The 115,343-nt window shown below is 69.1% G+C and carries 80 protein-coding genes and 3 pseudogenes (2 of these 83 cut by a window edge); 38 read left to right on the forward strand and 45 right to left on the reverse strand.

Going from position 1 to position 115,343, the window contains the following annotated elements:
• On the forward strand, positions 1–845 hold the 3' portion of the coding sequence (locus FB453_RS21665; RefSeq protein ID WP_145792867.1) for an imine reductase family protein. The gene continues 85 nt to the left of window position 1, outside the view; only the last 845 of its 930 coding nucleotides appear in the window; its start codon lies beyond the left edge, outside the window; it ends in the stop codon at positions 843–845.
• Between the two features lie 153 nt (positions 846–998).
• Here FB453_RS21665 and FB453_RS21670 read toward each other — a convergent pair whose 3' ends face one another.
• Together FB453_RS21670 and FB453_RS21675 are read right to left on the reverse strand one after the other, a co-directional pair.
• Positions 999–1,487: a MarR family transcriptional regulator gene (locus FB453_RS21670; protein WP_486480366.1), complete on the reverse strand. Its 489-nt coding sequence runs from the start codon at positions 1,485–1,487 to the stop codon at positions 999–1,001.
• An 8-nt stretch (positions 1,488–1,495) separates the two neighbouring features.
• Positions 1,496–2,743: an FAD-dependent oxidoreductase gene (locus FB453_RS21675; RefSeq protein WP_145792871.1), complete on the reverse strand. Its 1,248-nt coding sequence runs from the start codon at positions 2,741–2,743 to the stop codon at positions 1,496–1,498.
• 98 nt (positions 2,744–2,841) lie between these two features.
• Between FB453_RS21675 and FB453_RS21680 the strand changes: the two genes are divergently transcribed.
• The 3 genes from FB453_RS21680 (at position 2,842) to FB453_RS21690 (ending at position 5,613) form a co-directional block, all read left to right on the forward strand.
• Complete coding sequence (locus tag FB453_RS21680) at positions 2,842–3,501, forward strand: MSMEG_1061 family FMN-dependent PPOX-type flavoprotein (protein WP_145792873.1); 660 nt, start codon at positions 2,842–2,844, stop codon at positions 3,499–3,501.
• 235 nt (positions 3,502–3,736) lie between these two features.
• A complete protein-coding gene (locus FB453_RS21685; protein ID WP_222431379.1) occupies positions 3,737–4,921 on the forward strand; it encodes a serpin family protein in 1,185 nt (394 codons plus the stop codon).
• A gap of 209 nt (positions 4,922–5,130) precedes the next feature.
• The gene (locus FB453_RS21690; RefSeq protein WP_145792878.1) at positions 5,131–5,613 is read left to right on the forward strand and encodes a GNAT family N-acetyltransferase; all 483 of its coding nucleotides are present in this window, start codon (positions 5,131–5,133) and stop codon (positions 5,611–5,613) included.
• Between the two features lie 100 nt (positions 5,614–5,713).
• Here the strand turns inward: FB453_RS21690 and FB453_RS21695 are convergent, their stop codons facing one another.
• From FB453_RS21695 to FB453_RS21730, 8 genes are all read right to left on the reverse strand, one after another.
• Entirely contained in the window at positions 5,714–6,295 is a 582-nt protein-coding gene (locus tag FB453_RS21695) for a dihydrofolate reductase family protein (RefSeq protein ID WP_145792880.1), read from the reverse strand.
• A gap of 67 nt (positions 6,296–6,362) precedes the next feature.
• Positions 6,363–7,202 carry a helix-turn-helix domain-containing protein gene (locus FB453_RS21700; RefSeq protein ID WP_486480367.1) on the reverse strand — a complete coding sequence of 280 codons (840 nt, stop codon included), beginning with the start codon at positions 7,200–7,202 and terminating at the stop codon, positions 6,363–6,365.
• 38 nt (positions 7,203–7,240) lie between these two features.
• The gene (locus FB453_RS21705; protein WP_145792883.1) at positions 7,241–14,899 is read right to left on the reverse strand and encodes a SpvB/TcaC N-terminal domain-containing protein; all 7,659 of its coding nucleotides are present in this window, start codon (positions 14,897–14,899) and stop codon (positions 7,241–7,243) included.
• A gap of 9 nt (positions 14,900–14,908) precedes the next feature.
• Complete coding sequence (locus tag FB453_RS21710; protein WP_186718428.1) at positions 14,909–24,304, reverse strand: Tc toxin subunit A-related protein; 9,396 nt, start codon at positions 24,302–24,304, stop codon at positions 14,909–14,911.
• A 356-nt stretch (positions 24,305–24,660) separates the two neighbouring features.
• Entirely contained in the window at positions 24,661–25,779 is a 1,119-nt protein-coding gene (locus tag FB453_RS21715) for a transporter substrate-binding domain-containing protein (protein ID WP_186718430.1), read from the reverse strand.
• An 862-nt stretch (positions 25,780–26,641) separates the two neighbouring features.
• A complete protein-coding gene (locus FB453_RS21720; RefSeq protein WP_145792889.1) occupies positions 26,642–26,869 on the reverse strand; it encodes a ferredoxin in 228 nt (75 codons plus the stop codon).
• Positions 26,866–28,095 carry a cytochrome P450 gene (locus tag FB453_RS21725; RefSeq protein ID WP_145792891.1) on the reverse strand — a complete coding sequence of 410 codons (1,230 nt, stop codon included), beginning with the start codon at positions 28,093–28,095 and terminating at the stop codon, positions 26,866–26,868. The genes FB453_RS21720 and FB453_RS21725 overlap by 4 nt, the downstream gene beginning before the upstream one ends.
• A gap of 270 nt (positions 28,096–28,365) precedes the next feature.
• The gene (locus FB453_RS21730) at positions 28,366–29,139 is read right to left on the reverse strand and encodes a hypothetical protein (RefSeq protein ID WP_186718432.1); all 774 of its coding nucleotides are present in this window, start codon (positions 29,137–29,139) and stop codon (positions 28,366–28,368) included.
• Positions 29,140–29,438: 299 nt separating this feature from the next.
• Here FB453_RS21730 and FB453_RS21735 point away from each other — a divergent pair, with 299 nt between their 5' ends.
• The gene (locus FB453_RS21735) at positions 29,439–31,715 is read left to right on the forward strand and encodes a glycoside hydrolase family 44 protein (RefSeq protein ID WP_486480368.1); all 2,277 of its coding nucleotides are present in this window, start codon (positions 29,439–29,441) and stop codon (positions 31,713–31,715) included.
• A 127-nt stretch (positions 31,716–31,842) separates the two neighbouring features.
• Here the strand turns inward: FB453_RS21735 and FB453_RS21740 are convergent, their stop codons facing one another.
• The 5 genes from FB453_RS21740 to FB453_RS21760 form a co-directional block, all read right to left on the reverse strand.
• Positions 31,843–32,187 carry a DUF1801 domain-containing protein gene (locus FB453_RS21740; RefSeq protein WP_145792898.1) on the reverse strand — a complete coding sequence of 115 codons (345 nt, stop codon included), beginning with the start codon at positions 32,185–32,187 and terminating at the stop codon, positions 31,843–31,845.
• Between the two features lie 160 nt (positions 32,188–32,347).
• Positions 32,348–32,953, reverse strand: a complete 606-nt coding sequence (locus FB453_RS21745) for a hypothetical protein (RefSeq protein ID WP_145792901.1) — start codon at positions 32,951–32,953, stop codon at positions 32,348–32,350.
• Between the two features lie 350 nt (positions 32,954–33,303).
• The gene (locus FB453_RS21750; protein WP_145792903.1) at positions 33,304–33,759 is read right to left on the reverse strand and encodes a DUF4383 domain-containing protein; all 456 of its coding nucleotides are present in this window, start codon (positions 33,757–33,759) and stop codon (positions 33,304–33,306) included.
• Positions 33,760–33,829: 70 nt separating this feature from the next.
• Positions 33,830–34,981 (reverse strand): GTPase HflX, encoded by a 1,152-nt coding sequence (gene hflX, locus FB453_RS21755; RefSeq protein WP_145792907.1) that lies wholly within the window; start codon positions 34,979–34,981, stop codon positions 33,830–33,832.
• A gap of 282 nt (positions 34,982–35,263) precedes the next feature.
• Positions 35,264–36,214 (reverse strand): BadF/BadG/BcrA/BcrD ATPase family protein, encoded by a 951-nt coding sequence (locus FB453_RS21760; RefSeq protein ID WP_145792909.1) that lies wholly within the window; start codon positions 36,212–36,214, stop codon positions 35,264–35,266.
• Positions 36,215–36,310: 96 nt separating this feature from the next.
• Here FB453_RS21760 and FB453_RS21765 point away from each other — a divergent pair, with 96 nt between their 5' ends.
• Genes FB453_RS21765 through FB453_RS21790 form a run of 6 tightly spaced genes read left to right on the forward strand, consistent with a single transcriptional unit; the run spans position 36,311 to position 42,435 of the window.
• Positions 36,311–37,228, forward strand: a complete 918-nt coding sequence (locus FB453_RS21765) for a MurR/RpiR family transcriptional regulator (protein ID WP_112674899.1) — start codon at positions 36,311–36,313, stop codon at positions 37,226–37,228.
• Entirely contained in the window at positions 37,225–37,974 is a 750-nt protein-coding gene (locus FB453_RS21770) for an SIS domain-containing protein (RefSeq protein ID WP_145792912.1), read from the forward strand. The genes FB453_RS21765 and FB453_RS21770 overlap by 4 nt, the downstream gene beginning before the upstream one ends.
• Before the next feature lie 15 nt (positions 37,975–37,989).
• The gene (gene ngcE / locus FB453_RS21775) at positions 37,990–39,414 is read left to right on the forward strand and encodes an N-acetylglucosamine/diacetylchitobiose ABC transporter substrate-binding protein (protein ID WP_145792915.1); all 1,425 of its coding nucleotides are present in this window, start codon (positions 37,990–37,992) and stop codon (positions 39,412–39,414) included.
• Entirely contained in the window at positions 39,414–40,322 is a 909-nt protein-coding gene (locus FB453_RS21780; RefSeq protein ID WP_145792917.1) for a carbohydrate ABC transporter permease, read from the forward strand. The genes ngcE and FB453_RS21780 overlap by 1 nt, the downstream gene beginning before the upstream one ends.
• A complete protein-coding gene (locus tag FB453_RS21785) occupies positions 40,319–41,206 on the forward strand; it encodes a carbohydrate ABC transporter permease (protein WP_145792920.1) in 888 nt (295 codons plus the stop codon). Before FB453_RS21780 ends, FB453_RS21785 begins: the two co-directional genes overlap by 4 nt.
• Before the next feature lie 38 nt (positions 41,207–41,244).
• Positions 41,245–42,435 (forward strand): glycosyl hydrolase, encoded by a 1,191-nt coding sequence (locus tag FB453_RS21790; RefSeq protein ID WP_145792923.1) that lies wholly within the window; start codon positions 41,245–41,247, stop codon positions 42,433–42,435.
• Positions 42,436–42,580: 145 nt separating this feature from the next.
• Here the strand turns inward: FB453_RS21790 and FB453_RS21795 are convergent, their stop codons facing one another.
• The 3 genes from FB453_RS21795 to pdxR form a co-directional block, all read right to left on the reverse strand.
• Positions 42,581–43,486 (reverse strand): ferritin-like domain-containing protein, encoded by a 906-nt coding sequence (locus tag FB453_RS21795; RefSeq protein ID WP_145792926.1) that lies wholly within the window; start codon positions 43,484–43,486, stop codon positions 42,581–42,583.
• A gap of 398 nt (positions 43,487–43,884) precedes the next feature.
• Entirely contained in the window at positions 43,885–44,367 is a 483-nt protein-coding gene (locus FB453_RS21800; RefSeq protein ID WP_222431380.1) for a carboxymuconolactone decarboxylase family protein, read from the reverse strand.
• A 312-nt stretch (positions 44,368–44,679) separates the two neighbouring features.
• On the reverse strand, positions 44,680–46,104 hold the full coding sequence (pdxR, locus tag FB453_RS21805) for a MocR-like pyridoxine biosynthesis transcription factor PdxR (RefSeq protein WP_145792928.1): 1,425 nt from the start codon (positions 46,102–46,104) through the stop codon (positions 44,680–44,682).
• A 47-nt stretch (positions 46,105–46,151) separates the two neighbouring features.
• On the opposite strand from pdxR, the gene FB453_RS21810 reads away from it, so the two are divergent.
• Positions 46,152–47,501 (forward strand): FAD-binding oxidoreductase, encoded by a 1,350-nt coding sequence (locus FB453_RS21810; RefSeq protein ID WP_145792930.1) that lies wholly within the window; start codon positions 46,152–46,154, stop codon positions 47,499–47,501.
• A 105-nt stretch (positions 47,502–47,606) separates the two neighbouring features.
• Here FB453_RS21810 and FB453_RS21815 read toward each other — a convergent pair whose 3' ends face one another.
• From FB453_RS21815 to FB453_RS34975, 3 genes are all read right to left on the reverse strand, one after another.
• On the reverse strand, positions 47,607–48,104 hold the full coding sequence (locus FB453_RS21815; protein WP_210780554.1) for an LURP-one-related/scramblase family protein: 498 nt from the start codon (positions 48,102–48,104) through the stop codon (positions 47,607–47,609).
• An 86-nt stretch (positions 48,105–48,190) separates the two neighbouring features.
• Positions 48,191–48,583, reverse strand: coding sequence for a hypothetical protein (locus tag FB453_RS21820; RefSeq protein ID WP_145792935.1), 393 nt, complete (start codon positions 48,581–48,583; stop codon positions 48,191–48,193).
• Positions 48,584–48,947: 364 nt separating this feature from the next.
• Positions 48,948–49,076, reverse strand: a complete 129-nt coding sequence (locus FB453_RS34975; RefSeq protein ID WP_258397742.1) for a hypothetical protein — start codon at positions 49,074–49,076, stop codon at positions 48,948–48,950.
• A 52-nt stretch (positions 49,077–49,128) separates the two neighbouring features.
• On the opposite strand from FB453_RS34975, the gene FB453_RS21825 reads away from it, so the two are divergent.
• The 4 genes from FB453_RS21825 (at position 49,129) to FB453_RS34980 (ending at position 59,517) form a co-directional block, all read left to right on the forward strand.
• The gene (locus FB453_RS21825) at positions 49,129–50,628 is read left to right on the forward strand and encodes a serine/threonine-protein kinase (protein WP_186718434.1); all 1,500 of its coding nucleotides are present in this window, start codon (positions 49,129–49,131) and stop codon (positions 50,626–50,628) included.
• A gap of 956 nt (positions 50,629–51,584) precedes the next feature.
• Entirely contained in the window at positions 51,585–54,068 is a 2,484-nt protein-coding gene (locus tag FB453_RS21830; protein ID WP_145792940.1) for a glycoside hydrolase family 127 protein, read from the forward strand.
• 89 nt (positions 54,069–54,157) lie between these two features.
• The gene (locus FB453_RS21835; protein ID WP_145792942.1) at positions 54,158–57,466 is read left to right on the forward strand and encodes a discoidin domain-containing protein; all 3,309 of its coding nucleotides are present in this window, start codon (positions 54,158–54,160) and stop codon (positions 57,464–57,466) included.
• 116 nt (positions 57,467–57,582) lie between these two features.
• Entirely contained in the window at positions 57,583–59,517 is a 1,935-nt protein-coding gene (locus FB453_RS34980; RefSeq protein ID WP_486480369.1) for an Ig domain-containing protein, read from the forward strand.
• A gap of 214 nt (positions 59,518–59,731) precedes the next feature.
• Here FB453_RS34980 and FB453_RS21845 read toward each other — a convergent pair whose 3' ends face one another.
• Together FB453_RS21845 and FB453_RS21850 are read right to left on the reverse strand one after the other, a co-directional pair.
• The gene (locus FB453_RS21845) at positions 59,732–61,243 is read right to left on the reverse strand and encodes a family 43 glycosylhydrolase (protein WP_145792944.1); all 1,512 of its coding nucleotides are present in this window, start codon (positions 61,241–61,243) and stop codon (positions 59,732–59,734) included.
• Positions 61,240–61,581: a hypothetical protein gene (locus tag FB453_RS21850; RefSeq protein WP_145792946.1), complete on the reverse strand. Its 342-nt coding sequence runs from the start codon at positions 61,579–61,581 to the stop codon at positions 61,240–61,242. Before FB453_RS21850 ends, FB453_RS21845 begins: the two co-directional genes overlap by 4 nt.
• A gap of 133 nt (positions 61,582–61,714) precedes the next feature.
• Here FB453_RS21850 and FB453_RS21855 point away from each other — a divergent pair, with 133 nt between their 5' ends.
• On the forward strand, positions 61,715–62,788 hold the full coding sequence (locus FB453_RS21855) for a cellulose-binding domain-containing protein (RefSeq protein WP_145792948.1): 1,074 nt from the start codon (positions 61,715–61,717) through the stop codon (positions 62,786–62,788).
• A gap of 88 nt (positions 62,789–62,876) precedes the next feature.
• Here FB453_RS21855 and FB453_RS21860 read toward each other — a convergent pair whose 3' ends face one another.
• From FB453_RS21860 to FB453_RS21885, 6 genes are all read right to left on the reverse strand, one after another.
• Complete coding sequence (locus FB453_RS21860) at positions 62,877–63,905, reverse strand: LacI family DNA-binding transcriptional regulator (protein WP_112602226.1); 1,029 nt, start codon at positions 63,903–63,905, stop codon at positions 62,877–62,879.
• Between the two features lie 305 nt (positions 63,906–64,210).
• Positions 64,211–67,591 (reverse strand): beta-L-arabinofuranosidase domain-containing protein, encoded by a 3,381-nt coding sequence (locus FB453_RS21865; RefSeq protein WP_145792950.1) that lies wholly within the window; start codon positions 67,589–67,591, stop codon positions 64,211–64,213.
• 144 nt (positions 67,592–67,735) lie between these two features.
• Positions 67,736–69,661, reverse strand: coding sequence for a beta-L-arabinofuranosidase domain-containing protein (locus FB453_RS21870; protein WP_145792953.1), 1,926 nt, complete (start codon positions 69,659–69,661; stop codon positions 67,736–67,738).
• A gap of 2 nt (positions 69,662–69,663) precedes the next feature.
• On the reverse strand, positions 69,664–70,578 hold the full coding sequence (locus FB453_RS21875; protein ID WP_112602229.1) for a carbohydrate ABC transporter permease: 915 nt from the start codon (positions 70,576–70,578) through the stop codon (positions 69,664–69,666).
• A gap of 4 nt (positions 70,579–70,582) precedes the next feature.
• The gene (locus tag FB453_RS21880; RefSeq protein ID WP_145792955.1) at positions 70,583–71,503 is read right to left on the reverse strand and encodes a carbohydrate ABC transporter permease; all 921 of its coding nucleotides are present in this window, start codon (positions 71,501–71,503) and stop codon (positions 70,583–70,585) included.
• A 98-nt stretch (positions 71,504–71,601) separates the two neighbouring features.
• Complete coding sequence (locus FB453_RS21885) at positions 71,602–72,900, reverse strand: ABC transporter substrate-binding protein (protein WP_145792957.1); 1,299 nt, start codon at positions 72,898–72,900, stop codon at positions 71,602–71,604.
• Positions 72,901–73,245: 345 nt separating this feature from the next.
• Between FB453_RS21885 and FB453_RS21890 the strand changes: the two genes are divergently transcribed.
• Positions 73,246–74,268, forward strand: a complete 1,023-nt coding sequence (locus tag FB453_RS21890) for a LacI family DNA-binding transcriptional regulator (RefSeq protein ID WP_112602232.1) — start codon at positions 73,246–73,248, stop codon at positions 74,266–74,268.
• A 7-nt stretch (positions 74,269–74,275) separates the two neighbouring features.
• Here FB453_RS21890 and FB453_RS21895 read toward each other — a convergent pair whose 3' ends face one another.
• A complete protein-coding gene (locus FB453_RS21895) occupies positions 74,276–75,319 on the reverse strand; it encodes a LacI family DNA-binding transcriptional regulator (protein WP_145792959.1) in 1,044 nt (347 codons plus the stop codon).
• Positions 75,320–75,657: 338 nt separating this feature from the next.
• Positions 75,658–76,941: a metallopeptidase domain-containing protein gene (locus tag FB453_RS34985; RefSeq protein ID WP_486480370.1), complete on the reverse strand. Its 1,284-nt coding sequence runs from the start codon at positions 76,939–76,941 to the stop codon at positions 75,658–75,660.
• A 544-nt stretch (positions 76,942–77,485) separates the two neighbouring features.
• On the opposite strand from FB453_RS34985, the gene FB453_RS21905 reads away from it, so the two are divergent.
• The 5 genes from FB453_RS21905 (at position 77,486) to FB453_RS21920 (ending at position 80,514) form a co-directional block, all read left to right on the forward strand.
• Positions 77,486–77,830 carry a metalloregulator ArsR/SmtB family transcription factor gene (locus tag FB453_RS21905; protein WP_145793105.1) on the forward strand — a complete coding sequence of 115 codons (345 nt, stop codon included), beginning with the start codon at positions 77,486–77,488 and terminating at the stop codon, positions 77,828–77,830.
• Positions 77,830–78,546, forward strand: a complete 717-nt coding sequence (locus tag FB453_RS21910) for a cation efflux transmembrane domain-containing protein (RefSeq protein ID WP_145792962.1) — start codon at positions 77,830–77,832, stop codon at positions 78,544–78,546. The genes FB453_RS21905 and FB453_RS21910 overlap by 1 nt, the downstream gene beginning before the upstream one ends.
• Before the next feature lie 114 nt (positions 78,547–78,660).
• On the forward strand, positions 78,661–79,860 hold the full coding sequence (locus FB453_RS21915; RefSeq protein ID WP_145792964.1) for a DUF6357 family protein: 1,200 nt from the start codon (positions 78,661–78,663) through the stop codon (positions 79,858–79,860).
• A 111-nt stretch (positions 79,861–79,971) separates the two neighbouring features.
• Positions 79,972–80,133: a hypothetical protein gene (locus FB453_RS34315; RefSeq protein WP_186718436.1), complete on the forward strand. Its 162-nt coding sequence runs from the start codon at positions 79,972–79,974 to the stop codon at positions 80,131–80,133.
• Between the two features lie 165 nt (positions 80,134–80,298).
• Positions 80,299–80,514 carry a hypothetical protein gene (locus tag FB453_RS21920; protein WP_145792966.1) on the forward strand — a complete coding sequence of 72 codons (216 nt, stop codon included), beginning with the start codon at positions 80,299–80,301 and terminating at the stop codon, positions 80,512–80,514.
• A 15-nt stretch (positions 80,515–80,529) separates the two neighbouring features.
• On the opposite strand, the gene FB453_RS21925 is transcribed toward FB453_RS21920, so the two are convergent.
• A complete protein-coding gene (locus FB453_RS21925; RefSeq protein WP_145792968.1) occupies positions 80,530–82,344 on the reverse strand; it encodes a glycoside hydrolase family 15 protein in 1,815 nt (604 codons plus the stop codon).
• Between the two features lie 34 nt (positions 82,345–82,378).
• Entirely contained in the window at positions 82,379–82,855 is a 477-nt protein-coding gene (locus FB453_RS21930; RefSeq protein ID WP_091404692.1) for a hypothetical protein, read from the reverse strand.
• A 506-nt stretch (positions 82,856–83,361) separates the two neighbouring features.
• Here FB453_RS21930 and cspE point away from each other — a divergent pair.
• The 4 genes and pseudogenes from cspE to FB453_RS21950 all read left to right on the forward strand — a co-directional run bounded on the left by cspE (position 83,362) and on the right by FB453_RS21950 (position 85,694).
• On the forward strand, positions 83,362–83,565 hold the full coding sequence (cspE, locus tag FB453_RS21935; protein ID WP_043326981.1) for a transcription antiterminator/RNA stability regulator CspE: 204 nt from the start codon (positions 83,362–83,364) through the stop codon (positions 83,563–83,565).
• A gap of 296 nt (positions 83,566–83,861) precedes the next feature.
• Positions 83,862–84,698, forward strand: a pseudogene (locus tag FB453_RS21940) (CPBP family intramembrane glutamic endopeptidase).
• Positions 84,695–84,937 (forward strand): annotated as a pseudogene (locus FB453_RS34990) (two-component sensor histidine kinase); the annotation flags it as partial. The pseudogenes FB453_RS21940 and FB453_RS34990, both read left to right, overlap by 4 nt.
• Positions 84,938–85,034: 97 nt before the next feature.
• Entirely contained in the window at positions 85,035–85,694 is a 660-nt protein-coding gene (locus FB453_RS21950; protein WP_145792970.1) for a response regulator transcription factor, read from the forward strand.
• A 228-nt stretch (positions 85,695–85,922) separates the two neighbouring features.
• On the opposite strand, the gene FB453_RS21955 is transcribed toward FB453_RS21950, so the two are convergent.
• The 5 genes from FB453_RS21955 to FB453_RS21975 form a co-directional block, all read right to left on the reverse strand.
• On the reverse strand, positions 85,923–87,152 hold the full coding sequence (locus FB453_RS21955) for a S1 family peptidase (protein ID WP_145792972.1): 1,230 nt from the start codon (positions 87,150–87,152) through the stop codon (positions 85,923–85,925).
• Between the two features lie 270 nt (positions 87,153–87,422).
• A complete protein-coding gene (locus FB453_RS21960) occupies positions 87,423–89,654 on the reverse strand; it encodes a heavy metal translocating P-type ATPase (protein WP_145792974.1) in 2,232 nt (743 codons plus the stop codon).
• A 240-nt stretch (positions 89,655–89,894) separates the two neighbouring features.
• Positions 89,895–90,401 (reverse strand): hypothetical protein, encoded by a 507-nt coding sequence (locus tag FB453_RS21965; protein ID WP_145792976.1) that lies wholly within the window; start codon positions 90,399–90,401, stop codon positions 89,895–89,897.
• Positions 90,391–92,190, reverse strand: a complete 1,800-nt coding sequence (locus FB453_RS21970) for a RyR domain-containing protein (protein WP_145792979.1) — start codon at positions 92,188–92,190, stop codon at positions 90,391–90,393. Before FB453_RS21970 ends, FB453_RS21965 begins: the two co-directional genes overlap by 11 nt.
• A 76-nt stretch (positions 92,191–92,266) precedes the next feature.
• A complete protein-coding gene (locus tag FB453_RS21975) occupies positions 92,267–96,478 on the reverse strand; it encodes a HEAT repeat domain-containing protein (RefSeq protein WP_186718438.1) in 4,212 nt (1,403 codons plus the stop codon).
• A gap of 295 nt (positions 96,479–96,773) precedes the next feature.
• On the opposite strand from FB453_RS21975, the gene FB453_RS21980 reads away from it, so the two are divergent.
• Entirely contained in the window at positions 96,774–97,730 is a 957-nt protein-coding gene (locus FB453_RS21980) for an SCO2521 family protein (protein ID WP_112583164.1), read from the forward strand.
• Positions 97,731–97,736: 6 nt separating this feature from the next.
• Here the strand turns inward: FB453_RS21980 and FB453_RS21985 are convergent, their stop codons facing one another.
• From FB453_RS21985 to FB453_RS22000, 4 genes are all read right to left on the reverse strand, one after another.
• Complete coding sequence (locus FB453_RS21985) at positions 97,737–98,714, reverse strand: SCO2522 family protein (protein WP_486480371.1); 978 nt, start codon at positions 98,712–98,714, stop codon at positions 97,737–97,739.
• On the reverse strand, positions 98,699–99,628 hold the full coding sequence (locus tag FB453_RS21990; protein ID WP_145792984.1) for an SCO2523 family variant P-loop protein: 930 nt from the start codon (positions 99,626–99,628) through the stop codon (positions 98,699–98,701). The genes FB453_RS21985 and FB453_RS21990 overlap by 16 nt, the downstream gene beginning before the upstream one ends.
• Positions 99,629–101,470: an SCO2524 family protein gene (locus FB453_RS21995; RefSeq protein WP_145792985.1), complete on the reverse strand. Its 1,842-nt coding sequence runs from the start codon at positions 101,468–101,470 to the stop codon at positions 99,629–99,631.
• Between the two features lie 228 nt (positions 101,471–101,698).
• Positions 101,699–102,490 carry an SCO2525 family SAM-dependent methyltransferase gene (locus FB453_RS22000; RefSeq protein WP_112602245.1) on the reverse strand — a complete coding sequence of 264 codons (792 nt, stop codon included), beginning with the start codon at positions 102,488–102,490 and terminating at the stop codon, positions 101,699–101,701.
• Between the two features lie 545 nt (positions 102,491–103,035).
• Between FB453_RS22000 and FB453_RS22005 the strand changes: the two genes are divergently transcribed.
• Positions 103,036–103,512 carry a hypothetical protein gene (locus FB453_RS22005; RefSeq protein WP_145792987.1) on the forward strand — a complete coding sequence of 159 codons (477 nt, stop codon included), beginning with the start codon at positions 103,036–103,038 and terminating at the stop codon, positions 103,510–103,512.
• 477 nt (positions 103,513–103,989) lie between these two features.
• Positions 103,990–104,367, forward strand: coding sequence for a hypothetical protein (locus FB453_RS22010; RefSeq protein WP_145792989.1), 378 nt, complete (start codon positions 103,990–103,992; stop codon positions 104,365–104,367).
• Between the two features lie 24 nt (positions 104,368–104,391).
• On the opposite strand, the gene FB453_RS22015 is transcribed toward FB453_RS22010, so the two are convergent.
• Positions 104,392–104,670 (reverse strand): BON domain-containing protein, encoded by a 279-nt coding sequence (locus FB453_RS22015; protein ID WP_145792991.1) that lies wholly within the window; start codon positions 104,668–104,670, stop codon positions 104,392–104,394.
• 451 nt (positions 104,671–105,121) lie between these two features.
• Between FB453_RS22015 and FB453_RS22020 the strand changes: the two genes are divergently transcribed.
• The 8 genes and pseudogenes from FB453_RS22020 (at position 105,122) to FB453_RS22055 (ending at position 114,403) form a co-directional block, all read left to right on the forward strand.
• Positions 105,122–107,110 carry an acyl-CoA dehydrogenase family protein gene (locus FB453_RS22020; protein ID WP_145792993.1) on the forward strand — a complete coding sequence of 663 codons (1,989 nt, stop codon included), beginning with the start codon at positions 105,122–105,124 and terminating at the stop codon, positions 107,108–107,110.
• A 223-nt stretch (positions 107,111–107,333) separates the two neighbouring features.
• Positions 107,334–107,792, forward strand: coding sequence for a pantetheine-phosphate adenylyltransferase (gene coaD, locus FB453_RS22025; RefSeq protein WP_486480372.1), 459 nt, complete (start codon positions 107,334–107,336; stop codon positions 107,790–107,792).
• Between the two features lie 423 nt (positions 107,793–108,215).
• Positions 108,216–108,572 (forward strand): PadR family transcriptional regulator, encoded by a 357-nt coding sequence (locus FB453_RS22030; RefSeq protein WP_112583157.1) that lies wholly within the window; start codon positions 108,216–108,218, stop codon positions 108,570–108,572.
• Positions 108,569–109,525 (forward strand): hypothetical protein, encoded by a 957-nt coding sequence (locus FB453_RS22035; RefSeq protein ID WP_145792996.1) that lies wholly within the window; start codon positions 108,569–108,571, stop codon positions 109,523–109,525. The genes FB453_RS22030 and FB453_RS22035 overlap by 4 nt, the downstream gene beginning before the upstream one ends.
• A gap of 185 nt (positions 109,526–109,710) precedes the next feature.
• On the forward strand, positions 109,711–109,941 hold the full coding sequence (locus tag FB453_RS22040) for a hypothetical protein (protein WP_145792998.1): 231 nt from the start codon (positions 109,711–109,713) through the stop codon (positions 109,939–109,941).
• Between the two features lie 767 nt (positions 109,942–110,708).
• Positions 110,709–112,202, forward strand: coding sequence for a glucose-6-phosphate dehydrogenase (zwf, locus tag FB453_RS22045; RefSeq protein WP_112726932.1), 1,494 nt, complete (start codon positions 110,709–110,711; stop codon positions 112,200–112,202).
• Between the two features lie 109 nt (positions 112,203–112,311).
• Positions 112,312–112,504 (forward strand): annotated as a pseudogene (locus tag FB453_RS34995) (cupin); the annotation flags it as partial.
• Positions 112,505–112,606: 102 nt separating this feature from the next.
• Positions 112,607–114,403 (forward strand): hypothetical protein, encoded by a 1,797-nt coding sequence (locus FB453_RS22055; RefSeq protein WP_145793001.1) that lies wholly within the window; start codon positions 112,607–112,609, stop codon positions 114,401–114,403.
• 236 nt (positions 114,404–114,639) lie between these two features.
• Here the strand turns inward: FB453_RS22055 and FB453_RS34320 are convergent, their stop codons facing one another.
• Both FB453_RS34320 and FB453_RS22065 read right to left on the reverse strand, forming a co-directional pair.
• Positions 114,640–114,813, reverse strand: coding sequence for a hypothetical protein (locus FB453_RS34320; protein ID WP_167457586.1), 174 nt, complete (start codon positions 114,811–114,813; stop codon positions 114,640–114,642).
• 505 nt (positions 114,814–115,318) lie between these two features.
• Positions 115,319–115,343, reverse strand: the 3' end of a protein-coding gene (locus FB453_RS22065; protein WP_145793111.1) for an acyl-CoA desaturase. It continues 1,106 nt past the right edge of the window; the window shows 25 of its 1,131 coding nt (coding positions 1,107–1,131); the start codon falls outside the window, past its right edge — the gene reads right to left on this strand; it ends in the stop codon at positions 115,319–115,321.

The following is a 115,343-nucleotide window of genomic DNA, read 5'->3' on the forward strand; positions in this document are numbered from 1 at the left end:
CAATCGTCAGCAGCGGTCGGCCTACCGTAGTTTGGAACCGTACCGAAGCCAAGGCCGCCCGGCTCGTGGAGCGCGGCGCGCGGCTCGCACCGAGCCCCGCCGACGCGGTGTGCCAGGCATCGACGGTGATCTGCTGCGTGATGAACTACCGCTCACTCAGCACCATCCTCGAGGCCGTGAACGACTGGTCCACGACCACGCTCGTGAATCTGACCAGCGGCCACTCCAGTGAGGCACGGGCCATGGGGGCATGGGCGGCCGAGCACTCCGTTTCGTACCTCGAAGGAGCGATCCTGACCCCCGCCCCGACCATCGGAACGTCGTCGGCGTCGATCCTCTGCAGCGGACCCCGACCGGTCTTCGACCGCAGCCGCCCCATCCTGCAGACGCTCGCGGCGAGCACGATGTTCGTTGGCGAGGACCACGGCGCCGCGGCTGGGTATGAGACGGCACTGCTGGACCTCTTCGCGACGGCCGTCGGTGGAGTGGCGCACGCCTTCGCCATGGCCACCGCCGAGAACATCGCCCCCCAGGCGTTCGCCCTTCTGGCCAAGGGAATCGGGGGTCTGCTCACCGAACAGATAGACCGGTTCGCTGACCAACTCGGCGAAGGGCACTTCCCCGCCACCGTCTCGAGCATCGCATCGTTGTCGTCCACGACCGAGCACATCATCGAGGCGGCTGGCGTCCATGGCATCGATGCAGGGCCGCTGCGCGCCCTTCAGGCGATCATGGGTCGCGCCGTCGCCGCAGGCCATGGCGACGACGGATATCCGAAACTCGCCCAACTCATCACCGAGGGCAACACCAACACCCACCGACACCATCGCGCTCCCGTCGGCTGACAAGACACCGACGGCGGATCGCCAATCAGCTCTCTCTGAACACCAGCATCCGCACGTCAACCGTTTCGGACTGCGACATCAAGGCGGCAGCCTTCTCGATGACCGGCAGGATCTCGTCGCCGGACGGCAGACCGGGAGCACGGTCAGTGACGCTCAGGCTGACCGCTGCGCGGTGTCGCCGCTGCGAAGGCGGTCCAATTCGGCGAGGTACATCGCCTGCATGCGGTCGTAATGCCGGACCAGCAGCATGACCTCCTCGACGCTGTAGCCCTCGATGAGCTGCTCAGCCCGCTCGGCGAACCGCTCGTACGGTCGCTCCAACTCGGCGATCCGCTCCGGCCGCAGGGCGACGATCACCCGCCGCCGGTCCGCCGGATCGCGCTCGGCCGTCACGTAGCCCGCCTGCTGGAGCCGGCGGAGCATGCTGGTCACCGCCCCGGTGGTGAGGTTGGTCCGCTCGGCGACCTGCCCCGCGGTGGCGGATCCGATGTCCGCCAGGTAGTCCAGGCACTCCAGGTCGCTCACGGTGAGGCCCAGCCGCTCCGCGATGGCGTACCGAAACACCATGGACAGCCGCGACGTCTCCCGTCCGGCGCGCATGAGGTCGTCGATCGCGGACGCACGGGCCGGCTCGTGGGACATGCCCGCAATCATCCCTCCGGCACGGTGACCCGGTGCAGCCGAGGTAACACGCGGGTCAGCACCCAGTGCGGTGCGGCCGCTCCCCCGGTGAGTCGGCGCATCAGCCTGGCGGCGGTGTCGACGGCACGGAAGGCATAGGGCACCATCTCGTCCTGGTAGCTGGCGATCGCCTCCTCCACCGGCGTGCCGCTGGCCCGGGCCTCGACCAGCTTGTGGCCGAGCAGGGCAGCGTCGCGCAGCGCGGTGTTGCCGCCGTGCGCGCCGAACGGCGGCATGACGTGCACGGCGTCGCCCATCATCGTCGCCCGGGGCACCGCCCACCGGCGCGGGCGCTGGCCGGTGGCGAAGAGGTTGAGCACCGTGGCGTCCAACTCGGCCGTGCCGACCAGCCGCCGGATGACCGGGTGGAAGTCCATGCTCATCCCGGAGGCCAGTCTCCACAGCGCCAGCAGGTCGCCCCGGATGCCCATGGGCACCTCCTCCTGCCGGAGCAGCAGTCCCCACATGACGTAGTCGTCGCCGGTGGGCGCATAGCTGCCCGGGGCCAGGCGCGCGAACGCCTCCGGCGGGCTCTCGCCGAACCGCATGGAGGTGAAGAAGAAGGCCCGGCCCGGCCGGTCGGCGATGGCCAGGACCCCGCTGGTACGCAGCGCGTCCGGGATGATGCTCTCGCCGTTGCGCCAAAGGGGCGACCGGCCGTAGATGCCCACCATCGGGGTGTTCGCCGGATTCGCGTCCGGCATGATCTGCACGCGCAGCGCCGAGCCGACGCCGTCCGCGCCCACGACGATGCTTGCCGAGGCTGCCCCGCCGTCGGAGAACCGCAGCTGCGGCCGTGCCGGGTCGCCGCTGTCCACCGCGACGGCGTCCTTGCCGTAGTGGATGCGCCCGTTCAGTCCGGACTGCAGGATCGACCGCAGGGTCAGCCGGTCGACCTGGCGGGTCGCGTGCGGCTCGTCCTTGAAGGTGATGGTGAATGCGTCCCGCAGCCGGCTGTCGGTGAAGCGCAGGTGCCCGCCGGGCTCGTCGCCGGTGGTCAGCGCCAGGTTGTACAGCGAGCGGGGCAGGCTATCGCGCAGCGCCTCCAGGCCGTACCGGTCGAGAATGATCCGGTATCCCTGCCGCCGGACGAAGGGGCCCTGGTCCCGCTCGTAGACGTGCACGTCGATGCCGGCGCGCATCAGGTACTGGGCGAGGCAGAGGCCGGAGAGTCCGGCGCCGGCGATCGCCACCGAGAAGTCCGTCGATATGCTCACACGGTTATCTTAACGACTAAGATGATTTGGGCAAGGCCGCCGGCATGCCACGCCGCGGCCCGCCAAGCCGCCCGGCGGGGGTGGATTAGTGTCGATGCATGACGCCAGTCCTTGCCGCCAGCGCCTTCGACTCGCTGCGCCTCGACGCCGTGCCCGACCAGGAGGCGCTGCGCCGGGCCTACGAACTCCCCAGCGACGCGGCCGTGCGAAAGCAGATGACCGAACTCACCGAACAGACCCGGCGGTTGATCGGCTGCTCGTCGCTGGTCCTGGTCGCCACAGTGGACGCCAAGGGCAACTGCGACGTCTCCCCGCGCGGCGGCCCTGCCGGCTTCGTCGCCGTCCTGGACGCACGGACGGTGGCAATACCGGATGCCACCGGCAACAAGCGCCTGGACAGCCTGCAGAACGTCGTCGCCACCGGGCGAGCCGGGCTGCTGTTCATCATCCCAGGGCGCGCCACGACGCTCAGGGTGAACGGCCGGGCCTGCGTCTCCACTCGCCCCGAACTGCTGTCGCAGCTGACCGCCGTGGGCAAGCCACCGGCCAGTGCACTGGTGCTGGGGATCGATGAGGTCTACCCGCACTGCCCCAAGGCGCTGCTGCGCAGCGGGGCTTGGAAGCCCGAGCAGTGGCTGCCGGCGGACGCGCAGCCGACCTCGGCCGAGGTGACGCTGGCCCAGCTACGAATGCCCGAGCTGACGATCGCTGACATCGAGAAGGTCGAGGCAGACTCGCTGAAGTACCGGTACGAGTAGCAAGCCGCACAGCGATCGTTGTGGCGTCTCGCGCCTTTTCAACAAACGACTGGCGAACATTGCCGAGCTTCGATGAATTCGGGTTTGTGTCTGGTGGGTTTCCGTGGGACTGCTCTAACCTCGACACATGGTCTCGCGTCGATCCGTATTGCGGGCGCTCCCCCTTGCAGCCGCTGCCCTTACCGCCGCCCCAGGTGATTCCCGTTGGTTCGGTCCGCCGCCCACCTCGACGGCTGTGGACCGCGTACCACCCGACCCGGCCACGATGCAGGCCGCCGCTACCGCCGTTAGCGGCTTCACGGCCGACCTCTACCGCACGGTGGCGGCGACCCGGGCAGGCGGCAATGTGGTGTGCGCGCCGTACTCGGTCGGGCTCGCGCTCGCGATGACCAGGGCGGGCGCCCGCTCGACCACGGCGGACGAAATGGACGCGGTGCTCCATGCGCCGCATCCGCGCCCCCGCGCGCTCGACAGCGGGCTCAACACCGTCGAGCAGACGCTCGCCGGCCGCTACCAGGACGGTGACGGAGTCAAGCAGCCTCGGCTGACCACGGCCAATGCGCTGTGGACACGACTCGATCTTTGTCTGCGACCCGGGTTCCGGGACGCCCTGGCCGGCTATTACGGCGCCACGCCGCGACCGGTCGACTTTCGCCGCGCGCCGGAGGTAGCCCGGCAGGAGATCAACACCTGGGTGTCCGATCGGACCAACGCGAAGATTCCGGAGCTGTTGCAACCCGACGCCGTGAGCCCCAACACCAGCCTGATACTGACCAACACGATCTACCTCAAGGCAGCCTGGAAGTACCCGTTCACCGCTACGGCCACCGCGGTCGGACCGTTCACAAGGGATGACGGGACCGTTGTCGACGTCCCGATCATGCGCGGGCCGTTCGACCGGATGGGTTACCTCGAGGGCGACGGGTGGCGCGCGGTCGACGTGCCGTACGCGGGCGACGGGCTTGCCATGGCCATCGTCATGCCGACCCGGGACGATCTCGCAGCGGTCGAGGCGAGCCTCGATGCGACCTGGCTGGGCGCGTTGCTGACCGGGTTCCGGATCACCGACGTCGAACTGCGCCTGCCCCGGTGGACGTTCCGCCTGCCGGCCGAGCTGGGTGCCGCGCTGGGCAGCCTCGGCATGCCCACGGCGTTCACGTCACAGGCCGATTTCGCCGGCATGAGCACCGAACCGGCCCTGTGTATCGACGACGTGGTGCACGAGACGTTCATCGGGGTGGACGAGAAGGGCACCGAGGCGGCAGCCGCGTCGGCCGTCATCGTCCGGCCGCCGTCGATCCCACAAGGGCCGCAGTTCTTCGTCAACCGGCCATTCCTGTACGTCATCCACGACCGGCTCACCGGCGTACCGCTGTTCCTCGGCCGGGTCCACGACCCGCTGGTCAACGGCCCAGCCTGACCGGGCGGGACCAGACGACATCAGGTGCGAATCGCTGGACCGCCGCCACGAATGCGGTTGCAGCGCCCCGTAGGATTCCTGTCATGAGTTGCTTCGCCGCTTGGCGTACCCGCCACTGAGGGTCGGCTCGCCTCCGTTCCGGCCGCTGGCTGACCATCTGATGCCCGGTTTGTTGGCTTTCAGAACCTCGGCTCGAGAGGCGCACTCACATGCGTATCCGCTCGTTTCTTCAGCATGACCTGGCCCGGCTCACCGAACTGACCATCGAGACGTTCGGACCGTTCTACGAAGACTCCTTCCGCCCCCTGCTGGGCGAGGTGGTCTTCGCCAACCAGCACGGGAAGTGGCGCGACGACTACGTCAAGCAGGTCGCCGGGCTCCACGACCCCGCCGAGCACCGGTACGTTGCGGTCGCCGAGATCAACGGCACCATCGCCGGTTACGTGGCCTGGGCGGTAGAGCCTGAGCGCCGAAATGCCAGCGTCACCATCCTCGCCGTGTCTGCGGAGCACCGCCGGCTCGGCGCGGGCACCGTGCTGTGCGAGCATGCGTTCGCCGCGATGCGGGACCTCGGCGCCGAGGTCGTCACGATCGGCACGGGCGGGGACGGATTCCATGCGCCCGCCCGAGCCCTGTACGAAGCACTGGGCTGCACGCCGCTGCCGGTCGCCGTCTACTACCGGGAACTCTGATCTGATCCGGGGCGGGTTGCGGCGACGCACCCCGCCCCGGTCACAGCGTCTTCCATCTGGACGGCGGCCTGCTCAATACCCGCCAGCCCGCTCAGATCGGTCAACGGCGCACCCGATAGCGCAGGTGAAGCACCCGGTCGCCCTGAATCACCACGTCAGGATCCTCCAACAGGTGCTGCGCGTGGACCGACCCGAAGTAGCGCTTGCCGGACCCGAACACCACGGGTACGACGTCCATGCGCACCTCGTCGACCAGGCCCGCGGCAAGCACCTGGCCGCCGACGTCGCCAGCGGCGACCTCGACGATGCGGTCACCCGCGAGCTCCTGCGCCTTGGCCACTGCTGCCTTGACGCCGTCGACGAAGTGAAACGGCGCCTCCGGGTCCCAGCCCTCGGGCTTCGGCCGGTGCGTCACGACGACCACATGGTCGATCCCGCTCGGAGGCTTCCCGTCCCAGCCGTCCGTCATGTCGAAGACGCGGCGGCCGGCGATTGTCACCCCGATCTGGTCCCAGTATGGCCGGATGTAGTCGTGGGACGTCCGTGACACTTTCAACGCGCCGCTGTCGTCCAACGGGACGTCACCGCTCGTCAACCAGTCGAACAGCGGTCCCGGCTGGTCATTCTCGTCCGCGATGAAGCCGTCCACCGACACCGAGCTGTACATGACTACTTCGCCCACGGGCGCGCTCCTCTGCTTGGGGATGCCCTCAGGTTAGAGTTTCGTGGGCTGTCGCTCTTGTAAGGAATCAATCGGTCGGTAGCGGCCAGCCGTCCAGCACGTGGCCGGGGTGTTCGCGCAGGAACCGCCGCCTGACCTCGACGTACCGGGTCGGTGTGAGCCCGGTGAAAGCCCGGAACTCGTGGCCGAAGTGGGCCTGGTCGAAGTAGCCGGCGCCACCGGCGAGGTCGGCCCAGTCGATCGGTTCGGCCGGGTTGATCGAGAGCACGGTGGCGGCGAAACGGTAGGTGCGGGCAAACCGCTTCGGCGTGACGCCGATGAGCTCCTTGAACCGCTGTGCCAGGTGAGTGCTGCTGACACCGGCGGAAACCCTCAGGTCGTCGATCGCCACCGCCCCGCTGGTCGCAGCGATGATGCGGCTCGTGTGGCGGACCAGCCCCAGGCCGGCCGCCTCGCCCAGCCGTCGCGTCAGCTCCTCCTCGAGCAGCGTCAGCATCTCGTGAGGTCCCTCGGCCGTGGCCAGCCGGTCTCGCAGCTCAGCAGTGGCGGGCCGGCCCCACACCTGCTCTATCGTCGCCGGCCGGTCACACAGCTCCGCTGCGGGCATCGGCAGGAACGGTGCCATCCCCCACGGCTTGAAGTGCACGCCGACGGACCGGGTCCGGAGTGGGTAGCCGAACTCGAACGCGCGGGTGGGCGTGGTGACCACGCAGCCGTCGGCGTACTCGGCCGTCTCGATGTCGGAGCCGGCACGAATGCGAAACGGTGCCCCGAGGTTGACGACGAGGATCGCCGCCGGACTTGCCGGCAGCGTCAGCCGGGCGTACGGCGGTGCACCCTCCAGGTAGTAAAGGTCGTCGATCAGCCCGTCCAGCGGCGGTCGCGGCACTCTGGACACGTACTCCACGCCGCCAGTATCGCCGAGGTGACCCCGGGAAACCTGGGTCACCACCAGTCGAAGTAGCGGCCTGCGTGGAAGATCCCCACGCCGATGGCGGCGACGATGCCGACCACGAGCACGACCGGAGCGATCACCACGCTGCCGGCCGCGATGCCGATAGCGCCCGCGGCGATGGCCAGACCCGCCCCGATGCCGACGCCGCCGGCCACCACCCCTGGCGTGTCGCCGGCCTCGGCGGCCCGGTTCATGCTGACGTAGGAAACGGCGGCCAGACCGATGCCACCGATCACCAGTCCGGCGGTCATCGCGCTGACGGTGGCGACAGTGGCACCGGGCACGGCGATGGCGTACAGCTCAAGGCCACCGCCGACCGCGCCGAGCGCGTCACCGACGCCCATCTCCCAGTCGCCGTGCTGGTAGTCGCCCCAGAGGGCGAACGCCGACAGGCCGAACCCGACGACACCGAGCCCCTTGCCGAGCATGCCGGTCCGGCCCGGCAGTCCGCGTACGTGCTCCGACGCCGTGGCACTGGCCGGGATCTTCCGCCCGCGTCCCGGGTTGGTCGCCGTGCGGATCGCGTTTCCGGCGCTGGCCGGCGCGTCGGTCTCGGTGATGATGACGGCCTGGGATCGCTTGCCTGCCATGGTGCCGCTCGGGTTGGCCTGGATCGCGGCGTCCGCGTCCCGGGTCGCCGACCGGGCGATGTCACCGACCTTGTCGTACACGTCGGTCGACTTGATCTGCTTGACCGCGGTGCTGGTCTCCAGGTCGAAGTTCGCCGTGTTGTCGCGCCACGGCATGCCGTACAGCCATTCGAGGATGTTGCCGCGGAACGTCCCCCGGCCGCCTTTGAACTTGAAGTTCCAGATGAACTTCTCGGCGGCGGGCGCGGTGTGCGCGGCGGCCCCGCCGACGGCGCCGGGTGCGGCCGGAGCTTTGCCGCCGGTTTCGGCCGGCGGCGCGGCGGGTGGCGGTTCGGGTGGCGGGGCCGGCGCGGGTGGCGGCGGCTCGGCCGGTGGCGGCTCCGGTGGTGGCGGGGGTGGCGCGGGCTTCGGCTTCGGCGGTGCCGGCGGCGGCAGTACGGCGTGCAGCACCCAGGTGCCGCCCGGGTGCTCGGACCAGTTGCCGCCCTCCAGGTTGAGGGTGACGTTGGCCTGGTAGTAGATGACCGAGTTCTTGTTGTTGATCCGTGGGTCGAGGGTCGCGCCGTGGCTGCTGAGGTAGCGGCGGAAGTCCTCCACTGTGGGGTTCTCGGACCCGGTGAAGTGCGACTCCGTGATGGAGATGTTGTGGGTTTCCGGCCCCTTGACAGTGGTGGGCTTGAACCCGGACGGGTCGACCATTCCCACCGGGTTGTTGCGGCAGTACCGGAACAGGTTGCCCCCGTCGGCGAAGCCGCCCGGGTCGCTGCTCGCCCACCTGCCCAGCCACGGCACGTAGTACCGAGCCCCGGCATAGCAGAAGCCGGTCTCGTCGTCCACCTCGTGCCCACCGAAGCGGTACCGCTTCAGGCTGAGGTCGGCGCCCGGCCGGCCGTACCGGTAGGCGGTAGTGCCGTACGGGTGGTACTCCTCGTAGGAGATGAGGACCCCGGCCGCGTCGGTCTCCAGTGCGGCCGAGCCGAGGTGGTTGGTGAGCTGGTAACGGATCAGCGGAACGCCGAGCGGGTTGGCCGGGTCGAAGCCGCCGACGTCGACGGTCTTGACGTCCACCTGGGCGACCGGGCCGGTGTCGTCGGCGATCGTGGTGGTCCACCGTTCGTGCTGGAGGGTGCCGGTGACCCGGTTGCGCCGGCGGAACACGGTGACCGCACCCAGGAAGATCCATTCGAGTTGGACGCTGCCCGGCCGGTCCACGACCTTGCGCAGCCGCTGCCCGCTCGCGGCGTAGACGAACCGGGCCTCGCCACCGCCGCCGAGGTCGACCCGGCGGAGCTGGTCGTGGACGTTCCACTCCAGGGCCGGCAGGTGCGGCATGGCGGTCAGGTTGCCGACGGCGTCGTGCGCGTACAGGGCCGAGTAGGGGCCACCGTCCGCGTCGCCGGGCAGGCTCGTGGAGGCCAGCCGGTTCGTGGCGTCGGCCGGGTCGTCCTGGTACGCGTACCGGTGGTGCCGGGTCCAGCCGGCACCCACCCCGGCCTGCGTCCGGAACCGGTGCCGGAGCACTGTGAGGTTGCCCAGCGGGTCGTACTCGTACTCCTCGGTGTAGGCACGTACCGCGCCGGCATCGGTCAGGCTGCCGGCCGGCGGCACGTCGGTCTGGTCGCGGATCGCGTCGTTGGGCGCCCCGGCCAACTCCCGCCCGCTCGCCCGGACCAACTGGTAGAGCGGGTCGTACACGTAGTCGCTGGCGGCCGGCACCGCCGCGTTGCCGAAGAAGGTGGGCGCGCCCGGTTCGGCCACCCGGGTCAGGTTGCCCACCGGGTCGTACGTGTAGCGCAGGTCGCGTACCCCGGCGGTGAGCAGACGTTCCAGCCGGAACGTCATCGGGTCGTAGAAGTACTCGGTGACCAGTCCGTTGCCGTGCCGGGCGAACCGCCGCCGACCCAGCGCGTCGTAGTCCTGCTCGGACAGGAACTCCACCTCTGCGCCCTGGCCGCGCAGCCGCGCGGTGAGCCGGCCCAGCATGCCGCCCTCGAGGTAGGTCGGTCGTAGCTCGGTGGCGTCGGGCAGGGTGACCACTGTCGGGCGGTTCACCGCGTCGTACTCGGCGGCGGTGCCGAAAACCTCGCTCTCCAGCAGTGGCGCCGCGGCGGCAAGCAGCGCGGCGTGGTCGGGCGCGGCGGCCACCGGTGACCAGTCCGGGCCGTCGACGTGGTCGGTGGCGAGTCTCCGTTCGGCGCGGCGCGGGTTGCCCTTGAAGTCCACCTCGGGCACCCGCACCTGGCCCGCCGGGTCGAACACCAGGTACGGCACGCCGTGCAGGCCCAGCGCCGCCGCGTCCGGATGCCGGTCGCCGAAGACCACGTACTGCACGCAGCGCTCCGCGTCGGCGGACTCGCTGACGTACACGCCGACGGGCCGGTGCAGGGCGTCGTACGTGGTGCGGAAGGTCCGGCCGTGTTCGTCCCAGATCCGGCGCACCCCGCCGAGCACATCCTGGAACACCCACCGCTCGCCCTTCTCGGCGCTCCACGACCGCACTCCCGCGCCGTGCATGGCGGTGGCCGCGTTGGCGATGTGCCGGCCCAGCGCGTCGTACCCGTCGGAGGACCGGCCGGTCAGGTCTCCCCTGGTGCGGACGCCGAACCGCTGGCCGGCGCCCCGGTCGGCCTCCGTGTAGACGGCCCGGCCGAGGCTGTCGAAGTGGATCACGGAGGGCGTGTCGGCGTGCCCGGCGGCGAGCCACGCGGCGCGGGTGGCCGGGTCGGCCGGTTCCGGATCGGACACGGCGGGGCTGCCCCGCTCGGCGTACCACTGGCTGTCGAGCACGGTGTCGTTGGCGTCGAACAACCGGTGCGACCAGGCCGTGGACTCGACCCGGCTGAGGGTGCCGTCCGGATAGCGGGTCAGCACGGCCCGGCCCAGCGGGTCGTAGTAGCGGATCGCGGTGGCACCGATCTCGCGCAGCGCCGCCGCGTCCTCGTACTCGTGGGTGGTGCTGAAGTAGGGCTGGTACCGCTTCACCGGATTGCCCTTGTTGTTGACCACCGTGCGGCCGGTGCCGACCCAGCGCGGGTCGGCGTCCACCTCGACGGCCACCCCGTCCTCACCCACCTCCAGGGCCCTGCCCGGATGCACCCGCGACTTGGTGATCGCCACCCCACCGGTGCCGGTGCTGTACTCGTAGCTCTCCAGCCAGCGCGAGTTGGTCGGGCCGTGCCGTTCCCGGTGCCGGCCCCGGCTGTACGCGGGCTGACCGTTGACCACCCAGTTGAACGGGTCGTAGGTGAACGTCAACGTCGGATCGTCGAGCGTGTCGCCGTCCCCGGCGCCGGGCCGGCCGAGCAGCGCCGAGGCCACCACCCTGCCCAACTCGTCGTAGCGCACCGCGCGGCGCTGCCCGTTCGGGTCGGTGACGAGGCTCGGGCCGAGCACCAGGTAGTCGTTGACAGCGGTGGTGACCGACCAGGTCGCCTGGTCGATGGTCACCCGCTCGGTGAGCAGGTGGTAGGCGTCGAAGGTGACCGCCGTCGCCATGCCCAGCGCGTCCCGGGCCCCGTCGGACAGGTAGAAGTGCGCGGCCGGATCGGCGGGATAGCGCATCTCGCCGGAGGGGATCCACCAGTCCGGGCCGCCGCCGAGGTGCACGTAGCCGGCGGCGGCCAGGTCCGCGTCGGTCACCGCCGTGCCGTAGCCGGCGGCCAGCGCGGCCGGGGTGAACGCGAGCTGGTACGTCTGGTGCCCCAGCCCCAGGCTGTCCCACTGCCCGGCCGGCAGCGGCGTCAGCGCGTTGTCCCGGAACCGCACCTGTGACCGGGACAGCAACCGCCGCTGCGCGCTGACCTCGTCGGCCACCACCTCGTACCCGATCGGGGTGGCCGCGGCGAACCCGGCGAGCAGTTCGGCGCGGGTGAACAGTGGGCCGGCCGGGGTCAGCCCGGTCAGTTCGTACCCGAGGGCCTCGTACGCGGCGCGGATCCGGTACGCCGGCACCGGCAGCGTCTCGTCGATGTCCGGGGTGTACCGCTGCTCGCCGTACGTGACGTGACGGCGCCGCTGTTCGGCGGTCACCTCGACGGGCAACTCCGGGTCGGGCGTGGTGCGGCCGTAGACCACCGCGGCGGCCTCGACCACGGTGCCGTACGGGCCGAGGACCAGGTTGAGCCGGTGGCTGATCCGGGGCTCGTCCGGCTCCCGGTCGTAGGAGAGGCTGACCGCCTCCCGCTCGACAGCGACGAACACGTGCGCGTCCAGCCGCTGCACCTGGTACGTCTGCTCGACCACCCCGTACGGGTGCTCCTGCGCGGCACTCCCGTCGTACGAGTACACCTCCTGCCGCAGCGGCAGGCCGCGCAACGCTCGCCGGCTCTCCCGCAGCTCCGCGGCGGAGACTCCGGCCGGCAGCTCCGCGGTGGGCAGCTGCCGACCGGCGTACCACTCGCCGGACAGGTCGACCGGGGCGCCGGTGTGGTACCAGGTCTTCGTGGTGACCGGTGGCTGGTACAGCTCGGGCGAGGTGTCCTGGTTCCCGTCGACCGCCTCGACGCCCAACACGTGGTCCACGAACGACTCGCCGTCGATCTGCTCGACCATGCCGAAGCCGGCGAACTCCCGCTCGACGCCGTCGTAGTGCCCGTGGTGGTAGCGGTAGCCGGTGACCAGCCGGGTCCCGGCGATCCGGTCCACCTGCTCCACCCGCTCGACGACCTGCACCGGGAACGGCAGCCTGGTCACCCACGGCTGGCCGGCTCGCCGGTCGGCCAGCTGGAAGGCGGTGGAAGCGGCGTACCGGATGGTGGTCTCGCCGCCCAGGTTGTTCACCACCCGGGTGAGCAGGTGCGGCTTGCCGTCGGCGGCCAGGTCCAGGTAGCGCACCGGACCGGCGGCGTCGCCGGGCAACGGCGACGACCACACCAGGCAACCGGTGCCGGCACCCAGCAGGTCGGTCACCGTCACCGTCGAGTCGGGGGTGACATGCGGCAGGTCGGGCAGCTCGGCGGGGGCCGACCAGCCGTTGCCGGACTGGTTGTACCAGAGCCGGATCTCGCGTCGGCCCAGGTAGCACAGGTCCATCGCGCCGGTGCCGTCCACGTCGGTGAGGAGCACCCGGGCCGGGTCGAACTCGTCCAACCCGGTGAACCACGGCGCGTCGTCCATCTCGACCTTTGCGCCGAATCGCCCGTAACCGACGTTGGGCCAGTAGCAGACGGATCCGTCGCGGACCCGGACCAGGTCGGTGAGCCCGTCGCCGGACATGTCGGCGAGGAAGATGCTCTGCCGGTCATCCGAGCGCAGCAGCCGCGGCCCACGGTCCTCGTCGGCGGGCCAGAGCGCGGGCCGCGCCGGGCCGTACCCTGCCTCGGCCAGCGACTCGTGCCAGGCAAGCACTGTGTCACCGGCGATCAGCAGGTCGGCCCGGCCGTCCCCGGTGAGGTCCAGCAGCAGCAGGTCGGGGCTGGCCCAGTCGACGGCGGGCAGCTCGCGGAACGGCTGGAAGCCGGACCAGCCGGCGTCGTCGGTGCGGCGGACGAAACCGGCCGGTACGGTGCCGAGCTGGACCAGCTCGATCCGCCCGTCACCGTTCACGTCGACCAGTTGTTGGCGTCCGCCGGCCAGGTCGGTCAGCGACGGCACTGTGGGCAGCGCGGCGACCGGGCCGATCCGGCCGGCACCGAGGTTCGGCCGGTAGTAGAGGGCACCCTCGTGCCCGGTCAGCACCCCGGCGAGCCCTTCGCCGTCGAGGTCCACCCACAGCTCGGTCCGCCCGTCCACGCCGGCCGGCAGGTTCTCCAGGCTGCCGCGCTCCAGTTCCCGGGTCGTCGCTGCGATGGTGGCCGGTGTGTATTCGAAGGTCACCGGGGGCAGTGCGGCGCTGGTGTGCCCGCCGCCGGCGGCCGGGGCGTAGCCGCGCTGGGTCGCCTCGACCAGGGTGGACAGCACCGGCCCGGCGGCGTATTCCAGCTCCACCGCGCGGACCAGGCAGTTCGCGCCCACGTCCGGCTCGTCCGGGAAGTGGTGGAACATCAGGATGCGGTGGCACAGCCGGTAGGTGCGGACCTCGAATCCCGCGCGGTAGGTGGAGAACGGGTCCGGCCGGCAGGTCCAGTCCCCGGTGTCAGCGGGTAGCGGGGTGTCCGGGTGGTGCTCGCCGTAGTCGAGCACCACCTCGAACAGCCAGCCGGCGTCGGCGATCTGGGCCGGCGTCAGGTCCACCGGGCGTCGGCCGTCGGGGTCGAGCAGCGGCACCGTGTTGCCGTACCGCACCGACTTGAGGTAGCGGTTGACGTTCCGGTCGGTGCGGTGTCGCTCGTGCGGCCGGTCCAGGTCCAGGCCGGCGGTGTCCTCGGCCTTGTACGTGTAGGTGACCGCGTTGCCCCGATCGTCGCGGGTCTCGCAGAGCAGCCAGGTGTGCACCCGCCCGCCCAGCCCGATGCGGGAGCCGCCGTCGCGGCCGTACACGGCCAGCAGGTTCGACCCGGACAGGGTGCGCCAGTGCACGTCACCGTCGGAGTCCCGGGTCCACCGCTCGATGCGGGCGAACGCCCCCTCGGTCCGTGGCCGGAACCGCTGCACCGTGTGCCCGGCGACCGGAGTGCCGCCGGGCACCGGGATCAGATCGTCCTCCCCGGACAGCAGGAAGGTGTCGGTGTCGTCGTAGCGGGGCAGACCGCGGTCGGTGCGCCGGCTGATGGCCGGCACGGGCATCTGCCAGCCGAGGCCGAACGGGCCGTTCCCGGCGCCCGAGTCGTAGCTGAGTGTCAGGTCGGGTTGGAACCCGGACCGTCCGCCGCTGACCGGGATGGGAACGGACATGCCGCCGGTGCCGGTGACCGGGTGCGCGGCGAAGGTCTCGCCGATGGCCCGGATCGCGCCGCCGCCGGTGGGCAGGCTGATCGCCGGTCCGCCGAGTCCCGGCCCGGTCGCGCCCCGACCGGCCGGCGGCGAACCGGCGCCGGTCGCGTCGGTCGGCGCCCCGCCCGGTCCGAATGCCCCATCCGCTCCCCCGGGAGCGCCGGCGCCGGTCGGGTCGGCGGAGCCGCGCCACCGGGAGCCGGGCCCCGGCCCCCACGATCCGCCGCCGACCGGGTAGCTGGTCGTCACCGCGCCCCCTCAGCCGTCGAGCCGGTAGTGCAGCAGGACGACCAGGTCGGCCAGGCCGTCCGGGTCGGCCGCCAGCGTGACCGGGGTGCCGAGAACCAGCGGATCGGACTGACCCGCGCACTGCCGCAGGTCGGCGTCCCGGTTCAACGTCACCGGGTCACCGGCCACCGTGAGGTCGTACGTCCCGGGATCACCGTCCACCCGGGCGTACCAGGTCACCTGGTCCACCACCGGCTGGTGGTCGCGGGCGAGGTACGGCAGGTGCTCCGGGCCGATGGTCAGCGCGGTGCTCTGCTGCTGGGTGAGCTGCCACCACTCGTCCGGGAAGTGGTGGCGCAGGCTGTATGCCTGGTACAACCCCGTCCGGCCGGCGTCGACCAGCATCTCGTTGAGCGACTCCCGCAGGGAGTCCTCGACCAGGCCGCGCAGCGTCGAGCCGCCGTCGCGGGCCGTGTACCGCAGGTGCAGGATGATGTCGCTGATGCTGTCGTAGTCGAACTGGCGGACTGCCGTCGGCAGTTCCAGGCGCCAGGTGCCGATCGCGCCCTTGCCCTCGAACGGCAGGTAGCGGTCGTCGGCGAAGTTCAGCTCGAACATGCCGCTGTCACTGAGGCCGCTGCTGGTCGCGATCGACTCGATCCCGCCCACGTTGTACGCGAACCGCTCGTCGCCGGGCACCTCGGTGTACTTGTCCTTGGCGCTGGTGGCGCCCTGCCGGGCCGCGGTGGCGGTCCGGTACCGGTTGCCGATCAGGGAGAGCTTCGCGGTGACCGGGGTGTACGGGCCGGCCACGCACGGGATGGACAGGCTGACCGTGCGGAGCCGGCGGAAGTAGTGGCCGGGGTGGTCCAGGTCGAACAGCGCCTCCGGCACGTTGACCACGCAACTGCCGGTGGCCCGCAGCTCGATCAACGCCGCCGGGTCGAGCTGTGCCAGCGAGACGTGCCGGGTCAGCTCGCGCTCGCGGCTGTGCCGGTCGAGGTAGGCCACCTCCATCCGCTTCAGGTCGTGGCGCAGCGCGTCGGCCACTGTCAGCCCCTTGCGCAGGCTGTCCCAGTAGCCGGGTTGCAGGAACGTGGCCTCGCTGCCCAGCTCGTGGGCGAAGCACCGCTCGGCCTTCTTCGCCACGTCGAAGGCGAGCTGGTACGCCCCGAAGTAGACGGAGCTGGCCCGGCTCACCATCCACTGGTACAGCTCGGTGTTCGTGTACTTGCCGCGCAGGTACTCCTCGGTGGCCCGGGCGTTGTCGGCTTCCCGGTCGTGCGCCGCCAGCTCGTCGGTGAGCATGGCCACGTGCAGCCGCCCGGTGAGGAGCTGCTGGTCGAGTTGGGTCAGTTCGAGACCGGCCAGCGCCGCCTGGTGCTCCCAGTCGTCCATCCGGCGGCGGTAGCCGCCCTGGTTGGCTGCCATCCCGGCGGCTTTGTCCAGGGCCCGGGCGATCGCCTCCAGGGTCATCACCGCCGAGTCGGCGGCGGCACCGACCTTGTCGCCGCCGAGGGTGAGGGTCACGGTGGGTGAGCCACCGAAGCCGGCGCCGCCGGCGGTGAAGTTGGGAATCAGCTTCAGCCCGCCGGACAGGATGTAGCCCACCATGATCGCGGTCTCGCCGAGCAGCGACACCCCGGACAACGCGGTGGCGGTGATCTCCCAGGCGTTCATGTACGGCCGGCCGGCGTAGTAGCGTTGCCGCTCCTCCACCACCTTGCGGCTCAGTTCCAGCGCCGCGACGTTGCCCTCGGCCTCCGCGATGGTGGCGAGCTTGACCGCCCGTACCGCGTCGAGCAGGGCGATCTCCTGGCCGGCGCGCAGCCGGGCGAGGTGCTCGGCGTCCCGCTTCTCCATGGCCGCGAGCAGCCCGCCGCCCAGCTCACCGACGTACCCGACGAGTTCGGTGGCCTTCTGGGCCAGCACCCGGAACCGGTAGTTCGGCAGCGGTGCGCCGAGCCCGGCCAGGAACGACGAGACGGACATGCCGGCGGCGGCGGCCCGGACCAGCGCCCCCGGGTCGATCGGCGGCGAGAACAGGGCGAGCATGCTCTCCACCCCGTCGATGTTCTGGCAGTTGCGGATCTTGAACAGCCGGTCGGCGATCAGGTCCCACAGCCGGAGCATCTCCTCGTTGGGCGGGACGCAGAAGTACAGCGCCGAGTAGCTCAGCGGGCTGGGCAGTTCCGCCCCGCCGTGCGGCAGCAGGTCCAGGTCGGGGATCAGGTTCTCCAGGTCCAGCAGCGCGTTGCCGAACAGGTCCACCTTCGCCTGGAGCTGGTTGACGGTGGCCGGAGCCGGACTGACCAGCGGCGGCACCACGCTCGGCTTCGGCCCGAGCAGTTTGTCGGCCAGGATGTAGAGCTGGGTGGCCTGGGTGACGGACTCCCGGGTGAACTGCCGGAACAACTGGTCACCCCAGTCGACCAGGTTCTTGATGTAGCTGACCACAACGGCGAGCTGGTAGGCGACCGGCCGGCTGCGGGCCACCACGTGCGGGTTGAACGGCTTCGCCCGCCACTGCTCCACAGCGAACTTCAGGTCGGTGATGCTGGCCCCCGACGGGTCGGCGGCGATCGCCGTGAGAATGTCGCCGATCCGCTGGTTGAGCAGCTCGGGCACTCCGGTCTGGAAGAAGGGCTTGGTGACCCAGTACTTCTGCGGGGCGGCGGCGCCGTCGGCGGTGCCGACCGGGTTGAAGATGTGGTGGAACCAGTTGCGCGCCTCGGCGAACCGCTGGTCCCGGTTGAGCCGCAGCGCGATGTCGAACGGAAGGTGGTAGAACAGCTCCCAGTTGTAGCCCGCGTACGCGCCGTCGGCGGCGAAGTCCAGGTCCTCCACCGGGTACGGCGACACGACCACCGGCTCCGGCTGGTAGGTGGCAGCGAAGTCGAAGCCCGTGTTGGTGAGCTGGGTGGTCCGACTCAGCATCGCCGGCACGCCCGACCGGTAGACGGTGGCCCGGAGGAAACACAGCAGCGGGTGGTAGAAGTTCGCGAACCGCACCCCGTACGACAGGGTGCCGTAGACCTCGAACTCGACGACCAGCCGGTGGTACTCGGCGTCCTCGGTCATCGCCTGCACGGCGGCCGCGAGGTCGTGCGCCGGGTCCTCGGCGTATCGACGCAGGTACTCGGTGAGCAGCGCCAGCACGTCGCGGGCGAACTGGTCCACGTCGCTGTACGTCTTTTCGATCCGGTCCGCCGGGTCCTCGGCCCGCCGGTCGTAGAAGCCCGGGATGATCACGTAACCACGGTCGTAGTCGCCGTAGAAGTACGGCATCAGGGTGCCCAGTGGCAGTACCGGCCGGCGGTCGTGGGTGCCTCGGACGCTCTGCGCCAGCCCCAGCAGCATGATGATCCAGTCCAGCAACGACATCTGCATGGGGTACGTCACCCGGAACCGGCCGGGCGTCTGCGCCACCAGCGTCTGGAACGCGCCCATCAGCGGGGTGCTGATCGCCAGGTCGTTCTGTTCCCGGAAGACCAGTTCGGTGAACCGTTCGGCCAGCAGCTCGGTGTCCTTGAACACCGGCGACAGCAGCAGGTTGCCGGAACCGCCGCCCGGCACCGGCTCCGGATAGCCCCGGCAGCCGGTCAACGCGAACGAGCCGACGAACTCGGTGCCGGTGAGCACGCTGATCGCCTGGCCGGCCGCTCCGGCCGCGTACGCGAAGCAGGTGAACTCGTCCGCTGCGGGGAGGTCCTCCCGGTAGCCGCTGGCCGGGTAGTACAGGGCGTCCTTGGAGATCTTCTTCGGCTGCCAGCGGTCCTGCGTCCGCTCGCCGATGGCCAGTTGAATCCGCCACCGCCGGCGCGGCCGCTCCGTCTCCGTGCCGCCCGGCGGGATGCCGTCCGGGTCCGGAATCTGGGAGGTCTGCGCCGTGTCCGTCTCCTGCGTGAAGACCGGCCAGGCCAGTGTGAGACGGCTGTTGCGGTCGAAGGCGAGCAGGTGGTCGCCCGCTATGTCCAGCGGCACCCGCCGCCAGGGCGTCCAGTACCGCTCCCGCTCGAACTGTCTGTGGTAGTACACCGTCGGGTCGCCGCCCCGGGTGCGGGCGAACACGTGCATGAGATGCCTGTCGTGCTGGTAGTAGCAGGCCATCACGTCCAGGTGCGCCAGGTCGTCCAGCTTCTCCAGGTACGCGATGGTGGCGTTCTCCACCGCCAGGTCGGTCAGCTCGTCCTGCTGCAACTGGTCGTCCAGCTCGGTGAAGAGCTCCGACTTGTCGTCCCGCAACTCCGGCAGGATCCAGTTCTCCGGATACAGGAAGATCTTCCGGTTGGCCTCCCACACCCGGTAGTTGGCCATCCAGCTCCACTGGTCCCAACCCGGATCCTCGGTGACCGCCGCGACGCTGTCCGGTTCCAGGCCCAGCAGGCAGCGCTGCACGAACAACTGAACGGTGGCGTGTGCCTGCACGATGCGCGACGTCGCCATGCAGGCGCCCATCTCGACGTCGATGAGGAAGTGGTCGTACAGGTCGTTGGTGTCGCGCAGCCCCGGGTTCTCGGCCAACAGGTACGCGACCAGCGCGTCCCGCTTGGCCACCCGCAGCCGGTCCTGCACCCCTTGGAGCACCCCGAACCACTCGGCCTCGGCGTAGCGCGCTTTCAGTGCCTGCCGCATGGTGGCCGCCCCCGCCGCCGTGGTGACCGGCTGGCCCAGCGGCACCGCCGCCGCCACCGGTAGGCCCAGCCGGCGCAGCACTGTGAGCGCATGCGCCAGCCGCTGGATCGTCGCCGGCGACCGGTACGCGGTGAGGTCCACCGCCGACAGTTCGAGGTGGGCGTCCAGGTCGGCCAGCACTGTGGGGTCCCAGCCGCCGAGCTGCGCCAGATGGGTGTGGACCTGCGCGGCGGTGGTGCCGGCCGCCAGGACCAGGTCGAACAGCCCGTACACCGTCCACGGCGCGGCCGCGTCCAGCGGGTTCGCCACCGGCGGGTAGGTGCGGGCCAGCTCGACCCCGGCGGCCAACCGGATCCAGTCGGCCAACGGGACCGGCGGCCGGCCGGTCTGGTAGGGCACCTGGTCCGGGGCCAGCCAGCCGAGCGACCCGGCGTTCGCCAGCAGCCAACCGAGGTCCGCGTCGGGCACCGCCAGGTGCTCGACGAGCCGGCGCAGCACGTGCAGCAGGCGCAGCGCCCGGTACTGCTCGTCGAACCCGGCCGGGGTGACCGCCGGCGGCGCCGGTGGCTCGTTCGCCAGGTCCACCAGCGCGTCGTCGGTGAGCACCGCGAGCAGCGGCCGGGTCAGCTCCGCGCCGGCCAGCACCGTCGCTGCGGCGTCCGCCGAGAACCCGAATGTGTCGGCCACCGCCGCCACCGCCAGCTCCTGCTTGGTACGGGTGTACGCGTAGCTGGACAGGGCAGTGGTGATGGCCAGCAGCAGCGTGGTCTGCTGGGCCTCGGTGGGGTTGGCCACGATCGCCGCTGTTATCGGTGTGGTGTCCACCAGGGCGGCGAGCTTCGCGTCGACGAACTGCGCGGGGGTGGTCACCGCGTCGGTCCAACCACCGTCCACGATCGAGGCGAAGCCGGCCAGGTCCGCCTCGGTCATTCCGGGCACTGTGGCCAGCAGGGCACGCATGCCCGGCAGGTTCTCCTCGGGGGGTGCCGCCGGGTCGACAGCGGGTCGGGTCGCCGCGTACCCGCTCTGGTAGCCGGCCTGCAACCCGGTGAGCACCGCGGTCAGCGTGTCGTCCGGCAGGTCCCGCTCGGCCAGGTCGTCGGCCTCGTGTCGGAGCAGGTAGCGCAGGTCCGCCGGGCGGATGCCGGTGCCGGCCCGGGCGGCGTCGAACAGTTCGACGAAGGCCAGCGCGGCGGCCGGTGCGGTGAGCGGATCCGACCCGATCAGATCCTTCATGATCAGGTACTCGGTGGTGGTGAGCCCGAGCGACCGGGCCAGCAGCGTCGCGGCGTATACCGCGTGCAGGCCGACGTTGCTGACGATCGCCGGGGACGGAAGGTCGGCCACCAGCAGCGCGGTGTCCGCCGTCGTGGCCCCCAGGCAGGTCGCCAGGTACGCCTCGTGCGCCGACAGCGGAGCGCCCGAGCCGGGTGTGGTCAGCTCGACCTGCTCGTTGGCGAGCACGTTGGCCGGCTCGAACGCTTCGAGGACCGGGCCGTTCGCCGTGTTGCGGAACACCTCGGCGTACCGCGCCTCGTCCAGCGGGGCGAACAGGTCGACCACCTCGGGCAACGGCAGCCCGAGCCGCGCCGCCAGCCGGTGCAGCGCCGCCACCGCGACCAGGAGGTCGTCGTCCAGGGCGCCACCGCCCAGCGCGTCGGCCCGGATCGCCCGGTCCAGCAACGGCGGCGTCCAACCGGTGCAGGCCGGCGCGCGCAGCAGGCGCAGGAACCGGTGGATCCGGTCCAGGCGCGCGTCGGTGAGCTGCTGGATCCGCTTGGCGCTGAGGTCGGACCCGGTGTCCAGGTGCTTGACGAACATGGCGTTCCCGGGATTGACCCAGGCCAGCGCCAGCAGCTCGGTCAACTCCCGATAGTCCAGGCGCGCCCGAGCCAGGAAGTTGTCCACCCGGGCGATGCCACCCAGAGCGCCGAGCGGCGCGGTGTTCCAGATGTCGTCCTGAGCGGCCGGGTCGGCGGTGACCACCAACTGCCGCTGCGCGTCGCTGATCCCCAGTTCCTCGGCCGCGATGGCCTCGTCGGTCGGGCCCGCCGACCTGCGCAGCGCCCGCATCACGTCGGCCCGGGCGATGTCGAACTGGGCGAAATAGCTACGGGTCTCCTCGTGCGCCAGGTCGAACGGCAGGGCGAACGCGTACCGGCTGCCGGCCAGCAGGGTGTAGGCGGCGGCATTCACGTACTGCGGCGCGGCCGCCAACTCCAGCGCGGTGCCGGTGGTCTGGCGCAGTCGGCGCACGAACCACCCGCCGGCCCCGTCCGGGGTCGCCTTGGCCACCACGCCGACGTCCCGTACGACGCGGGCCCCGGCCAGGTCCGGCTCGTAGACGAGGGAACGGTCGGTGAACGGCCATCCCTGGCCCTGCAACAGGCTCAGCAGCCCGGCCGACGGCGCCTCCACCGGATCGACGCCACCGCTCAGCGGACCCCCGAACGCCAGGCCCGCGTCCGGCGCCACCGCCTCCTCCAGCAGCTCGCACACCAGATCCAGGTAGGGCAGCGGAAGGTCGGTGTTCTCGCAGCTCAGATCCAGGTCACCGAGGTCCGGCCGGCGACCGTACAGGACGTCCCGGGCGACCTTGGTGGCCGGACCCGGCGTGTCGGCGTCGGTGACCAGCCGGTTGCCGAGGAACTGAAGGACGTCCACCAGGTACGCGGCGGCGCTGTGCACGCTACGGCACGGCTCGCAGTAGCTCGAGTCGGCGAGCTGGAACAGGCTGCTCAGGTTGGGAAAGTCGGCGCTGACAGGGGTCAGGTCCGGGGCCGCCGAGCCGCCCAGGGCCCGGACCGGCAGCGCCCGCGCCGCGCTCTGGAGTTCGCCGGCCAGCAGCCCGCTCGCCACGTGCACGTCCACGGCCCGGCGATACACCGACCGGGCCTGCTCGTCGGTGAACCGGCCGGTGTTCACGGCGGTGGCCACGAACCGCGTCTCGCCGAGGGCGTGGATCCGGGCCGCCGACGGCACTTCGGCCGCCAGCAACGCCGTCGTCTGCCGATAGGTCGGCGCCAGCTTGAAGATCCGCTGCGCGGCCTTGAGCGCCGGCCGCCCGGTCCGCAGCCGCTCCGGGTGGTCCCGCAGCAGCCGCTCCACGTTGCCCGTCGCGAGGTCGAAGTCCGGATTCGCGGTGAGCAGTTCGAGCACCGCGTCCCGGTGCCCGCCGAAGGCGCGCTCGGCGGCGCTGGCCCGCTCGTCGTTGCCGGGCTGTTCGTCGGTTCCAGCCCGTCGACCCGGGCCGGACCGATCGCCGCTGCCGTCGGATCGTTCGCCTCCGGCGTCGGCTGCGGCGTCGGCGTTTGCTGCGGCGGCCACGGCGCCCGCGTCGCGTTCGAGCTGCGCAGTGAAGGCCGTGGTGGGATAGCGCCTCTCCAGCTTGCGGGCCAGCGCGCCGGCGTGCAGGTCGATCAGCTCCGGCCGGACCGGCTGACCGGCGACCCGGACATCCGTGGTGCTGTCCCGCAACACCCGCCGCCAGTCCGCCGGCGCCAGCCGGGCCAGCCGGCGGACGTCGGCCGCCCCCTCGATCCCCTCGCGGTCGCGGACCCGGTCGACAATCGTCTCGTCGTAGCCCAGCACGTCGGCCAGTACGCTCGCCGCGCCGGCCGCCTCGGCGGCTGACCGGTCGGGAAACGCCGCCGCGTCAGCCAGCCGGGCGATCAGCCCGGGCAGGTCACCGGCGGCGTCGGCGGCGAGGAGACTCTGGACCCGCTCGTGCGCGCCGTCGGCGAGGAACCGCTCCACCCGCCCGTACAACACCTTCGGTCGTTCCTGCGCGACGTACTCCTTGGCCTCCGGCCGTACCCGGGCCAGCATGTCGAGGATCCGGTCCAGCTCGCCGAGCAGGTCCTCGGGAACGAACCGGTGGCGCACGGCGTCGGCGACGGCGTTCCGGACGGTGTGCTCGTCGAGCAGGGCGATGTCGTAGTACAGCGGCCGCAGCTCGGTGTTCAGGTCGACGTCGAACCGGGCGAGCGCGGCGCCGGTGCGGCTCGTGGTCAACAGTGTCCGCTCGGCGAACAGCGCGTAACCGAACACCGCAGGCAGCTTGTAGGACGCGGCCAGTTTCTGCGCCACACCGAAGTGCGCCAACGCCGTCGCGGGCAGTCCGGTCTCTGCGGCCAGGAACGTCACGTCCTCGGCCTCGTCGTCCTGCCGCAGCTCGTACAGCGGGACCTGGCCGAGCAGCGGGACAATCGTGGCGAGGATCCGCTCGTACTCACTGCGTTCCCGGTCGCCGCCACCGGACAGATCCACAGTGAGCACGGCCAGCTCGGGGGCGTTGAACAGCACCGCGCTCAGCGGCGGGTCGGACAGGAGGCGATCACCGGCGGACACCCGGACGAACAGGTCAGCGGACTGCTTCTCCGAGCGGGTGAACCGGTCCCGCGAATAGTCGACGCGGTACAGCCCGTCGTCCCCGGTGGTCGCCTCGCCGAGCTGCTCAGCGTCCCGCAGGTCCCGGTCGAACGCGCCGACCGTCAGAGCGTTCGCCGGCTGCCCGTCGACCCAACGCACCCGACCCACCACGACGAACCGGGACGGCGGCTCGGCCAGCACCATCTGCACCGCGTCCCGGGTCGCCCCGTCCACAGTGCCGGTCACTGGCAGCTTGTGCGCCCGTTGAAACTCAGCCACCCCACGACGGGTGGTCGGCCCGTACCGGGCGTCGACCAGTTCGTCGGTGGCGATGTCCACGGGCATCCGCAGCAGCGCGGTGTGCAGCTGCCGGACGTCGTCGCTGGGACGGTGCCGGCGCGAGCCCATCGGGGTGGTCATGAGCATCTCCGATCGTCCGGCAGCCGGCGACGGCGGCTGTCTGACGCCGGTGCGACCGGGAGCTACCTGGCATCCTGCGGATCAGAGGAGCCGCCAGCATCGCACTGTCCAAGATCCGCCTTCCCGTCTGACTGATCGGCAGCGGGCACTGCCGGTACGGCCGGTGGCGGGGCCGGGTCTTTCCGGGACAGCACCCGCACCCCGAGCGATAGACCATCCAGCCGGGCCTGTCACCGCGCCACCAGGGCCGAGACCGCCGTCCTCAGTGGTGCCCCGACCGGCGACTCCGCAGGCGGGCGTTCAACAGCGATTAGGACCAACTCTTTGCGGAAATTGAGGGACTCGTCGTGCGAGTGCTACCGGTCCAACCATGGCCCTGCCGGTTGGCAGGGGTCGACGGCTTGCGGTGGTGGTGACTCGGACAGACCGAGGGCTCCGAGGGTGGTGTCGAAGTTGGCTTGCCAGCCGTACTCCAGGAAGTCGGTGATCACCTTGCTGAGTTCGCCACACAGCCGTGGCATGTTGTTCGGTATGCCGATGGCGTACTTCTCCGATCCGTACCCCAGCGAGATCGGTGGACTCACGCCAACCGCTCTGGCATATCCGGCGAGGACCGAACGGTCGCCCGACACGGCATCGATCTCCCCGCTCTTGTACCTGTTGATGCACTCGGCGATGGAATCGGCCGGAACCGGATTCCAGTTGATCTGATACAGCCTGTTGAAGGTGGTCGAGCCCTTGATGGCACACACCTTGCCACGTGGTATCGCCGCGATGGTCTTGGCATCGCTCCGGCTGAGGAATCCCTGGGTGTCGACGAAGTAGGGTCCGGCGAAGTCGATCACCTCGGCTCGTTCCGGGGTTATCGGGAAGTTGGAGATCACGAGCTTGACGGGTTCCTGGAGCGGGCCCTGCTTAGCGGCACGCCACTTCCCGCGTAGCGCGTTGATCCGGTTGTCCAGTGTGCCCAGGTCCACCCACGTCAGGTGAGCATCCGCGAAGTGCGACTGGACCTCGTTGGCCAGTGCGACATCGAACCCCGTCCCACCATCCTTGTCGGTGTGCCAGCCCTCGTACTCGAACGCGTTGTAACCGATCCGGACCTCGCCCGACATGTAGTCGAACGGGTCGGGCTCCCGTTGGAACCACCAAAAGGCGGCACTGAGGACGAGGGTGCCCGCGGTGAAGTAGACAGCGCCCTTCATTCTCCGCGACTTGCCACCCGGTTTGCGGAGGGCGGGAGTCTTGAATGCGCCCCGGTCAACGAGGACCGTCACCACGATCGCCGCGATGTTGATCGGCACACTGATGATGGCCGCGGCGTTCGCACCCCACGCTTCATTCTTGAACAGCAACACGCAAATTCCGACCGAGGCCAAGACGACGGGCAGTAGCCAGAAAAGTTGCCTGCTGATTGAATTGTGCACGGGGACGGGTTCGGTGGGGGTGCTGTTCGCTGTCGTCGTTTGGGTCATGGTGATCATCCTCGTGCCGCTGGTGCACTGCCCGGTCGGTTGGCCGCGATGCGTGTGGGCTGACGCGTACACCAACGTCATGACGAATGAATTTCGTGTTCATGTTCAATTGAAGCGCGTCAGTCATTGACAACCCCCACACGGCGAGTGAATTTTTGCATGACCGGAGCTTGATGAACGAGGTCAGCCGCCCCCGGAAAAAGTCCGATAGGCGACTGATCTCGATCGAAATCTGTCCTGACTCCCGACAGGAGTCCGTTGATCGATGTCTCCTTTAGTGCCTTCGTCACGTGCGTCTCAACAACGCGCACACCGCGTCTGACTGCGCTCGTTCCGGGTGAATGATTGAGCGGGCTGTCGGTCGGGCTGGCTGAAGTTGCGTCGTTGCTATCGCCGGGCCGGGTCGCATCCGGTGAGTCGGCGGACCACTGAGGAAAGGCTGACGCTGTGGCAAGCGGAGAGTTTCGACCAGGCGATCGCGCTGGCAGAGGCATGAGGCACTCGGGTACGCGGCTGAACAGACGGACACGGTTTTCGCGGGACTCGCCCAGACGTACCGAATGTTCGACGCCTCGGGACATGGGGCAGAGATCTTCTCACTGATCAGGGATAGCGAGCTTGACCCGCAGGCATACCTGACGGCTTATTTCGATACGGGCCGGGAGAGGCAAGGTGACATCTGCGCTGCATCCGACGAGGGGTGTCCCACGCCCCACCAGGAGCCATCGGCGTGAGCTGGATAGTTGCTTCGATACTGCGGCGGCGGGCTCCGCTGCGGCAGAGCGACCGCCTCGTCGCTGATCTGCCGAAACTTCCGCACCTGCCCAGCTCGTGGGCGCAGATGGCCGGGCTCGACTTCGGGTCAATCCTGCGGCGCGATCAGCCGGTCGTCGGTGGTGTCGTGGACCGTGATCGCCTCCACCGGGCACGAGTCGGCGGCGTCGAGGATGACGTCGGCCGGGGCGACCACGTCGGCCAGCGGCGCGGACAGGCCGTCGACCAGGCGGAAGTGCTCGGGCGCGGTACCGGCGCAGATACTCGTGCCGATGCAGCGGCTCGAGTCCACCCCGATTCGCCAGGCGGCACTCACCAGGCCACCGGCATGCCGAGCAGACCCCGCACCAACATGCCCCGCTTCCACTCCAGCTCGGCTTCCGGTACGGCGAGCCGCAATCCGGGCAGGCGTGTCACGAGGGTGGAGACGGCGACCTGCAACTCCATGCGGGCCAGCTGCGCGCCGACGCAGTGGTGTACGCCGTGCCCGAAGCCCAGGTGCGGGTTCTGCTCACGCTCGAGATCCAGCCGGTCCGGGTCGGCGAAGACGGTAGCGTCCCGGTTCGCCGATGACAGTGAGCCGAGAACCGGCTCACCTGCCCGGACGAGCACCCCGCCGACCTCGACGTCCTCCTTGGCGTACCGGGCGAAGGAGGAGCCGACGCCGAGCGGCACGTACCGCAGCAGTTCCTCGACCGCGGCCGGCACCAGCGACGGGTCGGCCCGTAGCCGAGCGAGCTGGTCCGGATTGTGCAGCAGGACGTAGACGAAGTTGGGGATCTGGGTCACAGTGGTCTCGTGGCCGGCCGCGAGCAGCCCTCCGGCCAGCTCCACCAGCTCGGTTTCGCTGAGCCGATCCTGATTCTCGTCGCGGGCCCGCACCAACGCGCCGAGCAGGTCGTCGATCCCCGGCTCACGGCGGCGCTCGGCGACCAGACCACCGATGTAGCCCCAGAGACTGTTCAGGTACTCCTGGATCGTTTCCATAGGCAGGGAGGTGGTCGAGACGATTGCCTCGGACCAGATGTGGAAGCGGTCGCGGTCGGCGTACGGGACACCGAGCAGCTCGCAGATCACCTGGATCGGCAGCGGCGTGGCGACGTGCTCCACCAGGTCGGCCGGAGGACCGAGCCGGACCATGTTGTCGACCAGTGTGTCGGCGATCTCCTGGGTTCGGGGTCGCAGCGCCTCTACCCGACGTGCCGTGAACGCCTTCGCCACCAGCCGGCGCAGCCGGGTGTGATCGGGCGGGTCCATGGTCAGCATGCCGCTGTACTGCTGGCGCGGGGTGAGCCTGGGTTCGTCGCGCTGGACGGCCGGGGCACGGCCGAACCGCACGTCGCCGAGGACCGTACGGACGTCCTCGTACCGGGTGGCGAGCCACGCCTCCTCGCCGTAGGGGAGCTTCACCCGGGTCATCGGCTCGTTCTCACGCAGCTCGCCATAGGTCGGGTCGACGACGAGGCGGTCGGGCACACTGAACGGGTACGGCCGCGCGGGCGGGACGCTTCGGCTCTCGGTGGTCTGCGCGCTCTCCGTCATCGGATTCCCTTCGTCGAGACGGCGTGATCCTCAGGCCGCACCACGTTCGTGGCGGCGCCGGATTGCCAGGTTCCAAGGCTCGCCGACAGACACATCAACGCTCAGTAATCCGTCGATGTCGGATCGTAGCGAGAGATGTCGATGATCGCCATGGAAGCCGGTCCGCCGCCGGGGTGCGGCGGCAGAGCCGCACCCCGGCAGGAGCAACCATCGGGACTGACATCACGACCACATGTGTCGAGAGCTCCCCCGAGCCACCCGGGCTCCAGATCAGCAGCCGAGCCGCTTGCTCGAAAGGGCGATGTCGTCAATCCAGAGGTCGAACTCGCCCGGTGTCGTGCCGCCCTGGTAAAGCTGCCAGCCGATCTTCACCGTGTCGACCGTCGGCAGGACGAAGGGAACGTCGTTGCCACCGTGGTCGCTCGTGGAGGCTGTCAGCTCCGGGTTCGCCACGCCATCGATCCACACCGCGACGCGGTTGTCCGCCGCGTCGATCTTCCACTCGAAGCACTGCCAGGTGTCCTCAGCGACCGGGGCGGACTCCCGCCAGTTGGTCCAGTCGCCAGTCGGACCGCCGTCGGCGCCGACCCCCCAGAAGGTTCCGGGGACCGTGGGCGCGTACTGCCCACCGACCGGACGGACGACCTCCGCGCTGCCGGTGCCGGTCGCTTCCACCAGCGTGAAGTGCGCCCAGTCCGGGGCCGTGGGGAAGGCGTCGACGCGCAGACGCATCCGGCCGTAGAAGCGGTTGCCCGGCGCGGCGAAGTCGTCGACGCGCAGGAAGGCACGTCCGTTGTCAACGGTGTGGATGTGCAGCACCTGGTTGCCGCGACGGGCACGTTCGACGGTGAGCGTGCCGTGGCGGGTGTCGACGCCCCAGTTCACCGTGCTGGGCCCCCCGGGAGGCAGTCGCTCGAAGTCCTCACAGAAGAGCAGGCCGCGGGGGCACGAGGGCGGGGAGGCCCCCGACGCGCCGGCCGGAACGCCGCCGACTGCGGCACCGAGAATCAGGGCGGCGCTGAACACCGCGAGAAGTCTGCGCATTGTCATCCTCCGAGACGGCTGGCTCCCCAGCAAGGGGCCGGGCCAGCAGGAACTTTCCGGCCATGCGACGCTGGGGTGCTCCCGCCTGCACCGTTGCGGCGCGGTTGCCTCCGCGCTGCGGTGATCCGAGCCATTCCGGCACCACCGCATCAGCTACGACCACATTGATGTGTGTCATTGTATGTGATGAGGTTGACTTCGGTCGGCCGGCACTGGGCTTGCCTTCCGGCGTTGACTCGGAGCCAGGAAAGCGCAACGCTGTGGAAGCGCTCCCATCGTCGAGCTCCTATGCGAAAGGAATGCTCGTGCGACCCACCACAGCTCTACTTCCGGTCGTGCTCGCCACGGCCCTCGGCGGTCTGGCCCTGCCGGAGCCCGCCCTGGCCGCGGCCGGCCCGGCGCTGGCCGTGGACACCACTGCCGCCCGGCACCAGATCAGCCCGTACGTCTACGGCATGAACTTCGCCGACGAGGCTCTCGCCCGCGACCTGCGGCTGCCGGTGCACCGCTACGGCGGCAACGCCACCACCCGCTACAACTTCCGTGCCGACACCACCAACCGCGCGTCGGACTGGTACTTCGAGAACATCCCCAACGACAACCCGAGTCCGGACGACCTCCCGGAGGGCTCGGAGAGCGACCGGTTCGTGCAGCAGAACAAGGCCACCGGTGCCGCCACGGTCATGACAATGCCGATGCTCGGCTGGATCGCCAAGGACCGGTCGCGGGCGTGTGGCTTCAGCGTCGCCAAGTACGGCCCGCAGCAGTCCACCGACACGTGGGCACCGGACTGCGGCAACGGCATCAAGCCGGACGGGTCGCCGGTCACCGGCAACGATCCGGAGGACACCAGCGTCGCCGTCGGTGCGGAGTACGCCACCGACTTCGTCAACCACCTCAGGGGGCAGTTCGGTGCCGCGGCCGACGGCGGGGTCCAGTTCTACAACCTGGACAACGAGCCGGACCTGTGGCACTCCACGCACCGCGACGTCCGCCCGACCGGGCTGGGCTACGACGAGCTACGCGACCGCACCTACGAGTACGCCGCCGCGATCAAGGCTGCCGACCCCGGCGCTAAGACGCTCGGTCCCGTCGGCTGGGGCCTGAACTCGATCCTCTATTCGGGCCTCGACCAGGACACCTGCTCGCGCACCGGCTGCTGGTCGAACCCGCCGGACAAGGCCGCGCACGGCGGCCAGGACCTCGGCCCGTGGTACCTGGACCGGATGCGCGAGTACGAGCAGCAGCACGGCACCCGCATCCTCGACTACTTCGACGTCCACCTCTACCCGCAGCAGTCCGGTGTGTTGGGCGAAGCGGCCGGCGACGCCAACACCCAGGCGCTGCGACTGCGCTCGACCCGCCAACTCTGGGACCCGACCTACGTGGACGAGAGTTGGATCAACAGTCCGGTCCGGTACATCCCGCGCCTACGCGAGCTGGTCGACCAGCACTACCCGGGCACGAAGATCGCGATGACCGAGTACAACTGGGGCGGCCACGGGTCGCTCAACGGCGCGCTCGCCCAGGCCGACGTACTCGGCATCTTCGGCCGCGAAGGACTCGACCTGGCCACCCTCTGGACCGCACCCGAGGCCGACCAGCCGGTGGCCAACGCCTTCCGCGTCTATCGCAACTACGACGGCAAGGGCGGCGCGTTCGGCGAAACCTCCGTCCAGGCGACAAGCGCCGACCAGAGCAGGCTGGCCGTGTACGCCGCCGAGCGGAGCGCCGACAAGGCGCTCACACTGGTCGTCATCAACAAGACCGGCGACGACCTGACCAGCCCGATCGCCCTCACCGGCGCCTCCGCCAGCACCGCTGAGGTCTACCGTTACAGCCTGGCGGACCTCGCCGGCGTCGTCCGGGAGGCTGACCAGCAGGTGACCGCCGGCGGCCTCACGGCCACCTTCCCGGCCAACTCGATCACCCACCTGGTGCTGCCGCACGACACCACGCCCGGCGACACCCAGGCGCCGACCGCCCCGGGCAAGCCGACCGCCGGCACGATCACCGGTGACAGCGTCGCGCTGGCCTGGACGCCGTCCACCGACGACACCGCCGTCACCGGGTACGACGTGCACCGGGTCGACACCACCGGCACCGTGAAGGTGGGCAGCGCCACCGGCACCACGTACACCGTGGCCGGGCTGACGCCGGACACCCCGTACACCTTCGTGGTGACCGCCCGCGACGCGGCGGGCAACGTCTCGGCGGCCTCCCCCGGCCTGACCGTACGGACCGCGCCCACCACGCCGACCGTCGGCTGCACGGTCAGCTACACGGCGAACAGTTGGCCGGGTGGCTTCACAGCGACCGTGACGGTCAAGAACACCGGCACCACCGCGATCGATGGCTGGAAGCTCGCCTTCGACTTCCCCACGACCGGCCAGAAGGTCGGCCAGGGCTGGTCGGCCACCTGGAAACAGAACGGAACGAGCGTCACCGCAGACAGCATGAGTTGGAACGGCAAACTCGCCCCCGGCGCGTCCACCAGCACCGGCTTCAACGGCACCTGGAGCGGCACCAATCCGGCGCCAACCGCCTTCAGCCTCAACGGTCAACGCTGCGGGTGACCTGAGAGATCCCTACTCCGTACCGACGGAGCAGGCCGGAGGGGGCCGGGGCGCAGCGGCACCCCGGCCCCCTAGCTCTCGACCGCCAGTCCCGGCCACGGCCGTGGCCGCGTTGGGCGGGCTGCGCCTACAAGGCCGCAGTGGTCTTGCTCAGGAAACTGGCGAGTTGGCCATAGTCGACGTCTTGTCCTTCCGTGATGTCGACAGTTTTGCGTTCACCCTTGCCCATCGACCGCAGGAGTCCCTTGACCTCGGGGATGTCCGTCGCGTTGAAGACCATGAACGACACCTTGGACTTTGCTACCGCGATGACGGCGGCGTAATGGCCGTTCTTCAAGTAGTGCGGCTTGCCGTACTGAAGCCGCTCCTCGACGTCTGGAACAGTTTCGTTGATCATCGCACGCAGCTTTTCGCATACGTCGATCTGCCACGGTTGCGTCTTGTTGATGTACTCGGTGACGTCGTCGTTCACGGCGATCCCCTTCATGGTGCTCAGTTAATGTTGCGTCTGTGGTGGACGAGGGTGCAGTGCCGCCGCGCTCTCACCCTTCACCGCTTGGGGCCCCGGGCTCCTGACCCCACCCGGCGAACTTCTCCCCGGCCGGAGCGTAGGCCAGCACGACCACTCGGAATCAACGCCTGCATGAGACCCTCACGATCAGTACGGCGGCGACCGCGGCCGCCGCCCAGACGCTCAACCGCACCGGCCAGGCCATCGCGCTCTCCGGCGGCGGGGGCAGCAGCACCATCTGCAGCGCGGCACCGGCGGGAACAAGTAGGACGGCGAGCGTTCCGACCGGACCAGACCGCTGGATCAACGCCCCGACAGCCCCGAGCAGAGGGCCGAGACACACGCTCACGGACAGCCAGTACTGCGTCGTGCCGCCCCACCAGATGTCGCCGTCGAAAATCACGTCCACGCCGTAGTACACGGTGGTGGCGAAGATCAGCGTGCAGCCGCCCGCCAAAGCGCCGCGCAGCATCCCCGCCGCCAGTCGTACGCTCCGACTCACCAGCCAGCCCGCCAGCACGGCCGTCGCCGCCCAGGCCCATCCGGCGTCGAGGATGAGACTGGCGAACTCCGCGGCCTGTGACCAGCCGCCCCGCTCAGCACGCGCGGTGCCGACGTCGCCCAGCAGCACCGGCACATGGTTGACGATCGAGTCGACGGCGCCCAGCGCCACCCCGGCGGCCGGACCGACCACCACCCACCACGGCCCATCACGCCACGAGATCATCGCAGTCATTGTGCCGCAACGAACCCTTCTCGTCGGCCCGACTCCAAGCCAAGATCAGGTGGTCGTGCCGATGCCGATCAAGCGCAGTCCCGCGCCGCACGGTCGCTGGCAACTCCCGGCAGCGACGAGTCCGACGCCGAGCGCGAAGCCACCGGAGAGCATGACGGCGGACCCGCACCGCTTCGCCCCGCGGCGATTCGTCGGGCGTGCTCCCGATTCGTACGAACTCATCCCCCGAGGCGGCGCCGACCCGAGCACCCGCCACCGCTGTCCTGGCGAGGGCGTCAGCATGGCCCTGCTGGCGGGCTTCGCTAGGTGGTCGGCGCGCCTGGGGGCGGTGTGGGTGTGGGTCAGCGGCGGTCGGCGGGTCGACGGGTCAGCGCGAGCCCGAGGGCGATCATGCCAATGCCGAGGAACAGGTGCAGCCAGTTGTCGGCGTTGTTGAGCGGTACGAAGTTGGCCCCGCTCTGGTGGTCGACGACCAGCCCGTAGAGCCAGAGCACCAGGTAGATGGCACCGCCGGCCACGAGGTAGGTGCGGGCCCCAGAAACGGTACGGGCCAGGGCGAGTCCGGCCACGCCGAAGGCGAGGTGGACCAGGTTGTGCAGGATCGACACCTGGAACAGTCCGAGCAGCTTGGCTTCGGACTCGTGCCCGGCGAACTGCATGGTGTCGTAGTTGCTGGTGATTCCGGGGATGAACCCGAGCACGCCGACCAACAGGAAGACGACGCCGACTGCCTGGGCGGCGGTGCGGACCGGGTGCTTGGCTGTGGTCGTGCTGCCGGAGCGGGACTGGTTGGCCATTGTTACCTCCATGGGAGACGGTGCCGGTTGTTGTCCCCCACCAGGCCGACCCGAAACCGGACGGGAAGGTTCAGTGGTGACGCAACCTCCGTGCGAGCTCGACGCGGAGGTGGTCGATGCCGGCGCCGGTGCGCGCGGAGACCGGCACCGCGTTGGGGTGGACGCGGCAGAGCGCGTCGACCCACTCTGGCGGCGCTATATCGATCTTGTTCAGGACCAGAAGTTCGGGAACGTCCCGCGCGCCGATCTCGTGCAGTACGCCGTGCACAGTGGTGATCTGGTCCAGCGCGTCGGGGGCGGAGGCGTCGACCACGTGCAGGGCGAGGTCGCTACGGGTGACCTCCTCCAGCGTCGAGCGGAACGCGTCGACGAGCTGGTGCGGCAGGTGCCGCACGAAGCCGACGGTGTCGGTGACCGTGTAGGTCAGCTCGCCGGTGCTGATCCGGCGGACGGTCGGGTCCAGGGTGGCGAACAGTACGTCCTGCACCTGGGCGTCGGCGCCGGTCAGCCGGTTGAGCAGGGCCGACTTGCCGGCGTTGGTGTAGCCGGTGATCGACACCGAGGGCACCTGGTTGCGTGCGCGCCGGCTGCGGGTGCGTTCGCGGCGCCGGGCGAGTTCGGAGGCGTTGCGGCGCAGCCGGGTCGCTCGCTGCCGCAGGGTGCGGCGCTGGGTCTCGAGCCGCATCTCACCGGGACCACGCACCCCCATGCCGGCGCCCCCGGCCGTCCGGCCACCGCCGACGCGCGACATCGCCCGGCCGCCTCCGCGCAAGCGGGGCAACTGGTAGGCGATCTGCGCCAGCTCCACCTGCACCCGGCCCTCGCTGGTGCGGGCGTGCTCGGCGAAGATGTCGAGGATCAACGCCGTGCGGTCGACCACCCGCACGCCAACCCGCTGCTCCAGGTTGCGCACCTGGCCGGGGGAAAGTTCGCCGTCGGCGATCACCAGGTCGGCGTGTGCGCGTTCGGCCAGCGCGGCCAGTTCGTCGACCTTGCCGGAGCCGACGTAGGTGGCCGGGTCGGGGTGCGGCCGGCTCTGCACCACCTCGTCGGCGATGGTCAGGCCGTCCGTGGCGGCGAGTCGGCGCAGCTCGGCCAACGAGGTCTGCGAGCCCGGTCCGCTGTCGGCCGCGCCGTCGTCGTCGCGTACCGCCACCAGCACCGCCGTCGGATGCTCCCGTCCGGCACCGACATCCGGGCCCAGCAACCACGATCCCGCCATGGTCCCCCACCTCGCCTCGTCTCGGGTGTGTCCACCTACCCCCGTCGCGGCCGACCATGCCCAGCGCGCTGCTCGGTCGTACGTGCGGCGATCCGGGACGGCGGCGAGGTGTACGCCCGGCTCGCAGGGGTACGGACGTGATCGGGTCAAAAGTGCGCCCCGCCCAGGCCGGCGCAGCCTTTCCCTTGGCGGTTCGGGCGGGTAGGGGCTCTTGTCGCGGATGCAGGCCGCCGCACCACAGACGCTCGTGGTTGCCGACTGACCGCCCGCGCGGCGGTCCGGTCAGTGTCCGGTCAGGGAGGCTGCGCGATCCGGTCGAAGTATGCGATGGTGCAGGCGCGCCGCCTCCTCGTGGTCGGTGATCTGACGTAGTGCGAGCCAGGCGGCCCCGATCGCCGGGTCCCCGGCGGTCGCGGCCGGGCCGGCAAGGGTGGCCAGGACTGCCGTTCGTACGGGCGTGGTGTTGGTCAGGAGGCTGCCGGCAAGCACGACGGGGCCGTCCGGTTGGCCCAACTCGTCGAGCGTGGCGACCAGTCGAGCAGCGGCCTCGGTGGTCAAACGCTCGGCGAGGGCATCGCCGGCCGTGGCGCCGGCGCAGACCAGGGGTGCCAGCGCGGCGAATGCCGCGGGTCGCTGGCGACCGGCCCACTGCACGAGCTCGTCGCAGGTGGTCACGCCGGCCCGCGCCGCGATCGTGGCCGCCAGCCCGGCGTCCACCGTCGGACCCGACCAGGCCCGGGCGATCAGACGTACCGCCTGCAGGCCCAGCCACATGCCCGAGCCTTCATCCCCCAGCAGCCAACCGAGGCCGTCGACGGTGCGGCTGACGCGCCAGTCGTCGATCCGGGCGGCGACCGCGCCGGTGCCAGCGATGAGCACGGCTCCCGAGGGCGCCGACGTGCCTGCCGCGAAGGCCGTCACCGCGTCGCCGACCAGGGTGACGGGGCAGGTCAGTCCGCATTGGGCCCACTCGACGGTGAAGGCGGCCGTGATCTCCGGATCCGCCATGACGCCCGCGCCGGCGATGCCGGCGACGCCGCTGCACACGGATGCCGGGTCGTGCTCCCCCAGGGCCTCACGCACCGCCGCGCCGATCGAGCGAGCGGCTGCCGTCCCCGCGGCCGTCGGATTGCCCGGACCCGCCGCGCCGCGCCCCACCACGGTGCCGTCCCGGGTGGCTACTACCGCCCGGGACGCCGTGCCTCCGGCGTCAACACCCAGTACCAGAACCATGCCCGAAATCGAAGCATAGAAATTTTCTATTGACTAGGCATCGATGTGGTCGTAATTTTCATGCTCATAGTTAATCGATGAAAAGGATGATCAGCAGTGACGGGTGAGAGTGGTGGGCTGCTGGTGCGGCTCCGGATGGAGGGGCCGACCATGCCGGAGGCCCTGGCGAAGATCGCCGAGGCCATCCTCGACGATCCGGAGACGGCGGCGCACGCCAGCATCGTCGACCTGGCCGAACGATCCGGGACCTCCACCGCGACGGTCACCCGCTTCAGCCGGGCACTCGGCTTCAAGGGGTACGCCAACCTGCGCGTGGCCGTCGCGACCGAGACCGGGCGCGCCGAGCAGGCACGCTGGGAGACCGACATCTCCGGGGACATCGCGCCGGAGGACCCGATCGGCGGAGTCCTCGACGTGATCACCGCCGCAGACACCCGGGCCATCCAGGCAACCGCGTCCGGCCTGGACACCGCCGCGGTCGAACGAGTGGCGGCCGCCATCGCCACCGCCGGCCGAGTGGAGATCTTCGGGCTCGGCAGCAGCGGCACCGCCGGCAGCGAGATGGCGTTCCGACTCGAACGCATCCGCGTCCCGGTGCGGTACCGCGCCGACACGCACACCGCCCTCACCAACGCCGCACTGCTCGGGCCGGGCGACGTCGCGATCAGCCTGTCGCACTCCGGTCGGACCCGAGAGGCGATCGAGATGCTGGCCGAGGCCGCCGATCATGGAGCGCTGACCGTGGCGGTCACCTCGTACGCCCGCTCACCACTGGCCGAGGTCGCCGACGTCGTCTTCACCACCTCGGTGCACGAGACCACGTTCCGGCTCGCAGCGCTCTCCGCGCTGCACTCGCAGTTGCTGATCCTCGACCTCATCTACGTCGCCGTCGCACAGCGCACCTACGAGCGCACCACCGAAGCTCTCGAACTCACAGTGCGGGCCGTCGACGCACACCGGATGCCGGACACCAATGCGAACCGCAAGCGAGCACGGAAGGAAAGGCCGCTGTGACGATCACAAGCGCGGACTATGTCGAGGTCATCACCAAGGCCATCGAACGTGTCGGGACCACCCAGGGCGACCGGGTGGCGCGGGCCGCCGATCTGCTGACCGCGACACTGCAGGCCGGCGGGGTGATCCAGGCGTTCGGCTGTGGACACTCCGAGGCACTCGCCATGGAGATCGCCGGTCGGGCCGGCGGCCTGGTGCCCACCAACAAGATCGCCCTACGCGACATCGTCCTGTACGGCGGCGAGCCGACGAGCGTCCTCGGTGACCCGCAACTCGAGCGCACGCCCGATGTCGCCCATCGCCTCTACGCGCTCGCCCCGATCAAGCCCGACGACGCGTTCGTCATCGCGTCGAACTCCGGCGTCAACGGCGCGGTGGTGGAGATGGCACACCTGGTGAAACAGCGCGGACACCCGCTGATCGCGATCACCTCGGTCGAGCACTCCGCCCGGGTCGAGTCGCGGCACGACAGCGGGCTCAAGCTCGCCGACGTCGCCGACGTCGTGCTCGACAACGGCGCACCGTACGGCGACGCGTCCCTCGACTACGGCGACGGCGCGGTCGGGGCCGTCTCGTCGATCACCGCGGCACTGCTGGCCCAGCAGATCGTCACCGAGGTGGTGGCACGGCTGTTGGCGCTCAACGTCACCCCGCCGGTCTATCTGTCCGACAACGTGCCGGGCGGGCGGGAGCACAACAAACTCATCGAAGCGCGGTACGCCGGGCGCATCCGGCGTACCGCATAGGGAAAAGGCCAGCTGATGAACCGTTCACCCCTGTCCGGACCGTACCCCACAAGACGAACCGTGCTGCGCGCGGCGGTGACCGCCGGTGTCACACTGCCCCTGCTGAGCGCCTGCGTGACCGGTGGTAGCGAGGACCAGGACCGAGCCGCCGGAAACACCGGGGCCAAGAGCGCCGGCAACCCGCTGGGCGTCAAGGCGGACGCGCCGCTCGAGGTCGTGATCTTCAAGGGCGGGTACGGCGACGAGTACGCCAAGCGCGCCGAGACGCTCTACACCCAGAAGTACGCGGGCGCGAAGATCGACCATCAGGGCATCCAGAAGATCGGCGAGGCGTTGCAGCCCCGATTCGTCGCGAACACCCCGCCGGACGTCGTGGACAACACCGGTGCCAGCCGCCTCGATATCGCGACGCTGGTCTCCGCCAAGCAGGTCACTGATCTCAGCGAACTGCTCGACGCTCCTGCCTTCGACGACCCGGGCAGGACGGTGCGCGACACGCTGCTGCCCGGCGTGGTCGACGACGGCACGTTCGACGCGGTCCCGCTGACGCTCAACTTCACGTACACCGTCTGGGGTCTCTGGTATTCCAAGCCGCTCTTCGCGGCGAAGGGCTGGACCTTCCCGACGACCTGGGACGACATGCTCGCGCTCTGCGCGACCATCAAGGCGGCCGGCGTCGCGCCCTGGACCTACCAGGGCAAGTACCCGGAGTACATCAACGACCCGCTGCTCAGCATGGCCGCCAAGACCGGCGGACCGGCGCTGATCAAGGCCGTCGACAACCTGGAGCCGGACGCGTGGAAGGCGCCGGGGCTGATCGGCGCCGCCGAGGCGTTCGCCGAGCTGGCCGGCAAGGGCTACCTCATGTCCGGCTCCGAGGCGCTGTCGCACACCGAAGCGCAGGCCGCCTGGTCGCAGGGCAAGGCAGCGATCATCCCCTGCGGGTCCTGGCTGGAGAGTGAGCAGAAGGGTGTCACGCCCGCGAATTTCGACATGGTCATGGCCCCGGTGCCCGCACGGACGACGGCGGACGCCCTGAAGCACACCGCGGTGCAGGCGGCGAGCAGCGAGTCGTTCCTGGTGCCGGCGAAGGCCAAGAATCCCGCCGGTGGCATGGAGTATCTACGGATCCTGTTCTCCAAGCAGTCAGCGAAGGCGTTCGCCGAGACCGCCGGGACCCTGCCCGCCGTGGCCGGGGCCACCGACGGCCTCACGCTGAGCAGCGGCCTCGGTTCGGTTCGCGACGTGGTTCAGGCGGCCGGCACCGAGACCTTCACCTACCGCTTCCGCACCTGGTACGCCCCGCTGGCCAAGGCCGTCGACGACGCCACCGGCGAGCTGGTGAACAGGCGGATCACCGCCAGGCAGTGGTCCGACCGGATCCAAAAGGCGGCCGACGGGCTGGCCAGGGACTCCACGGTGAAGAAGTACACCCGCTGATGAGACACGGTCGGTGGCGGTTTCTGGCCGGCGCGCTGGTGCCCGCGCTGGTGCTGCACGCCGTGTTCGTGCTGTCGCCGTACGCGCAGGCCTTCTACCTGTCGCTGACCGACTGGACCGGCGTCGCCGGCGAGGCGCGTTTCGTCGGGGCGGGCAACTACGCCCGCCTCGGCGGCGACTCCCTTTTCCTGCACGCGGTCCGAAACAACGCGGTGATGCTGGTCGTGGTGCCACTGGGGACCATCGGCATCGGGTTGTTCCTGGCGAGCATGATGCACCTCGGTGGCCACGGTGGACGACGGGGAATCGCGGGCTCTGGCGCGTACCAGATCGTCTATTTCTTTCCGCAGTTGTTGTCCCTGGTGGTCATCGCGGTGCTGTGGGGGTTCGTCTACAACCCCAACAACGGGCTGCTGAACGGGGCGCTGCGGTCGGTCGGCCTGGAGGGATTGACCCGGAGCTGGCTCGCGTCGCCGTCCCTGGCGCTGATCGCGGTGATGGCGGTCCTGGTCTGGTCATCGGTGGGCTTCTACGTGGTGCTGTTCAGTGCGGCGATCGACAGCATTCCGCGCGAGCTGTTCGAAGCGGCGTTGCTCGACGGGGCCGGCGGCTGGGCGACCTTCCGCACTGTGACGTTTCCGCTGATGCGAGAGAGCGTGCACGTCGCGTTCGTGTACCTGGGCATAGCCGCACTGGACGCCTTCGCCGTCGTCCAGGTGATGACCGTCGGGCCCGGCGGACCGGACGGCGCGACCGAGGTGATCGGGCTGTCGCTCTACCGCAACGCCTTCCAGTACGGGAAGTTCGGCTACGCCTCAGCCATGGGAGTCGCCCTGTTCTTCGCCACGCTGACGCTGGCCGTGCTGGCACTGCGGTCGGGCCGCAAGGAGAGGCTGGAGCTGGCATGACCGTGACACGTGAGCGAGAGGCGGCGGTCGCGGCCCGGCCCGCCCCGGTCCGTCGCGGTCGGCGCCCCGGAACCGCTTTCCCGGTGCACCTCGCCATGCTGGCCTGGGCCGTCGTCACCGCGCTCCCGCTGCTCTGGGCTGTGGTCAGTTCCTTCAAGACCGACGACGAGATCCTCAACGAACCGTGGTCACTGCCGGCCGCACCGCAGTTCGACAACTGGTCCCGGGCATGGACCCAGGCCAGCATCGGTCGCTACTTCCTCAACAGCGTCGTCGTCGTGGGTGGCGCGCTTGTGCTGACCATGCTGTTGGGCTCGCTGGTCGCCTATGCCCTGGCGCGCTACGAGTTCCGCGGCAACCGGTTCATCTACTACACCTTCGTCGCGGCGATGTTCTTCCCCGTGTTCCTGGCGCTGGTCCCACTGTTCTTCGTCGTCCAGCAGTTGGGCCTGCTGGGCACGTACCACGGTCTGATCCTGGTCTACGCGGCGTACGCCGTACCCTTCACGGTCTTCTTCCTGCACGCGTTCTTCCGCACGCTGCCCGGCGAGGTGGCGGAGGCGGCATTCATCGACGGTTGCTCGCACGGCGGGGTGTTCTTCCGCGTGATGCTGCCGATGGCCCGGCCGGGCCTGGTGGCGGTCGGCATCTTCAACTTCCTCGGGCTATGGAACCAGTACCTGCTGCCACTGGTTCTCAATCCCGACCCGGACCGGTACGTCCTGGCACAGGGTCTGGCCGCCCTGTCGGTCAGCCAGGGGTATCGCAGCGACTGGAGCGGCCTGTTCGCCGGTTTGACCATCGCCATGCTGCCGGTGCTCGTCGCCTACGTCGCGTTCCAACGGCACATCCGCGCCGGTATGACCGCCGGCGCGGTCAAGTAGGTCCCCTTTCCACCCCCACCCATCGGAGGACCCGGCTCATGCACATCGACAAGCGTAGATCAATAGGGTTCGCGGGAGTAGCGGCCCTGCTCGGCACGCTGGCGGTTTTCGCCAGCGCACCGAATGCCTCCGCCGCCGAGTGCGGCTACCTGTTCGACGACTTCTCCTACACATCGTCGAGCGACAGCTCCCTGACCGCGCACGGCTGGACCCCGCGCAGCTACTCCGGTGGTCCGGGCGTGCCCGGGGCGACCTGGTCACCGAACAGCATCACCTTCCCCACCGTCAGCGGCCAGAAGGTCATGCAGCTCACCGCCTCGACCGACGGCACCGGCGCCGGCACCAACCAGGCCGAGCTCTACAGCACCCAGAAGCGCTACCTCGAGGGCACGTACGCCAGCCGGGTGCGCTTCACCGACACCCCCACCAGTGGGAACGACGGCGACCACATCAACCAGACGTTCTTCACGATCAGTCCGTTGAACGGTGACCTCGACCCGACCTACAGCGAGCTGGACATCTCCGAGTACCTGCCCAACGGCGGGTGGGGCGAGACCGGCCCGATCAACTACCAGACCACCTGGTACACCTACCGCAACGACCCCTGGTACGCGGACAACATGCACTCGGAGCAGCGCAGCAGTCTCAACGGCTGGCACGACCTGGTGGCGACCGTCGCGAACGGACACGTCATCTACTACATCGACGGCGTCCAGGTGGGCGACCACTCGGGCAAGTTCTACCCGCGGCAGACCATGACGATCAACTGGAACCTCTGGTTCATCGACACGGCGGCCCACTCCGGCGGGCTGAGCACCTACATCCAGCAGGTTGACTGGGTGTTGTTCGCGAAGAACCAGGTCCTGAGCCCTGCCCAGGTGACGTCGAGGACGACGGCGTACCGGTCGGCGGGCAGCGCGTTCGCGGACACGGTTGCCACGACGGGGACCTGCTCAAACCCGACGAACCCACCGACCACGCCGCCGACGACCCCGCCCACCACGCCGCCCACCACGCCGCCGCCAGCCGGCAACTGCTCCACGGCACCGGAGTGGGCCTTCGGCACCGTCTACACCGGCGGCCAGACCGTGAAGCACGAGAAGAGCAAGTACGGCGACCCGAGCGGTCCGCCGTCTGGTGACGGCAAGCACCTGTGGCGGGCACGGCACTGGACGCAGGGATCCGAGCCAGGCTGGACCCAGCAGTGGGAGGACCTCGGCCGCTGCTGAACGGCAACTGGAACGAAGGTACCGACGGCCGCTCGCCAAGCACGGCGAGCGGCCGTCGGGCGTTCGGCACCAGGCACAAAAGCCCACGGTCAGACCGGAGACACTGTGGGCTTCCTCAAGGAAGCAGCCCTGAGCAAATGGACGCTCAGGCCGTTCCGGCACTCACCGCGATTTCGCCGTTCACGCCGGCTGGGTAGAAGCCACCCGAAGCCGCCGAGGTGGGGCTCAGGTACACGATGTTCAAGACGGACTGGGCCGATCGGCCGTAGCACATCCCATTTTCATCCGTCGGGATGAAATTGGGGTCCGCCGCCGTTCCGACACCCTGGTCGTCATCCGCCGGACCATCAAGACTGTTGCGCGCTTCGGAGATCTTCTGTACCGAGTCAAATACCGTGTCGTTGGCGAGCCCGGCGCTGTAGAGCGCGGACCGGACAATCCCCGCGTGGTATGCCTCGGTGGCCAGCAGGCCGGCTGCCGCATCAAGATACGTTTTGTTCGACAGCAGTGACGCGGAACCTTTGAACGCCGACACTCCGACGTCTTCGAAGAGAAACGCCGCGAACAGAAAGTTGAGGTCGTTCGCGTACGGGTCAAAGCTTTCGCCTTGTTTGACCAGACCAGCGGCAGTTGCCGCCGCAGTGAAGCTCGCGTCCAACGAAATCGCGGGACGAGCAACTGCGGCATCGCCGAGCGCGGATCGCAAGAAGGTCACGTGCTGCATCTCGTCGGAGGCGATCTCCTTCGCGAACCTCTGCACAAAGTTGCTGCTGAAGTTGACTGAACGTCCACCGGACACCTCGCCGCGCACCCCGGTGCCGGTAGTCATCTCGTCGGGAAGCCCGGATCCCGTCGTCGCGCGGAGATAGAATTCTGCTTCGAGATATTCGAGATTGAGCGCGAAGTTGAGGATAGCCGCGTCGCTCGGCGAGCCACCACCCGCCGGGTCGGCACTGCACACCCCTGGATCTACCAGAGCCGCGAGCCTTCGCCGATCCGTTTCGGATTCTGCACTGCGTGACACCGCCTCTGAGATGAACCAGTTGTCCATGCCGCCTCCGTTTCGGTGCATCCAGGTCCTAGCTGTCCGTGCCGGCCGGCCTGATGGAATGGATGACACTCACGTTAGTTGGGCGGACGAACCTCAGGAATTGTTTACCGAAGGCGGTACGGGGCGGATCGAAATTCGACTACGCTCCGCGCGGTCGACCCTGCACCGAGCGCGAACAGCCGCCAACCTACGCCGGGTGCTGCCCGGTTCCCAATGTCCGAATGCTACCCATCGGCGGTTCTGGCCTCCCGGGCTGGGACTGTCCTCTTCTTCTCGGCCAGCGCTTCAGCTCCCCTATCGTGGCGTCTGACCGGACGACGCGATGGCAGGGAACGACGCGGGCCGCTGACGAACTCGTCGACTTGGAACGACATCAAATGACGGGGCCGGTTATCAACTCACACGGACGGCGCCATCGTGGGCATGGCACCCTCGGCGAGCTTGAGCCGTGTCCAGATGTTCATGTTGATCACTACCGCCACGATTTCCAGGATCTCCTCCGCCGTGAAGTGCGTGGTCATCCTGTCGTGCGCCTCCTGGACCCGGTTGTTGACAGTGGCGTCGGCGGCCCGGGTCAAGGCCTCGGTGTACGCCAGCGCGGCTCGCTCCTCCTCGGTGAACAGGTGCGTCTCCCACCACGCGGTGAGGGTCTCGACCTTGGACGGCGGAATTTGAGCGGTACGGGCAGCGGCGTGGTGCACCAGAAGGCAGTAGCTGCAATTGTTGATCTGCGCGACGCGTAGCCGCAGAAGCTGGGCCAGGGCCTGGTCCACCTGAAGTTTGGCGGTATGGCCGAAAGCGGCGGCCCCGGCGTTCGCCAGAGCCATGAGCTGCTCGTTCGACGTGGCGTTCAGGCGGACGTTCTGGATCCTGGTATCCAAGAGATGACTTCCTCTAGTTCACAACGACAAGGGCACTGGGCGGAGCGGATACCGGCGGCGGACGTTCGACGAGCAGGTGCCCGGGTCTGATCCGGCGGGTCTACCTGACTCAGGAAGCGTATAGCTCGGGGCGAGATCATCCGGGGAATGCGCGCCGGTCCGCCCTACCCGACCAACCCTCGCCTCAGCAGGAACCACACGTCGGAGGTGAGATCGACCGCTACGAAGCGATTGCGGGCGACCCCGTCCCCACCGCGGAAATGTCCAAGCGCTCAGACCAACTACCAGCTTGGGCATCGTCGATGGGCACCATCAGCGGCCGGTCTGCGCACGGACCTCTGCGACCGCGTCGGCAAGGGCTTCCACTCCGTCGGTGATGGAGCGTTCGGTGAGGTTGGCGTAGCCGAAGATCAGCCCGCCGGGCCCGGCGGGGCTCAGTCGGTACCGGGAGACGCCTTGCACGACCAGTCCGCGCCGGGCGGCGGCGGCCACGACCGGAGCCTCGTCGAGGTCGTGCGGGAGCCAGGTGACGACGTGTTGGCCCGCCGCGACACCGACCGGTTCCAGATCGGGCAGGCGTGCGCGCAGCGCGGCCAGGAGTGCGTCGCGGCGGCGACGGTAGACCGGGCGCATGCGCCGTAGGTGCCGGTCGAACTCGCCGCGGGTGAGGAAGTCGGCAAAGGTCAACTGGTCGATGACGGGAGAGCCGCGGTCAGCCCGTACCTTGGCCGCCGTGATGTCGTCGACCAGGTGTGACGGCGCAAGCAGCCACCCGAGACGCAGCCCTGGCGCCAGGGTCTTGCTCGCTGTGCCGCAGTAGACGACGGAGTCGGGTGCCAGCCCCTGCATGGCGCCGACCGGCGAGCGGTCGTAGCGGTACTCCGCGTCGTAGTCGTCCTCGATCACCACGGCGCCGCGACGCTGCGCCCAGCCGATGACCCGGGCCCGCGCCGTGGCCGACAGGACGCCGCCGGTGGGCCACTGGTGCGAGGGCGTCAGCACGACGGCGTCCGCGTCGGTCCGTTCGAGCTTCTCGACGAGGATGCCGTCTGGCCCGACCGGGACGCCGATCATGTCCAGGCCGAGGGCGGCCGCGACGAGGCGGGCGTCGTCGTCCGCGGACGGGTCCTCGACGGCCACCCGGCGGGCGCCGCGCGCCGCGAGCACCTGGAGTATCAGCGCGACGCCTTGGCCGTAGCCACTGCAGATCACGACGTTCTCCGGGCGGGCCGATGTGCCGCGGACCCGGCTGAGGTAGTCGATCAGGGCTGCGTGCAGTTCGGGTACGCCACGCCCGTCGAGGTAGGCGAAGCGTTCGTTCGGCGTGGTGGTGAGGACCGTTCGCACCGAACGCAGCCAGGCGGCCCGCGGGAATGACGCCACGTCGGTGCGGCCGTACCCGAAGTCGATCCGGGCCGCCGGCCGGTCCCCGCCCCGCCGACCCGCCGACGGAGGAACCGGCTCGACCGCGACCTGGGTGTAGCCGCCCGCCCGACTGGTGAGGTAGCCCTCGGCGACGAGTTGCTGGTAGGCCTCGACCACGACGCCGCGTGAGACTCCCAGATCGACCGCGATGGTGCGGGTGGGCGGCAGGGACGTCCCGAGACGCAATCGGCCGGCCCGGATGCTGCCCCGGATCGAGGCCGCAATCTGCCGGTGCAGCGGTTCGGCCGCCGACCGGTCGACATGGATGAGCAGGTCTTCCGCCGTGCCCGAATTGGTCCTGGTACGGCCCATGAAATCGGACCTTACCGGGTGTACCGCTTTCCGCCAGGCTCAGACGCATGACGACGACCAGTCCCCGCTTCGACGGCCACCTCCTCACCCAGGGTGATCCGGGTTACGACGCGGCCCGCACCGTCTGGAACGCCATGATTGACCGGCGCCCGCGGATGATCGTGCAGGCCGCGAGCATCACCGACGTGGTGGCCGCGGTGCGCCTGGCCCGCGAACTCGACCTGGAGATCGGGGTGCGCTGTGGCGGGCACAACGTGGCCGGCCTCGCCGTCCCCGCGAACGGCCTGATGATCGACCTGACCCCGTTGAACGGCGTTCGGGTCGACCCGATCCGGCGACGCGCCCGGGTCCAGGGCGGCGCGCTGCTCGGCGCACTCGACCGGGCGTCGCAGCCATACGGCCTCGCCACGACCGCCGGCAACGTCTCGCACACCGGGGTCGGCGGCCTGACCCTCGGCGGCGGCATGGGCTGGCTCGCCCGCCAACACGGGTTGGCCTGCGACAACGTCGTCTCCTACACGATTGTCACAGCGGACGGGGAGGTGGTGACCGCGAGCCGAACCGAGAACCCCGACCTCTACTGGGGCCTGCGCGGCGGGGGCGGCAACTTCGGCATCGTCACCGACTTCGATTTCCAACTGCACCGCACCGGAACGCGGACCCTGGTCGCCGAGTTCGACTTCCGCGCCGAGGACGCCGTACCGGTGCTCGAAGGCTGGCGGGACCTCAATGCCGTCGCACCGCGGCAGGCGACCTTCACCGCCGACGTCAACAGCACGGCCAGGGGGCCTATCGCCACCGTCGGCTTCGTATGGGTCGGCGACCCGGCACAGGGTCACCGGTTGCTGCCGGCACTGCGCGCGCTCGGCCGCCCGGTCGCCGAACGGGTCAGCACGCCGTCGTACCTGGAACTGCAACAACGCGACGACACCGTCGGCGGCCACGCCTACCGCCGGTACTCCAGTGCGCACTACCTGCGGCAGTTCCCCACCGCCGCGATCGAAGCGTTCCTGCTGCGCGGCGAGTCGGACCTGCACACCGGCGCCCACCTGGCCAACGTCGGCCTACAGGCGCACGGCGGCGCCATCGCCGACGTAGCGGATGCCGACGCCGCGTTCAGCCACCGCGGCACCATGTTCGAGTTCGGCGCCGGCTCCCGCTGGACCGAGCCATCCGAAGACGACATCCGGATGGCAGCGGCTCGCAGTGCCGCAGCCACGCTCGACCCGTACGCCGACGGCGTCTACGTCAACTCGCTCGCTGCCGACGAGGGGCAACGCGGGGTACGCCGCGCATACCCGGCCGCCAAGCTCGCCAGGCTCACCGCGCTGAAGACGATCTGGGACCCGCACAATGTGTTCCACCTCAACCACAACATCCGGCCCCACAGCCAGTAACGCAGCCTGCTGCTCCTGCCCAGCCCGGTTACGGGCTGTTCGCGGCGTGGGAATGCGTCAGATCGTCCCGGCCACGAGCATTAGCAATGCGGCTGCCGCAGAGGGTCAGTCGTCGTCGCCCTTCTTCTTGTCGCGGTTCATGGCCAGGTCGAGCGCGAGGACGCTGCCGATGATGAGCAGCGGGTCGACGCCGGCGGTGACCTGCACGGCGTAGGTGTCCCGGATCGTCAGCCACCGCTTGGAGACCGAGGCCACCTCGGTGCCGCCGCGTTCGATCACGTACTCGTGGTCGAGCAGGTCACCCTTCATCTCCAGGTCGTCGGGCCCCGGCACGTCGATGGTGAACTTGTCGCGGAACGGCGTGAGCAGCTTCTTGCGGACCTCTGCGGCCTTCTCGCCGCCGATCCGGATCTCGTACGTGGGACGCAACGCCACCAGGTGCCGGTGCAGCGTGGCGACCTCATGGCCGGACGCGTCCTCGATGACGACCTTGTTGCGGACGCTGAGCACCTTGCCGTCGACATGGAAGACCTTTGTGCCGTGCTCGTCGAGCACGTCGAAGTCGTCGCCGATCGAGAAGAACCGCTCCTTGATGACAAACATGATTCGATTCTCCCCCACCACACACCGAAGTGCCGGCCGAGCACGGCCGGCCCTTACCGCCGCTCTCAGCCGCTGCCGTTTCAGTACTAACCCGGTCGGCGGGCCATGATGAGGGGACGGAGCCTGGCCGTGAGCTCGTCGTTGAGCACCAGTCGGTAGTAGGTCCCACCCGCCGCTCCGTAGACGACTGCTCGGCAGGAGTTCACCGTGCCCGGCAACGAGAAGCGGCTGACTTGCTTCCCGGTTTTGGCCTCGAATATCCGGTAGATGAAGCGCGCCGACCGCAGCTCCGCGGTCTGCTTGTCGCCGGTGCTGGTGTTGTAGGTGCAGGTGTCGACTTTCTTGCTCGGGTAGTCGTCGTCGAAGTACTCGCAGACGACGAGCTGGGTGTACTGCTGCGGGTACATCCCCGGGTGCCGCTGCGACTGCCATTCGACAGGCAGCTCGGACTCCAACTCCTCGGGCGCGTACGAATGCATGACGAAGAGCGCTGCCAGGTGGACGGGAGCCCCGGCATAGGCGGGACCGTCCGGATTGTAGGGACGCACCGCTCGGGGGTCGAAGGTCGAGCCGCCGCACGCCTCCTCACTTGTTCTGATGGTCGGGCGCGGCGGCGGCCAGGTCGGGCTGGCTATTGTCGAGGCGGATGGCCCGGGCGTCGTGGAGGCCGGTGGCGAGTCGGGATCCCCAGTGCACGCGGTGAGCCCGCACAGGGTGCCGACAACCAGGGCGACGAGTCGAGTCGTCCGCTGCGAACCGGTCACGCCGCCCCAATCGTTCTGCTGTCGGCCCTGCCGGAGCATCCATCGGTGCTCAGACCGAGCCTGCTGAACGCCAACGATTTTACCGGCCGGCGGCCGCCTCGATGGCCTCGACGAGAGCTTCGAGCAGGTGCGGGGACCAGTGAAGCAGTGGTCGGGTGCGCCGGGCGATGAGGCGGGTAGAGCCGAGGGGACGGCCGGTGACCAGCATCGGAGTAGACCGCCATGCCGCTGCGAGTCCATTCTGGCAAGCTGTCCCAGTGATGGTCGGTGATCTGTTGGACGACAGGTATCAGGTCGAGAGCCGTCTCGGCACTGGTGGCATGTCGGCCGTCTGGCGGGCGTGGGACCGGGTCCTCGAACGCGCGGTGGCCGTCAAGGTCCTGGCCGGCGCGCAAGCTACCGCCCGAGGCGCACGACAACGCATCCAGGCAGAGGCCCGGGCCGCAGCCGGCCTCTGGCACCCGCACGTGACGAGTGTGTACGACTATGGCGAGCACACCGATGCCGCCGGCCGCCGGGTCTCGTATGTGGTGATGGAACTGCTGCCCGGCCAGACCCTGTCCCAGCGACTTGCCGCCGGTCCGCTGCCGCCGGCCGCCGCGATGCGGACGTGCGCGCAGGTCGCCGAGGCGCTCGCCGCCGCGCATGAACGTCAGCTGGTGCACCGGGACATCAAGCCGTCCAACGTGATGCTGACACCGGCCGGTGTGAAGGTGGTCGATTTCGGCATCGCCACCACTGTCGGTCGGCCGGAGCTGGAGGCGGACGGACGGCTGTTGGGCACCGCGGCCTACCTCGCGCCCGAACGACTCGCCGGTGGCAATGTCCTGCCTGCCTCCGACGTCTACGCGCTCGGACTGTTGCTGTACCGAACGCTGACCAATGAGCTGCCTTGGTCGGCGGAGACCCCCACGCAGATGTTGACCGCTCACGTGTACGTCGATCCGGCACCGCTGCCAGACATCGAGGGAGTGTCCCCTGAGGTCCACCACCTCCTCGACCGTTGCCTCGCCAGGGATCCGGCGGATCGGCCGGACGCCGCGGAGGTGGCCACGGCCCTGCACGGTTTGACCGAAGACGCCGAGCGGCGGGTGAAACAGGCGGCGCAGCCAGCACCCGTCTCGACCGTGTCGGCCCCGACCACCGCCGGTCCCCCTCCCGGTCGGCGTCGCCGCGTCCCAAACGCCGTATTGATTCCCGTCCTCATCGTGACGGCGGGGACCATTTCGCTCCTGCTCCCCCAGTTCATACCTTCCGATGGCAGATCGGGCGGAGTCGCGACACGTGACGGTGCCACCCCGCCCGACGCCGCCTTCGATGTGTCTGCCACTGAGGCACCTGCTCCCCGGCAGACGTCCGCGGAACCCACACCAGTCTCACGACCAAGCCGCACGGTGACCGCTCCGGCTGGGCCGACTGAACCGACCGCCAGAGCCGGTTTTTCGGCCGGCCCTGGCCCTACAACGTCACCCAGTGGCGAACAGCTGACGGGGCCGTCCAGTGCCGCGCCCGCGCCGACCTCCCCCAAGCCAGGTACACCCCTTCGGGCACTCGGTGGTGTGGTGACTGTGCTCTGCACCGGCGATCAGGCTCGCGTTGTCGACGTCGCTCCTGCCGCCGGCTACCGCCTCAAGGACTACGACGCCGGGCCCGTCAAGGAGATCCAGGTGGTGCTGCTGTCCGCAGGCAACAGAAGCGAGATCAAGGCGCGGTGTGACGACGGGACGCTGTTGCCGAAGATAAGGGAAAGCCGTCAGTGAGCGGATGACGCGCGCCCTGAGTGGTCACAAAGGCCCACCGGGCTGACTCGGTGATCTTCCGGTGGTGCAGAACGACGCCGGCTCGGTCAGGCCGAGGTCCGTGCAGTCCCATCCGGTGCCCTGGTCGTGGAATCGCCAGCCCGTGCCGGCCGCGTAATGGAACAGGTAGACGCCGTCACCGGCCTTCGGGCCCTGCGGATCAGCTCCCGCCCAGTCCTTGACGCACCGGCGCAGATGCGGTTGGGCCAGGACCAGGTGCCGGCGTGAGGCTACAGGTCGATAGTCCAAAGAGGACGACGACAACGGGCAGCAGCAGAAGAGGCGTGCAGACATTCCCGGGCCCCCATGGATCGTCGCTTACATCCGGGTACATGCGATCCACCGCCCGCAGGTTGCCGCCGGCCAGAAAGATTCTCCAAAGCCTTCGGAGGGACATCCGGCGACTCATCGCCGCCGTACTGGCGTCAACTCGGGCGATATGAACCGAGAGGGCTGCGTGTGCACATGCGACCCAGGGAGCCAGCTCTGCCACGTCTCCGAGGGTCACCGGATGCGGACGCCTACCCACCGAGATCGTTCCGAGGTTTCTGCTGGCTGCAGCGTGACACGCTTCCGGCTTCGCTCGTCGGTTGCAGGCAGAGCGGGTCATGCAGCAGAAATGGCTTACCTGTCAGGAGCCACGGCGCATCGTGACTCTTGCCGAAAACCTTTTCGGCATCCATCGTGTACGGAGCATCCCGGAGTGATCCAGCTCACCCCAGCCTGATCTCGGAGGAGGCCTGTGAGAGCACCCGCGTCGCCCGTTGACCAGTCCGGCGGACGCCCGGTCGTGTCGACCTGCACCGCGCTGCGCCGGCTCGGGCGCGGCGGGGTCTGGTTCACCGGTGGCTGCTGGCTGGAGCGTCACATACGCACCCACATGTTCGGTCTCCGCCGCCCCCAGAAGAGGTGATGGCATGTCGAAAGTCCCAGTCTCGCGACGCACGGTGCTGAAGGCCAGTGGCGCGGTCGCGACCGGGATGGCCGTCGGCGCGATTCCCGCGCACGGCGTGCAAGCCGTCCGACCCGACACGGGCGTGTCGGTCCATCCGTTCCCACTGGCCGCAGTGAGCCTGCTCGCCGGACCTTTTCAGGCCAACACGGCTCGTACCCATGCCTACCTCAAGTTCCTCGACGCGGACCGGCTGTTGCACACCTTCCGTTCCAACGTGGGCCTGCCGTCCTCCGCCACGCCGTGCGGCGGCTGGGAGGCGCCCACCGGCGAGCTGCGCGGGCACTCGATGGGCCATGTCCTCACCGCCTTGGCGCAGGCCTACGCCAGCACCGGCGACGTCGCGTTCAAAGCCAAGGGCGATTACCTGGTCACCGCGCTCGGGGCTTGCCAGGACCGGGCAGTCGCGGCCGGGTTCAACGCCGGTTACCTGTCCGCGTTCCCGGAGAGCTTCATCGACCGGGTCGAGGCTCGGCAGAACGTCTGGGCTCCCTACTACACCCTGCACAAGACCGTCGCCGGGCTGCTGGACATGCACCAGTTGGCCGGCAACGCACTGGCGCTGCAGGTGTTGCAGCGCAAGGCCGCCTGGGTCAACGTCCGCAACAGCCGGCTGACCTACACGCAGCGGCAGAACATGCTCGACACCGAGTTCGGTGGAATCGGTGAGACGCTGACGAACCTCTACCAGCTCACCGAGAACCCGGCCCACCTGACCGGCGCTCAGTACTTCGACCACGCCGAGGTCCTCGACCCGCTCGCGGCGAACACCGACGCGTTGGCGAACTACCACGCCAACACCCAGATTCCCAAGGCGCTCGCGGCGATCCGCGAGTACCACGCCACCGGGACGACCCGCTACCGCGACATCGCCGTCAACTTCTGGAACATGGTCCTCGACCGGCACAGCTACGCCATCGGTGCCAACTCCAACGGCGAGTACTTCAAGGCGCCCAACCGGATCGCCAGCGAGCTGTCCGACTACACCGCCGAGTGCTGCAACAGCTACAACATGCTCAAGCTCACCCGGCAGCTGTTCTGCACCATGCCGGGCAACGTGCGGCACTTCGACTTCTTCGAGAAGGCGTTGTACAACCACCTGCTCGGCGGGCAGAACCCGAACAGCACCCACGGCTTCCACTCCTACTACGTGCCGCTGCGCGCCGGCGGCATCAAGACCTACAGCAACGATTACGACGACTTCACCTGCTGCCACGGCACGGGACTGGAGACCAACACCAAGCACGGCGACAGCATCTACTTCCACAACGGCGCCAACACGTTGTACGTCAACCTGTTCATCGCCTCGGTGTTGAGCTGGCCGGGACGCTCGATCACGGTGCGGCAGGACACCACCTTCCCGCAGACCCCGTCCAGCCGTCTGACCGTCACCGGCAGCGGTGCCGTCGACCTGCGGATCCGGATCCCCGGCTGGGCGACCGGCGCGCAACTGCGGCTCAACGGCGTCCTACAGCCGGCGCCGACCCCGGGTACGTACGCCGTACTCAACCGGGTCTGGGCCTCCGGCGACGTTGTCGACATCAGCCTGCCGATGACAGTGACCGGGGAGCCCACCCCGGACAACTCCACTGTGCAGGCGGTCAAGGTCGGCCCGATCGTGCTGGCCGGCCAGTACGGCACGAACAACCTCTCCGCGTTGCCGACCCTCAGCCCGAGCACGTTGGCCCCGACCGCCGACCCGCTGCGCTACACCGCGACCGCCAGCACCGGACCGGTGACCCTCGCCCCGTTCTACGCCACCCACGGGCAGCGCTACACCGTCTACTGGGCCGTCAACGAAATCCCGCCGCCGCCGCCGTTCGTCGCGCACTACCTGTTCAACGAAACATCCGGAACGACCGCCGCCGACGCCACCGGCAACGGCCGCACCGCCACCCTGGCAGGCGGCGCCGGCTGGACCGCCGGACAGACCGGCAACGCGGTCAACCTGAGCGGAGCAGGGGCCTACGTGCAACTGCCGGCCGGCATTCTCGCCGGGGCGAGCGCCTTCTCGTTCGCCTGTTGGGTCCGGATCGACACCGCGACCAACTGGGCCCGAGTGTTCGACTTCGGTTCCGGAACCGGGGTGAACATGTTTCTCGCCACCCGCAACGGCGCCGGCCTGCCGAGGTTCGCCATCACCACCATTGGCGCCGGCGGCGAGCAGCGCATCGACGGTCCAACCGCACTGCCGGTGGGCGCCTGGACCCACCTCGCGGTCACCCAGACCGGCAACCTCGGCGTGCTCTACGTCAACGGCGCCGAGGTCGCCCGCAACAGCAGCCTGACGCTGCGCCCATCGGCGCTCGGCGCCACCACCGTCAACCGGATCGGCCGGTCGCAGTATGCCGGCGACCCGACCCTGGACGCGGCCGTCGACAGCGCCCGTATCCACGCTCGGGCGCTGACCGCGGCCGAGGTGGCCAACCTGCACACCACCGGCCTCTGACCACCCCCGCGGGCCCCATCAACGTGACGACCTGAGCCCCAGGTCCGCACGACCCCACCCCCGTCCGTCCCGACCCCAGGAGATGAACGATGCGACTCTCCCTCCTACCCCGGCGCAGACCGCTGGCGACAGCCGTCGCGGCCCTGCTGACCACCGGCAGCCTGTTGGTGCTGGCCGAGGCACCCGCCACGGCCGCGCAGCCCATCGGCTACCCGAGCTTCAACGGACCGTCGATTCCGACGCCGCCGGTCGGCTACAGCACCGGCAACACCATGCAGTCCATCTACAACGCCGAGAGCGCCGGCACCGATTTCTGGATGGACCGCCTGCTCGGCCGGCCCGGCAACGACCCGGCCGGCACCTGGCTGATGACCCGCGGCCGAGGGCTGTTCATGACCACGCACACCCCCTCGGTGATCGGCTTCGGCGGCCAGGTCGCCTACTGGGACAACATCAGCAGCCAGAACGCCTACTCGGTCGCCATCACCCCCGGTACGTTCGCCGAGCAGGTCAGCGGCCGCTGGCAGAGCCCCAGCCACTGGAAGGGCGTCTACACCAGCGGCTCGGTCCGGGTCGACATGCAGAAGTTCATCACGCACAACAATGCCGCGGTCACCAACCTGTCGATCGTCAACAACGGCAGTTCGGCGACCACGTTGCAGCTGAGGGCCACCTCCCCGTACGCGACCAGCGGCAGCGGCAACGAACTGACCGGCAGCCGGCAGGTGAAGAACAACCTCACCACGATCTACCCGCGGCTCTCCGGAGACGGGTTCACCGTCAGCAGCGGTGGGCTGAACCGCTCGGTGACCGTCGCGGCCGGGCAGACCGTCGCGACCAAGGTGGTGATGGGCTTCGTCACCAACGAGATCCCGGAGTCGCTGACCGAGTACAACGCCTACAAGGATTACTCGCCGGCGACGGCGTTCGGCACCCACGTACGCGAATACAACCGCTGGTGGGCCGAAAACATCCCCTACATCGACGTGCCGGACGCCGCGATCAAGAAGAACATCTACTACCGCTGGTGGCTGATGCGCTACAACTACCTCGACGTCGACATCCCCGGGCAGGACTTCCAGTTCCCGGTCTCGATCGAGGGAGTGACCGGCTACAACAACGCGATCGCGTTGACCCAGCCGATGCACATCGACGACCTGAAGTACCTGCGCAACCCGGTCTACTCCTACGGGCCGTGGCTGTCGGTCGGGCAGTCGTCGAAGGGCGGCCGCTTCATGGACAACCCCGGTGACCCGGAGAACTGGTCCAACAGCTACACCCAGTACATCTCCGAGGCGGCGTGGCGGTCGTATCAGATCCACGGCGGACAACCGGTGATCGCCGGCAACCTCGCCAAGTACGCCGAAGGCGACGTCAAGGGTCAGTTGGCCACCTACGACACCAACAACAACGGCGTCATCGAATACAACTGGGGCGCGATGACCGGCAACGACGCCGACGCGGTGTCGTTCCACTGGCGCTCTGGCAACCTCGACCGGGCCGAATCGGCCTATGTCTACAGCGGCGCGATGGCGGCGGTGCAGGCCTACACCATGTTGGGCAACACGGCCAAGGCCAACGAGATGCAGGCGCTCGCCGACAAGATCCGCAACGGCGTGATCAACACGCTGTGGAACCCGTCCCGGCAGTTGCTGGAGCACAAGCACGTCTCCACCAACACCCACGTGCCCTGGAAAGAGATCAACAACTACTACCCGTACTCGGTGGGCCTGATGCCGAACACCGCCCAGTACCGGGAGGCTCTGCGCCTGTACGCCGACCCGGCCGAGTACCCCATCTTCCCGTTCTTCACCGCCAACCAGCGGGACAAGGCCGCAGCCGCCGCAGCCGGCCAACCGGGCAGCAACAACTTCTCCACCATCAACTCGACCGTGCAGTTCCGGCTCTACTCCTCGGTGCTGCGCAACTACCCGAACCAGTGGATGAACAACGAGGACTACAAGAAGCTGCTCTACTGGAACGCCTGGGCGCAGTACATCGGCGGTAACACACAGTGGCCGGACGCCAACGAGTTCTGGGCCGACTGGAACAACGGCACCAAGAACATCGACTACCGGTCCTGGATCCACCACAACATCCTGGGCAGCAGCAACTGGACCGTCATCGAAGACGTCGCCGGACTGCGGCCACGCAACGACGCCCAGATCGAGTTGTCCCCGATCAACATCAACTGGACCCACTTCGCGGTCAACAACCTGCGCTACCGCAACACCGACCTGAGCGTGGTCTGGGACGACCCGGCCGACGGGGTGACCCGCTACAGCGGGGTGCCGCAGGGCTACTCGGTCTACGTCAACGGGACCAGGGCCTTCACCGTCGACCGGCTCACCCGGGTGCTCTACAACCCGGCCACCGGAGCGGTGACCTTCCCGAGCGGATCAGGCGTGGTGAACCACAACGTCGCGCTGACCGGCCCGCAGTTGCCACAGAACGTGGTGCAGAACAGCCCGCGCATCGTCGACATGTTCGCCAAGGCGGGCGCCGACCTGACCAGCACCACCGCCAACCTGGCCCAGGGCGCGGCGGTGTCGGCGTCGTACACCGCGAGCGGCACCTCCACCGGGGCGGCGGTCGACGGCTTCCCCATCAACGAACCACTGTGGGGCAGCTACGGATCGCCCAACGCCACCGACTGGTACGAGGTCAACTTCGGCCAGAACCGGGCGGTCGACGAAGCCCGCGTGTACTTCCGCAACGACCGGGCGACCAACCGGTACCGGGCGCCGACGTCCTACACCGTGCAGTACTGGAACGGCAGCGCCTGGATCAACGCGGCCGCGCAGGTCAAATCGCCGGCGGCTCCGCAGGCGAACTACAACCGGGTCAACTTCACCGCGGTCAACACCCAACGGCTGCGCATCCAGGTCACCCACGCGTCCGGGTTCAAGACCGGACTCACCGAGGTGAAAATCTACAACCGCGGCGGCACTGTACCGCCCGATCCGGGACCGAGCGGTAACCTCGCCCTCACGGCGACGCCGTCGGCGTCCTACACCTCGAGCTGGGAAAGTGTCAACGCCCTCAACGACGGCGTCGATCCGCCGTCGTCCAACGACACCGTCAACCCCCGCTGGGGCACCTGGCCCAACACCGGCCAGCAGTGGGGGGAGCTGGGGTGGTCGGCAGCCCAGACACTCCGGTCGGCACAGGTCTACTTCTTCGACGACAACGACGGCGTACGGCTGCCCGCGTCCTGGAAGCTGCAGTACTGGAACGGCAGCGGCTACGTCGACGTGCCGGGGGCAAGCGGATATCCGACCGTGATCAACCAGTACAACACCGTCACCTTCCCGGCGATCAGCACCACGCGGCTCCGGGTCGCGCTCACCAGCGGGACCAACTCCGTCGGACTGCTGGAGGTCAAGGCCTTCGGGTAGTCCGCCCTGGACGTGGGGGTGGTCAGCCGCATGGCTGGTCCACCCCCGCGCTGCGACTCTTCCCGCAGCGCTACTTCATCGAAGGTGTCACCGACATCAAGAACTGAGGTAACGACGTGAAACGCTTCACCACCGCGGTAGTGCTCGCGCTGCTCGCCACCCTGCTCACCGCCGCGCCAGCACGGGCCGCCGGCACCGCGACGGTCGTCGACCGGTTCGGCAGGACCATCAACGGCTACGGCGTCCAACTTGTCGACTGGGAAGGCTACCTGGCCAACCCGTACATCGAACTGACCGTGCGACCCCCGACGGACGTCCCGTTCCCGGTGACCATCGACCTCAAGGCCGAGGGTACCTCCCGGCTGATGATGGACCTGCCCAGCCAACTGACCGCCACCGGCGCCACGAAACGGTTGACCTTCGCCAACTCGTCCGAGCAGAAGACCTTCAAGTTGGCGATCCATTCCAAACGCGCCGCAGGCCAGGACGAGCTCCACACCCTGCGGCTCAGCGTGCGGGCCGGCAACAACACGACCTACACCCAGACCATGCCGATCCGGGTGCAGCAGGACCAGAAGACCGCCATCGAGCCGACCATCCCGATCAACTTCGACTACCGCTACGACAACATCACCGGGTACTTCACCAACCCGGCATTCCGTACCGCCGCCGAGGAAGGCGTCAAGGACTGGTACCGGTTCTTCAACCTGCAGCCGTTCGACACGGTGGCCGTCGGGGCGGAGACCAACCACCTGCCCGGCAACGACTGGCAGAACAGCATCAACGTCACCAACAACGCCGCCTACAACGGCATGTGGGTGTACTTCCGGGGAATCCAGACCCCCTACTCCACCGGCTACCCCGCCAACAACGGCCGCTACCACACCCGCAACGGCCAGCAACTGCCCGGTCCGATCCATCGTTCCACCGCGATGATCTTCGAGTACGACGAGGCCGGCAAGCAACTGTTCACCTCGCTGGCGGACGAGGACTGGTACAGGACCGAGATCGCTGGATCGGTGCTCGACGTGCACGGACTGGTCATGCACGAGTACGGGCACGCCGTCGCCTACCACAGCGACTGGGCCGGCATGCGCAACTTCGTCACCACCGGCGGCGTCAACGACGCGGAGGTCACCGCGTACCAGGGCCGCGCCGTGGCGCTGGACAGCAGCTACCACATCCCGGGCACGTCCCCGTACTGGGACCGGCTCAGCGGCCAGAGCGGCGGTTGGAACCATTTGTTCCCGACCCGACGGTGGATGCTGACCAAACTGGCGCTGCTGGTCGCCGAGAACGCCGGCTGGCCGCTGAACCGCAACCTCACCCCGTTCCTGACCCCCTCGATCGTGACGACCAGTCTGCCCAACGCACCGACCGGCCAGGCGTACCAGCACAAGCTGACGGCCAAGGGCGGCGTGGCGTTCTACGACTGGCGGGTCACCGGGGGCGCGCTGCCGGCCGGTCTCACTCTCGACCGCTTCACCGGCACGCTGAGCGGAACTCCGAGCACGACCGGAACGTACGCGTTCACAGTGGAACTGCGCGACTACGACAGCCAGAGCGCGCCGGTGACCCGTACGTTCCAGTTCACGGTCGGCAACGGCAACGGCAGCGGAAACCTCGCCCTCAACGCCAGCCCGTCGTGCTCCTTCACGTCATCCTGGGAGAGCTGCGCGGCGATCAACACCGGGGGCGATCCGGCAAGTTCCAATACCGGCGCCCCGAATCAGGGAAACCGCTGGGGAACCTGGCCGCAGCAGGGCCAGCAGTGGGCTGAGCTGACGTGGCCGTCGGCTCAGACGATCAGTCGATCGCAGGTGTACTTCTTCGCCGACGGCGAGGGCGTCGGCCTACCGGCCTCCTGGCGGCTGCAGTTCTGGAACGGCAGCGCCTACGTCGACGTGCCGGGCGCCACTGGGTATCCGACCGTGGCCAACCAGTACAACATCGTCACCTTCCCCCCGGTCAGCACCACCCGGCTGCGCGTCCTGCTGCAGAGCGCACCGAACCTCTCCACCGGCTTGCTGGAGGTCAAGGCCTTCAGCTGACGGTCGTGCCGACGTCCGGTTCCGCCAACCCGGCGCCTCGCTCGTCGACCCGGTGGCCGGGGCGGCTGTCAGTCGCCCTCGGCCACCGACAAGGGGTAATGGCTACCCGCCTGGCATGCAGTCTCGGATCCGGGTTGGCCTGCCGACCGCGGCAGGCCAACCCCCGGCACGACTGGGCGCCCGCTCTCGCCCCGGCGAGAGCGGGCGCCGCTGGTCAGGAGACAGGCTCGCCCGAGGGGGCGGTCAGCGTGACTCCGGTCGCGACCGGCACGCCGAAGTTCGGCGTGCCGTCGGCGTTCCAGGTGAACTTCTGGGCGCGGGTGGAGCGGTTGATGTCACAGCCGGCCGACGCCGAACTGTTGGCGTGATAGACCATCCAGTCCTCCGTGCCGTCCGGCGACTTGAAGAACCCGTTGTGGCCCGGCCCGTAGACACCGTTGGCGTTCGAGCGCTGGAACACCGGGTTGGGTGACTTCGTCCAGGACGAGGACAACAATGGATCGCCCGTGCCGTTGTAGGTGAGCATGCCCAGCTTGTAGTCGGGCGTGGAGCAGTGGCTCGCCGAGTAGACAATGAAGGTCTTGCCATTGCGCTGCAGGACCTCCGCGCCCTCGTTCACGCCGCCCCCGACGGTCTCCCAGCTGTAGGTCGGCGTGGACAGGATGCGCCGGGTGCCGCTGGCCGTCCACGGATTGCTCAGCGGGCGGATGAACATCGGCTGGGAACCGTTGTAGAACGTACCCAACAGATACAGCTGCCCGTTGAGCTGCAGGATGCTCGCGTCAAGCTCCCAGGTGTTGTCCGCGGTCGGGTCGAGCATGGAGGCCTTGAACGTGTACGGGCCCATCGGGTCCGTACCGGCGCTCTCGAGCACGTGGATGCGTTGGGTGCCCAAGTTGAACGGCTCGCGGCCGGCGGTGTAGTAGAAGTACCACCGTGGCCCGTTCGGCCCGTTGAGCAGGAAGAATTCGGGTGCCCACATGGTGCCTGCGCCGTTCGGATTGGTCAGGTTGAAAATCACCTGGTCGGTGGCGGTGGCCAGCCCACGCAGCGTGGTGGCCTTGCGCATCGTGATGGTGCGGTTCCAGGTCGTCGTGGCCAGGTAGTAGTAGCCGTTGTAGTAGGTCAGCCACGGGTCCGGACCCTGCGCCTTGATCGGATTGGTGAACGTGTTGGCCGTGCCGCCGCCGGTCACGAAGCCGGCCAGACGCCAGATCCGGCTGGTGGCGGTGCTACAGGCCAGCTGTACCAGGCCGGAGTTGGCGGAGGAAGAACCACCAGCGGGCACGAGGCACTTGCCAGAGCCGACCGACACGACGTTGAACGTCTTGTCGGTGCCACTGACCGCGACCGGTACGAGCCGCCAGCGCTGGTTGGGATTGCTGTGGCAGGTCCATTGGATGATCGCGGCATTGTCGGCTGTCGAGGCGCCGTTGACGTCGACGCACTTGCCCGCGGTCGACGTCGCGACGGTGTAGGTGTCGGTGGTGCCGGACACCGGGGTGAAGGTGACTCGCTGGTACGCGGCGGTGCTGCAGACCTGCTGGGTGATTTGCACCGCGTTGGCGGTGTCGCCGCCAGGCAGGGCCAGACAGTTACCACCGTTGGAGTTGACCAGCGTGGTGGCGAAGGCGGCAATCGCGGCTGCGGCGTGCTGCGGGACGATCAGCATGGTCGCGACCAGGATCGGCACTGCGAACAGGGCGGACTTGCGGGAACGCTTCATGTGTTGCGACCTCCGGTGGGGACGGTTCCGGAATCAGCGATGCGCCCGCCAGCCTTCCCTACGAAAACCTTTTCGGCAATCACCGGTGCCGTGGCCGCAACCGCCAACCAGGTCGAGCGCCAGCGGCGCAGCTCATGACCGACGACAAGGGCCAGCAGCCACACCCCGGCAAAGGTCACCGTGAGCGCTGGCCACCGCCGACACTTCGCCAACCCTGCGAATCCCGGAATCTCCACGCAACGGCCAACACCTTGACGAAACCCTTTTCGGGTCTCAGGGTAACCACTGAACGCATCGGCAGCAATGGATGGCTCTGCCTTTCCGGCCAGTTCCAACATCGACGCCTGCCCTCTGCCCGAACATTCGGCGGGCCGCGCGGCGGATGGCACTGAAGGGCGCGACCACCGGGCGTACAAGCCGCTACTGCCGGCTGCCGGCTCGGCTACTACGACACAGACAAGGAGATGGCTGATGGCACATCAACCACGAACTCTGTTCCGGCTCGCGGCCGCAGCTCTTGCGATGAGTCTCACCTGGGCGGCTGTCCTGACCGCCGGCACCGGCCATGCGGCTGCGACGGGCTGCCGGGTCGCATACACAGTCAGTTCCCAGTGGGCGGGTGGGTTCGGTGCGAACGTCCGGATCACCAACCTGGGCGATCCGCTGACTGGCTGGACGCTGCGCTGGGCGTTCGACTCCGGGCAGACAGTCACCCAGGCATGGAACGCCACGGTGACCCAGAACGGGGTGACCGTGACCGCGACGAACGCCTCCTACAACGGCAGTCTGGCCACCGGCGGCAGCGCCTCATTCGGGTTCAACGGCAGCTCGAACAGCGCCGGCAACCCGGTGCCGGGCAGCTTCACCCTCAATGGCGTCACCTGCACCGGCAGCACGACGCCGACCCCCACCGCCGGTCCGACGACCCCGCCCCCGACGGTGGCTCCCACCGTGGCACCGCTGCCCCGCACAGTCCGGGTCTACTGGCTCAAGCCGTCCGATGTGGCGTTCGACCAGCGGTGGCCGGACGGCATCGCCACCGTGATGCGCGAGGCACAACGGTACTACCGCCAGGAACTGGGCAAGACGTTCACTCTCAACAGCCCGGTGGTGGAGGTCGTCAACGGCGACCACGTCAAGTCCTGGTACGAGAACACCCCCAACGGTCCGGACCGCTACTGGTGGTCGGTGTTCAACATGCAACAGGAACTCATCCGCAAGCTCAACCTACGTAACCCCGACAACCGTTGGCTCAACGTGGGCGAGATCAGTGCCGAGGGCCCAGGCGCCGGTGGTGGCGGCGGGAACGGCTGGGTGATCCTCTGCCAGCACGACGCCGACGGCGCCGCCGGCGTCAACGGCCCGATGAACCGCTGGTACGGCGGCATGGTCCATGAACTCGGACACGCTCTCGGGCTGCCGGACTCGACCTCCACCGACGGCACCCCGATGTCCGCCTCGTTCTACAACTACCCGAACACACACTTCAGTCAGGCGCAGAAGAGCCGGATCCTGTCCGGTCCGTACGCCAGTTTCCTGTCCTGAACTTCGAACCCCATCGGCTGGTCCGGCCCACCGCGGCCGGACCAGCCTCAGCGTCGGCCTGCTCGACGTGGCCGCAAAGACCGGCCACTCAACGCTGCGGCAGGGTCGACTCGCGCATGACGAGGCGACCGGAGAACTCCTCCGACCGGGACTCAGCGCCGCTGATGGCCTCGAAGAGCCGCTGACCAGCTACGGCGCCAAGGCGCTGGAGGTTCATGTCGATGCTGGTCAGGCGCGGGCGGGAGTCCGCCGAGATGGCCTCCCAGTTGTCGAAGCCGATCACGGAGAGCGCCCCTGGCACGTCCCGTCCCAGATCACGCAGCGCGTCCAGGACGCCTCGGGCGATCTGGTCGCTGCCGCAGAAGATGGCATCGACCTCGGCGTGCCGTTCGACGACCATGTGCGCGGCGGCCCGCCCCCAGGACTCGTCCCACGACCCGAAGTAGGGTCGATCGCCGACCAGGCTCAGGCCGGCGTCGGCGAGTGCCGCCGCCGCTCCCTCGGCGCGGTCCCGTGCCGCCTGGAAGCCGATTTCACCGGTGATGTGGGCGATGTTGCGCCGCCCGCAGGAGAGCAGGTGGTCGATGGCGAGTCGCCCACCGCCCACGTTGTCGACGGTGATCGAGACATCGCTCGGGTCCGCGGAGGGGGCGTACACGTAGACGACCGGTACCGGGATGTTGCCGGCCAGCGGCGGGCGAGGGTCGGTCCGGGAGCCGACGACGATCAGCCCATCGACGCGCCGCGACAACAGCGCCCGTACGTGATGCTGCTCCCTGATCGCGTCGCCACGCGCGTCGCACAGGAAGACCGAGACCTGGCCAGCGCCGAAGGCGTCCTCCGCGCCCATCAGGATGGGAATCGAGAAGCGCCCCTCCAGATCGCTGGTCAGCAGACCGACGGTCCCGGTCCGACCACTGAGCAGGCCACGGGCGAGGGCGTTCGGCGCGAAGGACAGCAACTCCGCAGCCTCCAGCACCCGGACCCTGGTGGTGGCTCTGACCTCACTGCGCCCGTTGATGGCCTTCGACGCGGTCGCGACCGACACGCCGGCAAGCTTGGCGACGTCGGTGAGCGTGGGTGTCCGGTTGGCGTGGATCTCAGGCTCCGTGGTCATGGCGTGCTTGCTCCTCCCAGCGACCAGGCACAGGTGTGGTGCGCGGCGACAGGGCGCCTCGGCAGATCTTCGACGAGCACCCCGCACGGGCAGCTTTCGAAAACCGGTTTCGGCGCGGTTTCCCGCCCCTCGCGGCCCGGCAGAACCTCCTTGTACCTGCCGCCCAACCTGGAACACTACAGGGAAGCGTCACGTCGGCTCGTGCTGGGAAGTCCGCTACCGAACCACCGTTCGAAACGCCTCGAAAGCGGACGCCGCCACGCCGGGGTGACGGCGCCGGACGGGGCGCCGCCACCAACCGGGAGCTAACTGCCGACTGCGAAGTAGCCGGTGTCGATCTGCGTGGTCACCTCGGCGCCATCGACGGTTCCGGTGATCCGCACGATCGCGGTGCCGGCCGCGATCGCGGCTCTACGGGTGGGAAATGCCTGGTAGGCGGCAGCCCCCGGAGCGACGCCGGGGACCGTCCGCGAGCCGTACGGCGTGACCAGCTCGATGGTCAGCGGCACGGTGTCGGCATTGCGGGCGGTGACGGAGACGTATGCGTTGCTGCCGATGCGCTGCGTGCGGGCCTGGACCTCGACCTCCCACCGCGGCGCCGGCTGGAGTTCCCTGTTCGACTGGGCCGCGTAACCAACGATGCGATCCTTCTCCGCCCTGGTGAAGACGCCCGCTTCGACGAACGTCTCCGCGGTTCGGGTGACCGTCGACACGAACGCACCGTGTGTGGCGAAGGGCGCCTGGTCCCAGACCAGATCAAGGAAGGCCGGGCCATCGGTGCCGGGCGAGGGCACGCCTGTCACCGGGATGTCGTAGTGCGGAAGGCCGTCGTTGCGCTTGCGGTTGGGCACGCCGGTGTCGATGGAGCCGAACACGATCGTCGGCTCGACCCGCCGGAAGTACGACGAGGCGGCCTGCGTGTCAGCAATGTGGTAGGGACGCAGGGTGAGGCCATGCGTGGTGAAGAGCGGGTCACCCGTTGCCGTGGTGCTCGCGCGGGTGATCGCCGCGTGCGAGTAGTCCCCGTCGCGCTTGAGGTGGCGGTACAGGGACAGTTCGCGATAGTTGCCGACGCCGGGGTTGCCCAGGATCTGCAGCAGGATTGGCCCCCAGAAGATCGATTGCGTGTCGGGGCGATCCGGTGCCCGCTCGATCCGGAGGCTGAAGGGCATCCGGATCTCGACGGTGTCGCCCGGCCGCCAGGTCCGGCTCAGCGTCAGGTAGCTACCGGGCCGGGCGTCGACGCTCTGGGGAGCGCCGTTGATCGTGACGAGGAAGCCCTTGCGCACCCAGCCCGGCACTCGCAGTTTGATGTCGAGCTGGCCGCTGCCGTCGACGGTCAGCATGGTGTGGTCGGCGCGCGGGTAGCTGGTGTCCTGGGTAATGGTGAAGCCCTTTTCGGCCCAGGTCAGCGTGGACGCTACGTACAGGTTCACCCAGAGCGTCCCGCCGTCTGCGGACTTGAAGTAGATGGTTTCCTGATACTTGGTGTGGTTCTCTAGACCCGTCCCGCCGCAGCAGGTGCCGATGTTGCCGTAGCTGCGGGTGGCCCCCGGTGTCAGCGGCTGGAAATAGGTGACCTGCGGGCTGCTGACGTCCGCGTTGTCGGCGCGCGAGCCGAGGATCTGGTTCAGCAGGCCTCGCTCGTAGTAGTCCAGGTACGCCGGGTCGTGCTCGTGGAAGAACAGGTTCCGCGCCAGTTTGAGCAGGTTGTAGGTCGTACACGTCTCGGCGCCGCCCTGGGCGATCGAGTTCGCGATGTTGCCCCGGTTCTGGAACAACTCGGTGTTGTTGTTGGAACCTGGGTAGTTGCCGCCGGTCCCCCCGTTGACGTACGTCCTCTCCGGCACGACCATGCCGAAGAAGTTGCTGGCGGCCTGGAAGTACTCCCTGTCACCGCTGTGCTCGTAGACGCGCAGGTAGCCGACGAACTGTGGCACGTGTGAGTTGGCGTGCAGACGGTCCGGACGGCGACGGCCGGGCCTGGTCTGCGGCGTCGTGACGAGGATGTCGCGGTTCTCGACGCAGGCGTCGAAGAGTGATTCGCGGTTGTCGAAGCACTTCGCGTTCTCCAGGTGCCTGTCGTCGCCGGTGAACGCGTAGATCTCGGGGAACACCTCGTTCGCGCCCCCGGTCTCCCCGGCGATGTAGAGGTCCCACATGTAGTTCAGGTTGTCCCGGGTGATCGGACCCGAGTACGCGGGGTGGTTCTTGTCACCGACGGTCAGTGCGAGATGCGCCCAGTCCGCCATCTTGACCACCACGTCCCGGGCCTTCTGGTTGCCGGTGTGCTCGTAGGCATCGAGCAGGCCACGCATGATCTTGTGTTGCGTGTACCACGGTGCCCAGGTGTTGGTGGTCAGGTCACCACCGTAGACGGCCCACCTCGGCGGGCCGAGGCGGAGGACCGCATCTTCCGGAATCGCGCCCAGGTAGCCCGGGTGCGTCGGGATCCAGAGTGCGCTCCCGCCGCTCTGGCTCGCCACGATGCCGCCGTCCCGGCCGTTGGGCGAGGAGTCCCTGACCGTCGAACCGCCCTCCTCCTCGAACCGGTACCATGCGATCGAGCCGCCGCCGGTGCTTCCGGCCGCCGAGTCCAGCAGCGACCGGATCTCCGGCCCGGTCAGCGCCCGATCGAAGATGTGGAACTCGTCGACGGTCGCGTCCAGGTACGCGTCGCCGTACTGCGAACGCCCGATCCACCGGTTGCCGGGGTTCCCGAGGCTTGCCGGGCTGAGAGTCATGGTCGTGTTCTGGCCCGCCTGCTGACCGTTCACGTACAGCGTGCCGGTGTGCTGGGTGAGGGTGACAGCCAGGTGCACCCACTGGTTCGTCGGCAACGCGGCGCTGCCATCGATCCGCTGCTCGCCACCGCTACCGCTGATCGTGATCGCAAATCGCGGCACGTTGCCGGTGACTCCGGCGCGCGGGGTCAGGAACATGTTGACAGTGGTGTTCTGGCCGAAGTCGAACAGCCGGCTCCAGCTCTGGGTCGAGGCGAGATTCACCCAGGAGGCGATGGTGAAGTCGGCGAGCTGGCTGATCGCTTCCTGGGGAAGGGTCACGTGCTGGGCGCGGCTGGGGCCGTTCAAGCGTAGGCCGCTGCCGAATCGGCCCGGCACCCGCCCGATCGGCGGCTCCTCCGGTTCGGGGTCTTCTCCCGGGCCGCCGCTACTCAGCCGCGCGGTGATCGCCGCCTGGCACGCCGCGAGTTCGTCTACCATCCAGTCGAGCTTGCTCTTGAAGATCGGCTCTCCCTGGTCGGCGTACCCCTGAGCCAGGGCCGTCATGAGGTGGCCGGCCCAGTGGCCGCTGAGCAGCCCCCCGTCCTCCCAGCCGCCGGGCACGGACACCCCGGGTGGGTTCGGCCGACCGGCCTGGTTGTTGAACAACACCAGGAAACGCCGCTCGTCGAGCTGCCGAAGGTAGTTCTTCACGCGGTCGCGCTTCTCCTGAAACAAGCTGTCGCCCAGCGTCACGTCACGCAACCGGAACGGTCGCACCGGGGCGGTGGCCCCAGGGCCCAGCTCGTTCGGACCCACGCCAGTGAGGGTCCGGCCGGTTGTCGCGCCGGCCTGGGCGGAGGTCGCCGGGAGGGCGCCGGCGGTGACCGTCGCGGCGGCACCGATGGCGGACGCCTGGAGTAGGCGGCGTCGACTGACCGGAAGCGGGTTGGATTGCGCCACTTGGGATCGTCCTTCCTGTGGGGTACGTACGGACAGTCCGGCCGCCCGGTCGTCGCCCGGCCCGTGCGGGTCGGATCAACTCGTCAGCCACCGGCACGGCGGCGATCGCGCTAACACTGCTGCGGACAGGTGCCCGACTCTCCGCTACTCGGCGGCTTCGGCGAGCCAGACGCGCATCGTCGAAGGCCCCCGATTGGCCCAGGCGTGGTACTCCACCAGCGACACCTCGTCGAGCTCGTCGCCGGGCACCGGCGCTGCCCCGGCCTCGTCAGCCCGGTAGGGCCATCCGTGCTCCCGGGCCCGCACCCGTCGGCACGTCACGGTGACCCTGCCGTCGACCAGGCGGGGCGGCCGGCGGGTATCGACGCGGAGTTCGTCGACGGTCTCCACGCCCGGGACGTCCACGGATTCCAAGGCGAACACGAGGGGGCCACGTTCGACTGCCACACACCCGCGGATCGCGTCGATCCGGGCGTCCGGGTAGGTGAACCGAGGCGTCATCGGCAGGGTCAGCACCATCTCGTCGCCGCGTCGCCAGGTCCGTCGCTCGGTGACGACCCCCGGGCCGACCGGTCGGGTGTCGCCGCAGAGGGTCACCGTCGCCCCCCGGGTCGCCCAGCCGGGCACCCGCACCGACAGCGACCACGGGCGGTCGTCATCGCTGTCGATTCGCACCTGGATCCGCCCGTCGTGCGGGTAATCGGTGGTGATGGTCACGCACAACTCACGCCCGTCGGCGAGGCGGTGCGCGACGGTGCCCGACAGGTACTGGTGCAGCTGCAGTCCGTCGTCGTCGGCCGTGGCCACGTACGCGGTCAAACTGGCCATGGTGCGGGCGACGTTGGTCGGGCAGCAGGAAACCTCGAACCAGGGCGCCCGCAACGATGCCGCAGCGCGCAGGCTCGGTCGGTCTGCGTCCGGTTGGGTGCCGAGTTCCCGGCGGTGCAGGGTGTTGGTGTAGAAGAAGCTGCGCCCATCAGCCGATGGCGAGGTGGCGACCACGTTGAACAGGGTCCGCTCGATGAGATCGGCATACTCTGGATCGCCGTCGGCGAGCAGCAGCCGCCACGCGAGCATCACCGACCCGACACCGGAGCAGGTCTCAGAGTAGGCGCGATCGGGCGGCAGCACCCAGTCCCCACCGAACGCCTCGTCCTGGTGGCGAGAACCCTGCCCGCCGGTGAGGTAGGTGCGCCGGGCCACCGCGTTCCTCCACTGGATGCGGATCGCATCCAGCAGGCTGGTCTCCTTCAGCTCCACTGCAACGTCGACGGCCCCTGCGGCTAGGTAGTTTGCCCGAACCGCATGTCCCCGCAGCACCGTCGCCTGCCGGACGGGAAGCTCGTCCTGGAAGTACTCCCGGCCGAACTCCACATCGCTGAGCCGGCCATGGCCCCGCCGGTCAACGAAGAGAGCAGCTTGGGTCAGGTAACGGTCGTCGCCGGTGACCCGCGCGAACTCGACAAGCGCCGGCTCGATTTCCGGGTGCCCGCAGAGGCCGTCCAGGCCGTCCGGTCCGAACGTCTCACACACGTTGTCGGCCGCGCGGCGCGCGATGTCGAGCAGCCCGTCGTCAGCGCCTGGCCGGGTCCGGGAGCGGGCGACAGCGGCCTGCAGGAGGTGGCCAACGCAGTAGAGCTCATGGCCCCACTCCAGGTCGGACCAGCGCGGCGCCTGTCCCGGCCCCCCGAACCTGGTGTTGAGGTAGCCGTCGGGCTGCTGTGCCGCGGCCACCCGTCGCACCACGGCGCGAAATCTCGACTCGAGGTCCGCGTTCCCGCTCCGGCCGATCTCCCACGCGGCCGCCTCCAGAAACTTGTAGACCTCTGAGTCGGAGAACTCGCGTCCGCGGCGGTCGCGGGCAAGGTCGCCGTGAACGGCGAGGTCGAAGTTGCGGAGCCAGCCCGCCCGCTCAAGCCAGTGCTCGATGTGCGGCAGGGTTGCCGCAGCGTTGATCGATTGACGCTCGGCCCAGAATCCACCCGTGACGCGCACCTCGGGTAACCCGAGCGGGCGGAACCGACCGCGGATCGGCAGGACAGGGGCGGCGGTAGGTGCGATGCCGCTCATTCTCATCCCTTCAGCGCGCCGGACATGAAGCCCCGCACATAGTGTCGTTGGAGTAGCAGGAACAGGACGACGCACGGCAGGGCGAGGACGACGACGCCCGCCTCGGTCGCTCCGTAGTCGACGACACCTTGGACCTGGCCGCGCAGATTCGACACCGCGAGCGGGAGCGTCATGCGCTCTGTGTCGTTGATGAGGATCAGCGGAGCCATGAAGTCGTTCCAGGCGGTGAGGAAGGCGAACAGTCCGACGGTGATGAGGCCCGGCTTCACCGCCGGCAGCAGCACGCGCCACAACGCACCGAACGGCGAACAGCCGTCCACCATCGCGGCCTCGTCGAGTTGGCGCGGCACCGCTTCGAAGGAGATGCGCATCAGGAACGTGGAGAACGGCAGCTGGAACATGGTGAGCACCAGGGCCACCCCGATCAGGGAGTTCTGCAACCCCACCTGGTTGAGCAGCACGTAGAGCGGAATCAGCAGCGTCGCGTACGGGACCATCAGAATTGCGAGCGTGAGCAGGAACAGGATGTTGCGGCCCGGGAACCGGAACCGGGCGAACGCGTACCCGCCGAGCATCGAGGTCAGCAGCGTCAGGACGACCGTGAGAAGTGAGACGATCGCCGAGTTGCCGAGGTAGCGCCAGATGCCGGCCTGATAGTTGGCCAGCGTCTCGTAGTTGCCGAACCCCCAGCCGTTCACCTGGTTGGTGCCCGCGTGCGGGGCGACTGATGCCACCGCCGTCCAGGCCAGCGGCGCCAGGAAGATCAACGCGAGCGCGCCGGTAAAGACCCAGTAAGGCGTTCGCAGCGCGATGCCGGCGACCGTGACGCCAGCTGATCTGGACCGACCGGCCGGTCTCCGACCGGGAGACGACGGCGCCCCGGCCGATGCGGAGCTGGATCGGGAAAGGACGGCCATCGGCTCAGCTCTCCTCGGACCGGAAGACGCGCAGTTGCAGCGCGTTGACGAGAATCAGGGCCAGCAGCACGATGACGGACAGGGCCGCCGCCACGCCAAGGTCGTTCTGCCCCTGGAAGGCCACCATGTAGATGAGTTGGACAACGGTGATCGTGCTGTTGTCCGGGCCACCCTTCGTCAGGATGTAGAACTGCTCGAAGGCGAGCAGCGAGCCGGTGACACAGAGCACGGTGGTCAGCGCCAGCGTCGGGCGCAGCAACGGCAGAGTGATCATTCGGAAGGTCTGCCAGCGACTGGCGCCGTCCGAGCGGGCGGCCTCGAACACGTCGGCCGGTATGCCCTGCAAGCCGACGAGCATGAGAACCATGTAGAAGCCGGCGTAGCGCCAGACGATGAGGAAGGTGGTCGACAGCAGCGCCCAGTTCGGTGAGCCGAGGAACGTAAAGCCCAGATGGTCCATCAGCGGCGCCAGCGGGCTCGCGTACGGCGAGTAGAGGACGTAGAACAGCAGGGACGCCGACGCCAGCCCCAGGGCGCTGGGAATCAGGAGCGAGGCTCGGAGCAGGTTGTTCCACCGGCTCGACTCCTGCACGAGCAGGGCCAGTCCCAGGCCGAGCGCGAGCAGCAGCACGGTCGCGAGCACCGTGTACTTGACGGTGAACACCACCGAGTCGGTGAAGAAGCGGTGGTTGATCGCCTTCACGAAGTTGTCCGGCGCATTGATGCCCTGGTCGCCGGTCAGCAGCGGCCACCTCGACACCGACATCTTGATGACCAGCAACAGCGGCACAGCGAACAGCAGCACGACGAAGACCGCGGTCGGCGTCGCATAGATCCAACCGAGCAGGGCCTGCCGGGCGCGCGGGCGGGCGCGGCCGCGTATCGCCGGTTCGGGGGGCGGGCGGAAGGGTGCGGTGACGCTCATCGGAGCCCCTTTGTCCTTCAGGTGAGAGCCAACGGACGGGTGCTACCGCAGGCGGGTGCCGGCCGCCAGCACATTCGGCACCCGCCTGTCGGGATCGGCTACTGCTTGAGCACGGCGGTGATCTCGGCGTTGTCCTTCTGGATGTCGCCGCTACCGTTGAGCACCTGGTTGCGGACGAGGGTCAGCCACGGGCTGCCTGGCGCGTTGAACGCCTGCTGGAAGTTCAGCGCCACGGGCGTGTCACCCTTGCCGGCCGCCTCGTTGATGGTGACCAGTCGTGGGTCCGCCACGGCGTACTTGTTGTTGGCGAGGTCGGCCCGCGCCACCACGTCCTTGTTCTTCGCCAGCACCTCGACCTGGGCGTCCTCGGACATCATCCAGCTCAGGAAGCTCCATGCCTGCGGCGCCTTCTTCGAGTCCTTCGAGACGCCGATCCCGTCCCCACCGACGAAGGTGGAGCCGCCACCGTTGGGGCCGGGGATGGCAGCAACACCGACCTCGAACGGCGTCGACGAAAGCAACGTCGCCGGGTAGAACATCAGCCCGACCTTGCCCTCGGTGAACGCGGCGGTCCAGGTCGGGCCCGTCTCCCCCGCCGAGGCGGGCAGCACCGCGCCGGACTTCCACAGGTCGTGCCAGGTGCGGTAGACCTTCTGGGCGGTCTCGTCGGCGAGTTTGGATTCGGTACCCTCCGCGCTCAACACCTGACCTCCGCTGGCCCAGACCGACGGGAACCAGGTGAAGACCAGACAGCCGCCGCAGTTCAGCCCGGCTGCCGTGCCGTAGACGCCGTTCTTCTTCGTCGCCTGGACCGCCTTGGCCGCAGCGGCGTAATCGTCGAGTGTCGTCGGGGCCTTCTCCGGGTCCAGCCCGGCGTCCTTGAACAGTTGCTTGTTCCAGAACAGCATCGACAGGTCCAGCACGAAGGGCAGGACGTGCTCTTTGCCGTCAAGCTTGCCGGCCGACAGGTGCCCCTTGTTGATCGAGTCCTTGAAGCTGAGGCCGTTGATGTTCGCGCTGATGTCCTGAAACAGCCCCTGGTTCACCCAGTTCTTCACGTAGACGATGTCGGCGGCGAAGAGGTCCGGAAGGGCACCCGAGCCGGAGGCAGCACCGACCTTCGCGACGTAGTCGTCGTTGGGAACGACGGTCAGCTTGACCTTGTTCTGGTGGCTGGCGTTGTACGCCTCCACCAGGAGTTTCGCCTGCTTTTCCAGAGGCGCGCGGGTCCACATGGTGAGTTCGGTGCCGTCGTCGACGCCGTTGGGCCCAGCCTCGGCGGCGCTCGGGCCGGTCGGGTCGTCGCCGGTGCAGGCCGCCACACCGAGAGTCAGCGTCGCCACCAGCGCTCCGGCCAGCGAACGTAGGGCAGTTCGCCTGCCCAGGGCTCTCCTCATGATCTGTCTCCCTTGGGTCCATCGTTCCGAGGAAGCCGTTGCATGGCCTCCGTAAGCCGGCGATCCCGTGCGGGCTGCCCGGATGTCCCCATCGCGCCCTCGCCTCCCGCCGGCACCGCTCGCCCGCCACGTCGTCACCGCTGCGTCCGAGTCATGCGTGTCACTTTTTCGCCGCTAGCGTGGCGCACGAAATCGATTTCGGCAAGATGTCACGCGGGTAAATCCGAAACACCTTTCGGCACCGCCCGCCGCTTCCCCGCAACCGCTCTAAGCTCTACGCTTACTCGCAAAACGAGCGGGAGCCACCCCCGGTGGGCGGCCCTAAAACCTTGCGAAAGGATTTCGGTGGGGCGACGACGATCACAGTCGGTGACGCTTAGCGATGTGGCGAATCGCGCCGGCGTCTCCGTCGCCACCGCATCGAAGGCGCTGAACGGCCGCGCCGAGGTCGCTGCGGACACCCGAGAGCGGGTGATACGTGCGGCCGCCGATCTACGCTTCCAACCGAACGTGCTGGCATCCGGGCTGATCTCCGGGCGCACCCGCACAGTCGGGCTGCTCACCGACGAACTCGGCGGGCGGTTCTCGATCCCGATCCTGCTCGGCGCGGAGAATGCCCTCGGCAACGGCCAGATGTCAGTCCTGCTCTGCGACGCCCGCGGTGACGCCATCCGCCGCCAGCACTACATACGCACCCTGTTGGCACGTCAGGTCGACGGGTTCATCGTCGTCGGGGACAGCAACGACGTCAGCCCGTCACTGACCCAGGACATCCCCGTCCCGGTGGTCTACGCCTATGCCGAGTCAGTCGACCCACGAGATCTGTCGATCATCGCGGATGACGAGGGCGGCGCCCGGCTCGCAGCCGAATACCTGGTCCTGCATGGTCGACGCAGAATCGGGCACATCACCGGACCGGACAGCTACCGCGCCGCCCGGGACCGGGCGGCCGGACTTCGGGCGGTCCTCGACGATGCTGGCCTCTCGCCCGCCAACGATCCCCTGTTCGGCGAGTGGTCGCAGCGGTGGGGCCGGCACGCGGCGCGTCTGCTGGTGGCCGCCTGCCCCGACGTCGACGCGATCTTCTGCGGCAATGACCAGGTCGCCGCCGGGGTCGCCGACGCCCTCCGCGACCTGGGTCGACGGATCCCCGAGGACGTGGCGATCGTCGGCTACGACAACTGGGAGGACTTCGCGGCCGAGTGCCGCCCGCCTCTCACCACTGTCGACCTCAACCTCGAACAACTCGGCGCGACCGCGGTCAATCATCTCCTCGCGGCCCTCGACGGCAACGCCAACTCCGGCGTCATCCGCCAGCACGGCCGTCTCGTCGTACGCGAATCCACCGGACCCGCGCTCCCCCGGTAGCCGCGCCTCAGCAGGGCGACGGCGCCGCGGTGAATGGCGAGGCGTTCGGCGACCCCAGGGGGCGGGTGGGCACAGCGGTACTACGCCTGACCACCAGCTCAGGCGCGAGCAGCTGTCGTGTCTGTGTCGGGGCGCCCTCGATCTGCTCAAGTTGGGACAGCAGGAGCCCCAGGCTGAGCCGGCCGAGCTCGGAGAAGTCCTGGCGCACCGTGGTCAGCGGCGGCAGATAGTGCGCTCCGTCAAGGGCGCCGTCGAACCCCACCACACTGACGTCCTCCGGGACCCGCCGACCGGCCTCGTGCAGGGCCCGCAGCACGCCCAGAGCCAACTGGTCACTCGCGCAGAACACGGCCGTCACGCACAAATCGGCCGCCATCCGCTGGCCCTGCTCATACCCCGCCCGGGCACTCCAGTCCCCAGACACCACGGCGGGGACCGGCCGACCCGCCTCTCGCAACGCCGCACGCCAACCCCGCAACCGCTCGCTGGCCTCCGGCCAGTCGCCCGGACCCGCCACGTGGTGAACGGTGCGGTGCCCCAGGTCCAGCAAGTGCCGGGTGGCCAACCGCGCCCCGGCGACGTTGTCGATCCGCGCACTCGGCACCGCATCGATACTGCCCCCACCCACGGTCACGCAGGCGATCCCCGGCGACGCCTCCGCCAACGCGCCAGCCATCGCCGACTTCGGCGCGATAGCGATCACCCCCTCGACCGACTGCTGAGACAACCAGTCGACCGCGTCGAGCACCGACCCGCGATCCAGATGACGAACACTGGCAACGCTCACGAAGTAGCCCGCCGCCCGGGCCGCGCCCTCGATCGCATACAACATCGAGGTCGGCCCGAACAACGGACTCTCGTAACCGATGATCCCCAAGGTGCCGGAGCGCCGCGTGACCAGCGCGCGAGCGGCGGGATTCCGCCGGTAGTCCAACTTTCGCATCGCGTCGACAACCCGCTGCCGGGTTGCGGCCGTGACGTGTGGGTGCCGGTTGATGACCCGGGAAACCGTCTGGGTGGACACCCCCGCCAGCTCGGCGACGTCACGCATGATGGGTCGTCCGGGCCACCCGGCCGGTCGGGTGGAGGCGTCCGACCATGGGTCGTCCACCGTTTCGGGGGCGTTCACCTTGACCACAACCCACTCTCCTCGGCTTCAGTCAATCCACGGTCCAGCCTCCGAGAATGGCTGCCGAAAAGGGTTTCGGCAAGATGCCCGTGCCCCGGGTCCGGCGCAGGCCGGACCCGGGGGCGGCGCCGGTGACTGGCACCACGACTTGTGTACGGGCCATGAAGCCCGGCCAGCGATCGCGGCGTCGGTCCGATGAGGGCGGGCTGCATCCGCGGGCCATTCGCCGCGGCGGTGGTCAGCCGCCGTCTTGCCTGCGGTCAGTAGCCGTAGCGGTCCTTCAGGTGTCGCCACCAGTCGCGGAACATCCAGGTGTCGAACTCGGTGATCGTGCTGGCGCTACCGGCCTTCATCAGGAACCCCCCGACACCACTGGGAGTCCAGTCGTAGAAGTCGTCGAGGCCGAAGGTGTGACCGATCTCGTGCAGCAGAATGTGCATGTTCGCGGCATTGAGGTTGTTCATGAAGTACTCACGGCCCATCCGTTGACCCCAGTCGCCTCCTGCGCCGCCGCCGAACCCGTCGGTCAACCACAACGACTGGTCATAGTGCCGGGACGCACCACCCGGGCAGTTCGGGTACTGCCCACTCTGGTTGAAGAACCGCCCGCACGGCTCGGCGCACTGCGGCGCGTTCTCCCGAATGTTGTTGACGTAGATGTCCACCGACGTGTCCGACCACTGCAACTGCGCCCGGTCCCGAACCGCCCACCCGACGACCCGCACCGGCACCTCGCTGTACGGCCAGGCGTTGTGCCCGACCATCAGGTCGAACCACTTCTTGTACTGCCGAGCCAATGCCGCATGCACCTGATCACGCTGCGCGGCGCTCACCGTTGCGCTGGAGTCCCACCGCACACAGACGTTGAGGTACCCCCGGTTCGCGAAGACCTGATCCCAACCGTAGTTCCGGAACCCATACAGGTTGTTGTAAGTCTGCTCCTGATGCGTCCACACCTGACCGAGCGGACTCACCAGGTTGGCCGGCGGGTTCCAACCCGGCGAAGGCGGGGCCGTGGGCGGGTTGGTGTGCGCCTTGACCTCCAACAGGCCTACCGAGGAGGTGCCGTTGGAGGTCAGTTGAATCCGCAGGCGGGTGGTGTTGACTGCGGTGAAGGACACCCGGTTGTACCTGTCGGCGGCCACCGGGTAGCCGCTGGCGCCAGGAACGTCGGCGAAGGCGCTGCCGGACCAGGACTGCACCCGCCAGGCCGACGGCAGCCGAACACCGCCCTGGTCGTCGAAAAAGTACGCGTCCACCGCGCGGACCGTCTGGGCGGTGGGCCAGGTCAGCTCGACCCAGTGGGTGCCGGTCTGCGGCCAGGTGCCCCACCGGGGGTTGGTGGTGTCGTTGGAACGGGGCGGATCAACTCCGTCCTTGACCGCCGCCAGGTTTTCCCAGGACGAGGTGTAGGAGGCTGTCGCGGTGGCGTTCCACGCCAGGTTGTCCCCGGGAGCGGCTTGCGCCGCACCGGCCACCAGCAGGTTGGAGGTGCACAGGGCCAGGACCGCCAACGATGTCGAGACCCGTCGATTCCAGGTCATCTCACACTCCTTTCAATAGACATGAGTCGGTTATGGAAGTCCGGCCGGCCCGTTCCTCGGCGAGCGCGACCTGATGGGTGCGGTCAGGCCGGCAACGCCGTCGGCACGAACCCAGCCATCGCCTGCTGACGCCCCGCGTCGGCCGACGTCCCGGCATCGCCAGTCGACCCGACGGCCGACCACCGGTGGTGCGGACGCCTTGCGTCAGCACTCTCGGCAGTTACATTCTTCGATGCCCTGGCCCACCCTGCCGTACGGAAACCTTTTCGGCAAGGCGTCAACTTGGCTAGCTACATCGACTGTGAAACCGTCGCCCCCGCACGCTTCCGCAGTAGTCGCACCGACATCGTGGCCTTTCACAGGGGAGACGCCCGACCCCCTGTCGGCCAGTCATCAGTTTCGAAAGTCTTTCGGTGATTGATTCGCGCTGGCCCGCGTTCGTCGCGCCATCAGCGCCGTGCTGGCCGATCAGATCGAGCCCAATGTTCAGTCGTGGATCCCACGGTGGCGCGCACAGTTCAGCGTCACATTAATTCACAGACTGATGTACGGTAGTCGGGTGGAGACGCTGACGCATGGGCAGGTCCTGGCCCGTTTCGGTCATGCCCTGTCAGACCCGGTTCGCGCCCGGCTCCTGCTCGCGCTACGCGACGGGCCCGGTTATCCGGCAGAGCTCGCGGACCTGCTGGGCACCAGCCGGCAGAACCTCTCCAACCACCTGGCATGCCTGCGCGGCTGCGGCCTCGTCGTCGCCGTGCCCGAAGGCCGCCGCAGCCGCTACGAACTCGCCGACGCCCGGCTCACGCACGCCCTCGGAGACCTGCTCGGTCTGGTCCTGGCCGTCGACCCAGCCGCCTGCCCGGCCGCCGAATCCGAGGCGTGCTGCTGATGAACACGCCACTTCCGCTGATGTCGGTTGGCCCCTCACCGGCCCGGCGCTCGATCCTGATCCGACGGGTGCGCCTGTTCGTCGCCGCGACGATCACCTACAACGTGATCGAGGCGGTCATCGCCATCAGCGCCGGCAGGGTCGCCTCCTCGACCGCGCTGATCGGGTTCGGGCTGGACTCCGTCATCGAGGTGGCCTCCGCCGCTGCCGTGGCCTGGCAGTTCTCCGGCCCCGACCATGAACGCCGGGAACGCGCCGCGCTGCGGATCATCGCGTTGTCGTTCTTCGTCCTCGCCGCCTACGTGTCCGTCGAATCGGTGCGCGCGCTCGTCGGCGTCGACCGGGCAGAACACTCCACGATCGGTCTGGTCCTGGCCGCGGTGTCCCTGGCGGTGATGCCGATCCTGTCCGCCGCACAACGCCACGCAGGACGCGAACTCGGGTCAGCGTCGGCCGTCGCGGACTCCAAGCAGACCCTGCTGTGCACGTACCTCTCGGCGGTGCTGCTGGTCGGGCTCGCGGTCAACTCGCTGTTCGGCTGGTGGTGGGCCGACCCCAGCGCCGCTCTGATCATCGCCGCTGTCGCGGTCAAGGAAGGCCGCGAAGCATGGCGTGGCGACACCTGCTGCGTCCCCGGCGCCGCCCTGCGCTCCCCCGCCGACCGCAGCGACGCCAACGGATCCACCGACGGGTGCTGCACCACCGACACCCGCTGACCGGGGCATGCGCAAGGCACGACAGGCATGATGGCGGACGGCGACGTGGGAGAGTTCCGCTTCAACGTCTGGCCTTGGCAGTAAGCGTATGAGGCCCGAAGCACCGAGGATGGCATGCGATCCCTGACCTTCAGCGACGACAAGGACAACGAGCGGGAGTGGGTCCCTGGCGACCCGACAGACGCGCTCGGCGCGTTCCTGGAGTTCATCGATGAGCATCGTGCTGACGACAACGCGTCGTTCTGCATCACTGATGAGCGCGACGAGGGACTGATCCTCTGGCTCGACCACGGGATCGTCGCACGGGTCACCGGGGGGCAGGATTCGCGCACAGAGTTCCGCCTCGTCAACGCCGGCGACTTTCGCAAGCTCGCGTTCATGTTCATCCGCGGCGGCTTCGTCAAGCTCGGCCGGTACGGCCCATGGTGGCCGGACGTGCCCAGCGCCATGCGTACACAGCTCCGACTCGATTTCGATAGGTCGGTGCTCCGACGGACCCACCCACGCGAGCTGTGCCGTCGACTGGCCGTCCTGACCTACATCGACGGGCGCGAGCCGACGACGGTCGCGGGCTTTACGCACTACGGGTTCGGCGACGGCAGTGGTGACTCCGTCGACGGGTGGTTCGCCGCCGGCGGTCGCGGCCTGGTGGTCACGTTTGACAGCGGGAGCCCTCTGGCCTCCATCGACGACGCCCATGCGCGGGCCGCGCTGTACGACGGCGTGCCGCCTGACCTGCTCGCGCTGGTGCGGCACATGCCACAGCCGGGCACCGTCCGCACCAGCGCACATCCGAACGGCGGCATGCTCGTGGCAGCCACCGGCATCTTCACGTACTCGGGCCCCTGCATGATGTCCGAGGGCTTGCTGGTGCGGTTGCAGGAGGACCAGCTGGGCGTCGAGGATGCCCAGGTCGGCAGGCTGCTGGAGCGCTTGCTCGCGTTGGAGGACTTCACGCCTGCCGCAGTCGCGCAGGCAGCGCCACGGTGGAGCGACGATGACATCGCGCGCGGCTTCGCCGCAGCTGCGGCGCTGAGCGGCGAGCCGTCACTGACCGCGCCGCTCGACCGGGATGCCGTTGACCGGTTCTGTCGCATCTGGGCCGACTCGGGCTACAACGATCCCTGGGGTGTGCACTACGTCTTCTTCGATTGCCGCACGCTTGAGGAGGCGGGCGAGGCTCGCGACGAGCTGCTGAGTCTGATCCAGGCCCTCGGGCTCGAGCGCGTCGACGCCCCGGCTGGATCCGGCAGCGGCGACGTGTGGGTGCGCTCCGACCCCCGCGTCGACGCCGAACTCGGGCACTGGGCGTGATCGTCGCGCTGCGCCCCCGACGGTGCGCGGACAATGGCATGGGACGTCATCGGCACACCTCCCGAAGAGCCGCCGGGTGGTCACGAAGATGGGCGTTCGAAGCGAGATTTGTTGAGGTCACCGCCGCCCTCGACGGGCTACTTCGACGAGCGGTACGCCACAGCGCTCATCGACAGCGAGGCACTCTGGCAGTTCCAAGGCGAGTGCTGGCAGGGCCAGCATGACGACCTGCGCCTCTTCCACCCGAGCGGCGCGGCGTGGCGACCAGCGTGATGGTTCTCGTGCCGGGAGCGCCTGATCCCTCCTCGGTTCGCGGGCGAGCTCTGGTGGCACATCGATGCGCTGGGTGAGCCGGCTGACAGCGAGCAGGTCGAGATCTCGCACAGCCTCGCCGCCGGCACAGCGCTGATCGCGGTCGGTCCTGCCGACGTGAGCAGCATGACGTTTCGCCTCGTCGGCGACGGCGCATATCCGCGTCCCGCCGCGCTGATCGCCGGACTGACAGTGGGCAGCGATCGCGAGCAAGCGTGGGCGATCCTGGGCGACCCGGCGCAGGCAGCTTCCGAAGAGTTCCTCGTAGAGGGGGTGCGGATACGGCTCGGCTACGCCGCCGACGGCCTCGTCGAGATCTCGCTGGAGCGCCCCGATTCCTAGCCGGGGTCTGGCAACCTAGCCAGCGGCGGCGTCGCGAATGGCGAGCGCGGCCTGGACGAGCGCGGCGTGGGTCAGTGTCTGGGGGTAGTTGCCGAGGTGAGCGCCGGTCGCCGGGTCCAACTCTTCGGCGTAGAGCCCGAGTGGGCTGGCGTGGTCGAGCATGGACTGGAACAGTTCGATCGCCTCGGTGCGGCGCCCGGTGCGGGCGAGGGCCTGCACCAGCCAGAACGAGCACGGCAGGAACGCCCCCTCGGCGCCGTGGAAGCCGTCACTTCCCGGCGGATAGCGGTAGAGCAGCGGACCGCCGGCGGAGAGCCGCTCCCGAATGGCGTTGATGGTGCCCTGCACACGGGGCGACTCGACGCTGTCCATGTCCAGCAGCGGCAGGACGAGCAGGGCCGCGTCGAGGGCGTCGGAGCCGTAGCTGCGGACGTAACTGCCCGCCGTCGGGTTGAAGCCGGATGTCCGTACCTCGGCGGCGATGGCATCTCGTGCTTCCTGCCAACGTCGACGTCGGCGGCCGGACAGGGGGTGGGTGTCGGCGATGCGCAGGGCTCGATCCAGGGCGAGCCACCCCATGAGCTTGGAGTGCACGTGTTGGGCAGGTTCGCGAACCTCCCAGATGCCGGCGTCGGGCTCCTGCCAGTAACGGGCGACGATGTCGGCGAAGCCGCGTATCGCCCGCCATGTCTCGGTGTAGAGACGGTGCCCGGCCTGCACGAACGCCCAGGCGGCGTCGATCACCCAGCCGTAGCCGTCGAGTTGGTGTTGCCCGGCGGCGCCGTTGCCGACCCGTACCGGGACGCTGCCGAGATAGCCCGGCCAGCCGGGCAGTTCCCGTTCGGCGGGTACCCGGCGGCCGTGAAGGGTGAGCAGCGCCGGTAGGCGTGGCCGCTGTAGCCGGCTGGCGTGCAGCAGCCAGGCGAGGAAACCCTGTGCCTCGTCGGGCTTGCCGACGCTGAGGAAGGCGCTGACGCCGATGCTGGCGTCTCGGGGCCAGACATAGCGGTAGTCCCAGTTCCGTACCCCGCCGGGATCCTCCGGCAGAGACGTGGTGGGTGCGGCCACCGGGGCTCGTGAGGGCGAGTACGTCAGTAGCCGCAGGGTCAGCAGGCTTCGAACGACGTGTTCCCGGAAAGGCAGTGACGGGTCGATCTCCGCAGTCCAGTCCCGCCAGCGGTCCTCGTCCTCGGTCAAAAGGTCCCAGGCCGCTGCCGGGTCGACGTGGATCAGCGGTTCGCGGTGCGCCACGGCAAGCACGAGAGTGACCGGACGGCCCGGGCTGACCGTGATCGAGGTGGGGCGGCCTGGCTCGATGGAGAGCCGCGGCGCGCTGCCCAGGGAGACCGCGAGCGACCCCCACTGACACACCAGCGCCTGGCGGCGGTGCTGGACTCGTGGCCGGCGGTGCCGTACACCGAAGCGGGGGTCGAACTCGACGACGGCGTCGACCGCCGAATCATCGGTCGACAGGCGCCGCACGACCAGTGTCGTGGGCAGCAGGCGACCGCTGACCTCGGCCACCATCCCCTCGGTGAGGGTGAGCCGCCCGCCGCGTACCTCCCACGTCGTCTCCAGGGTGGCGGTGTGCCGCCGGTAGCGCCGTTCGACGACCGTGGCCGGTCGGGCCGGGCCGAACCGGAACGTCCCCGCGTCGGGGCCCCCGACCAGCCGGCCGAACAGGGGCTCGCCGTCGAAGCGGGGCACGCAGAGCCAGTCGATCCCGCCGTCACCGTCGACGAGAGTGGCGGTGCGGGTGTCACCCAGCAGCCCGTAGTCGCTGATCGGCGCCAGGGGCCGGGGACGCTTCCTGTCGTGTCCACCGGTCATGGTGATCGCTTCCTGACGAGTCGCGGGACGCGGGTCAGTGGGCCCGAAGGAGCAGCCCGAGGACCACCCCGTAGAAGACGTGCACGACAGCCACGACCGCTGGAGTCTGGATGCCGTAGTTGACGCCGAACAGGCCGGGCGGCTCCAGCACGGCCGTGCTGGCCGGACCTGCCCGTTGGGAGGCCATGCGCGGGTGGACCCCCGGAAGCAGCGGCAGGAGGACCGTCAGGGCGATTCCGACGTGGACGGTTCCGAGCAGGGCACCGATCCACCAGGTGGCGCGGTGCAGCAGGGCGAACGTGGCCGCGTAGCCGAGAGCGAAGCCCTGACCGGCGCAGAGGTGGATGAAAAAACCGACGACTCGGGCCCGGTCGGGGTCCTCGGTGACCAGGGTCCCGAGCACCAGGGGAAAGTCGAGGCGGGTGAGGCCGGCCAGTTGAGCGGTGATCAGCGCGGCGGTCAGCACGGCGGTGGCGACCAACCCGAACAACGCCCATCCGGCCCAGTCCATCTCAGCCGTGCTGGACGCCGCGCGCGTCGGCGGCGCCGGTCGGCACGCGGCACCGCGACGTCTTCTCGGTCATGGATCCGCCCTTCGGCTGGACAACGTGAAGGTCTGTGGTCCGGATCCGGACGTCGCACGGCGCTGGAAGCGCCGGCCTTTCACCATAAGCCACCGAACTGTCCGGTCGACTGGAATCGTCGGATGGCACCTCACCGGGTCGTCGGTGAGGTCGCCTTCGCCTCGTCGCCGGCCAGCGAGGCGTGCAGCGCGCCCGCGTTCAGGTGTGGTCGGCCGCCGGGACGTCCACTCACCTCGACGGGATCGACGAGGGATCATGTGCTACGGTAACCGAGTTGCAGTTTTGATTTCCGTAGACGTTTACCAGCGCCTGATGGGGTATCAGAAACCCCTCCAGGCGCTTTTCGTTTTTCGTGTCGTTTCGACGCGGGTGATCAACGCGGCGGCGTAAGGGTCCGCACAGTGCGGTCTCTGACAGCCTGCGAGGAGCAGACATGACTACAGGTACCGTGAAGTGGTTCAACGCCGACAAGGGCTTCGGCTTCATCAGCCCGGACGACGGCGGCGCCGACGTCTTTGCCCACTTCTCCGCGATCTCGGCGAGCGGCTTCCGCAGCCTCGACGAGAACCAGAAGGTGGAGTTCGACGTCACCCAGGGCCAGAAGGGCCCGCAGGCGGAGAACATCCGCCCGCTCTGATTTCACACTCTGCGAACGGCGGCCCGACTGATTCAGCGGGCCGCCGTTCGGCGTTTCATGCGCTCACCACGGCATCTCAAAATGGTCTTCGATCATCCCCATCTCGCGCAACGTGGCGTACGCCTTCACCACGGTGTTCCGGTTGACGCCGAGGTTGTCTGGGCTCCCGAGCGGTTTCTTGTCCCCCGTGCGAGCTACCCGCAAGTGTCCACTGCACGGTGACGATTGTGGCGGCGGAAGATCATAGGTTTCTTCGTGTCCGCGGCGCTCCGGTCGTGGTCTACGAAGGAGTCGCCATGCGATTCGTCAAACAGCTTCTCGCCGTCACCGTCGCCGCCCTCGTCGGCTGGCAGAGCGTCGCCGCCGTCGAGGGCAGCTTCTTCCTCACCTTGGTGATCGGCGCTGCGACGGCAGTGCTGGGCGTGGTCGTCTACCGGTGGGTCGTGCGGCGCACCGAGCGCCGTGAGCCGACCGAGCTCCGCCTGGACGGCTGGGGCCGGAAGCTGGGCCGCGGGACGCTCATCGGCTTCGCCATGTTCGCGGCCGTCATCGCCAACATCGCGTTCCTCGGCGGTTACCACGTCGAGGCCTAGGGTTCGCCGACGGGAGCGCTGGGTCTGCTCGGGTTCATGGCGGCCGCCGCCGTCACCGAGGAGCTGATCTTCCGGGGGGTGCTGTTCCGCATCATCGAGGAGCGCACGGGCACCTGGATCGCTCTCGCCCTGACCGGCGTGGTGTTCGGCGCGATCCACCTGATGAACCCGCACGCCACAGTGTGGGGGGCGACCGCCATCGCCATCGAGGCCGGGTTCATGCTGGCCGCCTGCTACGCCGCCACCCGGAACCTGTGGGTCCCGATCGGCCTGCACTTCGGCTGGAACTTCGCCGCCGGCGGCATCTTCAGCGTCGTGGTCTCAGGCAACGGCGAGTCAAAAGGGCTGATCGAGGCCTCGACGTCGGGGCCGGTCGCGCTGAGCGGTGGCGACTTCGGGCCGGAGAGCAGCCTGTACGCGGTGCTGGCCGGCGTGGTGCTGACCGCGGTATTCCTGTGGCTGGCCAAGCGCCGCGGGCACATCATCCCTCGCCGCCACCGCACGGCGCAGGCCCCGGCAACCGCTACAGTCACCCAGTGATCAAGCTCCGGAGGCTCCCGGATCTGTGGCGGCAGTGGCCGATCACGGTCCGGGATCTCCCGATCGCCCTGGCCCTCGCCCTCGCGACGGTGGTCCCGGCCCTGGAGCGACAGGGCACGCAGCTCGGCGACCTCCCGGACCGCCCGTACGATGCGCTGACCATCGGTGTCGTCGCCCTGGAGTGCCTGCCGCTGGCCGTAAGGCGTCGGTGGCCGGCCGTCTGCCTCGCGCTGGTCTCCGCGAGCGGGTCACCGTCCTCGGTGGCGACTTCAGCGCCGGTGCGCAGGCTTCCGGCGGCTTCCTCGTGCGGGCCCGGCTCCCGGCTGGAAACCCGTCGTGACCGCGCCGGTCCGGGTGCTCGTCTGCGACGATCAGGAGCTGATCCGCGCCGGATTCGCGACAATCATCGACGCCCAGCCCGACATGGAGATCGTCGGCGAGTGCGGCGACGGGCGCGCAGCAGTCGACCTGGCCTCTCGGCTTCGGCCGGACGTGGTGGTGATGGACATCCGGATGCCGGTGCTCGACGGCATCGAGGCGACCCGCCTGCTGGCCGGCGCGGGGGTCCCCGTGCCGGTGAAGGTCCTCGTGGTGACGACGTTCAACCTCGACGAGTACGTCTACGAGGCGCTGCGCGCGGGCGCCAGCGGCTTCCTGCTCAAGGACGCCCCACCGGCGCAGTTGCTCCACGGCATCCGCACGGTGGCGACGGGCGCCGCGCTGCTTGCCCCGGAGGTGACCCGGCAGCTGGTGGGCAGGTACGCGGCCCGCATCCGCCCGGCCGAGGGTGACCCGGACGGCGGCGCGCTGGCCCCACGCGAGCTGGAGGTGCTCCGGCTCATCGCGGAGGGGCGCGCCAACAGCGAGATCGCCGCGGCCCTGGTGATCAGCCAGGAGACGGTCAAGACGTACGTGTCCCGCATCCTCACCAAGCTCGACCTGCGCGACCGGGTGCAGGCCGTGGTGTACGCGTACCGCCGGGGCCTGGTGACCTGAGCGACCCGCTACTTCACTGCGGTGTTCGGCGCACGAGCAGCACGACCCGTACCGTGGGGAGTTGCTTGTCGTCCTCGATCTCGAAATCCTTGCCGAGGATCCCGGCCGCGCCCCTCCATCGCCGTCCGACGGGGCTCTTCGAGGTCGTTGTGCTGACCAGCCGAGCCGCTGTAGCGAGGTTGCCGATGGGCCGCCAAGGCGCAGAGCGCGCATTGGCGGCCCACCGTCTCAGCCGTTGTCGATCAGGCTGGCGATCTCGTTGTAGATCAGGTGCGCCTTCGCGCCCTGGTTCGACGGACAACCGCCGAGGTGGTGCAGGGCGATCACACGGTGGCTGGCGTTCAGCACGGGTGAACCCGAGTTGCCGCCGGAGGTGTCACAGCTGTAACTGATGTTCCAGGTGTTGTAGTTCGCGTTCCGGACGGCGCAGGTCGCGCCGTTCTGCGTGTCCTCGTAGATCGACAGCCGCTTCGCGCTGCCGTCGCCGTGCCCGGGGACATAGATCCGGGTGCCGTTGCTGGTGGCGGTAGTTGCCAGGTACAGCGTGCCGAATCCCTGGATGGCGGCGAAGTTGTTGACCGAGAACAGGGTGTAATCCAGCTGGCTGGAGCCGCCGCTGCTCACCCTGTAGAGGGTGGCACCGCTGACCTTGGTGCCGGCGCCGGGATTCGCGCCGCCGCAGGTGGCGCACTGGTAGTTGAACTGCATCTCGCTGCCGCTCACGGCGGACTGCGTCGAGAAGCAGTGCTTGTTCGTCAGCATCCGGTTGGTGTTACCGACCCGCCAGGTGGTGCACAGTCCACCGCCGCTGATCAGCAGCCGCGCCACCGCCCTGCCGCGGGCGTACTCGGTGGGGTGGCTGTTCTGGTAGCAGACCACGTCCCGGCGGGCGTCGGTGCTGCACACGGACTGGGTGGAGAAGTTGTGCGCGGCGATTTCCGTGCGGTCGTATCCGCGCCAGAACCGGTCAATGGTGGCGGCGCTGCCACGTGAGGGGCGGCTGCTGTGCAGTGTCACCACGGCGGTGTCGCCCTCCACCGACATCGCCCAGAAACCCGCCTGTCCGTCGGTGGTGTAGTCCGAACCGGTTGCCCGGTTCAGGTGGCGGTCGTAACGGTAGCTCTCCTTACCGTCGCGGCTCGACACGGTGACGTAGTCGCCTTGGGCCAGTCGCAGTGAGTTGAAGTGCACCTTGACGTAGGTGGCACCGGGATGCTGAATGATCTGTGTCCCGCCGTTGGGGGCGTAGGACAGGGAGCTGTCGACGGTGCGGAGCTCACCGATCGTGGTCACACCCTCTGCCGAGAACTGGTTCGATTCCGGTGCCCGCTCGGATTGTGGCGCGAGAGGGGCAACCGAGTACGCCTCGGCGGCGGGTACCGACAGCAGGCTCAGCCCGAGTGTGCAGGCAGCGAGCGCGACTGCCCCCGTTCGTAGGCGGCGCAGGGCATGTTTCATCTGTCGCTCCTTCTCAGGAATCAGCACCGAGACGTGCCTTCGGCCTTCATACCTGAGATCACGCAAGACATGTAATCCCATCTATGTCATAACTGCCTGCCGGGCCGCTTCATCCGCCTCAATTCGGGCCATGTTGATCGGCGTCGATCTTCGGTCCGGCGAACCAGCCGGTCGCATCGACCTCGTGGCACCCCCGAACGGCGGGTGGGTCCCCCATCAAGCCGTCCGGCCGCGATGTCACCTGCTGCCCCATGCCGAATGCGCATCACGTTATTGGGCCGGCGCCGGTTCCTTCGGGGCTGCGGACCCGCGATCCGCAGCTGAATCATCCGGGTGGCGTAACTGCACGCGGCGTAGCAGTTGGGCGTTGAGCGCGACGACGATGGTGGAGGCGGACATCAGCACCGCGGCGACCGCGGGACTCAGGCTCACTCCGGCCCACGCCAGGGCACCGGCGGCCAGGGGCAGGGCGACGACGTTGTAGCCGGCGGCCCAGGCCAGATTTTGGATCATCTTGCGGTAGGAGGCACGCGAGAGCCGGATGACTCCGGTGACCCCGCGCGGGTCGGAGGAGGCGAGCACGACGCCCGCGGATTCGATCGCGACGTCGGTGCCGGCGCCGATGGCGATGCCGACGTCGGCGCGTGCCAGCGCGGGAGCGTCGTTCACGCCGTCACCGACCATCGCCACCCGCAGGCCCCGGCGTTGCAGTGCACCGACCGCCTCGTCCTTGTCGGCGGGCAGCACCTCGGCGAACACCTCGTCCTCGTCGGGTCTGAAGCCCAGGTCGGCGGCGACCGCCTCGGCCACCGGCCGCGCGTCCCCGGTAATCATGACGATCTTGCGGATGCCCTGCTGGCGTAGGTCGGTGATGGCCTGGCGCGCCTCGGGGCGGATCTGGTCCTCGAGGGCGAGGGCGCCGATGACACTTGCCTGCTCGCCGTCGAGGCGCAGCAGGTGCAGTACCGCGGCTCCCCGCCGGGACCACTCGGCCCGGTGCTCGTCGAGGTCGCCGGGTGCCGTGGCGTCGAGTTCGCGCAACAGAGCGGGTCCGCCGACGGCGTAACTGACGCCGTCAACGTCGGCGCGCACCCCACGGCCGGTCAGCGACTGGAAACCGGTCGCGGTGCGTCGGGCGCCTTGCTGGGCGGCGGCGGTGACGATGGCCCGTGCGAGGGGGTGTTCGCTGTCGGCCTCCACCGCCGCCGCGACGGCCAGCACGTCGGTCTCGCTGACGCCGGCGGTGGCGGCGACACCGGCGACGACGTGCTCGCCCCGGGTCAGGGTGCCGGTCTTGTCGAACAGCACCGTGTCGATGGTGCGCATCCGCTCCAGGGCCAGGCGGTCCTTGACCAGGATGCCGCCCTTCGCGGCCACGGCGGTCGAAAGGGCGATCACCAGCGGGATGGCCAGGCCCAGTGCGTGCGGGCAGGCGATCACCAGCACCGTGACGGTGCGGACGACTGCCTCGTCGAGGTTGCCGATCAGGGTCCAGATCAGCAGCGTCGCGGCGGCGGCGGTGGTGGCGATGTAGAACAACCAGGCCGCAAACCGGTCAGCGAGGACCTGTGCCCTGCCGCTGGACTGCTGGGCCTGCGCGACCAGGCGTTGGATGCCGGCCAGGGCGGTGTCCTCGCCGACGGCCTCGACGCGCACCCGGATGGCCGCGTCGGTGGCGACCGTGCCGGCCACCACCCGGTCGCCGCGGTCGCGGCCGACCGGCCGGGACTCGCCGGTGATCATCGACTCGTCCAACTCCGCGCGGCCGTCGGTGATGCGCCCGTCAGCTGGAACCCGCCCACCTGGGCGCACCAGGACCAGGTCGCCGACACCCAAGTCGCTGACCCGGACCCGTTCGGGTTGACCGTCACCGTCGAGGCGTTCGGCGTCGTCGGGGAGCAGCGCGGCCAGGGCCGACAGAGCGCCCTGGGCCTGGCCAATGGCCTTCATCTCCTGCCAGTGCCCGAGCAGCATGATCGTGACCAGAGCCGCCAGCTCCCACCAGAAGTCCAGGTCGAACACGCCCAGCGCGGTCGCCGCCGAGGCCACGTACGCGACGGTGATGGCCATCGCAATCAGCAGCATCATCCCCGGCGCCCGGTCACGGACCTCCCGCACCGCGCCCTGCAGGAACGGCCACCCGCCGTAGAGGAACACCACCGTTCCCAGCACCGGGCCCACCCAGTCGACACCCGGGAAGTCCAGCCGATAGCCGAACCACTCCATCACCATGTGGCTGGTCACCACGATTGGCACCGTCAAGACCAGGCTCAGCCAGAACTTACGGCGGAACATCTCCGGGTCATGCCCGGCGTGCTTGTCATGCCCGCCGTGCCCGGCATGGCCGTCGTGCCCACCGTGCCCGGCATGGCCGTCGTGGGTGCCGGGCTGTACCGGCTGTCCGTGCGGGCCCTCTCGGCTGCTGCGGTGATCACCGTGGCCGTGTCGGTCCGCCGTCTCGGCGGGGGTCTGCATCGGGTGGTGCTCGTCCTCGTGCGACATCCTCATCGCCTCCTCACCCCCAAGATACCCCTGGGGGGTATCTGCGTCCAGGCATGTCAATGTCTCGCACGTCACCCACACGAACTCAGCATTTGTCAGCGACGCAGGAAAGGAGACCGCAGTTCGTCACTTCGCCACCAAAGGAGCAGCGGCCGCCTCTGCGGCAGCAAATCAGACGACGACGCCATCAGGCGCCCTGACCGGTGCTTCGCCACCGAACGCAGGACCGGCCCGTCAGCCCTAGAGGGGCGCTCGGCGGGCACCGACGGGCCAGAGGATCGTGGTCGGGACGCCGTGGTGCCTCGCCCAGTCGATGGTCCGGTCCGTCGACGCGGGGTGACGGCCAGGTTTGCCGTCCCATACCGCCACGAGTCGCTGCACCCGTCGGACCAGCTCCCGGTTGGCAACCACGTAGGCGGCGGTGTCCGAGCGGTCGTAGCCGGTGTGGACGACAGCTGCCGCCCGGTCGAGCAGCTCGTCGAAGGCCAGCCGATTCTCCGGGCTGATCACCGCGACCCGGTAGTCGCGGGCCGGCAGGATCACCTCGTAGGTGCCGCCCAGATCGAGGACCGTGCGCGCGAAGACCTGGTCCGCGCCGGCCGCCAGGCAGGTCACGCCGTGCACGGGCCGGTCGCTGATCCGGCCCAACTCGACGCGGAGAGCCTCGGCGACGAGCAGCTCGGTGTCGCTGGTCAGGTTGATGTGCCCGGTCACGCCGACGCGGACCGGGCCGAGGTCAGGCGGCATCCCTCGGGCCTCTCCGCTGCGCGGGCACCGGGGGCGCCAGCCGGATCAGCTCGAACCCGCTGTCGGACAGCACGTCGGGCAGTGCCCGGATCCCCTCGCGATTCTGCTCCTGCACGTCGGACGGCAGCTCCTCCCACGGCCGCAGCGCGGGATGCCGCCGCTGGACGTCATCACGCGGGTCGCCGTACGTCCAGCCGTCCCCGCGCCGTTCCCGGCACCACCGGTCGTGCTCCAGGCGGGCGAGTTCCTCGATCCGGTCGTCGATGGCCTGCCCGGCGGCCGAGGCGTCACCGGTGCCACCGTGCCTGGGCGCCACGACGCAACCGAGATCCAACAGCTTGGCGGCGATGTCCTGCACGTGGGCCCGGTTGGCCCGCCGCAACGACTCGGGTAGTCGTGACCAGTCCACCATCGCCGGGGCATCGCCGAGTCGCACCCCGGCGCGCTGCTGGGCCTGGACGTACCGCTCGTGGATCAGCCGGGCCAGCCGCTCGGTGAGGTCCTCGGCGATCAGCCGGGCGTCGCAGGCCCGGGTGAGCACCGGATAGAGGCGGAGCTTGCCGTGCACCTCGTCGAGCAGGTCGTGACGGGAGTCGCCGTGGAAGGCCGCGGCGAGCGCCGCCTGCCGGTAGACCGGCACGAACACGGCACTCTCGGCGCCCTGCCACAGGGCGGGCGTGTCCAGCACGAACTGCAGGCCGCTGATCTCGTCCGGTGCGCAGACGTAGATGCGGTCGTAGCGGTCGCGACCGAGACCGACGACACCGTCGAGATCCAGGTCGTACGCGGTCAACTGGCAGACGGTGGCCAGGAACGGGTAACGCGACGACGCCAGAGCGATCTCGGTGCCGGCATCCGGTGCGACGACGTCCACCCGCAGGGGTGGCACGACGCTGCCCCCGGGGGTGTCGGCGAGGGATGCGCGCCAGTGCCGGGCGGTCTCCACCAGGAGAGCCCGGCGGAAGCTGCCGGTGCCCGCGATGAGGATCCTGGTTGGTTGGTCTCCCCCGCTGGGCAGCGGGTGGTGCCGGTGCAGTGCGCGTGCGGCGACGTCGTCGACGTGGAAGTAGTCCAGCCGCAGCCGGCTGGACCCGGCGGCACCGAGTCGTCGGGCCTGCAGGGACAGACACATCTCCGAGTCGTGAACCAGGATGTAGACCCGCGGTGGTTGCCGTCGGTCCTGGATGAGCCGGTTGGCGGTGTTGGCGATCGCGTGGTTGCGGTCGTCGTCCTCGCTGCAGGCGTAGATGGTGTGGGCTCGCGGCAGGCCGGCGCCGCGTAACACCTCGGGGCTGGTCGGGTCGCCGACCACGCCGAGGTACCGGCGCCACCGGTACTCCAGCGGCCCGAACGGTTCGGAGCGCACCACCACCACACGTTCACCGTCGGCGAAGAGCCGGTCGGCGAGCATGTGGGCGAACTGGGAGTCGCCGCAGACCAGGACGTGACCACGTGCCCGCCGGGCACGCAGACGGCGACTCTCGGCAGCCAGCAGCAGCCGGCTGGCCTCGGCCACGGCGAGGAGCGTGAACAGCGGGGCAGCGAACCGGGCGACCTGCAGCTGCCACGGGTAGGGGCCGGCGTCCTGGAAGGGTTCGGCGCCGAAGACGAAGAGCTGCAGGTCGTAGTAGAGCACGTCGTACGGATCGTGGGCGACGTCCGGTCGGGCCTGGAGCAGGCGCTCGAAGCCGACATAGCCGAGGACGAGAGCGGACAGCCCGATCACTCCGAAGAGGACTCGCAGACTCCAGCCGGCCGAGCGGGACGAGCCGGCGACCGGATCCGTCATGAGCTCATGGTATTTGACGAGGTCGATCGGATCTCCGCTCGACGCGCACGCGTGTGCACCTACGGCTCCGGATCGATCACGGAAAGTCGTCGGGTCGGGTGTCGGGCAGCGTGGCCAGCAGTTGCCCGGCCAGCCGCCGCACCGCGCCGTCATCCTCCTGATGCGCGAGCCGCACGAGCACCTCCCGGGTCCGGGTGTCCCTGTCGTAGTGACGGGTCAACGCGAGCAGCGCGGTCCGGCGGATCTCCCAGTCATCGTCGTCAGCCAGCCGCAGCAGCAGGTCCCGCACCCCCGTGCGGCCGGCCGGGCCGGCGCCCAGCTGCTCCACGGCCCGGCGGCGAACCTCCAGGGCCGGATCGTCGCGGACCAGCCCGACCAGCAGCACCTGAACCTCCGGGTCGGCGCCGAAGTGCTCGCCGAGCGCGGCGGCGATGCGGGCGCGGATCGCCGGGTCCTGGTCCGACAGGCGGCGCATGAGCCGCAGCGTCACCGCCATGGACGCCGAGCCCTGCTCGGTCAGACAGCGCACGGCCGCATCGAACACGGTCGGGTCGGTGTCGGACTCGACGCATTCCAGCAGCACGTCGGTCGCCAGTTCCGGGCTCCCGTACGCGCAGAGGGTCTGTACGGCGGCCAACCGGATGCCGACGTAGCTGTCTCGGCGGGCCCGCCGGCACAGTGTCTCCATCAGGCCCGGGGCGTCGCCTTGGCGGGCGAGCGCCTGGGCGGCGGCGCACAGCACGTTCGGGTCGGGGTCCCGACTGACCTGCTCGGCAAGGCACTCCCGCACCTCAAGGTCCGCCGGGTCGGCGAGACGGGCCAGGCTACGGGTGACCCGCAGCCGGACGATCGGGTCCCGCTCCTGGGAGGCGCGGCTGATGAGCAGATCTCGGGTCGCGTGGCCGAACAGCGGTCGCCCGGTGAGCAGGTCGACCGCGGCGAGCCGGACGCTCGCGGTCGGATCGCGTCGAGCGCTCTCCAGCAGCAGTTCCCCGGTGCGGTGGTCGGGGTAGGCCTCGGCCAGCGCGCGCACCGCGGCGAGGCGTACCGTCGCGTCCTCGTCGACGTGAGCCGAGCGGGCCACCACGGTCCACCCGGTGTCGTCGGCACGGTCCCTGTCGATCAGAGCGCTGACCGCGGCGGCCCGCACGGAGGACTCCTCGTCCTGCTCGATTTGATCGATCAGCCGGGCCCGGCAGCGGCCCTCCGGGTCGGGTACGAGCGCCAACCGCTGCACGGCGACCACGCGGACCCGCGCGGACGTGTCCGAGCCGGCCAGCTTCAGCAACAGCTCGGTGCTCTCCGGGCTGGGGCGCTCGGGCAGCAGCTCGGTCAAAATGCAGCGTCGGACCTCGTCCGGGGAATCGCCGGTGACCCGCTGCAACGCCGTGGTTCGTGCGGACTCGGCGTACTCCGGCAGAACCAGCAGACCCTTCAGCACGCACTGCACCACACCGGGGTCGGTGTCGGTGGCCAGCAGTCGCTGCATCGTCTCGGGTGCGTCCGGCAGGTCGGCGCAACGCGCAGTGAGCACTCCGGCGGCGGCTCGCCGCACCGCGACGGCGGTGTCCCCGGTGGCTCTGGCCAACACCTGACGGACGTCGTCGGAGAGTTCGGGCCGGGTGCCGAGGGACTGCACGGCCAGCGCCCGCACCGCGAGATCGGGGGAGCTGGCGAGGTCGCGCAGCACGTCCACGAGGTCGAGGTCGGCGCCGAAGTGGGCGACCAGTGCGCGTACGGCGGCCTGCCGCACCGCGGTGGAGACCTCGGCCTGCGCCTGGGCGAGCAGGATGTCCCGGCATCGGTGACTGCTGCCGCCGGTGGCGTCGAGGCGGCCGGCAGCCTCGGCCAGCCCGGCGACCAGGGTGAGGTGGGCCTGCCGCTCGCGGCCCTGCCCCAGCTCCCGGACGAGCAGGTCCTCCATCTGCTCCTCGGCGGTGGACAGCACCGCCGCGATCCGGGTGGCGAAGGGAGAGCCGGATCGCCAACTGGTCCGGACCCCACGGCGGCGGTACCAGTGCAGGAAGATCTCCCGGCCGGGCCAACTCGGGCCGAGCGCCCGGATCGAGGACAGCAGCTCCTGCTCGGTGAGATCCACCAGGTTCGGGTCGTCGGCGGAGATGCCATGCTCGATGAGACGCACGACCTGGCGCAGCACGGCGTCGCCCGCGCCGGCCATTTCGGCGGGCTGCGGCGCCTCGGCCACGCACTGCGCCGCCAGCACCAGGTTCCACGGCGGCCCGGTCAGGTTCAGCGGCGGCCACGGTTGAGTGGCCTCGGTGGCGAGCACCGTGACCAGCTCGTTGGCGGTCTGGGCGGGCAGGGCGCTGGCAACCAGTCGAAGCACCTCCCGCCACGACGGATCGGCCCAGCGCTCGCGAAACAGCGAACGCAGACGATCAGGGCCCCAGGTCGGATCGTGCTCGCATCTGTCCACGATCTCTTCGGCACAGAAGAACTCCAGGAACGCGCGGTGCACGAACCCGAACAGTCGCAGTCCGTAACGTTCCAGGATGAAGCTTCGCTGCCGCAATTTGTCGATCATCGAGTAGGCCATGGCGAGCGCCCGCTCATTCTCAAAACCGTAGAACGCGACGAGGTGGTCACGGAAGATGCGCGCCAATTCGTCGGATTCAATGTAGTTTCCGGCGGGGCCGGACTCGCGGAACTGCATCCAATACGCCAGGTGACGCAGCAGCCGACGCTTCGCCTGCAGGTCCAGCGACGGGACGTCGCCGTGGCTCTCGCGCAGTTGCTTGGTCACATCCCACTCGGAGATCAGTACGTCGGTCACGTGCGCGTAGAGCCGCCGTCGGTTGCGGGGCAGCGGGTGACCCCGGCCGACGATCGCCATGAGCATCAGCAGCAGGGGGTTGCCGGCGATCTCGCGCATCGCTCGAGAACTGCCCACCACGTCGAGGATCTGCCGCCGCTGCCGCTCTGCCTCCGCAGCCGACGTGGGCATCACGTAGCGGTACCAGTTGCCGAGGAACCTCGCGATCTGCTCGTCGTCGAGATCCTCCAGGGTGAAGTGGTCGAAGCCTGCGTTGGCAAAGGTGTGCCGCTGGTAGCCGGCCGCCCGCGAGGTGACCACGGTCAGCACCCCCGGGTACTCGTTGGCGAACGTGGCGATCTGTGCGGCCACCTCTTCCCGCTGCGCCGGGTCGAACACCTCGTCCAGGCCGTCGAACAGGAACAGCGCCTGGCCGCCCTGGCGCAGGTACGCCTCCAGCACGTCCTGGTCTATACCGGCCAGCCCCTGCTGGTGGCGGTGGCCGACGTAGTCGAGCAAGCCGTCGCATCGGCCGTCCCCATGATGGGTGGCGTAGGAGCGCAGCTCGATCAGGACGGGTAGGTACCGGTCCAGCGCACGCAGTCGAGGCTCGACGCAGACCTCGGCCAGCGTCAGCGCCAGGTACCGCGCGGCCGCGGACTTGCCGGAGCCGGGGTCGCCGAGCAGCACGATCGTGCGCCGGCCCGGGTCGGACACCACATCGAACAACGACAGCTCGTCCTTGGCCGCGTACTCCTCCCAGAGCCGCTCCACCTCCTCCGGGTTGACCACCCCGGGCAGCCCTCCGACGTCGTCGCCCGGCGTGGACCCGGCCCAACGCCACCACGCCAGCGGCATCTCCGGTCGCGCGTCCTCGTGGACGCGGGGCTCCACGAACACCTTGGGCAGCCCGACGGTGAGGTAGCCGATGGTGGGACGCGGTGAGACCGCGTCCACCGAGACGGCCTGGTATCTCAGCGACAACTGCTTGTAGTACTGGTTGCGAACGGCCGTCGGCAGGTGGGTGTCCGGGTCGGCGGGCTCGCGCGCCGGGGACCTGCCACTGCGTACGTCGGCCAGTGCGGCGGTCACCTTGGCGGTCAGGTCGTCCACGCCGGAGAAGAAGGCGCAGAGGTGGCGCTCCTTGAGCTCACGGCGTAAGGCGACGATCTGCTGCCAGTCGGCATCGCGGTCGATCATGTCGACCGGCCAGGGAGTGTCCTCCGCGAGCAGGAAGACCAGGCAGGGCTTTCCCGCCGCGAGCGCCTCCCGGTACTCCAACTCGGTGATGGAGGACTCCTGGCCGGGCGGCCGGAACCCGTACCGCCAGGCGAACAGCCCCACGTAGAGGTCGCACCGGCGCACGTCGGCGAGGCAGCGTTCCAGCGGCGGCCGGATGTCGGCGCCGTACGCCTCCATGGCCACGTCGTCGATCTCGAGACGGCGAGCCACGGCGTGCACGGCAGCGCGGTATTCCAGCAGGTCCTTTTGTGTGGCCGAAATGTAGACCTTCATGAACGGCAAACTCCAGGGGGTGGCTGGCGACCGCACCATTGAAAATATCAGCCGCTGTCACGTCCGTCCGACCCGCGAACACTCCGAACGCCCGCCGTACATGGGATTCCCGCCGACCCCGGGCTTATGATGGCCATCAACAGATACGGATCCGAGATCGAATCTCGCACTCGCGGAGTTTCGGTTGTCCGACGCGGATCCGTGTCAGTGCCGGTCACCAGGGGTGTACGTCAATCAGTATGAGCCGCATACCGCGGGATGAGCGCGGGTCGGTGGCAGCGTTGCGGAGGAAGCCATGCTCACGGTCGGTGAGGTGCACACCAGCCTTCTGCAGCACAGCACGGCGTTGGCCCAGGAGCAGAGCGCCGAAGTGCTCGGCCTGATCGAGGGCGAGGCCGTGCTGACGTCCCGGCGTCCATCGCTGTACGCGGTGTCACCCGATGTGCGCACCGGTGTCGACTGCTGGCTCCCGAGCGCCAAGAAGCGCCAGTTACGTGGGGTGGGAGCCGTCGTCACCCGGGCCATCATCACCGGCGGCCGGATCGTGCAGGCCTCCTCGGTCATCCACGTCGTCGCCGGCGAGCGCCGCCAGCCGTGGTCGCACTATCTGGCCAACCCCGGCGTCCTGGAGACGGTCGGCAAGCTGGACGTCGCCGACCTGAGCGCGGGCTTCCTGCACGGCAACAACGCCGACGTGCTGAACCTGGAGGCGATCACCGGCAGGGTGCTCGACGGTGTGCAGATGTCAGACCTACTGGACCGGCGCCCGCCACTGCGCACCGCCCGCACACGGCTGCGCTGGACCGCACAGGCCGACGAGCGTCCGAACCGGGACGTCTCGGCGGTGGTCACCGTGGACTCGCCCACCCTGCGTACGGTCGAACTCGTGCTCGACCCGCAGGACGTGCCGGCCGCCGTGGCCGGGCTCTGCGAAGATCTCGCGTTGCACGACTGGCTGCTGACCATGCTGTCCTCGCTGGTGGAGTCCGCGGTCACCCGCTCGGCCTCCGGGCAGGAGCACGTCGAGCGGCTGCGGCCGGTGCTGGAGCACCTGCTGCACCTGTGGCTGCCCGGCGCGCGGGTGCACCCGCGGCTGCGGCCGATCTGGGACCAGTTGGAGCAGGTACCCGGGTTCAGCCGTCAGTGGAACTCGTCGGTCAACTGGATCCGGGATCAGATCAGCGTGAGCAACATGGCTCTGCTACGCGACCTGGCCGGCCGGGTGGCCGTCGACGAGCCGTGCCGACGCTGAGCACGCTCAGTCGCTGATGAACACGTAGCTCAGCCGGTCGACCAGCTCGCTGGGCAGGTGCAGGCCCTCGCCGCCGGCCCGTTTGGCGACCTGCTGCGCGACCGCCGGCGGCACCGCCACCTGGCCGAGGATGGTCCGTACGGCCAACTCCACCGGCAGGTACTGGGTGCCCATCAGGGTCAGCGTGCGATACGCGCAGAACGGCGCGGCCGCCGGGTTCAGCTGGACGATCGCCGGCAGTTCGTCCCAGTCCGTCGGCAGCTCGCCGGTGAGCTGACACGGCTGCGTCATCGTCTCGCCCCGATGCCGTAGCACGCCGAGTCGGGTCATCTGCCAGACCGAGGCGAGCAGGGCGCAGGCCCACACCCGGGCATCCGGCTCGTCGGACCAGAGCTCGATGTCGACGAAGATGGAGTGCCGGGGATCGCCAGACTGTAACGGCGGAGACCACGGACGTGGCAGGGTCATCGCCGGCGCGTCGGCGTGCCCGGGGGACCGTTTACCGTTGGACAACCAGCCCGACTCGCTCAACGGTGGACGACTCCCGGTGGTGTGCCGAGGTGGTTCCACCACCAGTGTGTCGACCACCAACCGGGCCAGTTCGGCTCCGTCGTGCCGAGCGAAGCTGGACTCCCGGGCCACGTAGTCCAAGATCAGGCCGTGCTCCGCCGCGGCGCTCTGCACCTGCGGGATCACCTCGCGGGGGGTACCGAAGCGGTGGAAGTAGTCGTCCAACATGAAGCAGGTGCTGATCCGCGGCTCCCGGAGTGCGGGCAGCCCTCGTCGGGCCAGAGCCGGGATCGCGGCCGACCAGTCCGCGATCCGCTCGAACTTGCGCCTCAGCTCCTCACACCCGTCGCCGAAGTCCTCCGCGTAGAAGTGCCCCAGCTCCACGGACAGATGCGAGTACGCCACGCTCTCTGTACGACGCACCGCAGCTGCCTCCTGGAACCTGACATCCATGCCGATCACGCGGTGTCCCATGCCGTCTCGTCGAAAAGCTTCTCGGTCAGGTCAACGAAGGCGTCCACCGTCTTGACGTTGGCAATTTTGGATTGCACGTCGTGATCGGAGATCAGCTGCTCCCGCCACTGCAGCAGAGGATCCAACGGCACCTCGCCGAGCAGCGTCGTACGCCCGACACCTCGTCGTCGGGCCAGCTCCGACAGCTCCGTGTCGCACTTGCGCAGGAACGCCTGCTGGGCGAGGCCGAGGTGGCCGACCTCCGGGCCACGTGAGTTGATCACCGCCGTACGGATGAAGCGCAGCGACTCCCGTAGCCTGTCCGGCTCGTGGCCGTACTCCTTGCCCATGGCCACGATCCCACCCGCCTCGAAGGCCAGGTCCGCCGCTGCGGTGACGTGCTGGGGAGTCCAACGGTGGAAGACCAACCAGCGCACAGCGACCTTGCGCAGGGTCGAGGTCGCGGTGGCGGCCAGCGCGATCTGACTGGCGTACGACCGGCCGGCGCTGAGGTCCACCAGGGTCAGGTCGAACTCTTCCTCCAGCCGGAGGAAGAGCTCGGCGCAGCGCTTGGCGATGTCGTTGGTGAAACCGAACTCGCTACCGTTGCGTTGCCCCGGCAGGAGCACCAGCGGACCGGACCCGATGGGCCTCTGACGCAGGCTGGCACGTTCGGAGGTGCCCCACACGTCCAACTGCTCCGGAGACGGGATCTCCCCGCGCAAATATCGGTGCAGGCCACCACCGTTGGGCCCGGCGCCCTCCACGCCATTGACGGCCTGCGGAATCTGGAACGTGATGCCGGCGGTCGGCGAGCCGAAGTCGTAGTCCAGGTAGCAGGTCGGGCGACCGGACAACGCGCTGCGGTAGGCGATGTTCGCCGCGGTCACCGACCGCCCGGTGCCGCCCTTGTGCGACGTGACGAAGACCAGCATTCAGATCCCCTCGCTGGCCTTCTGCTGCCCCGTGGCGACGTCGTTGAGCAGCAACAGGAGAGTGTTCACCAGAGCGGCCGCCGTGCCGGGACGCTCGTCGACCAGCAACTGCGCCCGGCCCAGGCTGGCTCGGATGCTGCGCATGCTGCGCTGCATCGCCTCACCGTCGAAGGTGCCGCGCATCAACTCCCGGTCGAAGAGGTATTCGGCCTCGTCGACGAGATCCTGCGCGTAGTCGGCCAGCCGGCCGGCTCGTGGAAACGGCCGCTCCCACAGCAGCTGACCGGAGGTGACCAGAGCCTGCACCACCCGCTCGGTCAGATACCAGGAGGGTGCGTCCGGCTTCGGCGCCAGGCCGGGAAAAGCACCACCGGCGTGGTCCCACAGCCCCTGGTGCCGGCCGTCCGGGATGCGCCGCAGCAGCAGGTGGTCCCACACCTCGTCGGCCAGCTCGAGCAGTTCACTGCGCCGTCGGGCGTTGCTCAGCAGACCGGCGACGGTGGTCGCCCGCTGTAGCAGCACCGTGGAGAATTCGTTCACGTTCCACGTCATGATCGGCTTTGACGTGTCGTCGTTCAGGGTCACCCGCTTGCCTGGCGCGTGCACGAACAGCGCCGGCTCGCCGGGCGACGCCCGCCGGGTGATCCGCGCCCGCTGCGCCAGCTCCACCAGCACCGAGGCGATCCGCCCGAGCTCCTCGTCACCGCCGCGCCCGACGGCGATCAGGCCCTTCACCGCCAGCGACGTGGCCTGGAGGGTGTAGTAGTCGGTCCGGTCACCGTCGGTCGTCCGCCAGGGGATGTCCTCGATGGGCCACCGCCGTCGGTTGCCGAAGGTCGCCACCGTCGCCCAGTACGTCCGGGTGAGCTCCCAGCGCAGTTGCAGCGCCCGGGACAGCCGCTGCTGCTCCTCGTTGAGCAACCCGAGCAGCCGGGTGCGTTCGGAGTTCAGGTCCTCGATGGCGTCCATCGCGATCACCGTGAAGTAGAGGTAGGGCGCATTCTCCGCGGAGCCCTCACGCTGCAGGCCGATCGGTTCGGTGGTCGGGACCTCCTCGGCCCCGGAGATGATCCCCCACGACCATCCGCACTCGAACAGCATCTCGCTGTTGTCCAGGTCCTCGGTCACCCGACCCGACCCGATGATCACGCTACGCAGGCTCGCCATCGTGTCCCGCAACTGCTCGCGCAGCGCCGCCACCAGCTCCCGGCGCGGCAGCTCGTCCTGGTTGACCATGTCGCACAGACGAGTGCCGTACTCGTCGGTGGAGGTGAAGACAAAGGTGCTGAAGCTGCGGAGCAGACCGACCATCGCCGCCGTGAGGCGCGCGCCCGCCATCGCCTCCAGTTCGTCCAGTTGCGCCAACAGGTCGCGCCGCTGGGTGGAGCCCCGGTAGACCTTGACGAAACCGATCGTCGCCAGCGTGAGTGTGACCGACACCGCGAACGAGTCGACGATGTCCAGGGAACGCTGCTCGTCGGTGAGCTCCGGACCGCCCTCCAGCGGGGTGAGGTAACTGCCCCCACCGAAGATCGGAGCGCCGGCGTCGTCGGTGTACCGCCGGAAATAGTCGATCATCACGCTGACCAGCCGGCGGGGAATCTCGATCGCGCCGCCGATCGGGCTGAGCGCCTCGATCACCTCTTCGTCGGCGCGGTCCGGGTCGTCCAGTGACAACACGGGGACCTTGGCCGCGGGGAGCAACAGGGTCAGCAGTTGCTCTGCGTCGCTGATCGAGTTGCTACCACTTCGGCTACCCCAGTGCCATTCACCGTTCGCCCAGCAACTGCGAACCGTAGCCCGCCAGATGTCGAGGATCTCCTGGCGCGGCTGCATCCGCATGATCCACCGCCGTCTGTTGTAGTCGTCGACTCGAAACCTCTGGTATTGCCGTGCCCACAATGGTCCACGATGACGTACAGCGTCATGGTAGCGGGCCAGTCGAGTGCCCCTTGAAAGGCTTCGATGGCCGCGTGTCGGCACTCCGGCCAATCGGGCACGATGGAATGCCCCGCCGCCACGCTGCGCCAAGAGCACGACGTCGGCGCATCCCACAGGCACGCATCGGCGCTATCCGCGGGTACGGCCGGTGGCCAGCAGCATGCTCAGATACCCGTCCCGCAGCGGCGGCTTCGGCCGCACCTCGTGGACGTCCAGGTCGTACGCGCCCGCCGCGATGCTGGCCACCACGTCGGCGCGCTGCAGTGACACCGCCGGGAACATCCGCGGACCGACGCTGTAGCCGAGGGACCCGAGCATGACCGTCACGGCGAAGGGCGACCCGGGCCGCAGCGCGTCCAGAAACCGACCGATCGCGTGCTCGGCCTCGGCCCGGTCGGCCGAGATGGAGCAGGCCACGAAGAACATCGTGCCGGCGCTCCAGGCGTGCCTCGGCAGGGTGAAAACGCTGGCCCGCACCACCCGGCCCACCTGCGCCAGGCGCCGGCGCGGGTCCGCCAGTGCCGCGTACGCCGGGTGCTCCGCGCACACCTGCCAGTACGGGTCCCAGAGCTCGTCGTAGCTGTCGACCTGCATGCGCAGCCAGTTCACGTTCGCCGTCGACCATTCGCACAGGTCGACGGCCCTCGCGAACGGCAGAAGCGACAGCGCCGGATACAGATTCGCTCCGGACCCCACGTCGACGCACCGCGCGTCGGAGAGCTTCGCCTCGGCGAAGAAGTCTCGGATGCGGCAGAGGATCTCCCGATCGTCGGACCGCAGATCCGCGTAGTTGTGCCGGACATATGCCTGCGGGTCGAAGCTGTCCCACTCGACGTCGGAATTGACCGGCCTCGGCGACTGAATCGGCGAGCGTGGCGTCGACTCGCCGCAACCGCCCCCAGTCGCCGGGGTCAACGCCATGGACGGGCCTCCATCGGGTCGGCGAATCACATTGGTCGCTGAAGCGGCGCTCAGTGCACTGCCCATTATGTATCGGAGGTGGTGTTGGCTCACAAGTGTAGGAACTTCACCATCCGCCAGGAATGACGACGACAGGACGGTGGCCGGATGCCGACAACACGTCCCACCGACCCGATAGACACCTGGTAGGCCGCCGCCTCCGCACCCCACCACATCAGACAAACGATCACCGTGATGAACGAAGCTGAGCCCTCAGAACATTCGCCCGCAGCGGGCACAGCAGCTCAGACGATCATCACCGAGTGCGACGCCAAGTTGGAGCGTTACCGGGGCCGCAGTCGGGCACGTTCTCGACGCAGACCAATCTTCGTCGCCCGGAGACCGACACCTGCGAGCACTGCACGCACCCGTCGTCCACGCTCACGACGCGCCTCGCGTCAAGCTCCACACCTAGGGCTCGGTGCTCATCGGCCCAATAACTGATCCCACCCGTTCGAACGCGGCTGGTAGCGTGCGCCGAACATGAAGATCATGGGGGAACATCGATGAACCGAACTCGACTCGTCCTGACTGGCTTGGCCGTTGCGGCGGCGATCGCGATGTCCGGCTGCGATCCGCAGCCCAAATCGGAGGGCACCGCAACCTCGCCGTCCCCGGCGGCCTCGAGCGCCGCCCCGACCACCACAGCGACCAGCACCGCAGCCAACGACGCGGCCACAGTGAAGGTCTGCGCCGACATCAGGAAGGACATCAAGGACAACGCGACCAAGGTCACCGAGGCCGAGAAGATCGGCCCGCCAGCCGGGCACTTCGCGGTCAGTGCCCAGTGGGCCGCCGGCTCGGTCGCGATCCTGGCGCACTCGATAGGCGCCAACGAGGCAGTCACCGCCGCCTCCGAAGAAATCCAGAACGAGATGATGGGCCTGAGCGACGCGTACAACAAGTCCGCCAAGGCCAAGCCCAGCAAGAAGGCCCTGGAAGCCGCCATCAAGGACCTGGACACCGCCTGCTCGGCCGCCTGACCGGTTCGACCACGCAATCGGCGGTGACCCTCACCCGGGCGGTCACCGCCGATTCGCATGTCTGCGCGGCCTGCGGCACCTGGGTCAGCGGCCTGTGAGCAACCGACGGTCAGCCTGCGCGACGCCCAGCGAGCTACCGCGAAGAGCGGCGCGCTGTTCCCGGCAAGCCACACATCGGTCCAGATAGGTGGCTACTGCTGACGGAACCGATTCCGTACATCGGTGAAGACCGCCTAGCGAGGATCTGACCCCGCCGCTCATAGAGACCTGGTTGTAGACGGCCAGGGATTTTGCCGTGCGGCTCTACCCGATGCTCCTCGGGCGTGGGACCTTCCGCGCCCGTTGGAGTCGTGGCGGCATGATGATCTGTAGAGCGAGGAAGGCGGCGTGGGTGCCCGGGTCGTGTGATGTGGTGGTCTTCGGGCCGGGCAGGCGGGCGACCGCGTCGGCATCCTGCGCGCCGGCGAACTGGTAGAGGTGGCGTCCGTCGCACAGCTGCGCCGACTGCACCACCCCGAGGTGGCCGTGACATTCATCGGCACGCCACCGGACCTCGCCGGCGTCCCCGGCGTCAACGGCCTACACACCGACGGCGCCACGACGACCGTGCGGTTCACCCTGAACGGCTCCCCCGCTGCGGCGCTCGCCGGACAGATAGCCGATCTGACGGTGCAGTGCGGCCTTGTCCCTGCGCGGGTCGAGTCCGAGCACAGTCGCGTGTCCATCCTGTACGCGCTGCTGGCCGTTCCGGTCGGGGTGTTCGTCGCCGTGCGGCTCGCCGCCGTCGCCGCCGGCACCGCCGCGGCCGGCATGGTCGCCGGTACATTCGGCTACCGCCGTGACCTGTGTGCCTGAGCGGGTCGCCGTCGCAACCGCTGTTCACCGCTCCAACGGGCGCAGCCGATTGTTGACGTCGTGCACTCCCGGAGTGCCCCAGGCGCGGGCGTGGGCCTCCGTGCGGACATCAGCGCACGTGACCACGCCCTCCAGGATGACCACACGGTTCTGCACTTCGATGCAGATGCGTTCGTGACGCAACCGGGGATCCCGCTGCATGCGCTCAAGCAGCTGGCAGGCCAGACGGGCATCATCAGAGGCTGGCCCGGTCTGGAACAGCGATGGAGGGTCGTCGGGAAAGAACCAGGGGACGTAGGTCATGCTGCCTCCTCACAGGCGCTTCGGTGTTTCCTGCGTTCGCGCTGCAAACACCGGTCGGGCGGGGGTGACCGGGACTCAGCGTCGGGTCGGGGCCACGGGGTCCGGCGGAGCGTCCTGCTCGGCAGCCGCGATCGTCTGGCCGGAGTCACCGAGCTTGACCAGAATCGGTGTCGTGTCGTGTGGCATGAGCTGCTCCTTTCATATCGTCTGTTCCCCTTGCGCTACCCAAAGGGCGTCCCGGACTAGACGACGAAACGATGACAATTGCTGCCCACTTTCGTGACGCTGGCCGTGCCCGTCCGTCCCAGACGGCGGGGGTGCGGCCAGCAGATCACCAACGCCGGAGGGGTGGCGCGGCGACGGTGGCACGGTCGCCGTCAGTGCTCACTGGCGCCGCTATCCTTGATCGAGTACGACCTGTACGCATATGTCCGCTAGCTGAGGGGGAACCGTGCCCGATCAGATCGACCTCGCTCGCCTGCGGGACGTGCTCGACGGACCGTGGGCCGCAGTCCGCAACGCGCACCGGGAGCACCTTGACGCGCGTTTCCTCCCGGTCTACGGCGAGACCGGTGACCAGGCACGGGAGCGGATCACCCGGTTGCTCACCGAACTCCCCGCCGAGCTCGGTATGGCGTCGGCCTTCCCCACCGAGTACGGCGGCAGCTCCGACGTCGGCGGCTCGATCATCGCCAGCGAGATGCTGGCGCAGGTCGACCTGTCGCTGATGGTCAAGGCCGGAGTGCAGTGGGGCCTCTTCGGCGGCGCGGTCGCGGCCCTCGGCACCCGCCGCCACCATGACGCCTATCTCCGGGACATCGTCTCGGGCACGATCTTCGGCTGCTTCGCCATGACCGAGACCGGGCACGGCTCCGACGTCCAGCAGCTGCGCACCACCTGCACGTACGACCCGCAGACGCAGACTTTCGACCTGCACACTCCGTACGAGGCGGCCCGCAAGGACTACATCGGCAATGCCGCCCGGGACGGGCGGATGGCGGTGGTCTTCGCGCAGCTGATCACTAACGGCTGGCGGCACGGCGTACACGCGTGGTTGGTGCCGATCCGCGATGCGCAGGGCAACCCGCTGCCCGGTGTGCGCATCGGCGACGCCGGGCCCAAGGCCGGCCTGCTCGGCGTGGACAACGGGCGGCTCACCTTCGACCACGTACAGGTGCCGAGGGACATGCTGCTGGACCGCTACGGTCAGGTCGCACCGGACGGGACGTACTCCAGCCCGATCGAGAACGACTCGCGACGCTTCTTCACCATGCTCGGCACCCTGGTCCGCGGCCGGGTGAGCGTCGGCGGCGCCGCGTCGGCGGCCACCAAGTCGGCGCTGACGATCGCGGTGCGCTATGGCGACATCCGCCGCCAGTTCGGCACACCCGACGCCGACCGGGAGGTGCTGCTCAACGACTACCTGGCCCACCAGCGCAAGCTGCTGCCCGCCCTGGCCACCACGTACGCGCTGCACTTCGCCCAGACCGAGCTGGTCACCGCGCTCAGTGAGGTGCAGGGCGGCGACGGGCCGGTCGACGAACACCGGCAACGGGAGCTGGAGTCCCGGGCCGCCGGTCTCAAGGCCGCGCAGACCTGGCATGCGACCCGCACCATCCAGATGTGCCGCGAGGCGTGCGGCGGCGCCGGCTACCTGGCCGAGAACCGGCTACCCAGCCTCAAGGCCGACACCGACGTCTTCACCACCTTCGAGGGCGACAACACGGTGCTGTTGCAGCTGGTGGCCAAGGGGCTGCTCACCGGCTATCGGGACGAGTTCGGCTCGCTCGACGGCTGGGGGCGCGCCTCCTTCGTCGCCGAGCAGGTCCGCGAGATGGTGCTCGAACGCACCGCCGCGCGGTCGCTCATTGAGCGGCTGATCAGCGCCGTACCCGGTCGCGACGACGAGGTCGCCGTCACCGACCGAGGCTGGCAGCTCAAGGTTTTCGAGGACCGCGAGAGGCACCTCCTCGACGGCGCGGTCCGCCGCCTGCGCAACGGCGCGGCCACCAAGAAGAACCGGCCCTTCGACATCTTCAACGACGTCCAGGACCACGTCCTCGCCGTCGCCGCCGCGCACATCGACCGGATCACCCTGGAGGCGTTCGTCGCCGGCATCGAAGACACCGCCGACACCGCGGTCCGGGCGCTACTCTCGCGCGTTTGTGACCTGTACGCGCTCAGCGTCATCGAGGCCAACAAGGGGTGGTTCCTGGAGCACGGCCGGCTCACACCGGCCCGCTCGAAGGCGATCACCGGCGTCGTGAACGGATTACTCAAAGAGCTACGCCCGCACCTGCGCACGCTCGTCGACGGTTTCGCCATCCCGGACTCGTGGCTGCACGCCGCGATCCTGCGCGAGGAACCCTGCCGGCAAAAGACCATGACCGCTCACGACGCCGCCGGTGATCCGGAGGCAGTCCCCGCCCAGGCGGGATGACTCCACAGGTCGATCGTCACCAAACGTCACGCGGAGCTGCACCCCGTGCCGCTTCCGCCCCGCTGAAGCCGCTCAGACGCGATCGCGAGTGATCTGGACGGCGTCATCGATCAGCGAGAGACGAGACCCCGTCTCCAGCGCCACGGTGACGAGGGCCATGTACGGCTGCAATGATCGTGGCCATGCGGTGGGAGTCGCAGTGACGGCTACGTCGGATGGTGGAGTGGCGCCGGTACACGGTTCGTTGGCGGTCTATCCCGGTACGTTCGATCCGTTCACCCCGGGGCACCGCGACCTGGTGTCCCGTGCTCGGGTGATGTTCGACCGGGTCATCGTGTTGCTGGCGGTGAACGCCGACAAGCAACCAACTGCCGAGGCCACGGCCAGGGCCGCACTCGTGCGCGACGCCATGTCGGCAGCCTGGCGCAATGTCGAGGTCGATACCTGGACCGGCTTGACCACTGCCTACTGCTTGCGCCGCGGCGCCACGATCATCGTTCGCGGCGTGCGCACGGCCGCGGACCTTCGCTACGAGTACCAGCTCGCTGCGATGAACGAGCAACTCGGCATTCACACCGTCTGGTTGCCCGCCCGTCCGCAGCTGGCCGCCACGTCGTCAACGGTCGCACGCGCCTACCGCTCGGCACAGTCGGCCCGTCCGTCGCACAACGCTGAGGAGTGACGCCCCGGTCGGCGGCAGATGTGCGCACCTGATCATGGGAGAAAACCCTGGATAAGGCCCGGGTGGTGCCGTGTGGGGCGGGAGGCTCAGGACAAGAAGCAGTGCAGGGCTGCGGTCAAGTCGTCGGAGTTCTCCTCGGCGACGTGGTGGCCGGACTCAATGGCGCCAGCGCTGACTCCCGCAGCCGCATCGGTCGATCGTGGAACACGCCCACAATTGCCACGCTGTGTCAGCGGCAGACCCGCGCGTACGCGGATCGCGGCTGGTAGCCAGTGACGAGCGAGCAGCTTGCCACGGCGCTGTCGAGTACTCGGTCGAGGCACGACGCGCCTCCCCGTGCGGAGTCCGGCGTCGCTCGCCGCGCCCGCGAAGCGGAGAACTCGAGCTTGACCGATAGGTCGGTCATCTGCTTATGTTGATGACATGACTAGGCCCTCCACGCCGATGCGCGAACCCACATATTTCATCCTCGCCGCGTTGCAGGACGAACCGCTGCACGGCTACGCCATCGTCAAGCGCGCGCAGGAGTTGTCCGACGGGCGAGTGCGGTTGACGACCGGCACGCTGTACGCCGCGCTGGACCGGCTCAACGGTGAGGAGATGGTGCGGGTGGCCGAGGAGACGGTGGTCAACGGTCGCGCCCGTCGCACGTACGAGCTGACCGAGCGTGGGTTGTCCGCACTGCACGAGGAGGCTGCGCGGCTGATCGCTGCGGCTCGGGTCGTTCGAGACCGCTCCGTACGGTCGACGGCGGCGACGGTTCGGACGGCGCCGGCATGACCGGCCTTGAGCGCCGCTACCGGTGGCTGCTGCGCGCGTACCCTCGGGCCTACCGGCAGTACCGCGCCGACGAGATGCTGGAAACGCTGCTGGTCGCAGGCGAGACGGACCGGAGGCACCCGAGGCTTCGGGAGTCCATCGCACTCGTGGTCGGGGGCCTGCGGGTCCGCTCCGGTGTAGCCCAGCTCCGCTCCCGGGACGCCTTGCGATACTCCGCCCTGCGATCGACCGCACTGTCCCTGCTCGTGTGCGGCGTTGCCCTTACAGCCCTGCCCCTCACGTGGCGCTTATGGCTGCTATTGCCGGGTAATTCTGCCAGCTTCTTGTATGAGCGAAGCTCGGTCACGCCCGCATTGCTGCTTCTCGCGCTGGCCGCCGCAGTCTGGGCTCGCTACCGCCTCGCACTCCCCATAACCATTGGCGCCTTCGGCTGGGAGATCTGGTACTCCGCAGCGAATGACCTGAGGTACGCGGTAGAGCCATGGGCAAGGTACGACGATGCTTTGGGGTTCCGGACAGGCCTCTACCTGATCATGCAAATTTCTACGTGGGTATGCTTGTTAGCCCTGTTGACAATGGTGCCACTACTTCGAGCGCGCCAACCACGGGCCACGCGACCATGGACCTGGCTTCTCGGTGCCACGATGACCATAGCGGCTATAACGCCCAATCCGCTCAATGGCTGGGCAGACGGTTTGACCCTACCGGTCATCATGGCCGCCGGGCTGGTGGCAGCCCTCGTGGGCGCGGCGTTTGATGTGCGGGTATCGATCGCGGCCAGCGCGGTCCTTCTGACGCTAATGCTGCCTATGCTGGCCTATCAGCCGACCAATTGGACGCTCTACGGTTGGAACTCGAACCCGCGAAATGTGCTCCTCGAAGCCGTGGTCGGAATTTTCGCCATCAACGTCGCCGTCAGCAGAATGGCCGCCCGCCGGCAAGTCACCCTCTGACGGTGTGGTCGCTCGACACGGATGTGACTGCTGAGCCGAGCGTCCTTTGCGGACGCCGACGCCTGGCCAGCGACCGTTAGCCTCAGGCGTTCCCGTGGCGAGCTGGACGAAGGACCGGTCATTGATCGGTTTCCCGGCCACTCGTGCGGGTACCGCCGCTGGTCAGGACCGAGGAAGGGACGCCCATGGCCGAGCGTGAGCAGCGTGACGGAGAGCAGACCGGAGTGCCGCAGGACGAGGCGGCCCGCGACACCCGGGCGGTACAGGACGCCCACGGAGGCAGCATGGCGCCGGGGCTGGTCGACGACACCGGTCACCCGGTAGCGCAGGCGCCGGCCGACCGGTTGGCCGAGACCGAGGGCGCGGACAACCCGTTCGGATACGCCGAGGAGGTCATTGCAGAGGATGGGACCTAGGGAAACGTGAAGCCACAGGCGCGGCCATCCGCAGTCTGCACCGGCCTGCCGGGCCGCGATGCTCTGGCCACACGGGTGAAGCACGGGTGGCCCTGGTTGTTTCTCACCGCCGAAGCAGGCGGCGGTATCGTGCCCCGCCGACAGCAGGGCGCTTCCGCAACGAGAGGCGACCAGACTTGTCGGGAGGACTTGTTCGTGGGCATGGAGTTGATCGGGCGTCGGCTGTCAGCTCAGAACCGCACGCCCTATTGGATGATCCGACGACGGTGAGTTTTGCTGCTCTTCGGTGACCTCGACGCAGCATCCAAAGGAAACAAAGGCGCACGAGTGCTGGGAGACTCCCGACGTGCACCTCAACCCCGTAGCGCCGAGCACGAGAACTCCAGCGCCTGGTGTGGTGGTGGCAGCGTGTGTTACGTGAGCGGACCATCGTGGAGGACTACGTGATACGGCCTGGTCCTCCAAGACTCGCCATGGTTGATTTGTCCGTCTGCGGAGCGAAGCTCAACGGTACGCAGAGCGCCCACTCCTGAATCAGGCAACCCTGCTGACGGGCGTTGGACACCTCAAAATTCGCTGCGGCCTGGTGCTCGAATCGCCACCGAGTCGCCTACCCGTCAGGCCGGCATGCGACGCTCAAGGGCCGCGACCAACGGGCCACGCCGCGTGGCCCCCCCGACACTATCGCCCAAGCCCGCACAGTTCCTGGCATGACAGCACGGCACCCCCCCAACCCCACACCTCTTGTGCCCGGAGGAACGCAGACCATGGACCACGCATCTCAGCTCATCCAGGAGCGGAGTGCCCCGCCAGCCACGCTGGTGATCTTCGGTGCCTCCGGTGACCTGACCCGGCGTAAGCTGCTGCCCGCAATTGAGAGCCTGGCGCGGCACGAGCGGCTCCCGGACCAGTTCGCGCTGGTCGGCGTCGCGCGCACGTCGATGACCGACGAGCAGTTCGCCGAGAGCGCCCTCGGCGAACGCACCCTCGCCAGCAAGCGCCAGCTCCAGGGCGGCGTGCGGTACGTGGCCGGCGGCTACGACGACCCGGAGACCTACAAGCGACTCGTGGAGACCCTCGACGAGTTGGACGCACAGCGGGGCACGTCCGGCAACCGGCTCTTCTACCTGTCCACACCGGCCGGGGCCTTCGAGCCGGTGATCAACGGACTGGCCGGCGTCGGGCTCAACCACCCACGCGAGGGCTCCTTCTCCCGCCTGGTCATTGAGAAGCCGTACGGGCGCGACCTGGTCACGGCCCGCGAGCTCGACGGCGTCGTGCACAGCGCGTTCGAGGAGCACCAGGTCTTTCGTATCGATCACTATCTGGGCAAGGACACCGTCCAGAACGTGCTGGCGCTACGCTTTGCGAACTCAATTTTCCAGCCCATCTGGGATCGCTCCTGGGTCGACCATGTGCAGATCACCGTCGCCGAGACCCTCGGCGTCGGCAGCCGCGGCGGCTTCTACGAGGACGCCGGCGCGATGCGGGACATCGTGCAGAACCACGTGCTTCAGGTCCTCGCGCTGGCACTGATGGAGCCACCGGCCTCATTCGAGGCTGAGGGCCTGCGCAACGAGAAGGTGAAGCTGCTGCAGGCGATCCGGCTCCCCACCGACCGGGACATCGCCGAGGCCGCGGTCCGGGGACAGTACACCCGGGGCGGCACGCGGGAGGAGCTGATGGCCGGCTACCGCGAGGAGGCCGGCGTCGACCCCCTGTCGCGGACAGAGACCTACGCCGCGATGCGGCTCAACGTGGACAACTGGCGCTGGGCCGGGGTGCCGTTCTACGTACGCACCGGCAAGCGCCTGCCGGCCCGGCTCACCGAGGTGGCACTGCAGTTCCAGCGGCCGCCGCACCTGCCGATCCCGACCGACCAGCTCACCGGCCTCGATGCTGACGCGCTGATCCTGCGGATCCAGCCGAACGAGGGCATCTCGCTGCGCTTCGGCGCCAAGGTGCCGGGCCACTCCTTCCGGGTCCGCACCGCCACGATGGAGTTCTCCTACGACCAGACGTTCGTGGAGGAGTCCCCGGAGGCGTACGAGCGTCTGCTCCTGGACGCGCTGATCGGTGACGCGTCGCTGTTCATCCGCAGCGATGAGGTGCAGCAGTGCTGGCGGATCGTCGACCCGATCATCGACAACTGGGCGAAGGACAACTCGCCGATCCCCACCTACGAGGCCGCCTCCTGGGGCCCGATCGATGCCGACCGGCTCATCGGTGGGCACGGCCGCAAGTGGCGCAACTCCGCGTGACCCTGCCACAACGAGTGGCACCGCGCTGCTGAGCCCGATCGCTTGGTCGCACGATCGACGCGCAGCGGTGGGTGGGGGCCGGCTCCCAGCCCACCGCTGCGCCGTACGCCGGCTGGAGCCGGGTGAGCGGCAGCCGCTGCCCGGCACGGCCACCCGTACCTGGTGGTGGCGATCCAGGACGCGAAGAACGTGGTGCAGGCCGTGGAGGCACCCGCGTCGACGCCGACGTGCCCACCGATCGGCTCATCTATCGCGACGCGGACACCGTCCACATGCTCAGCAATGTGGGCGGCACCAGGTAGACCGCGCGCCTGGTCGAACTGAGGTAACCGCTGGCACGGTAGTCGGACGCGAAAACCGACATTCCGTAAAAACAGCAGCATTGGGTGCGTAACGTGCCGGACATGTTCTCTCGCACATGGCGTAACCTGTTGCTCACAGCGCTCGGGATGGGCATGCTCGCCGGTGCCGGTCAACTCGGCATCGCGTTCAGCTTCGGCATCGTCCAGCTCGCCGGCGCCTCCACCGGCGCCGCCGTCAACCAGTGGCCTGCCCAGCTCGTCTGGGTGGGCTGGTTCGCGGCACACGCCGCCGTAGCCGGCACCGTCGTCGCCGCGCGCCTGGCCCGCCGGTACGGGGTGCTGGGGAGCACGGGCAGATTGGTGGCCGTCGCCGCCGCCGCCGCGCTGGGCGCCACCGTCGTGGCGCCGCTCTGCATCCGGCCAGCCCAGGCCGCCGAGCGCTTCTCTGTGGACCCGATCTGGGCCGTCGGCATCTGCGCGACCCTCGGCGCGCTGGTTGGCGCGGGTGCCGCGATCGCCGTACTGGTGAAGCCGCCGCTGGGTTGGAACATGGCGGCAGTGGGCGGCGTGGTTTGGCTGCTGGCGCTCGTCTCGGTCGTCCCGTCGCTCGCAACCGCCGGGCCGTTGCCCGCCGTACGGCTCGGTGTGCTGGAGCCGGCCGGGCTCGACGCCGACGCGGCACACCGGCTGGCGATCCTGACTCTGCCGTCGGTGGCCCTGCTCATCGGCGCGGCGACCGGCGGGCTGGCCCGCTGGCGCGGGCATCCGCCGCTGGTCAACGGCGTGACCGGCGCGGTCGGCACCGTGCTGGTCGCGTTCACCTATCTGACCGCCGGTCCCGGCGACGCCGTCGACCGGTACCAGATCACGCCGTACTACGCGGCGCTGCTCGCCGTCGCCGCCGGTGTGCTCGGCTCGGCCGCCGCCGCGTCGTTCCGCTGGCCGTTCCTGCCGCGCACCGCCGAAGCACGGGTCGCCGAGTCAACCGACATCCTCCGTCCGCTGGCCGCCGGTCCCGCCGTGCGGCAGGCCATGAGGCCGGCCGATGGTGGTACGACCGACGAGCCGGAGCCCGTCGACCTGGCCGGCACGGGGCCGGTCGCCGGCGCGACCGCAGCGAAGCTCCCGACCGCAGCCGAACCGCTGGGCCTCGGTGCACCGACTGTTACCGCCGCATCGGCCGCACCCGCCGACCTCGCCACACCGGCCGACCTCGACGACAGCCCGGAGACATCGGAACCGGCCCCCGCGACGGCGGCCCACCTTCCCGCGGGTCCTGGCGGGGACGGCTCCGGGACGGCGGAGGCCGCGGTCGACAACACCGAACCCGAAGGGATGCCGCCCGACGGGGCGCTCGTCGCCCCGGGGACCCTCCGGATGTACCAACCGCCGAAGACCGACCGGACGCGGGTTCAGGCGACCTGGCCGGTCGTTCCGGCGCGGCGGGTGCCGCCCTCGGCCGAGCCCGCTCCCGGCGGCGAGGCGACCCAGTCAGCCGGCACGCAAGAGAGGCCCGAACCGGCGCCCCCACCTCGGCACCGGCCGCCCCTGCCCAACCTGAACCGGGCCGCGAACTGGGACGCCCTCGCGACCGCCCGGCGCGCCGGGCCCCCGCCCACGACCGATGCCGTGCCGGCCCGCCCCGCCCCGGCCGACCCGGCATCCGTCGTCGAGGCGGGACGGGCCAACGGGCGGCTGGGCCTGTTCCGGCGCAACAAGTCCCGGGCCGACGGGGACGGCGCGGGCACCCCGGCAGACGGCGAGCCGCTGCCGAGGCAGGACGCGGAGTTCGTCGACTGGGTGACCCGGCTGGGCAATCCGGTGGCGGACAACGAGCCGGATCAGGAAGGCGGTCGCCGGTCACTCCGCTCCACCGGCAGCCACCACAGCGACCGTTAGGAGTTCTTAGCTCCAGCCACACCTGGTGGAGTTGGAGTCTCGCTCGCTCAGGACGCTGCCCGTGGGATCGGTGTCTCGAATGACGGAGCTGCCGCAGACCTCAGCGAGGCTCACCCGCAACGCTCCACATCGGTCTGCAGCGCGTATGCGGATTCGGTCGACGGCGCCCCAACGTCTTGCGCGCCGTCGGCCGGCATCGGCGGTCGGGCTGGTGTCGCGCTCGACCGCGGACCGATCTATGCCGGCTCGCGCACGCCGCCGGCGTTGCCACCGTCGTCTGGCATCGGTTCGGCCGGGGCTTCGGGCAGCTCGTCCGGCGCGCCAGGCAGAAGGACGCCCGCGTCGTCGGGCACCGGTTCACGCGGGTCGATGGGCGGATACTGTTCGGGGTCGAGATCCGGTCCAGTCATCAGGCGAGTATCCGTCGTCTTCCGGACTGCCGCTCGTCGGGCCCGCGAGCCGGGCGGCCTTCCCCTCGCCCTAGGCGACTGGCGGCACTGATCCGTCGGCTGCCTGTCACCTCGGGCGGTGCTCATCGGCGTCGGCCTGAGCCCACTCGCCCCGATGGCCACGGTGGCGCGGGCCGGGCCGGGCCGGGCCGGGCCGTGAGGCTAACGGGGTGTTGATCGGGTCATCACCACTTATTGAATAGATGCTGACAAATTTTAACCAGGCTTGGCAGCATGGCTATCACCGACCGACGCCTCCTCGCCGCCACCCTCGTGGCCGGGCTAACTCTGCTCGCCGCCTGGACACCGGCACGCGGCGCGGAGCCCACTCCAGCGTCCACGTCAACCGCGCTGTCGGCCCCACGGGGCTACTCCTCGCGGTCATACTGCTCATCATGGTCACGCGGTGGCCGAGTCCCCGGCGGACGGGGCCTTGGTCGGTGACCAGGGCGTGCGAGGCCCAGACTCAGTCGTTGCCCTGGCGGGTCGCT

This window comes from Micromonospora sp. CNZ322 (assembly GCF_007827755.1).

Coding starts and splice junctions, on each gene's coding strand:
- FB453_RS21760 (WP_145792909.1), bottom strand. CDS start 36,214: ATGGTTCTGGTACTGGGTGTTGACGCCGGAGGCACGGCGTCCCGGGCG.
- zwf (WP_112726932.1), top strand. CDS start 110,709: ATGGACCACGCATCTCAGCTCATCCAGGAGCGGAGTGCCCCGCCAGCC.
- FB453_RS21930 (WP_091404692.1), bottom strand. CDS start 82,855: ATGGACTGGGCCGGATGGGCGTTGTTCGGGTTGGTCGCCACCGCCGTG.
- FB453_RS21845 (WP_145792944.1), bottom strand. CDS start 61,243: ATGAAGCGTTCCCGCAAGTCCGCCCTGTTCGCAGTGCCGATCCTGGTC.
- FB453_RS21995 (WP_145792985.1), bottom strand. CDS start 101,470: ATGCGGATGCAGCCGCGCCAGGAGATCCTCGACATCTGGCGGGCTACG.
- FB453_RS22040 (WP_145792998.1), top strand. CDS start 109,711: ATGGCCGAGCGTGAGCAGCGTGACGGAGAGCAGACCGGAGTGCCGCAG.
- FB453_RS21855 (WP_145792948.1), top strand. CDS start 61,715: ATGGCACATCAACCACGAACTCTGTTCCGGCTCGCGGCCGCAGCTCTT.
- FB453_RS21790 (WP_145792923.1), top strand. CDS start 41,245: ATGCACATCGACAAGCGTAGATCAATAGGGTTCGCGGGAGTAGCGGCC.
- FB453_RS21980 (WP_112583164.1), top strand. CDS start 96,774: ATGCTCACGGTCGGTGAGGTGCACACCAGCCTTCTGCAGCACAGCACG.
- FB453_RS22015 (WP_145792991.1), bottom strand. CDS start 104,670: ATGACCTACGTCCCCTGGTTCTTTCCCGACGACCCTCCATCGCTGTTC.
- FB453_RS21880 (WP_145792955.1), bottom strand. CDS start 71,503: ATGAGCGTCACCGCACCCTTCCGCCCGCCCCCCGAACCGGCGATACGC.
- FB453_RS21965 (WP_145792976.1), bottom strand. CDS start 90,401: ATGCCGCCTGACCTCGGCCCGGTCCGCGTCGGCGTGACCGGGCACATC.
- FB453_RS21820 (WP_145792935.1), bottom strand. CDS start 48,583: ATGCATTCGTACGCGCCCGAGGAGTTGGAGTCCGAGCTGCCTGTCGAA.
- FB453_RS21690 (WP_145792878.1), top strand. CDS start 5,131: ATGCGTATCCGCTCGTTTCTTCAGCATGACCTGGCCCGGCTCACCGAA.
- FB453_RS21680 (WP_145792873.1), top strand. CDS start 2,842: ATGACGCCAGTCCTTGCCGCCAGCGCCTTCGACTCGCTGCGCCTCGAC.
- FB453_RS21815 (WP_210780554.1), bottom strand. CDS start 48,104: ATGTTTGTCATCAAGGAGCGGTTCTTCTCGATCGGCGACGACTTCGAC.
- FB453_RS21725 (WP_145792891.1), bottom strand. CDS start 28,095: ATGACGGAGAGCGCGCAGACCACCGAGAGCCGAAGCGTCCCGCCCGCG.
- FB453_RS21960 (WP_145792974.1), bottom strand. CDS start 89,654: ATGTCGCACGAGGACGAGCACCACCCGATGCAGACCCCCGCCGAGACG.
- pdxR (WP_145792928.1), bottom strand. CDS start 46,104: ATGGGCCGTACCAGGACCAATTCGGGCACGGCGGAAGACCTGCTCATC.
- FB453_RS34985 (WP_486480370.1), bottom strand. CDS start 76,941: ATGACCTGGAATCGACGGGTCTCGACATCGTTGGCGGTCCTGGCCCTG.
- FB453_RS21830 (WP_145792940.1), top strand. CDS start 51,585: ATGTCGAAAGTCCCAGTCTCGCGACGCACGGTGCTGAAGGCCAGTGGC.
- FB453_RS21735 (WP_486480368.1), top strand. CDS start 29,439: ATGCTCGTGCGACCCACCACAGCTCTACTTCCGGTCGTGCTCGCCACG.
- FB453_RS21870 (WP_145792953.1), bottom strand. CDS start 69,661: ATGAGCGGCATCGCACCTACCGCCGCCCCTGTCCTGCCGATCCGCGGT.
- FB453_RS21730 (WP_186718432.1), bottom strand. CDS start 29,139: ATGCGCAGACTTCTCGCGGTGTTCAGCGCCGCCCTGATTCTCGGTGCC.
- FB453_RS22055 (WP_145793001.1), top strand. CDS start 112,607: ATGTTCTCTCGCACATGGCGTAACCTGTTGCTCACAGCGCTCGGGATG.
- FB453_RS21955 (WP_145792972.1), bottom strand. CDS start 87,152: ATGAAACATGCCCTGCGCCGCCTACGAACGGGGGCAGTCGCGCTCGCT.
- FB453_RS21975 (WP_186718438.1), bottom strand. CDS start 96,478: ATGAAGGTCTACATTTCGGCCACACAAAAGGACCTGCTGGAATACCGC.
- ngcE (WP_145792915.1), top strand. CDS start 37,990: ATGAACCGTTCACCCCTGTCCGGACCGTACCCCACAAGACGAACCGTG.
- FB453_RS21780 (WP_145792917.1), top strand. CDS start 39,414: ATGAGACACGGTCGGTGGCGGTTTCTGGCCGGCGCGCTGGTGCCCGCG.
- FB453_RS21745 (WP_145792901.1), bottom strand. CDS start 32,953: ATGATCTCGTGGCGTGATGGGCCGTGGTGGGTGGTGGTCGGTCCGGCC.
- FB453_RS21860 (WP_112602226.1), bottom strand. CDS start 63,905: ATGACCACGGAGCCTGAGATCCACGCCAACCGGACACCCACGCTCACC.
- FB453_RS22030 (WP_112583157.1), top strand. CDS start 108,216: ATGACTAGGCCCTCCACGCCGATGCGCGAACCCACATATTTCATCCTC.
- cspE (WP_043326981.1), top strand. CDS start 83,362: ATGACTACAGGTACCGTGAAGTGGTTCAACGCCGACAAGGGCTTCGGC.
- FB453_RS21750 (WP_145792903.1), bottom strand. CDS start 33,759: ATGGCCAACCAGTCCCGCTCCGGCAGCACGACCACAGCCAAGCACCCG.
- FB453_RS21905 (WP_145793105.1), top strand. CDS start 77,486: ATGTACGGTAGTCGGGTGGAGACGCTGACGCATGGGCAGGTCCTGGCC.
- hflX (WP_145792907.1), bottom strand. CDS start 34,981: ATGGCGGGATCGTGGTTGCTGGGCCCGGATGTCGGTGCCGGACGGGAG.
- FB453_RS21850 (WP_145792946.1), bottom strand. CDS start 61,581: ATGTTGGAACTGGCCGGAAAGGCAGAGCCATCCATTGCTGCCGATGCG.
- FB453_RS22035 (WP_145792996.1), top strand. CDS start 108,569: ATGACCGGCCTTGAGCGCCGCTACCGGTGGCTGCTGCGCGCGTACCCT.
- FB453_RS21990 (WP_145792984.1), bottom strand. CDS start 99,628: ATGCTGGTCTTCGTCACGTCGCACAAGGGCGGCACCGGGCGGTCGGTG.
- FB453_RS21915 (WP_145792964.1), top strand. CDS start 78,661: ATGCGATCCCTGACCTTCAGCGACGACAAGGACAACGAGCGGGAGTGG.
- FB453_RS21925 (WP_145792968.1), bottom strand. CDS start 82,344: ATGACCGGTGGACACGACAGGAAGCGTCCCCGGCCCCTGGCGCCGATC.
- FB453_RS21895 (WP_145792959.1), bottom strand. CDS start 75,319: ATGCGTGACGTCGCCGAGCTGGCGGGGGTGTCCACCCAGACGGTTTCC.
- FB453_RS34975 (WP_258397742.1), bottom strand. CDS start 49,076: ATGCTGGTCACCGGCCGTCCCCTCGGCTCTACCCGCCTCATCGCCCGG.
- FB453_RS21885 (WP_145792957.1), bottom strand. CDS start 72,900: ATGAGGAGAGCCCTGGGCAGGCGAACTGCCCTACGTTCGCTGGCCGGA.
- FB453_RS21985 (WP_486480371.1), bottom strand. CDS start 98,714: ATGGGACACCGCGTGATCGGCATGGATGTCAGGTTCCAGGAGGCAGCT.
- FB453_RS21795 (WP_145792926.1), bottom strand. CDS start 43,486: ATGGACAACTGGTTCATCTCAGAGGCGGTGTCACGCAGTGCAGAATCC.
- FB453_RS22005 (WP_145792987.1), top strand. CDS start 103,036: ATGAACCGAACTCGACTCGTCCTGACTGGCTTGGCCGTTGCGGCGGCG.
- FB453_RS21970 (WP_145792979.1), bottom strand. CDS start 92,190: ATGACGGATCCGGTCGCCGGCTCGTCCCGCTCGGCCGGCTGGAGTCTG.
- FB453_RS21810 (WP_145792930.1), top strand. CDS start 46,152: ATGACGACGACCAGTCCCCGCTTCGACGGCCACCTCCTCACCCAGGGT.
- FB453_RS21710 (WP_186718428.1), bottom strand. CDS start 24,304: ATGACCACCCCGATGGGCTCGCGCCGGCACCGTCCCAGCGACGACGTC.
- FB453_RS22000 (WP_112602245.1), bottom strand. CDS start 102,490: ATGGCGTTGACCCCGGCGACTGGGGGCGGTTGCGGCGAGTCGACGCCA.
- FB453_RS21670 (WP_486480366.1), bottom strand. CDS start 1,487: ATGTCCCACGAGCCGGCCCGTGCGTCCGCGATCGACGACCTCATGCGC.
- FB453_RS21785 (WP_145792920.1), top strand. CDS start 40,319: ATGACCGTGACACGTGAGCGAGAGGCGGCGGTCGCGGCCCGGCCCGCC.
- FB453_RS21825 (WP_186718434.1), top strand. CDS start 49,129: ATGGTCGGTGATCTGTTGGACGACAGGTATCAGGTCGAGAGCCGTCTC.
- FB453_RS21920 (WP_145792966.1), top strand. CDS start 80,299: ATGACGTTTCGCCTCGTCGGCGACGGCGCATATCCGCGTCCCGCCGCG.
- FB453_RS34320 (WP_167457586.1), bottom strand. CDS start 114,813: ATGACTGGACCGGATCTCGACCCCGAACAGTATCCGCCCATCGACCCG.
- FB453_RS21715 (WP_186718430.1), bottom strand. CDS start 25,779: ATGACCCAAACGACGACAGCGAACAGCACCCCCACCGAACCCGTCCCC.
- FB453_RS21910 (WP_145792962.1), top strand. CDS start 77,830: ATGAACACGCCACTTCCGCTGATGTCGGTTGGCCCCTCACCGGCCCGG.
- FB453_RS21835 (WP_145792942.1), top strand. CDS start 54,158: ATGCGACTCTCCCTCCTACCCCGGCGCAGACCGCTGGCGACAGCCGTC.
- FB453_RS21875 (WP_112602229.1), bottom strand. CDS start 70,578: ATGGCCGTCCTTTCCCGATCCAGCTCCGCATCGGCCGGGGCGCCGTCG.